The organism is Mycoplasma sp. 1232 (genome assembly GCF_034863345.1).
Taxonomy (GTDB): Bacteria; Bacillota_I; Bacilli_A; order Mycoplasmatales; family Metamycoplasmataceae; genus Mycoplasmopsis.
Window position 1 is genome coordinate 1 of sequence record NZ_JAYFFB010000004.1, and the last position, 83,739, is coordinate 83,739.

Below are 83,739 nucleotides of genomic sequence, written 5' to 3' on the forward strand. Positions count from 1 at the left end.
GTATTCAGACATTTTAATGAATTATTAAAATAACTATTCAGTTTTCAAAGAATATTTAACACCTTTAATGGTGTTTTTTTATTTTATTAAAAAATATTATAATTTTAATATATGACAAAAACAAAAAGAACAAATATTTCTAAAAGAAACATAAAAAGACGCCAACAATGGCATCTTAAGTTAAAGAAAGATAAAGAATTAAGCAAAATTTATTTATGCAGAAGGCAAATAGGTAATGTGATTAATGCATCAAATACCCTTGTATTGAAGTTGACAAATGAAGAATTATCATCTGAATTTGAGAATAAAATTGAAAAAGTAAATAAAGAATTTAAGAAATTCATTTATTTTCAAGATGTAAAATTTATTTTATATTTTGTGAAACAAAGATTAGAATTAATAAATAAAGATAATGATAAGTTATCATATAAATTTATAGGTTTCGATTTATTTGATATTTTGTTTAAAGAAATGAGATTACTATTCAAAACAAAAGATATAGATCATAAATGATTTTACAAAGTCATAACAGACACTATTTCTAATAAAATATCAAATATTGATTTACTTAATGAAAAAATTTCAAAATATAATCCTACAAATACTAATGATGAGTTCATTAATGACATTTTATTTGAGAAAGTAAATCAAAATAAAGAAATTATTTTGCAAAATTTAAATAGATTTGTTCATAACTTCACAAAAAGAGACAGAATTCACAAATTCAATAAATATATTTACTTACATATTACAAATATTACAGAAAAGCATTTTAAAAATAAGAAATTTATTTTCAATAATTTAAATCAAATGATAAAAACATCAGATGAACATTACACCATAATAACACATACAAATTGAGTAGGTATACCTATTAACGTCTTCTTATTCAAACATCTTCCTTATGCAGATAAGGATAAATTAATTTTAGATACTATTCAGTTATACAAAAGAGATGATAAAAGTATTTCAGTCATTCCTTATGATTGACCTCTTGATATTGAGAACTTATCAAGTAAAAGCAAGGGGCTTGTTAAGTCAGTCGCTAAATATATTATGTATTCTAAAAATATATTTACTGAAAAATTAAATGACCATTACAAAAAGAGAATAAATACAGTTTGATCTAGAGTTTTTAGTAGAAAAGATAGTAATAAAGTAAATATTATTTCTAAGAAACCATTAAATCGTCTAAATTACTTATACATAGAAAGTTCTAAAGATAAAGTCAATATAGATAAACAGGATTTAATTTATTTCAACAAATTGATAAATTTCGTAGAAAATAGGGATGACAATTTTGATGTAAGTAGTCTAAATAATATTGAATCAGATGAATATTACGAAAAGGAAATGAAATATTCAAAAATTAAGAACATCATCAATGTAAAAGATGGTTATGAAGCTCCAAAATTATGAGAGAAAATTCGCAGAGATAATAAAAATTTAGGATTACATTTTGCTTTTACAAATTTCAAAATACCTAAAAAGAAAGATTTAATAGATATATTAAAAAATGATGTAGATAACTATGAAAATAGTCAAATGATGAATATATTGATAAGTAGTTATAAAAAGTTTCTGAAATCATTTGAAGATATGAATGGATTTCTATTTACTAATTTAATAGCTATCTCAATAATTAAGATATTAAAATATATAATAAACTTATTTATTCGTTCAAATCCATATTGTATTTGTGATGAATTTAGTACATCGGAAATTTTACAATTAATTATATTTAATGAAACTAACAAATTTAGTAGTGAAATTAAATATAACCTTCAGAATTCGAAAGAAGATGATGTATTCTTTAATTTTTTAAACAAATATGATCAGTTCGCAAAAATCTTGAAATCAGCATTAATCCAAGAAGAAAGCGATGATACTAATACACCTATTACATAGGTAAAAAAGTCTATTTTATACTCCTTTTATCAAATAATTTTATATAATATAAAACATGTTCAAAATAGGTGTGGATGCAACTAATATTAATAGATTTATTAATAAAAAAACATCTTTTATAAATAGAGTTTTATCAACGCATGAATTAGCAGAATATAATCAAATAACTGATCAAAATTTGAAAGCTAAATTTCTTGCCAGAGCATGAGCTATTAAAGAATCTATTTACAAAATTGATAATAGCTACATCGATTTTCGCAATATTGATTTAGTTAAAAAAAACAATATTTGAGAATTTAAAAACTTCTGTATTTCTATCACATATGTTGATAATTTAGTTATTTCTGTTGCTATTTCTAAGGAGAAAAATGAAAAAATATAATGTAAATGTAATTTTTAAGATGATTTTATTTTCACCAGTTTGATTATTCAGATACTTTTTAATTAAATGAAAGGCTAGAAAATATAGAAAATCACCTGAAACAAGTAAATCAATCGAAAGATATGCTTTCTTACTCAAACTTTCTAAAAAAATGTTAAACCTTTACAATGTGGATGTAAAAATTGAGGGATATGAAAACCTGCCACAAAATGGTTCTGTGTTATTAGTAGCTAACCATAAGTCAAACTTTGACTCTTTAATCTTAATGAAAGCTACAGAACAACAATCATATGAACAAGGTGCTAAAGCCATGATACCTACTTTTTTAGCTAAGAGTGAGCTACAAAAGAAAAAAATAGTTAAGGATACTTTGTCACTTTTAGACACTGTTTTTATTGATAGAAAGAGCATTAAAAACAGTTTAAATGCATTGGGTGATTTCGGTGCATTTGTTAAAGTTCAAAAAACATATGGTGTAATTTTTCCTGAGGGAACAAGAGAGAAAAGTGAAGGTTTAGGTGAGTTTAAAGCTGGTGCATTTAGAGTTGCGCAGAAAGATTATATGTCAATTATTCCTACTGTAATAATCAACTCTTTAGGTTCTGATAGTGTACACAAAAAGCAAAGACAGCAAGTTACTGTTAAATTTTTACCAGCATTAAAACCATCTACATTTATGAATCAAGAAACATCAAAATTAGCAGAAAGAGTTAAAGGCTTAATTGAGTCAGAATTATTGAAGGAAAAAGATGAAAACTAATTACACAAATTACGATTCAGAATATAGCTTTAAAGTTGAAAAGTTTAATTTTGATGGACCATTAGATTTATTACTTGCATTAGTTAAAGATAAAAAGATCAGTATTAATGAAATTAACTTAGTAGAAATAGCAGATAGATATTTAGAAATTATTTCTCAATTAAAAGAGCAAGATATTGATTTAGCTGCTGATTATTTAGTTATGGCTGCTACATTACTTAAAATCAAAGCAGCTATGGCAATACAAGAACCAGGACAAGAAATTCCTGAAGAAATTGAAGAAGATAAAAGACAAATTTTGAGACAGTTAGCTGAATATGAACAATTTAAATCAATTAAAGAAGCTCTTAAAACATATGAATTAGATAGACAAGATATTTTCATCAAAGATCCATCAAATGTTGATGAATTTATCGTTGATACCAATGACACTAGGTTAGACGGTCATTCTAACCCGGTTAAATTAATTGCCGTTTTAAGAAAAATGTTTGAAAGAGTTTATGCTCAAAAACTTAGAACAGCAAAATTAGAAACATTTAAACTATCACCATCTGATCAATATGGAATGATTAAAGAGTTACTTAGAAAACATGAAAAATTAACTTTCCAAATGGTCTTTTCACAACCAAGTATGGGACACTTTGTTGTTACATTGCTTGCTGTATTAGTTTTAGCTAAAGAACAATATTTAAAAATAATTCAAGAAAAAGAATTTGAAGAAATCTCAATTATTAGAGGAGAACTTTACGATGAAAAATAAAATTTTAGAAGCACTATTATACATTCAAGGAGATGATGGACTTAACTTAGAACAAGTTAAAGACATTTTCTCACTAGCTACTTTAGCTGAAGCTAAAAAAGTAATGCAAGATTTCTTAAGAGAGTTTAATGACTTAGAAAGAGCGCTTAAAGTAGTCAACTTCAATGATGTTTACAAATTAGCAACTAGAGAAACATTCAAAGATTATGTTACAAAAATGGTTTCAGTTGTTAAAAAACAAAGATTATCAAATGCTGCTATCGAGGTTGCTGGTATCATCGCTTACAAACAGCCAGTTACAAAAGGTCAAATTGCATCAATTAGAGGTGTTGCATCTGATCAAGTTGTTAATACACTTTTAATGAAAGGTGTTATTGAAGAAGTCGGGATTTCTCCTACACCTGGTAACCCTGTTCTATATGGAGTGACAAACAAATTCTATGATCACTTCAAATTAACAAGCATGAGAGACTTGCCTAAAATGACTGAATTTAACTATGTAGAAGGTGTAGAAGATGAAAATGAAGACTTTGACTTATTCGGAAGTCAAAGAGAAGAATAATTATATTTAAGATACAAAATTACTATCACTAAATTTGTGATAGTAATTTTTATTTTTCTGATAAAAGTGACTAAAACGAACAAAAAGTATGCTTTGTTCGTTTCATATTAAAATATTTTTACGAAGGAATTAAAGCTGAAGTAGGTGATAAACTTATTTCATAGATTTTCTTAGAAGACTTCTCAATTTCTTTTCTAGAAATTGCTTAAGAAGATTTTAACTTATTCAATCAAGTCTCACATATTGATTTGATTTCTCCAATTTTGCTTGCCATTTGTGAAGGTAATGTGTCTATAACACTATTATCAGGTAATTGAGAATAAGCTGATTGGAATACTGTAGTAAATTGTGTTCTTTCTTCATCTGTGATTTTATCTTCTGGTTCTGTTGAAAAACATGATGCAGCAAATCCTTTGATAGTCATAGTAGACGCTAAATTAAGTCTTGCAGGTTATATTTTCAGCAATTTTAATATCCATTTTTTATGTTGTTCAATACTTTATTAGAGGGTAGAAAATATGTTTTAACTAAAAGTATTGATATTACATTTTTTATTTTATTTAATAAAATAAAAAAATATAATTACATTAATAAAGCAGGTAGAAATGATAGAAATAAAAGCAACATTAAATGATTCAGGAAGAACAATATTAAAACTTATTCAAAAATATTTTCCTAATTTAAGTAAAGGATTTGTTGAAAAGTTATTTAGAAAAAATGAAATTAAAATAAATGGATTAAGAAAAATTCAAAAAAATCAAATTGTAAATGAGAATGATGCTATCACTATTTATGGTTTAAGTGAATCTGATTTGCAAAAAGAATATGAAGTTAAAAAATCAACTTCAGTTAATTTGAAAGTTTTATATGAAGATGAAAATATTTTAGTTTTAAATAAAGCGACTGGAATTTCAGTTCACGATGAAGATGATTCGTTAGATGAACAAGTTTTATCATATTTAAACTATGTGCCTACTGATAGTTTTAAACCAACACACGTTGGTCGTTTGGATAAAGAAACAAGTGGGATCATCACTTATGCTAAAACTTATGAAGCGGCTAGACAATTGAATGATAATAGTGAATTCATCGTTAAAAAATATATTTTCATCAGTGATATTAAGTTAGACAACTTTTTTGAACATAAACCTTTTGTAGTTAACAATTGAATTTACAAAGATGAATCAAATGAAAAAATGAAAGTTTCAAAAAATAATACAAAAGACGCTAAGCAAGCTACAACTTTATTTTATTCAGAAAAAAATCGAAAAATTGCACAAATTAAAACAGGCAGAAAGCACCAAATTCGTGTGACTTTGTCAAATTTAGGTTTCCCTATTTACGGTGACAAAAAGTATGGTGGTAAAAAAGAAACTAGATTAATGTTACATTCATATTATGTTAAATATAAAAATATGAAGAATAATTTAAGTTATTTAAATGATTTAGAGTTATATTGCTTACCTAATTGAAAGAAAGGTTAATTATGGAAAAATTAGATATTGAAAAATTAAACCAAATAGTTAAATCATTAATGTTTGAACCTACTAAAGAAGTTCAAGAACAAATTTTGTTAATTTGAAAAGATATTCAAGATGGAATTAAACTTCTTGACAAACTTGATTTATTAAATGTAAAACCAATGGAAAGAATTAATGAGCAGCCTATTTTAGAACTCCTACGTGAGGACATTGAAGATATGAGTTATTCAGTTTCAAAAGAAAACATTTTAGATAATGCAAAAGAAAAAGATAGTGACTTTATTTTACTTACAAAGGTGGTTAAATAATGAGTAGAGAATTTTTAAATAAAGGTAATTTTGAAGCTGCATACAATGAACTTCAAAATGATAAAAATAATGCAGTTAGCTGCTTATACGAAAAATCAAAACAAGTTTCAAATTCAAGCAATCTACTCAATGGTGTTGTTTTAACTATCAAAGATGTTTTTGCCACAGAAGATAAAATCACTAGAGCTTCAAGTAAGATTTTAGAAAACTTCAAACCTTGTTACAATGCTACTGTTGTTGAAAGACTTTTACAAAATGGTGCAATTCCGGTTGCTAAGGTTAATAATGATGAATTAGCTTTAGGAGGTACAGGAACACATAGTGCTTATGGTTTAATAGTTAACCCTAAAGATACTAAACGTTATGTCGGTGGTTCTTCATCAGGTTCAGCTGCAACAATGACAAAAAATATAGGAATTGCATTAGGTTCAGATACTGGAGATAGTGTTAGATTACCTGCTTCATTCAATGGTTTAGTAGGATTTAAGCCATCATATGGTGCGATTAGTAGATATGGAATGTTTGCTTATGCTTCGTCATTAGATACAGTTGCTTACTTTACCCATAATGTAAATGATGCAATCATTACTGCACAAGCTGTTTTTGGTAAAGATGTCAAAGATATGACTTCAGTTGACGTTCAAATAAACAATGTAATTAAAACAAAACCAAAATCAGTAGTTGCTCTTGATTTTAGTTCATTAACAAAAGATTATGTGAATGCAAGGTTTAACCAGTTACTCGAAAAATTAAAAGATCAAGGTATAGAAGTCAAATTGGTGCAACCAAATTTTGATATTTTAAACACAATTTCTATTGTTTATAAAATCATTTCTTTCTCTGAAGCTAGTTCAAATTTAGCCAACTTAAATGGAATAGCTTTTGGTTCAAGAGTTGATGGAAACTCTTGAGAAGAAGTTATGTTTAATACAAGAAGTCAAAAATTTGGAAAAATGGTTCAAGAGAGATTAAGTTTAGGAAGTTACTTTTTATATTCAGAAAATCAAGAAGAAATTTTTATTAAAGCTCAAAAAGCTAGAAGAGTTATTGCTAAATACTTTGAGGACTTGAAAACACAAGGCGATGTTTTAATCTTTCCGGCTTATGTAGGTATTGCTCCATTATTTGAAGATAAATCAAAAAATGGTGTTATGGACTTTATTTTAACTGGTGCAAATTTATCAGGTCACCCATCAATAACAATTCCATTAGGTGAATATGAAAATATGCCATATAACTTAGCTCTTGAAACAAAATTATATTCAGATGAAAAATTATTAGGTTATGCAGAATACTTTGAAGAACTTATAGGAGATTTAAATGAATAATTTTGAAACTATTATAGGAATTGAAATTCACGTTGAATTAAAAACTAAAACAAAAATGTTTTCGCCAGCCGGAATTGACTTTAATGCAGAACCTAATACAAAAGCACACCAAATTGACCTAGCTTACCCAGGAACATTGCCTCAAGTTAATAAAAGAGCAGTTGAATATGGAATCAAACTTGCAAAAGCTCTTAATATGCAAATTGATGATGAATTACATTTTGATAGAAAAAACTACTTTTATCCAGATTTACCAAAAGGTTATCAAATTACACAGTTTTTTAGACCAATCGGAAGCAATGGTTATGTAGAAATTCAAACTTCAAATGGATTAAAACAAATCGGTATCGAAAGAATTCACCTTGAAGAGGACACTGCAAGACAACATCACGATGATTCAGTTACAAAATTGGATTATAATAGAGCTGGAATCCCTTTAATTGAAATTGTAACTTATCCAGTGATTAGAAGCGGTGAAGAAGCTGCATTATATGTTGATATGATTAGAAAAATTGTGCAATTTTTAGATATTTCTGAAGGTAAATTAGAACAAGGAACCTTAAGAGCCGATATTAATATTTCGCTTAAACCTTATGGTGTAGATAAATTTGGTACAAAAGTTGAAATAAAAAATATGAACTCAATTTCTAACATCAAAAAAGCAATTGATAATGAAATTAAAATTCAAAAAGAAAAACTTCTTAAAGGTGAAGAAATATTACAACAAACAAAACGTTTTGATGATCAAACTAACACAAACGTGGTTATGAGAACTAAAACAGGTTCTGTTGATTACAAATATTTTGCAGACCCAAACATTCCGATCATTAAGTTATCACAATCATTTATTGATAATGTTAAATTAAATGAGCTTCCAAACCAAAAAGTAAAAAGATATAAAGATGCAAATATTGCAGATATTTACATTAACAGTTTAATTGATGATATACCATTAGCTAATTATTTTGACTCTATTGATTATGATAATAAGGAAGCTTTATCAAAAATTTTCTTCTCAGAAGTAGTTTCATTAGCAAATGCACAAAATAAACACGTTATTGATCTTGATATTAAACCTGAATATTTAGTTCAAAGTTTACAATTATTAGATCAAGAAGTTATTTCAAGTAAGTCGCTTAAAAAACTTATAACACTATTACCAAGTTATAAAGGTAACATAAATGACTTATTAGATGCGCACAAATTAAAACAAATAACAGATAAAAATATCATTGCAAGTTATATAGACACAATTATTAAAAATAATATTTCAATGTTAGATGAATATGAAACTAGACCTGAAAGAGTTATTAAATTTATACTTGGCGCATTAATGAAAGAAACTAATGGACAAGTTAATCCACAGTTGTCAAATGATATTGTTTTAGAAAAAATCAATGAGTTTATTAAACAAAAAAACTAATACAAACACTGATTATAATAAGTTAATAAAACTTAAAAATGTAACTAAAAAAACTAAAAAAACCTTTCATCAAAACTTAATTTTTCCTGAAAGATTTACATTTTTCTCAAAGATTTATGAGTTTATAATCAAGAAATGCTTGATTAGATTTTTCGCAAGCATACTGATTTGAGTTAGAAATGAATCAGATCATAGAAAACGTTTAAAAGTCGTGGATAATGTATATAGTAAATTCACAAGTAATGAATATAACTTTATTTGATTGTCTACTGCATTTTACTTATTAATATCATTTGTTCCTGTAATATATGTGGTTTTCTTGTTAAACATATTTTTCGGTTTTATTCCAGGTTATAACAATCTAGTTGGAAGTAATTTCCAAGATAACTTCATAACAATTATTATGTCAAGATTCATCCCTGGGTCGCAAAACTACCTACAAAGCATTCAAATGAAAGACCAAGGTACGTCTGCATTCAATTTACAAGCATTGCTACCTAACATTTTCCTATTTTTATCATCACTATATATATCAAGCACAGGATATGGAAAGTTAATTTCAGCAAATAACTACATTTACAAACATAATAAAATTGGTTCATATTGAGGTAATAAAATAAAAGGATTATTCTTAGTTTTATTTGTATCAATATTATTCTGATTTTTCTCAACAATCGATATCATCATTGAAATAAAAATAACAGAAAAATATAATGGAACAATTTGATTAAATACGTTTGTTTACATATTAATTTCATTTGTTTTTGTGTTTGTAATGTTAGTTGGTTTATTCAAGCTTATTCCATCATTTAAGTTAACCATTAAATCTATTTATAAAGGAGCTATCTTATCAACCACTCCAATTGTTTTATTAGTTTTATTGTTTAAAACAATTAATCAACACATTAACTATGACAAATATGGTGGTCCTGTAGGGTTCTTCCTTACAATTGCATTCTTTATAAACTGAGTTGTTTACTTTATGTTCTTAGGTATTGCTTTCAATAATGCATACTATAAAAACTATATTAGTGAGAGAACCATCACAAAGAGAAATTGATTTATTTAACCAGTATACACTGGTTATTTTTATTACAAAAGAGTATAATTAAAATATGAGAAAAATGTTAAAGCTAACTAATGACTATAAAGATAGAGTTTTAGAATTCCTTTATACACAAGATAAATACCTTAATATGATGTTAATTGCAGATATTGAAACATTTGGTCTAGAAGGCGAAAATATTGATAGTTACATTGATTATGTAAATGAAAGACCTGTTTTAATTTTTTATAGATTCCATGATACATTGTTAATTTTCGGAAGAAAATTAAGAGGTAAATACGAAGATTTAGAGAATATTGTTAAAAAATATAATATCAAGAACTTTGTCTATCAAAAAGAACTTTATAACGAATTAAATAATGCATTATCAGTAATTATTGGAAATAATATTGTCCCTAATTATCAATATGTTTTAACTTTGAATAAAAAAGATTTTAAGAAACCAAACAATTTAAAATCAACAATGATTAAAATTTCAGATCTGGAAAATATCATTGAAAGTAGAAAATTAATTCCTGAATTTACAGGACTATCATCACATACGCTTGATATTAAACACTTAAAAAGATCATTTGAAAAAGGTGCATATTGAGGATATGTGCTAAAAGATGAAAATGAGAAAGTTTTATCACATGCATCAATTAACTGTCAATCAAAAGATGCAGTCATGATCGGAGGTGTTTTCACAATTCCTGAAGCAAGAAAGAAAGGTTATGCAAAGGATTGTGTAATGAACATTTGCGAAAGGATACTATACATAGAAAAAACACCTGTTTTGTTTTTCAGTAACAAAATTGCAGGTGCTATGTATTATGGACTTGGCTTCAAAGATTATGATAAGATCGCTTTAACAAAAGTTAAACCTACAATCAAACAAAAATAATTACTTTTATCCCTAAAAATTGTGGAAAAAAGTTTTTTTGTATTATAATATTGTTATTACAAGCTTTTAAAAGGAGACATTGAAATGACTAAAAAAGAATACATTTTAGAAGTTGCAGATCGTGCTGAAATGACACCAAGAGATGTTGAAAGAGTTTTCGATGCTATGGTTTTCGTTCTTAAAGAACAATTAATCATGGAAGATAAAGTTAGATTATCACATTTAGGAATTTTTTCAACAACAGTTAAACCACAAAGAAAAATGGTAAACAAATTCAAAAAATCAGAAAATGATGCTGATTTTATTGTGGTTCCACAAAGACGTGTTGTTAAATATACACCTTCAAAATACTTACGTGAATTAATAGATTTTAAAGCTTAATTTAAAAATGTTAAATATCCAGGAAATTCTAAAAATAACTTTTTAGAATTTCTTTTTATTTCTTCATATTTGACACTACTTTTATTTTTAAAATATTGTAATAATTCTGGAACAGTTATTTTGTAGAACTCATCATATAATGAAAAGTACACAATAGCAAAAGAAATACCTTTATTGCTATGTATAAGGTTTAAATATTCGATTTGATGTTTCTTAAATAATTTTTTAGTGAGTGAATTATTATTTGTACTCTTGGCTTCAAAACAAATAAATTGACCATTATACATACCTACGTAATCCACTGTTGATTTCTTAATTCTAAATGAACCCAAGACATTATTTTTAGTCTTTGATTGAATATTTTTTATATCAAGAGGAGTGCTCTTTTTCTCGATGAATGCAATGTTTTCTTGTCATAAATAAGCTATAGTGTTGTTGATTATTTTTTCTAAAAACATCCCTCTATTTTTATTATTTGAACTAATTTGCATATTCTAATTTCTCCATTCTTAATTCAAGTTCAGCTATCCTATGTTTTATAAAGTCGGATGATCTAACTTTCTCTAATCTTTTCATTTTTAAGAACATTAATCTGGAAATGTAAATGTATATAAAAGGATAAATTATGTAGTATCAAAATTGATAATAAAACTTATATGTCACATTTGCTTTTGATAATAGCTGGATGAAAGATTGCGCTAACTCAGCAAATGGAACTGCTATAAAAGTTATTGGTAAAGTTAAGGTAAAGAAAATAATTAAAAACTGAAATATTGGTGTCAAAATAATTGAGTAAACATAAGATATTAAACTAATTTCTCTTATATATGCGCTAATTATGGATATAGAAATGAACCAGGGGACGAAATAACCTCCAAAGAAGTTCGCTGCTTTTTGCTTTCATTTTTTAGGTTTTCAAAATTTGTTCAAATCTACATTTAACATAACAATAGTTAAAATATATGATAGTCAATAACCTAAATTCATAACACTATAAGGTCTAAAAGATAAGAACAAAAATGCTATTACGAATATTGGACAACCGACATTCAATTCTTGATCTTTTTTAAATATTTTTCAAAAATGAATGACAAGTATAAATAAATAAGTTCTTATGATTGACACTGATTTCTTGCAAAATAGAAAATAAATAGTAAGCATAATAATTTGTAAGATTCCATATTTATCAAATTTTGAAAATATCATTCTAACGAATACGTAAATAGTACCCAGGTGTAGACCGCTAACAATCATTAAATGAACTACTCCCATTTCTTTTAAGGTAGTTAATGTTTCATTATTTGTAGATGTGTTTATACCAAAAATTAATGGGAAAATAAAATCTGAATATGCTTTATTTTTGTTTAGAAAATGGTTATAAAACATATGTCTTAAATTGAATCAATTATTAACAACAATAACTTTGTTAGGTTTAATTAAAAAATCAATTTCATTAGCTAGCAAGTAATTTGATTTTTCTTTAATTTCCTTCAATGTTCCTCAAATAAATATTTTTGAATAGATAGTTATTTGGTCTTTAGCAGATTTTAATTCAGACCTATTGAGTATGAATTTATTCATAAATTTATCCTCAACATAAAGAGCTTTATCCGACATATCAATCACTGTGTAAGTTTCGGAGACGCCTTTGTTACTGTAGAATCATGCATTTATAATAATATGTTTGAGATTAAAAAATATCAAAAATGTTAATAATATTGCTAACAAAATTACGAAATCATTTCTTTTTAAGATAATGGAAAAAATAAAGAGTGGAATTAAATATACTAACAAAATTAAATCAGAAGTGACTAGCAAAAAACAAAATACAGATAAAATTAAAAAGAAATTAAACCATCTTAAGTTAATTCTATAACCGTTTGTAAGTATTCTATAGTACGAGTAGAAATTCCTTTTATATCTAGCAATTCTCGTCATGAGTGTAAACTTTCATTCTTTTCGCGATGTTTATAAATTAACTTTGCAACTCTTGAGTTTAGACCCAATCATTTTAAAGTCTCAACATCTTTGATTTCTTCTCATTTTATTTTGTATTTTCTTAAACCAACATTAATGACACCAGATGTAGTTGCTAAATCATCTAGGTTGTAATTACTTATATCTGAACTTGTTTTAAGCTTTACTTTATTAAAAAGATCTCTGTATGTTAAAGGCTTGTCTGATTCAAATGTAGCAGGAAATAATACATTACCAGCTACTGTATATTTATAAATTTTCTTTTGCTTATTTAGTTCGTCATCTATTTTCTTTGTTTGTTTTATTTCTGTAAATTTAACAACACTTATGAAAACACCTGAGCTTAAACAAATAATTACTAATAATATATTGAATCAACTAATCTTTTTCATACATATATTTAGTAAATTTCTTCAAAAATGTACAAAGGGGTAAAAAAGTGCATAAAAAAACACTCAAAGAGTGATTTGTTAACAATTGGCGGGGCAGAGAGGATTCGAACCTCCGCTGGTGTTGCCACCACTACAGTCTTAGCAGGACCGCCTCTTCAGCCTCTTGAGTACTACCCCAATAATTAAAAATATTATAATATAAAAAATAGATTTTCTTAATTCAATTAAAAAAATATTTCAACTTATTAATTATGCTTCTCTAATTCCGTTAAAATAAAAAAATCATGAAAAAAGAAATTACATTATTCGAAATGTTTGCAGGAATAGGTTCGCAATACAAAGCATTAAAAAATATATCTAAGAAATTGAATTTTTCAGTTAAATCACTAGGAACATGTGATTTTTATATTGATGCCATTGTATCATATTTAAGCATTCACTACGGTATATTAGAACCAGAAAATAAGTTGACTAAAGAAGAAATGCTTGATAAATTAAACAAGTATCTTTTTTCTGCCGACTCCAAAAAACCAGTTAATAAAAAATACTTTATGAGAATGCCAGAAAATAAATTAAGAAATTTATTCTCTTATCTTTATTCATATGTTGATAATGACTATATGAGTGAAAGATATGGCTTCAGAGAGAGAGAGAGAGAGAGAGAGAGAGCGGTACAGACATTACTGCTTATAACACTTTACCTAAAAGCATAGATATTTTTACTTATTCATTTCCTTGTCAAGATTTATCACAACAAGGTAAACAAAGAGGAATTAACGAAAACACAAGATCAGGGTTATTGTATGAAATTGAAAGAATTCTTAAAAATAATTTAGATAGATTACCTAAGGTCTTATTATTAGAAAACGTTAAAGCATTGGTTTCATCTAAATTCAAAAACGATTTTCTCAAATGAATAGATGCATTGGAAACATTGGGTTATAAAAGTTATTGAAAAGTTTTAAATGCAGTTGATTCAGGTTCGGCTCAAAATAGAGAAAGAGTTTTTATGGTTTCTATTTTAGATGGCGAAGATTTTGAATTCATTCAAAAGAATGAAAAAAACTTAATGCTCAATCAAATCATTGATGAAAATGCTGTTCATATTGATCTGACAAAATTATTAACTTTATACAAAAAGACATCATTTACATTAACTAAAAACAAAATCAATAAGTCTAGATTATTAGGATACACTAATTTCAATAGTGAATCTTACATTTATAAAACAGATCACAAAGGCCCTACATTAACAGCTTCTGGTGCAAATGCAAGACTGAAATTCTTATTAGAAGAAGAAAAATTAGTTTTAATAAATTCAGAAGAAGCATATCTATATATGGGGTTCGATAAAGTTGATGCATTAAAGGTTCGCCAAACCGGTTTAGTTCATGAAAATAAAATGATTTTTACAGCCGGAAACAGCATATCTGTTGAAGTTTTAGAAGATATATTTACTGAAGTTATTAAAAAATATTTTTAATTATTATGAATTTTGAATCTAGTGAATTTGTAAATTTAAAAAAACAAATTAAAATTTATAGCATTTTAAACGTATTTTCTAAAGAAAACAGCAAAAATCATTTTAATGCAAAAATCTATTGCTTTTTTGATTCAAATGGACTATTAATTTATTGATATATAAAATTTCTTGCAGGTACATCCTTAGATTTAAAAACTACTACAAGATGATTTAAAGATAAAACCACCACATTTAAATGTAGGGAAAAATTATTTTCACTTATCGGTAGCAGTTTAAAACAAGAACCTAGAGAAAACAAAAATGATAAAAATATCTTATTTTTAAATAATCAGGAATTAGCTGCTCTGAATTATTATGTTAATTTTGATTATAAAGGAACTTTTAATAACTTAATTGGTGTATTAAAAGGTAATAATCCAACAGGTAGTTATGAAAAACCCAACAGTTCCGAAGTAAAGTCTAGTTATGAAAATCTAAAAAATAATCCACTTATGTATTTGGATATTATTAAAGACAATTGATATTACAATAGTTTTAAGAACTTTATAGCAAATGAAGATGATTTTAACAATCTACTTAGCTCTTTAAAAAAAGAAAATGAAAATGATTTTATTAATTACTTCAAAAATAGTGGTAACAATTCATTTTTACCTATTCAAGATTTAATTCATACAATTGAATACGAAAATAAAACAAAAGGTCTTAATGATGATGAAACTAGAGAAGAATTTAGAAATAAAATCCAAAGAGTTAAAAAATCACTAGAAACATTATTTAAAATTCAAAATGAAATAGAAAATCAAATTTCAAGGACTAGATCAAAAGTCCAAAAAATTCCCACTGAATCAATTCAATCATTTAATTTAGAAGAAAATACAATAATTGAAAGAGCTCATATTTATCCTGTTTACAAAATAAGGGAAAGAATAAGAAATGAAATAGAAAAATGATTTTCTAAAAATATAATTGATTTAAGAGATAAATTTAAAAGAGATGCATTAATGATGATTTCTGATGTAAATAATTTATTAAATTTATCACCTGATATTCACAAAATTTATGATAAACAGAATCTTATTTATTGAGACACAAGTGGAAAGTTGTGTTTTATTCGCAAGGATAAAATTTCAAATGATAGCCAAGAAAAGTTAAGTAAATCATTTAATCAAATTAGAAATTTAACACCTGAAATGAAGAAATATTTACAAATGTATTTTGATGAAATAGCAAGTACTTATATTCATAAAAAAGATTAGCTTATGTGTGGAATAAAAGCTAAAAATGTATAAAATTTATAACATCTATAAATATAAGGAGTTTGTATGGAAAAAAAATATGAAAAATTAGCTTCTAGATTAGAAAAATATATGTCAATTGAAGCTATTTCTAGATTTGAAGAACCAGTTGCAGATGAATTAAGAAAAAACATTAAACCAGGTTTTGAAATTTCACGTGATGCATTTGGTTCAATTATTTTCTTCAAAAAATCTAAAGTTGCTAATGCACCTAAAGTTATGTTAGCTGCTCACATGGATGAAGTTGGTTATATGGTTAAATCAATTGCTGAAAACGGAAACATATTAGTTACAACAATTGGTGGTGTTTGACCATCTGTAGTTATTGGGACAAAAGCAGTTGTAGTTTCATCAAAAACAAATGAAAGATTTTATGGTGTATTCGGACACACAAGTATCCACATTATGGATAGAGACAAAATCACAGTTGCACTTAAAGAATCAGACTTATTTGTTGATTTAGGTTTCAAATCTAAAAAAGAAGTTGAAGAAGCACACATTCAAATTGGGGACAAAATTTTCTTATCTGGAGAAACAATTCATTTTGCAAATAACATTATTGGTGGAAAAGCAATGGACAATAGAGCGGGTGTGACTGCTTTAGAATTTATTGCAAATAATATTGCTGATTTAGAATTAGGATGTGATGTTTACTTAGTGGGAACAGTTCAAGAAGAAGTTGGAACAAGAGGTGCTAAAACATCAGTTTCAATCATTAATCCAGATGTTGCTTTTGCTGTTGACACAGGTGCTGCACACGATACAACAGGTGCAAAACCTGGAACACCAGTTTTAGGTAAAGGGGTCAGTCTTTTAGTTAAAGATGGTGGAACATTGCCAGATCCAAAATTAATTAATGTATTAACAAATATTGCTGCTACAAAAGAAATTCCGGCTTACAAATATGTTGCTGAGGGTGGAGGAACTGATGCAGCTGAATTACAATTTGCTCCTGGTGGTGCTGCAGTTATGACAATTTCAATTCCACAAAGATACTTACACAGTCCAATTGGATTAGCTTCACTTGTTGATATTCAAGCTACAATTGATTTAATGACTGAATTTATCAAAGCATTTGATAAAGAAATGTATGAAGAAAAATTAGCTTACAAATAGTATTGAATTTTGAAATTAAAAGTAGATAGAAAAGCTATCTGCTTTTTTGCTTTAAATTAGTTTTTAGACAGCTTGATAAGGCTATCATTTAGAGCTAAAAGTAATATAATATAGAAAATTTAATAATAGACTCAGGAGGTAAGAGATTATGGCAAAAGTATTGTTCATACTTATAATAATTGTTTCAATTATTGTTCTTTTACTTTTAGTCTACTTGCTTTCTGTGAACTTATTTAAACAATCATTACAAAAATTTAGTATACGCTCAAAAGATGCGATAACTAAACAAAATCATCAAAATCAATCTTTATATTCAAAAGTTAAAACAACGACTTATTTTAATAACGAGCTTCAGAATATGCTTAATTCATTGATTGAAGTGAAACAAAGTATCGAAACTATAAATCAAGAAATTTCAGTTAAACTTTCTGAACTTGATGAATTGCTAGCCGAAAAACAAAAAGTTAAATCTTACAAAAAATATAAAGCAATTAAACAACAACAAAAAGAAGTTTCTAAAAAACAAATAGAATTTAACAAAATTTCAGATGACTATTCAAAGAACTGAAACAACATTGATGAAATCACTTCAACAATCCTGGAGATTAGGGACTTTTTAAATGGTAAGCTTAAAAGTTATGAGAAAGCAATACCTAATCAATATGAAAATCTTCAAAACAAATTAGCTGAATTATCAATTCAAATCACATTAATTGACGATCTTAAAGTTAAAGCTGATTTCTTAAGAGCTCTTGAAAACATAACGAAGAGAAAAGAAGAGTTAGAGAACTATACAAAAATCATTTTTGCATCAAAAAATATTGAGTATTCACTTTTTGAATCTCTACCAAAAGTGCTTGAGCAAGCTATAAAAGATAAAAATAATGAGCAAATTAAAGGTAAATTAATAGAGTTAAAGGATAAAACCACAACACTGCAATCAGCTATTAAAGGTAAAAATACTGCTGAAACTTTAGATGCAAATATCAAGTCAGTTTATAGAACTTTTTACAAATTAGTCAACCTTGTTAATTCAATGTTTTCTATTAAAGATTTCATTGATCAAACAATTCCAATTATTCGTGATTTATATTCTAAATTGAATAAAACTCACAAAAACATACTTGCACCAAATAGTATTCAACAAAAAAATTATGAATCAGTAAAGAACGCATTTGACAAAATCAAACAATCTTTTGAAAATAAATCATTAAAAAACATTCAAACATTAGTTCAAGATTTAGTTGTTAAATATGAAAATTATGAAAAAACTAATGTAGTTATTCAATCAAAATCTAAAGAATTAAAAGAACTAAATGATAATTTCCAAATTCAAATTGATGAAGCTATTGATACTTATTTATCTTGCATTTATCATCCTGAAATTCCAAATGATCCAAAAATAAATAAATTAAGAACTGAATTAATTTATTTATATGAAAGAAATTTCAAAAAACAAAAGTCCTGAAATAAAATTAAGACAATTTGAGATGAATTCATTAGTAAATTAGCTGCCTTAATTAAAGTGATTTCGCTCAACGCAAAATACAAAGAAATCTATAACAATATAAGATTAGAACTTCAAAGAAATGACTCATTTATAAATAATCAAGAAACTTTTGCTAATTACATTGATATTAGCAAAAGTATTGAGAATGTAATTAAAGAAGAAAATAATTATAAAAATGCTTATTTAGCACTTAAAAAGTTTTTAATAAAGGAGAAATATGTACAGTAAAATTTTGATTCGTTACGGCGAGTTAGTGCTGAAAAAGAAAAACAGAAAACAGTTTATTAATCAACTTGCAATTAATATTAAACACATTGTTGGTGTAACTCCAGAAGTTGAATTTGACAGAATGTATTTACCTTATTCAGAAGAAAATATGAATAACTTAAATTATGTATTCGGAATCAGTTCATACTCACCGGTTATGGTTGTTGAAAATAATATGGAAGTTTTCGCAAATGCAGTTTTATCATCGATTAGACCTGATTCAAAAACTTTTAAAATTGCTGCTAGAAGAAATTACAAAAAGTTTGAATTCTCATCAGATCAAATTAACAATTACCTAGGTGGTGTAGTCTTAAAAAACACAAAACTTAAAGTTGATGTACATAATCCTGACCAAACTTTTTATGTCGAAGTTAGAAACGGAAAAACTTACATTTTCTCTGATTACACTAAAGGTTTAGGTGGTTTACCTGTAGGAGTGTCAGGTAAAGTTCTTCACCTTATTTCTGGTGGTTTTGATTCTCCAGTCGCTGCTTGACAAATGATGAAAAGAGGACTCAAGGTTGACTTTTTAACCTTTATCACACCCCCTCAAACAGATATTAGAACTGTAGAAAAAATTACAAATTTGGTTAAAGTTTTAAATAAATATCAAGTAACATCAAACTTATTGATAGCAGATTACTCACACTTAATGAACTACATTTCATTTGTTTCAAAAGAATCATACAAAATCACTTTAATGAGAAGAAGTTTTTACCGTATAGCTGAGCAAATAGCGCAAAAATATAATCAACAAGCAATTTCAAATGGTGATAATTTAGGCCAAGTTGCATCTCAAACAATTGAATCATTATCAACAATTGGAGAAGCGACAAGAATGCAAATTTTACGTCCATTATTAACATACGATAAAAATGATATTATTGATATTGCTAGAAAAATCGGTACAGAAAATATTTCAATTATTAAAGCTAATGAAACTTGTGAACTATTTGCGCCTAAAGAACCAGTTACAAAACCCACAATCCAGGAAGCTTTAAGACTTGAAAATGAACTTGAAAATATTAAAGAACTAGAGCAAGAATTGCTAAATTCAAAAATTGAATTAGTCAAAGTCAAAAAAGAAATTTAAGCTGTATAGCTTATTTTTTTATGCAACTTAAAACTTTTTATTTCTATGTCATAGTCCTTTTAGTTTCATACATAAAAAAATAAATTATTTATAATAATAAATAATTATGAATACACTACTTAATAAAAACATTAATAAGCAAAATTCAAAAGTTTCAAGAAAAGAAAATTCACAATCATTTTTAGGCTACAAAACTGGTGACGTTGCTTCAGCAAAAATAATTACATCAGGTTCAAAGTTTATAAAACTTCACGACAAATATGGTAATTCATTTTTAATTTACAGAAAAGACATTACAGATTTTACACATCACCAAATGTCAGATTTATTTTCAATTGGCGACATTATCAACTTTATTGTTTTAAATTTTGATAACAATAAAAAACAAGGTTTAGGTTCATTTAAGAAAAATCACCCAAACCATCAAGGGAAAGACTTTTACAAAAGAGAAAAATATTACAATGAACTAAAAGCGACAAAAAATGGATTTAGAAATTTAATTAATTACACAAATAGTTATTTTGTTGAAAATAAGAAATACGACAATAAAAATAATAATCACAAGAATAAGTAGTTAAATGCAAGTAATTTCAATTAAGAAAAATTATTTTCAATCTCAACACGAGTTGCAAATTCAACAAAAGCAAGCTTCAGAAGTAATCGATAAAATTAAATCTTTAAATTTTGATGGTTCATCATATTTAGGTTTCGATGATATTGCATTAAACTTTGGGCTCAACGGTGTAGATAAAATAATTCAATTTTGCAACAATTTATATTCAACAAATATTTCTAAGTTAATTATTTGAACTTCTAAAACAATTGAACTTTCAATTAAAGCTGCAATGGAATTTATTTTTGGACAAATCGATATTAATAAGGATAAGAAAATTGAATTAATCTTTATTAATCGATCAATTCCAATTAATAAAATTGAACAGTTAATTCAAACTTTTAAAAATGGAATTGGCGATAATGTTGGTTTTATGTTTTTAAATGAAACCGGAAATAGTGATTATGAAAATGAATGAATTTCATACATTACAAATATTTTTGAGCAACATTCAAATGAATTTATGATCAAAAATCATATGTTTTATGTAGGTAGCAAAACTAATTTTTCAAACTTAAGCAAATTTAAATTTGCAAGCAACAATATTTTATTTGTTTCAAATGATGTCCATCCAGAATATAGTGTATTAAGTGAAATCGGATTATTGATTATGTCACTTCAGGGGATTAATATTCAAAAAGTTATTAATGGTTATGTTGAAGCTTCAAAAAATATTCTTAATCCTGATGTTTATTTCAACAGAGCACTTGAATTGGCTTTATTAATCAATGAAAGTGTTCTTAAAAACAAAGAAGATGGATTTGCTAATGTTTTTGTTTCATATGATTCATTTTTAAATAATTATTTCGCTTGATTTGCAAATCAATTCAATAATACAACTAAGCAAATTAAAACAATTAGCACATCAATAAACTTTCCACAACAAATTGCAACTTATACTCAGCCATTGCTTTCAGGAAAGGGAAATAAATTTGTTACTTTTGGTTTAATTAAACAAAGATTCTTTGATTATCAGTTATCTTCAAATCTTGAAAATGATGACTTAATTGACAAGTTTCAAAACTTATCAATTAATCAAATTAAAGATGAAACTTATCAAACTTTTGTTAATTATTTATCAAGTTTTAATAACGAAGTTAACTCAATTACAATTGAAATTGCAAACAATTTTGAAGAAACTTTAGGACAATTAATCTCATTATTGTACTGAAGTAGAATATTTTATTGTGTTTTAAATTCACTCAATCCATTTGCAAATTAAAACTTTTAATACTATGAGCAAGCTATAAAAGTTAAAAGCTTGCTCTTTTTATTTTAGCTTTGTTAAAAATAGTTTAACAATTTTTGCAATTTGCTTGTTTACTCTTTAATTTGGTAAAATTTTATGAAATTAGTTTTATATACACTTATAGTGTATATAAGAGAGGTGATTATGAAAAAACAAAAAAAGTTAACGTTAATTTCATTAGCTGCAATCTTAACTTCAGCTAGTGTTGTTTCTGCGTCTTGTCAAGCGCCAGGTTCATCAAAACCAATCGGTAGATGAACTGATTTAAACGATGGTGATGCACCAATCATCATTAACCCCAAACCAGTTGATCGATCTGGCGAAATTAAAATTACTGAACCAGGAGCAAATAATGGTAACGGTTCTCAAAACGGAGGTAATGACTCAAATCAAAACCCTGACGGAAAAACTGATGTTGAACGTGCTAAAGAAAAATTATCTAAACGTCTTGTTTCAAATAACTTCATATCAAAAGATCAAAAAATTAGATATGTTGCATTAGGGGATTCAATCACTGCAGGATATGATGGAGCGCTTCCAAAGGATTATCCAGGTAAATTAGAAGCTAACGGTGAAATCACCGGAGCTTCTTATGCTGCGTTTTTAGCAAGATTACTAAATCAAAATTCAAATAATAGACTTGAATATTTTGAAAACTTCGCAGCTTCTGGCGCTCGTATAGTTGACTGATTTAAAATTTTCGGAATCGACTATGACAACCCTTACAACGACACACCTGATTGACCTGCTGTTAACAAAACTTTCAAAAACAAAAATATGCAAGAAATGGGTCCAATCATCAAGGAGCAATTAAAAGAAGCAAACTTAGTAACTATGTCAATTAGTGCTAATGACTTTTTCTTCTTGCTAATTGATACAGTTTCAAAAAATAGACCAATGGAAATTGTTAATGAATTCAGAAAAGAAAAACCTAACTATGGAAAGATTATTGACTTTTTCAACAAAGTTCTTACAAACACACTTCCAGAAGTTAGAAAAAGAGCTTTACTTTTAGTTAATGAACTTAAAAAACTTGCTCCAAAAGCAAACATTAACTTAGTAGCTTACCCATTACCACTTTCTGGTTTCAAAAGAGCGATTGATAAATTCTTCCAATCTAAATTAGGAAACATTCCAGTAGATCCGACTCAAGTTTTATTACAACAAATTAACAGCTCATTGTATGATGTTGCAAAAATTACAGATGTTAATGTGCTAAATGCATACAATGTTGATTATTGATCTGCTCATTCAGATGAAATTTCTGATGTTTATATTGATATTCACCCTAACACAAGGGGTTACAAAAAAATGGCTATGGATATGTATATTAAACTTACATCTCCATCTTTTGACCTCGCAAATTTTGATCCAACTTATAACTTTAACCAAGATTATTTACTCACCGACTCTACAACACTAAAATACCAAATTGAACCTTTTGTAAATAACTTACAATTATTTGGGTCTGATACAAATTCATATTTAGATTCTTCAATTCCATTCATTGATGAAATTAACAAACTTAGAACTCCATATAATTACCCTAATAGACTTTTAAGAATGTCAGCTACATTTAGAAATGTAACTGCTTCAGCAATTAATGGTCTTACAAATAATGAACTTTATAAACAACTTGATCCAGAAGGTAAATTAAAGGATTTAATTCTAGATACAGAAAACAATGGTGAAAATGGTTTTGTTACAATCATTGAATCTATTGTTAATTCAGGATTAATTCAACAAATTTACTTAGATTTCCAAAATGAATTATCAAGATTAAACAGAGAAGACAAACTTGAATTAATGGAAATTCCTCAAATTTTAATTAAATCAGTTCTTAAAGAGGAAAACTTATTCAAACTTATTAGAGCAATTGCTTCTTCAAAATTCATTAAATATAAAAAACCTGAATTAATCTCAGCTCTTCAAGGTGTAATTACAAACTTATTTGCGCTAAAAAGTGAAATGATTTCAGATGCAATCACAGGCCTTGCTTACAAATATGTTGAACCTTTCAAAATTGAAAAAGATGATCTTAAATCATTAATCACTCAAATTGTAACTAATCCAAATATTTCAAAAGTTATCGGACTTGCACTTGAAAGTTTCATTAGTAACTCTGAACAATTTGCACAAGTAGAAAACTTACAACAATTAATCAAAGTTTTCTTATCAGATAAAGAAAACATTAAGAAAATTGCAAACTCAATTTCTGATTTTGCATGAGACATTGTTTCAAATGATGTTACCAAAAATATTCTTAAAGACATTTTATGAAACTTACTTGAAAATAACGGATTATCAAACCAACTTATCAAAGCTCAATCAGATAATTTTGTTGATAGTTTATTAAACAGCTTAACAAGAGTAAAACCAGAATCAATTAAAGAGTTTATTTCAGATTTTATTTCTCAATTTGCTGACTTATTAAATCAAAACGAATCAGCTTCACTTGACAACATTAAACAAATTGCAAATCAAGCAGGAAAAATTGCTATTGATAATTTCGTTGCTAAAATGAACAACTCAGATTCTGAAGAAGAAACAAATGAATTTAATGTTTTCAAAATTCTTAAATTCATTAATGATTCAAAATTAGTAACAAACAATCAAACATTTATTAAACAACTTATCAAGAATGTTTTAAACAATCTTGATCGTTTAAACATCCCCTCAATGGTTTCAAAAGCATTATCATCAACAAAAATTACTTCATTTGTAGGTGAAGAAAATGTCAATTCACTTGTTAATTCATTGCTTAAAAATCAAAACTTACATAACCTTGTAAATTACTTAGTTGAATCTTATGTAGATAATTTTGCAGAATTTGCTGATGTTGAAGATTTAAATGCATTAATTCAAAAATTATTAGTAATTCCTAACTTAGAAATTGTTAAAGAACACCTTCAAGGATTAGTTTCTGACTTAACTGATGATCAACTTGCTTCTAACTTACTTGGTAATGTACTTAAATCGGTTGCTAAAAAATACAACCAAGCAGCTAGTGATGAACAAATCACAGCATTTGTTAACGACTCAAAAGTTGAGTTATTAAACTTTGTAAAATCATTAGACATTATTAATCCACTTATTGATTTTGTGTTTAGTCAACTTGAAACAATTAAATCAAGCAGCACACCTTATGCTGATTTAAGGGCATTACCTTCAAAAATTACTGATTTCTTAAAATCAAAATTAACTTCTGACCCTATTGCTTTAGTTAAAAAAGTTGCTAACTTAGAAACATTTAGTTCTCATGCACTTATCTGAAAAGAAATTATTAAAAATGTATTTGCCGAATTAAATGAAAACAATGCAATTGTTTTAAAAATCAAAGATATTTTAATTTCTATAGTTTCTTCAAATGAAACTTTAGCTAAATATGCAGATATTGATGAAGTTAAAACAATTATTAACAAGATTTTTGATACAGAACAAATTAATTCATTAATTCCAAATGTCCTTGATTTAATTTTTAACAACATTGCAGAATTAAAAACAGTTGAAAACATTACTGACTTAATTAATTTAGTAATCAACAAACCTGAATTCAAAACTATATTAACTTCGAACATCAAACCAATTCTTGATAATGTAGTTGCTGATTTAACAATCAACAAAACTCTTACAAAAGTGTTTACAGTCTTACTTGAAAAAGCAGGATTTACTTACGATGCTAAATTCAATTCAATGTTAAATACTGTATTTGCAAACTTAGTGAACAACTTAAGTTCAGATAATAAACTTAACAATTTAGTTGCCGAAGTTATTGCGTTATTCGATAATGAAAACATTACATTAAACAGTTTAACTTCACAATTGCCAAATGTAATTCTTAAAAACTTGAAGGTGACAGAATTTGAGTTTATTAAAAATATTTTAAGTGCACCACTTAGTGACATTGAAAAAGCTTCATTAAAAGAATTTATTCAATCATTATTATCACAACTTAAAACAAATGATAAAGTTTCAGAATTTATTAATAATTTAAATCTTGATTCTGTTGCTACAAAACTTAATGTTACAGCAGAAGAACTTAAACAATTACTTAACGACATTGTTGTTTCAGAACCTCTTGTAAATATTGGAACAAGTTTAACTGACTTTATCTTAAGTAATCAAGAACAAATTGGTAACTTATCTTCTTTAACTGATTTAGTAATTTTAGTTCTTAAGGATGCTAACTTTATTCACGATGTTAAGGATTCACTTAAAACTGCATTTGATGCATTAAAATCAAATCCAACAATTAAGAAAATGGTTACTGGATTTATAATCGACCTTGTGAAAACAAATGAATCAATTAGCTGATTACTTCAAGATGTTCAAAACATTGATGGATTAGTTTCTGATTTATTTGACTTGTTACCAAACTACAGTGATACATTTAACATTTTTGCACATATCTATAGTGGTTTAGAAGAGTTTAATCAAAATGGAAACTACACAAAATTATCTGATTTAGGTACATTGATTTTGAAATCATTTGCAGAAGAATTTGGTGGAGAAAATCAAGAAACAAACATTATCAAAGCAATCAAGATTTTATGTGATAGCTTACTTTCAAAACACGGTCAAGATATTAATCAAATTATCACAAATGTTTACAACAAGATTGCTACTGATTCACAAATGTTTGAATCAATTTTTGCCAAAGTTCCTGCAAACTTAAAAGAAAAGATTGAAAATTATGTTTCATTTGATAACTTAAAAGAATTAGTTAAATTTGTTTTAAACAATGACTCATTCAAAGTTGTATTCTTAAATCAACTTACAAATGTTCTCAATTCAATTGCGACTACAGATCAATTTACAACTTACAATGATTTAATAATCACAGTTCTTAAAGGGCTTGATTATGAGCAAATGAAATCTAACTTAAGTAATTTCGTTTCTGAATTATTTGAAAACGAAAATAACAAAGTTACATTAAAAGAGTTAATCAATAATGTTGTTAAATCAACTCTTCCTGACTTATATTCACAATTAAGCAAGGACTTTGTAAGTGATTTAGTAGATAATTTAATTCCATTATTAAATTCATTAAACATTTATCAACCTGCATTTGACAAGGTGTTTGAAGTTCTTTCAAATGCTAAAAATGCAGATGAACCATTAAGTGCAATTAAAACATTACCAAATGAAATTGTTTCATTAATTGTTGCTGAATTTAATAAAGATAAGCAAGCATTTGTAAACAAAATCTTAGCTTCACCTATTTATTCAGAAAACAAACAATTCATCAAAAACTTATTACACTACTTAGTCTCAACAATCTTAGTTAAAGATTCAACAATCACAAAATTAACTTCAATGATTAATGACGCAAATTTAGGTGAATTAGTTTCATCAGAAGGTGCATCACAAGTAGCTAACGATGTTTTAAGAAATAGTAATTTACCAACATTACTTAACTCATTAGTTGATGCAATTGTTGATAATGATTTATTAGACTCGATTTTCACAAATCCTAAAGATGTTATTTTCAAAGCTCTTAAAAATTCAAATGTTACAACTGAGCACAAATATGAACTTGCAAGTGTTATTCATACAATTTTAAGTTCAAATGGTTTAGATAAACTAATGCATAAAGCATTAAATAAAATGCTTGCTGATCAAGGTTTATTATCTTCAGAATTACCACTTGAATTCTATGCAGCACTTAAACAAACATTAAATCAATTAATTAACTACAACCCTACAAATACAATGGTTGATCAACTAATTGAAATCATTAATGCAGGTCTACAAGAGTCAAACAGTTTAGATGAATTAATCAAGTACATTACTTCAAATGTAAAATCATTATTAAACATTAAAGAATTTGGATACATTAAAACATTATTAAATTCAAACATTTGAAATCACTCGGACCAAATCAAAGAATTAGTTTCTAATGTAATTTCTAAATACTATGTTGATGAAAATATCCAAAAAGTTGCTGCAATGATACCTGTTGCATCAATTGCTGATAAATTAGGAATTGATGCTCAAGTTTTATCAGACTTATTTGTTGATATTCTTAAGTCACAAAATACTAAAGACATTATTAATTTAGTAACAAACTTTATTATTGATAATAACTCAACACTAAGAGAAGCAAACTCATTTGACCAATTAGCTATTGCTATAGCTTCAAATGAAAACTTTGTTGCTTCAATCAAACCAAAAGTTCTAAGCATAATTGACCAAGTAATGACAGGAACAAATGCACTTGAAAAACTTTCACAAGCTTTAGCAGCATTTATCAAGAACCCTGATTATGCAAAATATTTTGCAGGTGTTCAAGAACCTGAACAATTAGCTAAAAACATTATTAACATTTACTCAATTGTCGATAGAAACTTTGGTGTTTCAGAAATCGCTTTTGATGCTTTAATTAACTACATTAAAAAATCAGGAATTACAAACTTCTCAATTTCATCAGTTCTTTCTTCATTTACTAAAACAATTAAGGAAAGAATTTCAAAAGATCCATCAGCATTTGAAACAAAAGTTGTTTCAACATTTAAAGAAGTCATCACTTCTGACTTATTCACAAAGAGCAAGAATGATTTATTAAAAATTATTGACAACATATTCAATGTAATTCCTGCTAACGAATTAGCTACAAGTATTGTTAACCAAATAATGTCTAAAGCAGGAAATTCATTTGAAAACTACTTCTCTAAAGATGAATTAATTTCACTTCTTGAATTTGTTTTAAGTAACCAACACTTTAAAAACTTATTTGAAAAGATCGCATCTAATGCAATTCAAAGAGCAAACGAATTTGCTGATGTAACTTCTTACATTGATATTATCAAGAAAGCGTTTGTTTTAATTGATCCACAATCAGTTAAAGCAGATACAACCGGATTATTAAACGGATTATTAACTAACCAAGTTACAAAAGATTTTGTTTATAAATCACTTGTGAAATTATTTGGAACCTTAAACATTGAAGTTACTCCTCAAGTTGATAAATTGTTCAGAGATTTATCAAATAACTTAAAATCAGTTATTGATTCACTCGAACTTGTAAATCCTGCCTTGGATATCTTCTTTGATAAGTTAACAGAAGCCTCACAAGCTGAAAATGAACAAATCTTAGCTATATTAGGTCAAATTCCACAAGCATTATCAGATTTAATTAACAAACAAGTTCTTTCAGATATTAAAGGATTTGTTGACAGAATCATTAACCTTGACGTTGTTAATGATAACTATGAAACAATTATTAACTTAATTCCTAAAGTAATAATTGCGTTAAGAAATAATGGAACAATTACAAAACTTGTAAATTCACAAATCAAAAAGCTTTCAGATTCAAATACATTATTCCAATACACAACTAAAGAACATTTAGGAAACTTTATAAACGAACTTATTTCAATTAGTGAGATAGATGATTTACTTCTTGAGTTTGTTCCATGATTGCTTGAGGATAAATCTTGAACAAATTACATCAATTTACCACTTGATGTAATCGAAAAATTCAAGACTAACTCAGAAAAAACTGAATCACTTAAATCAAAAATTCAATTAATCATTGAAAAAACACTCAAATTTGACTCAACTAAAGTTATTGTTTTAGATTTAATCAATACATTCGGTAGAAAATACAATATTCAATTAGCTGGAATTAATTTAGATAAAGTTGTAGGTGATTTATTACAAAACTTAAACTCATTTGCAATCTCTGCTAAATTATTACCTAATGTTGCAAATATCTTTGTTGACACATTTATTTCAACTAAAGATACAAACCAAACTATAAGTGCTGTAGTTGAATACATCAAAGGATTACTAAAATCAGATGCATACAACATTGTTAAATCATTATTCAAACATTTATCAACATTAGCAGTTAACCAAGATGAAGTTATTAAATTAGTTAACGCAATAATTGAAACTATTAAAGTTAATGATGAACTTAAAGAAACAATCATTTCTAAGTTACCGTTAGATAAATTACTTGAAAGCTTCGGTATTACTAAAGACCAAATCAAACAAGCTTATGATTTAGTTGTAAAAATGCCCGAAGTTAAGGATTTAATCAACACAGTCTTAAGGTTCTTATTCAAAAACTGATCAAGTTGAGCTAATGCAAACTCATTTGATGAATTAATTGTGATTATTTTAGAAACGCCTGATCTTAAAGAATCAATTACAAACTTAGTTTCTAGAATTATTTACACAATCACAAGTGATCAAAACGTTCAAGATATGGTTGCAACTGCTACTGTAAGATATCTTCAATCATCACCTTACGCTTCAATTTTCAATGACATCAGCGATCCTACGCATTTAGTTAAATCACTTTTAGCTAACATTAAAGGAATTGATAATGAATTAAACATTATTGAGCAAGTTGCAAATTCTATAGTTAAATTATTATTGCAAAGACAAACTAATATCACGACTTCAGATATTACTTCAGCTATTACAAGTGCACTTGGTGCAATTGCTAAACAAGAAGGATTCGAACAAAAAGCAATCAGAGTGCTTAACTTAGTAATCAACTCACTTAAACAAGCAAATCATCAACAAGATTTATATTCACTTATTACAAATGCACTTCACTTATTTGAGGACAGAATTAACTTAGGTGAAATTATTTGAAACATCTTTGATGACGAAACACATAGTTACCTAGAAGAAAAAGTTATTTCTCAAGATTCATTTGTACAGTTAGTTAACTCAGTTGTAACTTCTGATGAATTAAAAGCTTTAATCACAGAAGTTTCAAGTTACATTGTTGAAAATAATCAATTCTTAGAAAACACAACTACTTTCTACGATATTCTTAAGATTTACTTAAATGTAAATGAAAATGTTAAAAGATTTGGTGATTTAGTTGAGGGAATAATTGTGAAAACACTTAACAATGACATTAGTAAAGGTGTTGTTAAAAAATTACTTAATAGATTTATCAACTTCCTTGAAATTCCAAGAACAAGTGAACTTGAAGAATTTATTCCTACATTAATTGACAACTTACCAGTTATCTTACAACGTGCCGGAATATTCAGATCAGTTGTAGATAGCATTGTTTCAACATACAAGAAATCTGCTTCATTCACTGAATTTGGTTCAAGTGTTGTAGGAGCAGTTGTTAAAGGAATTGACTTTACAACATTCAATACAGTTAAGAAGATTCTTCTTGATCCATTTATTCAAGATAATAAACAAAAAATTATCGACTTATTCAGAAGCATCATTACACAAATGCTTAATAATAAACAAAAATTAACAAGAGTTATTTCTCAATTTGGTTTAGGAAAAGCGTTATTAGGTACGAACGATTATGACACAGCAATTAACAATATGGTTGTTAATGCATTAGGGAACGAAAACTTAATTAACTTATTAGTTACAGTATTCACTGATGTACTTGATAGATCAGAAGATTATGCTAAACGTAATTCATTCTCATCTGTGCTTAATGAAATCTTTGTTTCACCTAAATCACCTCAAATTAAGCAATATATTGTTCAATGAGTTAACCACATTTTAGATAATGAAGATGCTGAAATTTCTCATGGTATTGGACTTATTATTTCAAATATGTTCAAAGGAATGGGATTTGCGTTTAATGATTCAGATTCACAAATCTTTGACAACATGGTTTCAGGATTATTCAAAACTCTTAGAGGTTCAAGTGAACTTACAACTATTGTTGACAATATTTATGAATTAATTAAAAAAACTGACTTTGAACAAATCGAAGACAGAATTAAAGCTCTTAAAGATATTGTTATTCATGGTATTATGTCAATCATCTTGAATAAAAATGGAAACATTTCAATGGATAAAATTCTCGAAAAAGGGCCATTTATTGGAAAAATTATCAAGAATATGGGTAATGGTACTTTTGTTAAATTTATCAACAGATTGTTTGAAAGTTCAACATTACAACCTGAAAAAACTGGTATTTACAAGATTATTGATGGTCTGATGAATCCGAATCAATCTTCATCATCTTCGTCATCTTCATCTAACAATAATCAAGGAAGCTCATCATCGCCAAAATACAAATTTGAGTTTGACGTAAGTATTTTTGAAATTGTGGGTAGAGTTAAAGAATTTATTAAAGAACTTTACATTCCTATCTGAGAATATATGTTTGAAGAAATTCAATCAGGTAGATATAACACAAGTCTTAGAAATAATGCTTACAAACAAAATGATGCATATAAAGCAGTTTTCAGATTTACGACATTTGCTTTATGAGCCGCTAAAGAAAAAGGAAATATTTCAGATTTCTTATTCTGAAACGGAACAACTCTTGAACTTGAAAACATCTTCCTTGATGGAACTGAAATGGCTTGAACAACAGTTAAAAATAGACACGCTCAAGATTTCAATAGGTGAACAGAAGAGCAAAAACGTGCATTTGGTAAAGCAGAAAGAGGAAATGGTTACAACTATGAATTTATAGTTGGAAACAGATCTAACAGTACAAATAATTCAAACTATTGAAAAGATCAAGTTTTAGTTTACATCTACTATAGAAAAACAAAACCTATTGATAAATTCACAAGAAAAACTAAAACAGAAATTCTTTACGAAATGCTTAGAGATGGATACATTAATAAAAATTAATCTCTAGTTTCAAAGTGCTACACACCAGTTGTGTAGTGCTTTTTGTATAGATTCGACCTAAAACTTTTAACTTTGAAATAATGAAAAATGTAATACAATAGATTACAAGAGTTTTAAAACTACTCTTACAAAAATTAACAAATATATCAGTAAATATGGATTCACTTGGGTGTGCTAATCATAGTGCTAGGTGCTCGAAATATTTACGTAGCAAAACAAACTAAAAGGAAATTAAAATTATGAACAACGCAGAAAACAAAAAAGAAAATGTTAAAGTTGTTGAAAAACAACAAAGAACACCAATTGTTTCAAAAACAAAATTATTAGAAGCTGGAGCATACTTCGGACACAAAACTCACGCTTGAAACCCAAAAATGAAAGATTACATTGTTCCAAACAAAAAGAACAAAGGATCACACATTATTGACATTATCAAAACACAAAAATACTTAGAATACGCTTACTCATTAGTAAACACATTAGCATCTAAAAATGCACAATTTATTTTTGTTGGTACAAAAAAACAAGCTAGAGAAGCAGTTAAAGAAGCAGCTGAAAGAACAAACTCATTATACGTAACAGAAAGATGATTAGGTGGTACATTAACAAACAACCAGACAATCATGTCACGTGTAAACAAAATGAAAGAATTAGAAGCTAAAGCAGCTAACGGATTTGCTGGATACACAAAGAAAGAAGCTTTAGACTTACAAAAGAAATTAGATAAATTACACAAAAACTTAGATGGAATCAGAAACATGAACAGATTACCACAAGTAATGATTGTTGCTGATCCAAATGAAGATGCAATCGCAGTTAAAGAAGCTAAAAGAAAGAAAATCAAAGTTATTGGTATTTTAGATACAAATGCTAACCCAGATTTATTAGACTTCGGAATTCCTGCAAACGATGACTCTTCAAAATCAATCGCTTTAATTATGACAATTTTAGCTGACGCTATTGTTAAAGCACGTGGTGGACAAGTTAAATTTGCATACCAAGAAGACGATAAAGTTGTTTTACCTTCATTCCAAAAACAAGAAGAAAACTCAAATAACTAATTAATCATAAAATAATTTAATTAAGGAGTAATCATGGCAGACATGAAAATGGAAAAAATTAAAGAATTAAGAGCTAGAACAAATTCAGCCTTAATCGATGTTAAAAAAGCATTAGAAGCTACAGAATACGACATTGAAAAAGCTATTCAATGATTAAAAGAAAACGGAATTGTCAAAGCTGCTAAAAAAGCAGGTCGTATCACTGCTGAAGGTGCAGTTTCAGCTCATGGAACAGATAAAGAAGCTGTTATGGTTGAAATTAACTCAGAAACTGATTTCGTTGCTAAGAACGACAAGTTCCTTAACTTATTAAACGAAGTTACAAAATCAGTTTTTGAATCAAAGGCTAACACCTTAGAAGAAGCCTTAGCTACAAAAATGAATGACAACGAAACTGTTGAACAAGCTTTAATTCAAGCTACATCAGTTATTGGAGAAAAAATTTCTCTTCGTCGGATTCAAAGAGTAGTTGCTGAAGAAGACCAAGTTTTAGGTATATACGTTCATGTTAACCGTCAAGTTGCAGCAGTAGTTACAGTTAAAGGTAACAATGTAGAAGCTGCTAAAAACGTGGCAATGCATGTTTCAGCTATGAATCCTGAATTCACATTAGTTTCAGATATCCCTGCAGAAAAATTAGAAGAAATCAAAGCAGGGTTTGAGAAACCAAATGGTTTTGACTCTAAACCAGAAAAAATACAACAACAAATTACAGAAGGTTGATTAAACAAACAATTATCAGAAATCGTTTTAGCTAAACAACCTGTTGTTGTTGACGATTCAGTATCAGTTGAAAAATACTTATCAAATCACAATGATGAGTTAGTTTCAGCTGTTAGATTTGAAGTTGGTGAAGGTATTGAAAAAGTTCAATCAAACTTTGCTGACGAAGTAGCTGGAATGGTTGTTAAGTAGTTCTTACTTAACTTCTATTTTGATATAACGCATATTCTAATCACTTGGAATGTGCGTTTTTCTTTATAAATTAATAAATTAATTTATAATAAAACTTATAAAATCAAATTAACTAAAAAAATCAATAAAACAAAGGATAAATCATATGAAAGCAAGATTAAAATCATTAGTTTTAGGTTTAAGTGGTGCAGCATTACTTTCACCAATGTTATTAGTATCATGTAATAACTCATCAAGCTCACAAAAAAGTCAAGCAGAACTTAAAGCAGAAAAATCAAAATTAAATACAGATATTCAAGCTGAATTTAACAAATACAGCTCAGTTGCCAAATCTGGAGATAGCTTAGATCAATTAGTATCAAAAAAACAAAATGAATTATTTGCTTTAATTGCTGAATTAGATAAAAAAGAAGTTTTATCAGATTCAGACGTTAAGAAATTAGCTGACTTTTTACAAACATTAAAAGATCAAGCTGCAGACGTATTATTACGTGGATTTGTTGATAAAAACTTAGAAGTTGTTGCAATTGAAAAACAACTTGAAGCAGCTAAAAAGGAATTAGAAGATCTTAAAGCCGACACTGAAGGCGCAAACAAGGAAACATTAGCAGAAAAAGAAAGAGAAATTCAGGCTCTTAACGATCAATTAGAAATTGCTAAAAATGAATTAGAAGATGTTAAGTCAAAAATGGTAAAGAGAGCTCCTTCAGGTAAGCAATCATTACTTAAAATCACAAAAGCAATTCTTTTCTACTTAAGCTCATTAAAATCAAAATACCCTGAACTTTATAAATCAAACCAATCAATCATTGATGGTGCTGTTTCAACATGAGAAAAAAGTAGTAAAGAATATGAAGCTCAAGAAGACGACTACGATAACATTAACTATTTCTATGCTCAAACAATGTATGCTTTAAACTGATACACAATTATTAAAAATTACTTCCCTGAAGCTAAAGTTGAAATGCCGTTTCCTAAAGAAGAATTCATGAATTCATTATTCCAATGAAGAATTAAAGATTTAGAAAATGTTGCAGCTAACTTATCAAGTATGGATCGTTCAACTTTATCAGCTGAAGAAAGTGCAAAAGTTGATGAAAACATTCAATTAGTTAATGGTGTTAAAACAAACTATGAAGAAGCATTAAATACATCTACAAACTTAGACGAACAATTTATTAACTTCCAAGCATTAGAAATTCAATTCTGAAGCAAATACATTTACAACACAAATTCATTCAATGAATATAGACCTTCATTAATGGTTCCTTCATTAAGAATTTCTAAGTTCCCATTATCAAATGAAATCATTGATGCAGAAGTTTTAGAGCAATTAAAACCAGTTTCTAAAGAAATCGCAGACAAGTTCTCGGATTTCTACAAAAACACAGGAATTAAATACTTACCTTCAGTTTACTACACAAATCTTTACAACCAATTCCGTGATGATCTTTTCAATGTTATTAGATACCAATTTATCCTTAAACAAACCACATTAGAGGGGTTATTATACGTTCTTTCAAAATCGGAAAATGATTTATCAAAATACAATATTGATACAACACAAATTCTTGCTGATATTAACGCAAAAGCTAACGAAATGTATGATGGAGCCTACAGCGGTAGCACATACGCTCTATACAATAGAAAAGTTAAGGCAAAATGAAATGAACAAATGTATGATGGAGATGAAAATTCAGCAATTTACAAATCATATAAAAAATTCAATACATGAGCTGTTAAGCAAATGAACGAAATTAAAGCTCTTTCACAAGAACAATTTGTTTCAGCAGTTGATAGATACATGTTAATTAAAGCTTTTGACTTTAAATTAAACACATTAGTTAACTTATTTGAATACTGAAAACTTCAAGTTATTGATCCAAAATCTGAAGAAATGGAAGCTGTTTTACAACTTTCAAAATCAGCTTCAAAATATCAAGCAAGAATTAAATCTGCAGAAGATTCAATCGCTGATTCAGAAGCTATCAAAGCAAAATTAAAAGAATTAGTAAGTTCATACAATTTGGATACAATTAACCATCCAGATTACACAACAATTGAACAATACTCATCTACTCTAAATGAAGATAAAGCTAAAGTTCAAGCAGTTATTGATGCATATTCAGCATTAACAGGAGCTGATGGAATGTTTGAATTTACATTTAGCCAAATTACAGACTTTTTCAATAGTGCTGTAGACAATTTCAGAACAATTATTAATAAATGAGATCAATTTGTTGCTGATTCTAATACAGAAGGTTTTGCTGAAACTTACAAAGTTTTAGCTGACTTCAAATCAGTATTAGAACAAAAAGTTGGTGATGAAAACGATGGTAACATGGATATGCTTTACGTAAAATTTGCTGATATTTACCAAGACAACAGATCAGGTGACAAATACACAAACGGGTTAGCTTTATTAGATGAATATACAGCATTTGCTAACTCTTTAAAACACGGTGAATTTGCTAATGAAACAGATGCTAGAGCGTACTTAAACGATAAATACTCACAATTTGAGCAATTAAATGTAAAAATGACAGCTGCTAGAGAAGAAGGTGGAGTATTTTATGCATTAGATGATTACCAAGGATTCACAGACGAATTAGACTATGAATGAGGTGAATTTGCAACTACATTCAGAGATCACGCTTATGATTCGATGTCTCTTGATGACTTAAATTCTAAAGTTGCTTCACTTAATGAAAAAGCCGTTGAATATTCAGTTAACTTTGGTAAATTACCAGCTGCAGGCAAAACATTTATGAAACTTATTGCAGATGATATCGAAAGAGAGAACTCAAACATTGAAAACTTTAGAAGACAAGATAAGAAAGCAAAACAAAGTTTATACATTGTTCCAGGTCAAGAAATTTATGCATTCATTAGACAAATGTATAAATCAGTTTCAGCCGAATTATCAGAAACTTCAATTAGTGAAGATCACCAAGATAAAGTTGTTTATGATGCAACACATAAAGCTATTGATAATTTAGTTAAAAAAGATTTAACATTTAGAAATATAATTTTTGCTAACGCTGATGGTTTTGAATACTTAACAGATGAACAAGAAGCATCAGGAAAACCTAAATCAGAGTTATATACAGAAATGATGAATTTAGAATCAGTTTACTATCAAGCTAACTTAGCATACTTAAAAGCTGATGATAGTTCAAAAGATGAGAAAAAACAACAATTACAACAAGCTAGAGTAGCTTACTACAACTTCTTAAATTCAGATAACTTCTCAATTTCAAGAAGTTCATACTTAAAATTCAATTTAAATGTTTACCGAACATATGACGATGATAGTGAATTTACACCATTTGATTTAGCATTATTATTTGCTCAATACGATGGTTCAATTGAATTATTAAGATTCGTTGAGAAAACATACATTAAAAACAATCAATAATTTATTTAGTTAAAAAACTGGTATCAAAAACCAGTTTTTAATTTTTTTAATTACTAAATTTGAACTTAATAAGGTTTAAATCCTCAGTTGATTTTTGATTATCAGAAATTTGTTTTTCTAATAACTTTTCAATGTTCGCAGGATCAGTCACATATCTTTTTATAGCTATATCCAAGGCGTTTTTGTAACTTAGGTATCTTTTATGCTCAGCACCATGGTAATCAATTGCCATTAAATCTAATTCATATCTACCATCTTCTTTGTATTGTCTGAGTTTCTCAGGATCTTTTTCAGCTTCTTTAATGTCTCTCTTAGCTTTCTCTACACATTTAAAATTATCATCAACTAATTTATTGATTTCCCTTATTTTAGTTGTTAAGAATGTTTTGATATTTTGTTTTCTATTTAAATCATTTTTCAGATTTGTAAGTATATTTGTTAGAAATTCATTTACTTTAGTGAATTTTGAAACATTAATTTGAAAATTGGATTGTAAGTTTGATTTTAAATTAGCTTTATATTCTTCTTTAAAATCATTAACTTGCTGTCTGGTTTCGCCAGTGATTCAACTTTCATTATAGTCAGCAAGGGTTAATTTATTTTCTCAGAAAGTGTTAATTACAAAATTATTAATGCTTGAAAATGCTTTAAGTAACATTTCTTGGTCTGATGTAATTTGACTATTATTGCTTTCAATTTTTGCAAAATCATAATTTGGTTCAGAACTGTTTATAGTTAATATTTCATTTTTAACAGTGTTCAATCTAAAATCTGAATTTTGCTTTAGACTTTCTAAAGTTTCTTTTGCTGTTTGCAATTGAGTAAATCAAAATTTAATTTTCTCTTCTTTATTAGTATTAAAGTAACTTGAATTAATGAATTCATTATGAGCGATATTTGCTTCTTTGGTTTTTTCAGTGATCATTCAAAGTTGTTCGCCTAAAAAGAAATCCTGAAGTTCTAATTTTGCTTTTTCAATTAATAATGGTTCTAATCTGTCAAAATTATTGTTATAAAAGTCTTTGTAAGATTGATATGAACCTGTTGCTCTATTGAGTACGGTTAAATTTGCAGTTTGCATTTCGAGAACTTTATTGTAGATAATTTGTAAACTATCGGTTACAAATCTTATTTTCTTATAAATTAGTTCAATAGGATCTTCTTCAATAATTTGATTATATTTTGTGACGGTTTCATCTAATATATCTTTGAGCTCATCTGAATTGGTTTCATTAATATAACCCTTCATATAGTTAAAAAGTGTTATAAATTTGTTGTATTTCTGAGTTAAATATTCGATAAATTTATTCCTAATTTCACTATCTGCTAGGTGTTTTAGTTTTGAAAGTAATTCTGTATCTGTTTTGAAATGAGCACTTAAATAGTTGTTAGTTTGAATTAAATTTGATTGAATTTGTCAATTCAGACTCATCAATTTTATACTTGATAAATTCAAACTAATTAATTCATTATCTAACTTATCTAAATATTGATAATTACTTTTAATACCTTCTAATTCAGCGTGATAGTTATTTCATAACTGGTCATTTTTAAAACATAAATCCTCAATTAATGGAACAAACTCTTCTACATTTGCTTTTGTTAATATGTGATTTTCAAGGAAGTTTATGATTTTTTCACATTCTAAAATATGACTTTCCACAATATTATTTATTTTATTCAACACTTCTTGTTCTGTTGTGTTTAAATTGTGAAATTCAAAATTAGTTCATAAATTTTTAAATTCTTTAAGCCACTTAATTGATGATTTCATTTGACCTACAACAAATTCTCTATATTGTTTTATGTTTTCTAAAAATTTATTCATATTTTGAGGTTCTTGAATAAAAAAGTCTTTGTAAACATTTCTACCATGCAATAAGGTAGAATTATGTCATTTAAGGTCAGGGAAATCTAATAAATGCATTTTTGCTTGAGCACTTAAAATGCTTGCTACATAATTTATTCAAGTATTTGAATTAGCATTATTAAATGAACTAAGGTTTGATTGATTTAGTTCCGTTAGTGCATTAAATTTACTAAAAATTGCATCTTCATAATTTACAGTGTTTGACAATACTCTCGATTCATTTACACCTACAGGAGTATTAAAAATAGGTGCAGGTTGCACAACGGGTACATTGATTTTGCTTTTATTTTCTTTCTTTTCGATTGGTTCACTAGACACTGGTGCAGACTGAATATTTCTTACAATTAATCAAGTTCCTACACCGATTGAACCTGCGACCATTAGTGAACCCAAAATTGTTAGTCATTTATTTTTAAATATTTTTATTTTCTTCATTTTTCTCCTCACTTTATTAGTAAAAATGATCAAAAAAGAACTAAAAAAGAACATAATAAGCTTTTGAAAAATCTACATTTAATGTAAAATTGAATTTATTTATATATTTATATATAAATAAGGATTTTTAATCAAAATTTGAAATTCAATAAAGGAGTACTATATGAAAAATTTAGCTTTAAAATACAAAGTTTTATTAGCATTAGGTATATTAGCAGGAGCGTCCGGTATTGCTGTTGGTTCAATTTACGGATATGCAAATAATTCTGACGAAAAGAATGGACCAACAAATCCAGTTGATCAAAAATTGTTTGTAAACAACTTTAAAAAATTCTATGATGAAAATGATCAAATTAAACCTGAAGTTTCTGTTTTAGATCCACTTAAATCAAAAATTGTTGCTAATGTAGTTTCAAACAATGGAACTTACAATGAATACAATTTTGTTGGCGAAACAGAAAAATATTCATTTGACGAATTTTTCAAAGAATATTACAAAAGATACAATGAATCATTCATATTAGAAGTTAAATACGGCTCATTCAGTTTTTACAATGAGTACGTTTTAGCTGTTAGACCAAAACAATTTATTGAATTTTCAAATTGATTTATGTCAAACGTATCTTGAGGTCCTGACCTCTTAACTTTAGACTCATTTAGAATTGTTCCAGGAGTTGAGCAAAATGGTAATGCTATTACTTTAGGGTCTCACTCAACATTGCACAAAGAATACAGCGAAATTAAATTCTTCCCTGATGCATTCTTTGGTTCATTACCTTACTACTCAACGGTTGGTGGTAGAGGAAATGCACAAGATGCGTTAACTTATTCAACATTTAATTATGAAGTTCCTAAAGCTGATGTTGATATGTTCTTAAATAACATTCCTTTAGCAACTGCAATTAAAAACTCTTCAATGCTACCTAACAATACAGCATTTAGAGAAATTACTATTCCAAGAAAATTAATTAACAAAGAATTCTTAGTTTACATTCCAGGTTCAGCGCCACAACTTGATGTTGAAAAAATTCAAACTGTTTACTTGCCAAGCAACATTAGTTCTGAAGAATTTGCAAAAGTTGCAGAGGAACTCAAACCTAACTTTGGTACAGTTTCATTAAGTGACTTCAAACCAGTTATTATTAAAGATGTTAACAGTAACTACAATACAGAAAAAAAGAAAACAACTTTTGAAGTCTTCTTTGATTACAAAAATAAAGCTGACTCAGACGCGGTTAAAAACTTTGATAGAGATTCACTTTCAGAAACTGATAAAGCAAAACTTGATCAAGTTATTGCTGCTAGAGGTGACTTTGATGTTAGAACAAGTTTAGACTTTACAAGAATTTCTGAAGCTTCAGCAATTACATACAGAAACTTCGTAAAAGCTATAAATGAAGATATTATTCACTTCTTAGATTTTTATGACATTAATTCATATGTTGGAACAAAACTTTTTGTTTATAAAGAAGGAGATAAAACTTACTACTTTGATTCATTTGTTAAAGCAATCAATGAAGTTCCTGCTTTAAAAGATAAAACTTATGAAGAACAAAAAACATTAGTTAAAGAATGTGAAATTAAAGAGTTTACAATTCAAAACTCTGGTTCAACACATATGCTTTCAGTTAAACTTGAAGACTCAAACAGATTTATCTTACGTGAACAATTTGTCGCAAGTGCTTCAAATAATTATTCACCAGCTGGATTTGCTCAATTTAAGGAAGCTGCTGGATATTTAGGTTCAATTACTCCTCTTATTTTAGGTTACACAAGTGAAGAAAAAGATGCTAATGGACAAACATTAAGAGGACTTGATTCAAGAAAATACCAAGTTTATACAGAAGTTTATAATGGACTTGCTGAAAAAGTTCTAGAAAAATACCCACACTTACTTAAATCATTAAACGGACCACACTTAGAAAAATCTGTAAATGATAAAGGGGTATATGAATACAAAATTGTTCAAGGTGAATACAAAGGTGTTTCAGAATCAGATAGAATTGGACTTCCACTTGTTTTAGGAACTCTTATTGAAGACTTTGAAGGTATTTCAACAGACTTCTTAAAATATGTTGCAACTCACGAATATGGACATCACTACACACTTGATCAAGGTCAATCTTGAATCGATTCTAAAAACCCTATTTTAGTTGGTGGTCTTTCAACTCGTGGTGGAGCTAGCGACTCTTCATTCTACTCATACAAATCTCTTAAAAACTATTTAGAAGCTAGAACAAACCTTACAGTTATTAGAACAAACAGTTTAGGTGCTCCAACTGAAAATGGTAAATTCATCAAATTCCAGTTTGGTATCCTTGACGAAAACGGAAAAGTTGTTTCTCAAGAAGTTGAAACTAAAAATCAAATGTGAGGTGCTGTAGGTGTAGCTGGACAAGACATCTACACAGTGTTAGCTAACCCACAAAGACGTTTCTTACAAGATTATGATGGAATGATTGAAGCAGCTAAACTTAGAAAAGTTGCTCCCGGGGACTTATTTATTGCAAACTCATTTGACGAACAATCAGGAACACTTAACCCAGCAATTTCTGGAAAATCTAAAGTATTCAAAAAATTCGAAAATGGTGAAATTAAATTTGCACAAGTAACTGCTAAAAACGTTATTGAGCAATTAACAGATGGTTCTGGACAACCTATTGCGCAATTTGTTGACTTTATCAATGATGATGAATTCAAAGTTAGAGTTTATGAGACTGGAACTGTAAATGACAAAACAGTTATTACAAAAGTTAACTTCAAAAAACCAGATGGTTCACCAGTTATTAATGTTCCTTTAAATGTTGAACTTGATACAGAAAGCTGAAACTACATTCGTTCACAAGAAAGATTAATTGTTCAATCACTTCAAGAAGTTATCAAAGCTGACTTATTTGATTCAGGATGAAACACTAATGCGACAAGATTAGGTGGTTCACTTGCAATTTACCTTAAAGACTTATTTAATGCAGTTGATTTAAATGACTACTTTAAATTATTTAAAAACAGAGGAAACCAAATTGAATACGATCCACAATACAACTCTGTTTTAGCAAACTTTGCTCAACCAGGTCAAGATGCACCTGAACAACACAGAGAAGCATTACAATACTTATCACTTCGTTCAAGTTTACAAGGTTCACTTAGAGATATTGTTAACACATTCTATGGTTATATAGATACAGAATACAGAATGCAAAATAGAGCAAACATTAACTCTGTTTTAACATTTGCAAACTACAGAGATTTACAAAACTCAACTAAATATACATTCCCATATGTTTCAAGCTCAGCGTTCTTAAGTACATACACATACTCAAAAGACAGACTTAGTCAAACAATGAATGAGTACGCTAATGAATTGGGACTTGAATCAATTGATGGAAGATGACAAAATAACTTTTCTATTGCATTTTCATATGCTCTTGGAATTGCTAGATTAGGTAACAACTCATCAGACTTGTTTACTTACTTAGACAAAGACCAAAATATGTTAACTTTAGAAAACTTACGTGAGTTACTTACAAGTGGTCCAGATGCTTTTGATAAAACTGTGAAATATGTTGGACTTAATCCATTCTCATCAGCTTACAAAAAAGCTGATTCAAACTTAATTGAAGCTTTTGTTGCTAACTACAAAGTTAATGCGACAAGATTAGATACAAACAAAACTGCAAAATCACTTGCTTTTGCTTCGCTTGATAAAATGATGGAATTATTATCAATTGACTACTCAAAAGCTTCATTTGATGTTGCTTCTAAATCATTCAATTGAGATTTAGATTATGTAAAATCAAAATTTGATTTAAACAAAATTAAATCAGTTGTATTAGCAGGTGATTTCACAGTTTCAACAGATAAAAAAGTTGAAATCGGTGCATCACAACAACTTTTAGCTAACTATGCAATGAAAGCGTTTAAAAACTCAAACTTACTTCTTGCAGTTAAAGACTTTAATGTTGCTACTGATTTAGTTGCTAACCAAGCATTCTTCTCAAAAGAATATGGAATTAGAATTGAAAGTCCTGAATTTAGAGAAAACTATGTTGAAGACGCTTCATTAATTAACCCAGAATCAAAATTACAATTTGATGCAGCTAAATTACAAGAATTCCTTAATGAACTTCTTTCAAAATATGGTGTAAGTGATTACAAACAATATTTTGATACTCATGACTTAATCCTTTTATTAGGAAACATTACATTCATTAGAAACTTTGGTGTTATTGGAGAAAATCTTCTTATCGGTGATATTTACTATGGTGGATTCTCTTCAGGTAAACCATCAAGTGATGTATTCAACTACAATGAAACAAGAGTTGAGCCATTATTAAATGACAAATTCACAGATTATATTTACTCAATTGCTGAAACTTTAACAAGAGATTATGTTCAAACAACTTACTTACCAAGTTTTGAAAATTTTGGTAACTTACCAAAATTCTTAGGTGGAGTAAATGAATCAGTTACTGGACTTGATTACATTGTTGATGGAACTAAATTAGCCTACTTAAACGATATCAAAAATAGTCAATCAGATATGGTGCAAGGTATTTATGCAGCTATTCAATCACATAAATACAAAGAATACATTGCACAAACTTTAGATTTCCAAATTCAAACAAATATTAAGATTGCTGAATTCAAATCTAAAGTTGATAACTTAAAATTAAATTTAATTCCAGCTGCTGAAGCTGCAATTGCTGATCATAAAGAACAAATTAAATCTGAAGAACAAAAATTAGCTTCAATGCAACAAGGTAGCGACGAATACAATCAAACAGAACAAAAAATCACTGACCTTAAAGCACAATTAGCTGCCAAAGAGCAAGAATTCAATAACTTACAAGCAGAACTTTCAAGAACTAATATCGATTTAGCTAACGAATCAATTGAAAAGAATAAAAAACTTGTAACTCAATTCAAGGAACCTATTTTTGGAATCTGAAATGACACATCAATGCTTCAAAGAAATGAAGATGGAAGAAGAAATTCAAACTACTTTGGAAGCTTCATCTCAAATAACAACGGATTCTTTAAAGATAGATTTGAAAAAGAAAAAATCGGTATGGAACTTTATGATGAAAACAGAAATGCCATCCAAGATAACAACATTAGATTAAAAGACTTTGAAGGAAACAAAATTACTTCAAGACCTAAAGCATTCTTTGTTTCACAACTTCTTAACTATGGAGTTTCAGAAAGAACAATTTCAGGTATGTTCAGAAACAAAAAACTTGATGCAGTTGCTATGTATGGATACATTCCAAATCAATTAGCAGAGCAAGTTAAATACATTAAGTTCACTGACATTGATACAAATGAAATGCACTACTTACCTGTCAACATTGATAAAACAAACAACATTTTCTATTATGAAAAACAAGGTGATGCAGATTCTAAAGTTACACTTGAACAATTAGGTTACCAATCTTGAATTTCTGATTATGCACTTATGTCTAAATACAGAAACTCATTATTAAAACCAAAACACAGATTCTATATTGATTTTGCTAATGAAAATAAAGATACAATAGGTGGATTTACAATTGGTGACCTTGATGCAATGATTGAAAACGGTAAAGCTGATGAACAATCACCAATCAAGATAATGCCTGAAAAAGATGAAAACAACAATGACACAGGAAAAACGATTATTTACGTAGATTACCAATTTAACATTTCAGGATAATAAGGAGAAGAAGATGAAATTAAAAAATAAATTATTATTGACATTAACAGCAGCTTCTGCTCCTGTTGTCTTGTCAATTGCATTACTATCTTGTCAATCAGGTGGATTATTCACAAAATCAATTGATTATGATTTAGGATTAGCAACTGAACCAATTAACAACTTAAACTATGTTAGATATAAATCAATGGACAAAATTGTTCCATCATTAGTGGACTCATATTTAAAAACAGGTCCTACAGCTCAACTTAAATCATTACTTAACAAAGCTTCATACAACTTTGTTGTTATGGAAAATAGTACAGTTAAAGATTCGGCTAAATTCACTGACTACTTAAATGCATCTAGAAGTGAACTTTTAGATAATGATGGTAAAGGTAAAATTTCAAATGCATTCTATGGAATTGATAACTTCCAAACAGTGGGTGGATTAGCTGACTTATCAGATGGAAATATCCAAGAAAAAAGTACTATTTATGCTTACAGAAACCCTAGAAACCCTAATAACTATATGGCTATTACAGGATACACTAGAAAAAAACAAAATATGTGATCTAACGGTGACTTTGTAACTTCAAATGACATTAGAGATTACTTAGAATACATTTTAGACCTTAACACAGGGTCTCAAAAATTAGACACAGTTAGAAAATATGGAATTAGAGCAGTTGATAAATTTATTGACGCTCAAAAAGAGTACCAACAAAAATTCAAACAATCATATAAAAATCCATTTGGACGTAGAGATTATGTTTGATCAGAAGCATTGAACAGATACATTCAAAATCCAAACCAAGAAGTGTTTGCTTCACAAATCAAAGATGGAAATGGAAATCCACTTGATACTGTGGAAGTTGAAGCAATTAAGCAAGCTGCATTAGAATTTGGTTTCTATACAGGTCAATTATTCTTAGATTACGATAACGATTACATTGCAGAACACTTATCATTACCTGAAAACTCTTCTTTTGCTTTAGATAAAGAAGTTCAAGACTTTACAGTTTTAGTTAATGGTGAGAAAAAGCAAATTAAGATTGTTAAAAATATGTATGTAAACCCATACCAAGAGTTTAATAAAACAAACAAAGACTTACAAGGTACAATTAAAGCACTTTCAAGTAGTGAAAACTCATTTACAATGATTTTTGATGACACTAAAACACCTGATTTATCATATTTATTATTCACAATCCTTTACAACTTATTCCCAATCAATAGAAAACACGTTGAAACTGTTGCTGGTGGAATTGATAAATATGGTTCAGAACCTAAAACATTCTTAACATCAGGTCCATTTAAAATTGCACAAAATGGTGAAGGTATTCTTTTAGGAGATAATGGTTACATTATTCTTGAAAAAGATAAAGATTACTTTGATGCTGAAAACACAATTTCAAACAAAATCAAAATTATGTTCTCAACTAACAAGAACACAAACTCATTATTCTTTGAAGATGGTTTAATTTCACAAACATATATTCCTGCTTCAAAAATGAACCTTTATTGATCTGATCCTAAAATGAAAAAATACCTTAACAAAAACACAGGGTATGGAACAATTGCTTTTGCTTTCAACTTAGACAGCGAAACAAATGGAAATTCATATTTACAAGATCAAGATTTAAGAAATGCAATGTATTTTGCAGTTAACAGAGAAAAAGCTCTTAAATTCGTTGGATGAGATTTCTCATTCCCTGTTAACACTTGAACATCTTATGGACAATACAAAACATTCGATGGTAAAAACATTGAAATGTTCTTTGAAGGTCAAAAATCTACAACTAAAAATGGTAAAGAATTTGACTTACAAAACTACGAATTCGTTGTTCACTTAGCTAAGTCATTCACATTTGAAAAAACTGAACGTAAAGATTTAACTTACGATATTCAAACAGCAAAATACTATTTAGATAGATTCAAAGCAAAACATCCAGAATTACAATCAGTTAAATTTGAATTCTTAAACAATGGTTCAGAAGAACAAAAGAACGCTGGTTTATTCTTAAAAGGTGCTCTTGAAACTATGTCAAATGGTTACATTTCAATTGAATCAAAAACATTACCTGAAAACATATATGCAAGCTTTATTGAAAAAGGTGCATACCAAATTATTTATCAAAACTACGATAGATTAGGTGGTAACGGAGCACAGGATTATGTATCGGTATTCTTCAAACGTGATGAAGTTGATACAATCAACCAAAAAACAATTGCTTTCAAAGATAACCCAGTTGGTTCATACATTTATGGTGACTACATAGGTGAATTAGTTATTGAACAACTTCAAAAACAAGATGCTAGTGTTTCAAAACTTTCATTAATGCAATCTGACATTAATTGAATTAATACAATTATTAATTCAAACTCATTATCAGGGGACTATGCAAACATTGCATCAGATTATAATTCAGCAAAAGCTTCACAAAGTAGCAGTGAAATAGCAGCATTTGTTAAAAAATACGCAAAACCTGTTTCACTTGCGCTTGCAAGTTTAAATGAATCTAAAAAAGCAAGATATTCAGAGCAATACGTTGAAAACTTACTTGGGTATATTATTATTAATAACAAAAACATTAAAACAAACAGAATCAACAATGCATTTATTACATATTTAGCTACTGAATTTACAACAGAACAAATAGCTAACTTAACAAATGAAACACAACAAAGATTACAATTTAACCAAGAAGAATTATTAAGAAGCGAAAGCGCAAAACCAGATGATGCAATTCCAGTATTCTGAAATAAATTCATTGAGTTATCACTTCAACATCCAGATGAATCAATTTCACAATACACTTCAAGAATTAACTCATTCTTCTCAGGAAACTTCACAGATGAGGAACTTTTAGAAAACTGATCTCAAACAAGAGTTTACTTATTTATCGCAGGACTTGAAAAAGTTATCAGAGATACAGCAGTTGTAATTCCACTTATGGAAGTTGATACAAACTGAGAAATTACAAAAGTTGGAGGGGTTGATAGTTTATTCAGATTCTCACTTCAATATGCATACGATATGACAAGACCACCAATGGCAAAATTACCAAGAACTAAAGAAGGGAACTAATGAAAAAAGTACAAGTAGATAATAAAACTTATGAACTGAACGATAACAAAGTTATCTTCAGAAGTAAAAGAAATGTTGAATTAAAGCTTAAAGATAAACTTCTTTCAATTGATTCACCATTCTTAAAAACATCTTGAAAATTCTTAAAAATTATTGCTGAATTTATTGTTATCGGATTTATTGTTATATCAATTACATTCTTCTTAATTAACTCAGTTCCAGGTGAAAACCCACTTACACAAGGTAAGGATGAAACTGCAAGAAAAATTATTGAAGCAAAATATGGATTGGATCAACCTTTACTTACAAGATACTTTAAGTACTTAAATGGTCTATTCCACGGCGACTTTGGTATTTCTTATTCACTTTTCCCTGAACGTCCTATTACTGAATTTATTTGAGATAGATTTTACAAATCATTCTTAGTTGGAATTTTCTCAGTATTCTTAACAGTTACAATCGGTATTTCACTTGGTATTTGAGTTGGTAAAAATCCAGGAGGACTTGTAGATAACATTTCAACTGTTATTGTTTCAATTTTCTCATCTGTTCCTTCTATTATTTTCGCTTTACTTCTTGTCTTTATCGGACGTGTTGTCGGAATACCTTATGTATTTGACCAGTATAATTTTGCAACCTATATACTTCCTGGTCTAGCACTTTCATTAGGAAGCATCATTGTTTATATTAAATACATTAGAACAGAGCTTAACAGAGAGCTTAACTCAGTTCACGCTAAGTTTGCTTACTTAAAAGGTGTGTCAAGAAACAGATTCGTTTGAAGACATGCACTTAAACCTGCGCTATTCCCAATTGCTACATTCTTCCCAGCTGTTATTTTTGGATCATTCATCGGAAGTATCTTCATTGAACAAATTTTCTTAATTCCTGGTTCAGGAGGTATGTTGCTTAATGCTATTACTTCAAAAGACTACAATGTTATCTTATTTTTAATTGTTATGTTCTCACTTCTTACAGTTCTATCATATGCATTCAGAGATATTCTTTATGAAGCAATTGACCCAAGAATTAGAAGGAGAGGTGCTTAATGAAATTTAAAGAACATTTACACAAATTTAATTCATCAGTCAAAAAATTCTTCGAAAAAACAGCAAGCAAAATTAAAGAACGTGAAGCAACTGCTTCAATGTCTAAAGAAGAATTAGCAACAGCACCAAACCCAATTACACAACCATTTGTGTATCAGTCTTGAAAAATTGTCGGAAAAATTGTAGACTTCCAAACTGATATGCATATGCAAGCTCAACCAAGAGTTTTCAAAGAATTTATTAACAGATTCTCAAGAAGTTTTGCTGGAGTTTTTGGTTTTGTTACATTAGTTTCATTAATCTTATTAGCGATTATTATTCCATTTACAACACAAGATCCAAACGTTACAAGTGTTGATGATTCAAAACTTATTTTCAATACAGTAGATAGCAAGGGTGTATTTCACATTCTTGGAACAGATCACTTAGGAAGAGATTTTTGAGCTAGATTATGATGAGGACTTAGGTATTCAATTGCACTTGCGTTTGTTGTAACAGCAATTGAGGTTGCTATTGGACTTACAATTGGAATTATGATGGGTCAATTTGAATTCTTTGACAAAATTATGACTTTCATCATCAAAGTTATTTCAATTGTTCCTACAATTATCATCCTTATTTTAATGACTATTATTATCAAACCTAGTTTCTGAGTTGTTGTATTCTCACTTTCACTTACATCTTGAACAGGTATGGCTAACCAAATTAGAGCTCAAGTTAAGCGTGCTAAATACTTTGAATGAGTATCTGCATCAAAAGTCTTAGGTACACCAACTTGAAAAATTCTTAAAAACTATGTACCTGTTATATTACCTATTTTAATTACTCAATTAGTATTCACAATTCCTGGTGTTGTTTTATCAGAAACATCACTTGCATTCATCGGTCTTGCTATCGATGATGTTCCTACATTAGGAAACTTAATTTCTGAAGGTCAAAAATTATTCCCTGACTACTTAAGATACGTATTTGTTCCTTCAACATTCTTAATCTTAATTACAACAAGTGTTCAATTAATTGGTGCATCAGTTCAAGATGCATTAAGAAGACAAAGATAGGAGAGTTTTATGAAAAAAGATAATAACTTATCTAATCAATCAGAAAAACAATCATTCAAGTCTAAATGAGAACACTTTAAAAGAAAAATAAATGTTGCAATCACAAACGCTTTTTCTGGTATTGGATTAGGAAACAGAAAAAATATGTTTGATTGAGAAACATTTATGGAAAATGTTGAGTACAAAGAATTTTCAGATGGAACAAAACTTAAAATTGCTGCAGAAATTAAAGACATTCACTTATCATTCTTAAACCCATCTGTACCAGGTCAAAAGAACAAAGTTCTCCGTGGACCATCTATTCAAATTTATGAAGGAAAAGTTCATGCAATTATCGGTGAATCTGGTTCAGGTAAATCAGTTATTACATCTCTTCTTTATGGACTTACAGGAGATAATGCTGTAATTGATAGTGGTGAAATTAAACTTTACAATAATCACGTTGAGAAGTTCTCAATGCGTGATTGAGAACGTTCACACTATAGAGGAAGAGTTGTTTCAGCTGTCTTCCAAAACCCTATGTCTACATTAAACCCAACTATGAAAGTTGGAGCACAAATTATGGAAGGTATGCTTGTTAACAAAGTTGTTAAAAACAAAAAAGAAGCATACGAACGTGCTGTAGAATTCCTTAAATTAACAAAAATTAATGACCCTGAAGCTGTTATGAAATTATACCCACACGAAATGTCAGGAGGTATGATTCAACGTGTTGTTATAGCTGCTATTGTTGCGCTTGAACCAAAAATTTTAGTAATGGACGAGCCTACAACAGCGCTTGACCCAACAGTTCAAGCTTTAGTTCTTGAAGTTGTTAAAGAATTACAAGAAAAACTTAAATTATCAATCGTGTTTATTACTCACGACCTTGGAGTTGTTGCTTCGATAGCTGACTACATTTCAATTATGTATGCAGGTCAAATTATTGAAGAAGGAACTACAAGAGAAATCTTAAAATATCCACAACACCCATATACTTGAGGTTTAATCTTAAGTATGCCTGATGTTAATAATGGTAAAAGACTTTCAACAATTAGAGGTTCAGTTCCATCTAACTTAAATAATATTGTTGGAGATGCTTTTGCAGTTAGAAATGATTATGCACTTGGTAGAGATTTTGAAGTTGAACCTAACTTTTACTATGTTTCAGAAACACATAGAGTTAAATCAGCGCTTTTAGATAAAAGAGCACCTAAATATACACCACCTGCACACATTGCAAAATTATGAAAGGAGTTTTTAGCAAGTTCTAAAAAATAAGTTATGAAAAAAGACTATTACATAGAAACACAAAAAAAATTCCTTTTCTGAAAAAAAGAATTCATAAGATATAACATTAAAGGTGTAGATGAAATGTTAAAAGTTCCTCAAGGTAAGGAAGTTTTAGCAACATTAAGAAACGTGGATGTTACATATGGTTCTCGTTCAAAAGCATTTAGAGCTGTAGTAGACTTTAACTTAAACATTTACAAAGGTGAAGTTTTAGGTATTGTTGGTGAATCTGGTTCAGGTAAAAGTACAATTGGACGTGCAATTATCGGACTTACACCACACAGCTTTGGACAAATCAAAATCCTTGATAAATTATTACCTAAGAAAATGGTTAGAGGATTTAAGTTTGGTAAATCACTTAAAGAATATAAAGAAATCGTTAACTTTATGGTTAATAAAGTGCAAATGATTTTCCAAGATCCAGCTAACTCACTTAATCCACACGTTAATATTGAAACAGTTGTTTCTGAAGGTTTAACAAATACAAAGAACTCTAAAGAAATTTACTTATTTAACTACGACCAAGAGGTTGTTAAACATTTATACTCAATGATTGATAAAAAAGAATATCGTTCTTTATTTGGAAAGTTCAAAGATGAATTAGATCACAAAATTTCAATCAATGAGAATGTTGCATATGATGCTTTATATGTTGACTTTGAAAAAACGATTAATCAAACTTGAGGTTTATCAGAAGTTGCAGCTAAATTAGCTGAATACAAAGCAAAACGTGATGAATTAAATAAATTAACTGAAAATGAATGTAAAACAATTTTAGTTAAAGACATTCTTAAGAGTGTAGGACTTGATGAATCAGTTTTAAAACGTTATCCACTTGAATTCTCAGGAGGACAACAACAACGTATCGGGATTTCAAGAGCTGTTGTGCTTAGACCTACATTACTTATTGCTGACGAACCAATTTCAGCGCTTGACGTTTCTATCCAAGCACAAGTTGTAAACATCTTTAATGAACTTAAAGAAAAATATAATCTTACAATTGTGTTCATTGCCCACGACTTACGTATGGTTGAATATATTTCAGACAGAATTGCTGTTATGAATAAAGGTAGATTACTTGAAGTTGGTACAACTGAAGAAATTATGAAACACTCACTTCATCCATACACAAAATCATTACTTGAGTCAGTTCCATCAATCGATTCTGATAAAGGTAGCTTGCTAGGATATGAATATAATCCTGCAATGCATAATTACACAGAAGATTATCAACCTGAATGAATAAAAATCAATGATAATCACTTTGTGTTAGCTACACCTAAAGAAGTTCAAGATTGAAAAAATAATAAATATTAATTTAAATTCAAATAACCTAATAAACAAAATAGAAAGGAGGCTATATGAAAAAAATTAATAAAAGAATTTTATTTGGTAGTTTTTCATTAGTTTCAATGTCATTACCAATCGTTGCTCTTTCTTGCAATAATACAAACAACCCACAACCGAACCCAGGAGATAATAAAACAAATACAAATCCTGAAATTACATTCGAGCAAAGCAAAGCAATTGCTATTTCTCAAGTTGAATCATCATATTCAAACTTAACAGAGGAGCAAAGAACTAAGATTAAAGAATTAATCCAAACATCAGAAAACCAAGAACAACTTAAAAACATTCAAACAAATGCTAATTACTTAAATGAATTAGTTCCAAGTTTAAAAGAAGCTGTCGCAGATTATTCAGATGTTAAAGCTAGCTACAAATATGCAAATGATGACCAGCAAGCTAGAAAAGATGCATTCGATACTGCTTACAATAATGTTAATAATGTTGTAAATTACTTAGATTTTTCAAATAATGGAACTGTATTAAACTTTGATGTTGAGACACTTAAAGCGGCTTACAATGATACTAAAAATGCATTAGCTGGTCAAGAAGTTCAAAAAGATCCTAAACCAGCTATGTATACAGATGCAGCTACAAGATTCGGTAAATGATTCACACTTCCTGAAAGTCAAGAAGTTGCTTACACAATAGTTGATTCAACTAAACAATTTGAAGAAAACACATATGAAGTTCATACATTAGGACCAGTAGTTGATGGAAAAAGAACATATCCAATTAAAAACTACAAAGCTGATGCACCGGAATTACCTAATAATATTGAATTTTCTGTAAGTGATTTTCAAACATATCAAAAAATGATTAAACTTAGACAAAAGGTTCTAGACACTTTCTTTAGATTAATTGTTAAATCAGATGGTAAGAAAGTTTATGAATTTTTCAACCACGATACAGCTTATGCACCTACTAGATATTCAATTAGTAAATTAATGTTAATCATTGATAAATTAATTATCACAGGTAACATTTATGAAGAGTACTTAATTGAATTAGAGGGTACAAAGGAAGATTCAACAGTTAAACTGTTCCAAGATCCAGCACACAAATATTCATATTATGCTATCTTACCTAAAGCAGAGCAAATGAAAAACGCTGTGTAGTAAGTTTAAAAGTCAAAATTAAGTAGCTTATGCTACTTTTTTATTACAAAAAAGCACATCAAAGTTTATTCAATGCACTTAAATTATGTGTGATTAAATATATTTAAAAATTAGAAACGGAACAAATAGGAAAGCTTTGTATTCTTTTCCAATTTATGCTACAAAGTGGGAAACATGGTATAACCAGAGATAATTAAAAATAATAATCTCTGGTTTTTATATTCTTTAGTTTATTAAATTCTTAAAAAGTTGATTTTTAAAGAGTTTTTTATAAAAATTAGAATTTTTTATGACTTATACATATAACTAAAAAATTAGAAAAATATTTTTTTAAATATCTTAAATTAACAATTAAAAGCTTATAAAATAAGCGATATTTGTTTCAACAATTTGACTTTCATTAAAATACTTTACAAAAATATTAATTTTTATTTAAAATTAATATATGAGATTAAAAAATAAAAAAATATTAACTAGTTTATTAGTTAGTCCAAGTTTATTGATACCTTTTAGTGTGATAAGCACAGCCACATCAGCTGATTCTGACGCACCAAAATTAGAACTTTTTCAAACTAAAAGCGCAGAAGAAATTGCAAGAATGCCTTTTTTTGATGCAAGAAAACACAATTTAGTTACTGACGTTAAGAATCAAGGTCATGAAGGCCTTTGTTGAGCATATACAATTGCTTCAATTTTAGAAACCAATATTTTAAAAAATAATATAGGAAATTACACTAAAAATTCTTTAGATATTGATGAACACGCAATTGATTACATAAGTAATAGTTGAAATCATAATGCAGATAAGTTAAATTTAAATCCCGATGCTAAAGAATGAAAAGGAATTTTAGGTACAGGAAATTATTTATCTCACGCATTTAATGGTTTGATGAGAAATACATCCCCAATTGCTCAAACTAATCAAACTGAGTTTCCTAATTTTGATAACCCTACAATTGCCAAAATTAAAAAAGCTGTAAAAATTAATCATACTGTTGATGATATTAAATTAGCGATTGCCAAATACGGTTCTGTGGGAGTTGCTTATGCTTTTAATGAAATGAATTTTCATCCTGACACCGTTTGATACAACGAACCAAATTCAATTATTATAACTAAATCACCTGAAGAAAGACATATCAGAAATCATGCTTCAGTTATTGTAGGTTGAGACGATGATTATTATGCATCTAATTTTGGACCTGAAACACCGAAACAAAAAGGTGGTTTTATTATTAAAAATAGTTGAGGAACTAAAAACATGCATGCTCAGGGCTACTTTATGCTTTCATACGATTCATTAGATTTAATTCATGAAGTAATGGCAGTTGAAGTAGAAAATAATAATGCATATCAAAATACTTACTATTATGATACAAAAAATTCATTTTCTTTATTCGCAACCATTGACACTAATGAAAGAACAATGGCAAATATTTTCCCAGTTAAAAAAGCAAATGATGAAATTGTAGAAAAATTAAAGTCAATTAATTTTGCGCTTAAAGGTTCAAACATTACTGCTGAAATCAAAATTTATGTTAAAAATTCTTCAATGTCTAATCCTGAAGATGGTGAACTAAAATTAACTCAAGAAGTACAAATTCCAAATTCTGGTGATAAAGGATTTTATACAATTGATTTAAATGAAGAAATTATTTTAAAGAAAGATCAATATTTTTCAATCATTGTTGATGTAACTAATAAAGGTGAAAAAAACGTAGATTTGGTGGCAAGCTATGAAACTAGAGATATTTTGAGTTTTTATAAATATAATAATCAATGAGTAAATAGCAAAAAAAGTTTTGTTGTATTTGGAATTAAGGCTCATACTCTTGAAGTGCCAATTAATGAATTAAATAAAGGCACAGCAGTTGGTGAAGAAAATAAAGAATTAGATGACATTTCTAAAACTAATACAAATAATAATCCTAGTGAATCAGATACGGAAAATAATCCACCTAGAAGCAATGACGGTGAAAGTGAATTAGAAAGCTCTGAAGGTGAAGTAGAAACAGATACAGGAACTAATATAGAAGAGTCATCAGATAGTGAGATTTCAAGAGAAGAAGAAACAAGTTCTCCAAAAACTGATGAATCTGAAACAGGTTCAAGTTCAGAAGAAAATAATCCGATTTCAAAAGAATCTGATGTATCTAATGTTGAAGACAATAGTTCGCCAGTATCTGAAGATACTACTAAAAATAAAAATATAACTGATGAAAGTTCATCAGAAGATGTAACTAATTCAAGCTCTGAAACAGGAACAGATTCAGCATCTCAAGATAATAACAAACCTGTAACAGAAGATTCTGCAACTGAAAATAAAGATGCAATAAATGAAAATCCAACAAGTGATCAAGCTAATTCAAATCCAACTACTAATGAAAGTTCAACTATAGAAAAGAATAATTCTGATAATAAAAAAGAATTAGAAGATGTTTCAATAGAATCTGAAAAATCTAAAACCAATAAAACACATGTTATTTTATGAAGTATTTTAGGTGTTACAACTGGAATTATAACTTTTGGTATAGCAACTTTCTTTATTGTTAAATTAATGAAAAAAAGAGTTAAAAAATAATTTAACTCTTTTTTTCTTTTAGAAGTTTAAAAAGTTTATTAGCAATTAGACTGATGTATTTATCAACCTATAGACACGTCAAAGGTTATATATGTCTTTGTTTCTTAAGTTTAGTTTTATTTAAATTTTAGTTTTCAAAATTAATGATTTAACTGGATTATCTAGAAAAGATAAATTTACAGAAAATAGATTAATTGACAGGATGAACAATGTCAAAGAAATCCAAGAAAAATTCAAAAATCAAACTAACAAAACGATCAATATAATACTATAACCAATAGTAAGCGTGTAGCACATAACAAATCTTGCGACAAGTGTTCTAACTGAGTTGTCCAATGTTGAATCAATTAAATTAACTGTTACAACTAAGATGATGCCAATTATAAAATAAGAAAACTAATTTCATATAATGGAACATTTTCGATTGAGAATTTTTGATGTTGTGTATCTTATTCTCTTCTAAGCAAATAGCTTTAAAATATTATTTACTTAACTTCATTCTATTACTAATTAATTTCAGATATAACAAAAATATATTTTTCACATTTGTGAAAAATTAAGGTATTATGCAGATTAATTTGTAATTATATAATCCAAAAGTAAATAATTAAACTATAATTACATTTATAAAGACAAAAAGAAGTTTTGTCTTATTTAAGCATCAATTTATTTATTAAGAAGAGGTGGTTTATGAGCAAAAATAAAAAGTTAATTATTGGTTTAAAATCAGCACTTTTAATCATTATTCCATCGATTGCAATTTCAACAGGTATTGCAACTAATTTACAAGCCCCTGAAAGGACAGAACGTGTTAAATTAACAGAGGAAACAGCGAGAAAAATTAAAAATGCTGAAATAACAATGTTAGATGGTTATTATGATTCACTTATGTTGGATCGTCCGGTTTTAAATCCTAATGGTGATGAAGATGGTGATGGTATTTTAAATAAAGATGAGGTCTACACATTTGTAAAAGACGGTAAGACTTATTTTGGATACAATTCGCACCCATTCTTAAAAGATACAGATGGAGATGGAATTACTGATAATAATGATGCTCATAAACTTAAATGAGATTTTTCACCTCGTGATGCTTTAATTTTCAGTAACTTATCTTACCGTAGTAAAGCTTTCTTAGATATTGAGTTTGATGATACAAATCGTGATTTATGAGAAGAAAATAAAGCATATTTTTTAGGCGAAGTTCCAGAAAATAAGCGAGATGAGCACGACAAAATTTTTGAAACAGTTCATAAAAATATGGCCCGTTATTGAAAAAGGTTTGAGTCTTGAGATGAAAGTAATGGATACCAAGCGTCTTGATTAATTAACCAATCTGATTTTCCATTCTTAGAAAATGACACTATTAGTGTTTTAGCTATTGCAGGTACTAATGGTGCAAAAGATCTCGATGATGATTTAGATTTATCAATATGAAGAAAAAAACCAGGTCAAGCTGAGAATGTGTGAATTTCTCTAGCAACAATAAGTCAAAAACCTGTTTCAGAAATTTATTCTACAGGTCACTCATTAGGAGGTCATCTTTCAGAGTATGCACTTATTTGATCAAAAGGAAATGAAGAAAATAGAAGTATTGACAATTTTGTTAAAGCATATGGTTTTAATTCTCCAAAAATTTCAAGTGCTTATTATGGAGCTATCAGTGACAGATTAATTAAAGAAGGTTGAGCACAACATTACGGAACAAATAATGATCTATTAAAAAGTTTTCCAGGCCACTTCCCAAGCACAATTTATGTTGGAGAAGGTTCTCACTCTGACACTAACTTCTTTAAAGATGAATATGTATCAAAATACTTTACTTCAGGTGATAGAAGTTTATTTAAAGGTATTGCGGCACAACCTATTCTAGACCAATTAATAGTTTCAAAATTCTGATATAACGTTCAATTATTCTCAGATAGAACACCTTCAAATGTATGAGGTCCAAAAAGAATAATGGAACAAAACACTGAACGTTTCTACAAAAGAATTAAGAATATGGTTCCAGAGCACTATCGTTTAGTTGATAGCGCACAAGAAATAGCTTCAAAATTCCCATTAAATAGAGATGCTAACCACAATACAAATATTAATTACCAAATTCCAATTACTCCAATAGACCATACTGTAACTTATGTATTTAAAGATAATACAGGAAGAGAAGTAGATAGAAGAACATTTACGGTCAATGTTGAAAATCAATCATATGAAAAACCTCAGATACCTAATCACCCACTACGTAAGCACTTCACATACAAAATGCAAAATATGTCAGAAGTCCCTTACACAAGAGACTTCTGAGTTGATACAACTTATGAAATCAATTTAGTTCCCGAATTAAGAGATAATACAATTGATAATTTAAAATACTTATCAGATGAACAAAAGACAGCTGCTAAAGATCAAATGCGTGCATCTTCAGACAATGATGAAATTGACAGAATTATGAAGAATGCTCAGGATTTAAACCAACTTATTCACAAATTTAATGAAGCTAAACAATTTAAACACAAACCTGATTTTACAGAAGCTGATAAAGAATTTAAAGATACATTTACAAATGTATTGGATGAAGTTGAAAACACTTTATCTTCAGAAGAATTTACAAATCCATCAGCAAGTTATGCAGTTTTATTAGGTAAATTAGAAAAAGCTAAAAATGACTTAAATGGTTTACATAATTTAGGCGTAGCTAAATCAGATGCAATTGAAAGAATTCATAATTCAGAATACTTACCTGAAGATCAACAACAAAATGCTATTGGTCTTATCGATCGATGTCAAGAAATAGCTGAAGTTAATAAGATTTTAGAGAATACTCTTCAAGCTGAAACGGCATACGCTGCATTACAAACTGCTGTAAATAAAATAAAACAAGTTGATTATTTACAAGCTACACCAAGTCTTCAAGACGAATTTATTAAAGCTAAAGATGCTCTAACAGGATTTGATAGAAATATTGATTTTTCAGAGTCAATTTCTGGACTTAAAGAATTAACAGATAACTTAGTTACAAAAACAAATGCCCTTGATGGAATTGCTAGATTAACAAAAGCTAAAAATGCTGCCAATGCAGCAATTGCAAATTCAGGCTTATCAAAAGAACAAAAAACAAAAGCTACTAAACTAGTTGAAAATTGCACAACACTTGAGTCAGTTGATAGAATCCAAAACAATGTTTCTAAAGTAAATGAAGCTATTAACTTAGTCAATAATATAACTTCTGAAAAACAAACACAAAACTACATTGAAGCAGATGGTGATTTACAAACTAAATTCAATACTGCTTTAGATACATTATCAAGTGTTAAAACTTATTCGGATTTTGAAAACTTACCAAATAACTTAAGTGAAAATTCTGAAGCATTAATAAGTGCACAAAGAAATCTAAATGGTGCTTCTAAATTAGTTTTAGCTAAGAATACAGCTAAATCTGAAATAGAAAATATGAGTAACTTACTTGCATATTTAGCTAAAAAAGCTAAACAAGAAATTGATAATGCAAAAACTATTGCAAGTGTAAATACATTAAAAGAAAATGCTTCTGCATTAAACACAGCAGTAGCAGTTACTAAGCAAGCAAAAAATGCAAAAGAAACTATTGCTTATAAAGAGGCGACATCATCTAAACAAGATGCACTTACTAAATCATTAAATAACTTTGTAAAAGCACTTGCTGCATATACAAGTTTTACTAATAAACTTTCAAATATTGATACTTTAGTATCAAATATGAACGATGCTATTGCTTCACTTGATGGAGTAAAAAACTTAAATGATCTCAAGACACAAACGATCACTCAAATTAAGAGTTTACAAAACTTAAATGATCAAGAGAAAAATAGTTTAATTTCTGAAGTTCAAAATCAAAATTCATCAGCAGATGTAAGATCTAAATTTGTTAAAGCTCAAAAACAAGATTTAACAAATAAGGTCGCTTCATTAACTAACTTATCAAACGCACAAAGAAGTTTATTGACTAATGAGATTAATAAAGATGCATTTAATTATCAAAATGCTAGAGCAGTTGTTTCAAATGCTTCTGAATTAAATAATGCAATCCCATCATTGAAGCAATCAATCAATCACGCAAATGAAGTTAAACAATCAATTAACTACAGTTATGCAACTGAAGAGATTAGAAATTCTTACAACAGTGCATATGATGAAATAGTTAATGCAATCAATGTAAATGATTTTACAAATCCAATTGCTAACTTAAACTCATTATCAAGTTTCTTATCATCAGAAGAAGCTAGATTGGATGGAGTAGCAAATAAAGAATTATTAGATGCAAAAACATCTGTTAAAGAACAAAATGATAGATTAGAAAAATTATCAAACACACAAAAGCAAGTAGCTAAAAATCAAATTGATGCTAAAACTACAGTTGCAGATGTTAACTTATTAAAAGACTATGTCACTAAAATTAATGATTCAATTGATAAATTAGATAAAGCAATCGAAGTTAAAGAAACACCAAATTACAAACTTTCTGATATAGATAGACAAAGAGCATTTGATAATGCTATTAACGCATTAGAAAACTTAAGAACAGTAGATAACTTTAATGATGTTGATCCTTATTTAGATAACAAACTAAGTACATTATCAGATGCAGAAACACAATTAAATGGTGACAGCAAGCTCATTGAAAGAAAAAAACGAGCAATAACATCGATTGATGATTTAGAGAATTTGGCTACAGAACAAAAATTAAAAGCTAAAGAGCAAGTTGAATTAGCTACAGAACCAGATATGGTACAAAAAATTGCAGATAATGCTGAAGATATTGATTTTGTTTTAGGAGCCTTAAAAGTCGCAAATAAATCAATTAGGACAATCAGATATTCATCTGCATCAGAAGGTGCTCAAAATGAATTTAATAAAGCTAAAAAAGCTGCTGAAGTTTATGAAAATGCAATTGACTTTACAAAAGATTATGTTAATTTAGATTCTATTGGTAATAGATTATCAAATGCTGATAGAGCACTTGATGGAGTAAAAAACTTAGATGATGCTAAAGAATTAGCGAAACAAAAATTAGGTGATTTAATCCATATATCAGATGATCAATTCACTAATGTTTTCAATCAAATTGATCAAGCAGTGACATCAAAACAAGTCGAAACTGTTATTACAAATGTAACAAATATTGATAAAGCTATTGAATTATTAAAATTAGCTAAAAAAGCTGAAGACACAATTGAGTTTAGAGAAGCAAGTAAAGAAAAATTAAACGATTTAACCAATACAGTTGATTCGCTTAAAGGTGCTAAAGATGTTTTAGATTTCAACACTGTTGCTATCGAAAATATTGACAATAAAATTAATACTCTTAAAAATGCTATTAAACATTTAGATGGAAGAACAAATTTAGATGCAGCTAAATCAGATGCTAAAGCTAAATTACCTACTTTAACACACTTAAGTGCTAACCAAGTTACTGCTGCTGAAAGATTAATTGATTCTGCTACAACAGTTCCAGGTGTTGAAGACATTATTGTTAACGTTACAAATGTTGATCCTGTAATTGAACAAGTTGATGCATTAAACAAACTTAAAGAAGATTCAAAGCCTAAATATACACAAGCAGAAGAAAGCTTACAACAAGCTGCAAATAATGCACTTACACCATTAGAAGATACAAAAACATATGAAAACTTCACAAGTCCATATGCTGAAGATATCGTTGCTAAGAAAGAAACACTTAAAAATGCTATTGATGCACTTGATGGTGACACAAAATTAGCTGATGCTAAAAGAGAAGCTAAAGAAGCTATTGAAGCATTAAATAAGTTATCAAATGATTCACAAAAAGAAGCTGCTAACAATTTAATTGATTCAGAAGATAGTGACACAATTGAAAAAGTTAACGCTATTGTTGAACGTGCTAAAGAACTTAACAATGCTTTACAAACTCTTGAAAATGCAAATGCAGAAGAGTTAAAACCAAACTACACAGAAGCATCAACAACACCTATAGATAAAAAAGCAAAATTTGATGCTGCAAAAGCAAAAATCGATACAATCAAAGGGACAACTGACTTTAGTCAACCAATTGCAAATATTGTAGAAGACACAAATGCACTTAATAATGCTGTTAGAGATCTTGATGGTCAAGATAGATTAGATGTTGCCAAAGCAGAAACTAAAGTTAAATTAGCTGAATTAATAAACTTAAGTCCTGATCAAATTAGAGAAGCAAATAATCAAATTGATGCTGCCATGACAGTTCAAGGAGCAAAAAACATTGTTACAAACGCAACAAATGTTGATGCTGTTATCGAACAAGTTCAAAGATTTAATGATGTTAAATCTAAATCACAATTCACAGAAGCTGATTCAGATAAAAAACAAGCTGCTCAAACAGCGTTTGACAACTTACCAGGTGTAGAAACAGTAACGGACTTTACAACAAGTCCTATTGCTGACATTACAGAAAAAACGGAATCTCTTAATAATGCAATCAACTCACTTGATGGTCAACAAAACTTAGATGCTGCAATAGCTGCTGCTAAATCTGCTATTGATGAATTACCTAACTTATCAGATGATGAGAAAAGAGATGCAAAAACTGAAGTTGAAAAACAAACAACTATTGCTAAAGTTGCTGATAAATTATTAGATGCTCAAAAACAAGATGCATCAAATAAAATCAGCTCATTATCAAACTTATCTGATGATGTGCAAAAACCAGCTGCTAAAACTCTAATTAATTCAAAAACATCTAAAGATGAAATTGATGCAATTGTTGGTACTGCAGAAAAAGTTAATAGTGGTATTAGAACACTTAATTATGAAGTCGCGATAAAAGAGGAAGTTCAATACAAACAAGCGTCAGATGATGTTAAAACAAACTTTGATAATGCTGTAACTGCATTAGTTGGATTATCAAGCTACACAGACTTCGAAACTCCATTTGACAAATTAGATACTAAATTACAAGCTGTATCTGAAACTAAAGGTTTATTAAATGGTAAAGATAGATTAACTGATGCAACAACAAAAGCTAAAGAAGCTATTGACGCACTTGAAAACTTAACATCAGTTCAAAAAGACGCTGCTAAAAATGAAGTTGAAGCTAAAACATCAATTGATGAAGTTGAAGAAAAATTACTTGAATCTCAAAAAGAAGATGCTATAGCTAAAATTAACTCATTACCTAAATTATCAGAAACTCAAAAAGAAAAAGCTATCGCGTTAGTGAACGAAAAATCAGATAAAGCAAGAATTGATAAAGTAGTTTCAAATGCATCAAGCATTGATGCAGCGATTTCTAAAGTCGAATCTGCTAGAGAAGTCGAGTCAGAAATCAAATACACTCAAGCTTCAAACCAAGGTGCATTTGATGATGCAGTTACTACTTTAAACGACTTAACAACAACACTTGACCTTGATGAGCTATATCCTAACTTAGATAACAAGTTAGATACATTAAAATCAACTCACGATGCTCTTGATGGTGCTGATAGATTAAAAACAGCTAAAGAAGAAGCGCTTGCTGCTATCGAAGTTGCTTCAAACTTATCAGATACTCAAAAAGAGGCTGCTAGAAACGCAGTAAACAGCTTAAATGAAGTTTCTAAGATTAAAGATATTAAAAATAATGTCAAAGGAATTAACAGTGCACTTGATGTTGTTAAGAATGTTGAAGATGTAAAAAATAAAACTCAATATACACAAGCTTCACAGGAAAAACAAGTTGCATTCACAAATGCACTTGATGCATTACATGAACTTAAAACTAAAGATGAATTTAATACATCAGTTGAAAGTCTTAATGAGAAATTAGATGCATTAAGAGATGCTCTTGATAATCTAGATGGTGATGTAAAATTATCAGAAGCAAAAGCTAAAGCTAATTATGGTATAGATAACTTAACTAACTTGACAGATGAACAAAAAACAAAAGCTAAAGAATTAGTAAATTCACAAGCATCAGTTGATACTATTGAAAACATTCTGACAAATGCAGTAGATGTTAATAATGCGTTAGAGGTGTTTAATGAGGTACAAAAAGTTAAATCTACACCTAACTATACCGAAGCTGATGCACCTAAAAAATCAGCATTAGATAATGCATTAGCAAAATCAACTGAATTAAGTAATAAATTAGACTTTAACAACAGTGTGCAAGACTTAAATGAAAAAGTTAATCCTGTCGTTGAAGCTAAAAAATCATTAAATGGTGATTCTAATTTAGCTGCATCTAAAACAGATGTAAATGCAAAAATTAATAAGTTAAACAACTTATCAAAAGAGCAAAAACAACAATTTATTTCTGAAGCTAATGGACAAGTAACTGTTCAAAAAGTTAAAGAAGTATTAGAAAAAGCTCAAAAATTAAATGAATCATTAAAACCTGTTGATAATAAACCTGAAGAACCTACAAAAGTTGAAGAAGGTAAAAAACAAGGTGCTCCTGGTTGAATTTATGGAGTTATAGTTCCACCAATTGTAGGAATTGCTACAGGTTTAGGGTTCTTATTCAAGAGAATTTTTAGAAGAAAATAGAAATTAATAAACATTAAACTTACATTTTAAACGGTGTAAGTTTTTTTGTTTTTCTTTTAGTCACAAATACTAAAACACCTAGCACAAATGAACAAAAAAATATTAACCATTGCTGGTTAATAAATTTCACTAAGCTTTTACATTGAAATCAGCTTTACCTTCTTGTTTTCATTTATTTAAAAGTTTCTCTCATTCTTCAAATGATTCACATTGTAAGTATTCAAGTTGATCTTTGTTGATTAAAGGGTCAAATTTAGGGGATTTGTTTGTATTTGTGTAATGATAGTATCATTGTTTAACTTTTTTAATATCATCTTCAACATCTGCTCTATTAACAGGGAAAGTGTAAGACTTCATTCTTCTTTGGTTAATATCCACATTTTCAGGGTTTAAATAATCTCCCAGGTCATCTCTTAAGAATAAAGCGATAATTGAGTAATGATTAGCTCCCTTTAAATACGAATAAAGTTGTGCTTGTTTTCTATACGAAGGATCAACATCTTTGTCGCCTCAAAGTTCATATTTCTTATCTTGTGCTGTTTTGATTTCAAGAATCATATTTGTGGAAGGGATGTATCCATCAGGAACTCCCATAATAACATCATCCTTGTCTTTGAAATAGTTATATTCATAATCAGCAGCAACAAAGTTTTCAATCACTACATTAGGGTGCATCTTTCTTAAGAAATCAAATATTTTAGGTTCTAAAATAGTCCCTGCATTAATGTATTTTTGTGATAACACAGGTAATTTTAAGTGTGCAATGTGACAAAATGCATTAAATTCATTTTTGAATGCATCCTTAATTAAAATCTCAGAAACGGTGCTTCCACCGATTTTCTTGTATTTTAAAAACTTATTATCAGATTTAAGTTGCTCAATCATATGATCTTTTAAAACAATCACACTATTTTCTCAATCAATCTCATAATCTCTCTTGTTGTAATATTGTCTAGCCATATTCTTATTTTAAATTATTTTTTACTTAAAAATCAAGTTATTTTATAAGTTATTTTATAAATTTTATTTTTAATAAAACAAGTCAAAATTAGCCTAAAAATACACCTTAAATTCATAAATGAATTTCATATATATGTTATTATTAAGTTATAAATTATAAATACCAGAATAATTTACATAAAAATAATTAATTTATTGACAAATTAATTTGTAGGGTGTTATAATATTAAAGTTAGCATCAATATATATATATATATATATATATATTGGTTATATATTTATTTTTTGATTTAAAACTAGTTTTAACTTCAAGCGAAGCTAAACAAAAATGGAGTAAATTATGAAAAAAAATAAACTTAAATTAATGTTGCTTGCAACATTTGGATCAATTGTTTCAATTTCATCTTTAGGTATTTCTTGTGGACAAACAAAACCAAAACCTGAAAATCCGGCAAATCCTAAAAAAGACGATCCTCAAAACCCTAAAGATAATGGTGGTAGCGAGGGTGATAAAGTTGTTGTGGAACCTGAAATTCCTACAAGACCTACAAATCCAGGTGTTGGATTAAATATTCCAGGTACGCCTGAACTTTACAAAACAGATCCTGCAGCATATAAAAAACTTCCAGAGTCAGAGAAAAATGTTCTTGATTTACAAGGATATGTAAAAGCTCTTAAAGATTATCGTGGTGATTATTCATCAAAATTAGCAGATAACTTAAAATTAACACCAGAGCAAATTGAGGCATATGACCGAAAAGCTAAAGCAGAAGGTCAACCTACATTCGAAAGTGCTGTTGTTAGAAACTTCTCTGTCGTAAACTCTGATGGAACTTTATCATTAAACCCATTAAGAGACGACACGAAAGCAGCTTACTGAGATTCAGTTCCTTTAAATAGAGGATTGCCTAGATATTTAGCTAATGAAATGTACAAGAAAACTGCTCTTCAATCTTATGCTATTAAGCTTATGAACACTAACCCATTAATAGATCAGCACAGAATGTACAATGGTTCTGCGTGAATTTTAGATTACAAACTTGATGAAAATGGATATCCAACAAAATGATATATCGCAACAAATATTCACGTTATTCAAGCATTTGCTGCATCAACTGCAAATGCGTCAAGTCAATCAAGATTCAAACACATTAATGATTTACAAACTGAAGCTGATAACTACAATAAATACACAAAGGTAGTTGAAGATGCTGATGCAGAATACCACAAATTAACAGAAGAAGTTAGTGCAAGAATTAAAGCTAAAGATGATGAAATTAAGTCATATGAAGATAAAAAATATGAAGCTTTATATACAGGTAATCAAGCAGAAGCTGATAGATACGAAAAACAAGCTCTAGCAGTTAAAGAAAATGACTTACCACCTTTATATGCAGAAGTGCAGAGAATTCAAGTTGAACAATGAAATCCAAAATGATTAGCAAAATATACTGAAGCTAAAAACTGACTTAAACAAGGTGTAATTGGTGAAACTGTAGGTATCCAATTATTACACTTTAACGATGAAACTCCAATTGACCAATGATTAAAAGCTAATGAACTTCAACCAACAGTTGATATATTTAGTTTCAAACCATCACAAGTTAAACTAGTTTACGCCGGTCTTGACTTCTTAAGAACTAGTCCAAGAGATTATGTAGATACAAATTCACCATTATCAGAATTAGAAGAAGCAGCAGACTTTGCTGTTCTCGAATTTGATTTTAGCAATTCAGATAATACATATGAATACAACTCAATTAATGGAGATCCACAAAACACATTTGGTGAACCAAAATCAGTTAGTTCAGCTGCTGAATTAGCTAGATTAGCTACAAGTAATTTTGCAAACTGAAATGAAAATGAAAAATTCAAGTTTGCTACAAAGAGTTTAAAGGCTACATATCAACAAGATGAACAAACAATGATACCTAATGTCAGATTAACAAACGATAAAACTGCAAATATCCCAAAATCAAAAATCAACTTAATTTCAGTAGCCTTCCCAAATGCTAAAACTGACCACTTATTTAACCGTAAGGTGTTAGAAAGATCTGAAGTTGCAATTATTGATTCAGGATTTAGTCAAAGTATTTGAACTAATAAACCTGTTTATGTTGCAGAAGGTCAACAAGTTGATAAAAAAGTATTCACAAAAGAATACGGAAGTGGATGAAACAAATCACTAAGCGTAAGAAACTTCATCGATATGCCTGGTGTATTTGATATTACAATCGTTTCTCCATTAATTAATTCAAGCAAAAATGAAGGTTACAAATTCGGTGTAATTAGAGATTCTGCTTCAACTTACACAGGAGATAGATACTTAAACTATGGATTAGGTTACTCATTAGGTGCTTGACAGCCTTTATCTGGTGCGTCAGGTTCATCAGTAAGAACAATTGATAATGAAATTGTTGGAATTAACTATGCAACAGCTGATTCAACAGGTGTGTCATTAACTGCTTTAACTCAAGCATTTAGATCTGAAGGTGAATCTTACAATGGTTTCTATGGTAAATACAAATTAGAACAATATGACTTAATTTACGGTGGAGGAGAAAATCAAAGATCATCATACCGTGAAGCATTACAAGAGTTATATCCAAACATTCAAACTTACTTATTCAAACAAGGAGCAAATTTAATTCCTGAAGAATATAAATTCAACAAATAATTAAAGAAAGGTATTAATTATGATTAAAGCTAAAAGAAAAAAAATAATAATCAATATTGGTGCCGTTTCTGCACTAGCTGTTGTAGGTGTTGTTGCAGCTAAAACAATTAGTGATAATGCTAAACCAAAAACAAAAGACTTAGGAGTTATTACTCAGTCACGTGGAATCGCTACAGTCATCAATGAAAACGATGTTTTATATAGCGACAGAAATTCTTCAAACAAAGATAATAACTTAAAAATTAAAGTCAAAATCGAACCAGAACAACCAACTGTTGAAAATCCAAAACCAGTAGAACCAGAACCAACAAAACCTGTTACTGAACCAGAACAACCTGTTAATCCAGAGCCAGATCCAGTAGAACCTGTACCTGACCCTGAACCAGCAAACCCGGATCCGGTAGAACCTGAGCCTACTGATCCTGCTCCTGCGCCTGATCCAGAACCTGTGACCCCAACACCTGGATCTGATCCACAACCTGAGCCAGATCCTGCTCCAACACCAGAGCAACCAAAAGAACCAGAACCAGAAGATCCGGATAAAGCAGAAGATAGTGTTTATACAGAACAACCTAAAACCACAGAACCAGAACCTGAGCAACCTACAGAGCCTATTATTGAACAACCAATTATAGTGACTCCTCCAGAACCAGAACCTGAACCTGAGCCAGATCCATCTACAGAACCTTCAAAAGCAATCGAAGGTTACGCTAACCCAGAAGCTGCAAAAGATTTAGATTTTGCAACAATGAAACCTAAACCTATTGACAAAGTTACAAAAGTCAAAGAGGAAATGAAAAGAGAAATTAGAGAAAATCTTTCTGTTATTAACAGCATATTTAATAAAAATCCAAATGATTTAACAGAAGCTGATAAAGAGCTTTTAAACAAGAGTATCATTAAGATTGCTAATAACAATCCTCAAATTAATTATCCAGAGAACGCAGATTTCTCATATCTTTTTAAATTACTTAAAGATCCTCAACAAGCATACGCATTTAAGATAACACTTGAAACTATAAATAGAGAACTTGAAAATTACCTTAACAAAGGTATGGTTCCAAGTTTCCATTGAGGTGATACAGGATTCGGTAGTTTTGCACATGTTAATTTAGAAGATAATGTTGTGCGTAATGAATATATAAGAAGACATAAAAATTCATATTTTGCTTATGAATCACAATATCACAGAAATTCAAAACAAATTAGAAACTTAGAATATGAAGGTTTCTCTAAACGAAATAAAACTTCTGAATATTCAAGATATGGAGCAGGTGCTGATAAAGGGATTGAAATTTATGAATACAAACCAGAAAGTGCTATTGCAAAAGAAAAAGTCAAAACAAACAAAGTTATGGCAATTCTTGATGCAGCTAACACTAAAGGTTACAATTCATTCTTAAGCTTTTTAGATAAAGTTAAAAAAGCTAACAAACAAATTGATGTACTTGTAATCAAAAATATGGGTCTTAAAGACAAACGTCAAGAATTTAGACACATTTTAAAACAACTTCCTGAATCAATTCAAAAATTAACTTTATTCTTTGAAGGTAAAGATACAACTTCACTTATTGCACTTAAAGATAAGAGAATCCAAGAATTAGACCTTTATAGTTCAAATGACTTATTAAGTAAAGATTGAGGAATTGACCCTATTGCATTACGTGGTGTAAAAAATATTACATTTGACTACACATTCGCAGCTATGCAAGATAATACAAATATGCCAGGTTCAATTGTATTTAACAGACTTAGATTTGATAAAGATGATACATTAGAAGAAATCAACGAAGGTCTTGATATTGCATTCAAAGATAGATACAATGAAAGAATTTTCCAAGGAGAATTCGGAGATGGTTCTTGACCTACTTGACTTGATTTCTCATTAAACAAAAACATCAGAAGTCTTGAAGGAATGCGTTTCCACAATAGAGTATTTAAAAACTTAACTCTTTACAATAACACAAATATATTCACAGTTAACGCTGACACGTTAGCGGCTCAACAATGATCTGCAATGCTTATCAAAGGACCTGAAAGACCTAAATTACATTTTGTTAGTCCTGTAGAAGTTAACACATTATACATTCAAGGTAATGCACGTGACTTAGACGATAACTGAGGTCCAGAATTATACGGATTAATTGAATCAGGTAAAAATGTATTTAGAACAATTTACGTAGATAACCAAACAATGGCTGACAGATTAAATCGCTCACAAGCATTTACTAAATTTGGTAAAACAGCAGTAGTTAAATCAGCTAACTTTGATCCAAGTGGAGGTGGCGATGCAGAAATCTCATTCAGTTAATAGTAAAACCAATTTATTACAATTAAACTGAAGTAAAGAAAATGTTCTTAAATTAATTTCACTTGTACTTTCGTTCTTGTTAATAAGCTCAATTGGAATTGTTTTCAATTACTTTATTAACAAAGGCGTTCAAACAGGAATTGATTATTCAATTCTGTTTGATAGAAGTTTCAAAATAAACTCAAGTATTAACTTCTTTGTTTTATTCAACTTAACTTTATTATCATTGCTGATTATTATCGCTATGACTAAGAGTTATTTTGTCATAAACAAAAATAACTTGAAGTTTTCAAGTTACATCTACTGATATGTTGCATACATTACTTATGCACTTATTACATTTGGATTTTATACTTTTACTTTTATAACTACTACAAAAGATACTTCTGCAAAATGATTAATTTATAACTCATTTTTACTTATACCACTTTTAGTTATTGATTTAACTTTTGATGTATACACACAAGTTCAAAAATCAAGAAATTTTTCAATTGACATCAAGAAATTAGTTTTAGATTCAAGCTATACTATAATCAAATACGTTTTACTCGGAATTGGATTATGAATGCTTGTTTTAATGGTTAATAACGTTCAAGTTTCAAAATCAAAAGATGGAAGCATTGAAACACAAAGAATTGTTGGTATTTTTGTAAACAACGTTTACATTAATAAACTAACTAGAATTTTCAGTGAAAATGCAGTTTACAAAAACTTATCTATTTTTGGATTAGTTTTTGCACTTATCTTACTTCTAAGTTTAAAAGTTTACTCAAACATCTCAAACTTATCAAGTGTAGTTTACAGAAACAGTTTATTTGCATCACTTACAAAATTAATTCTTGCATTTATCTTACCTGTAATGTTCTTTGCAATTTACACACTTGCAAAATACGCTTACAAACCAATCGATATTAGTGAAGATACAACCACAAAAGTTACTTTATTTGCTGTGTTTATTTCATTAGTTGCAATCTTAAATGGACTTGTAATTACAAGTAGATTTACAAAATTCAAAAATCAATTATTAACAAACAAAACAGCATTTGTATTTTTGGAATTACTTTCATTATTTGTTTTATTAGTTGCAAACACTCAATTAAACTACTTTAACAGATTAATTATCAACTTGTTATTCTTTGTTTTATTTGTAATTAACTTTGGATTAGTTAAATACAATAAAGCTAATAAATTAAATAATTTAGAAAATTCAATGCTTTTAGCTATGTTAGTTTTCCTAACAATTTCATTAGTGTTTAGCATTTTCTTACACGCTACATTAAGTAATGATAACTGAGCAATATTAGTGCTTACAAAGAATTGAGATATATTAACAATTCTTGCACTGGTCACAATTATGCTTTATATTCTATTTGCACTTTCATCTATAGCATATACTGGATTTATCAAGATATTTGCTTTGCTTTATGAAAAAAGAAAACACTTTACAAAGAGAGGTAAATAATTTATGTTTAAGAAAAATAAAATGAAAAATAAAGAGCTTTTAGCATACTTAGAAAAAGCAAAAGTTTATCAATCAAAATTATTTGCTGACTTTGAAAGATTTAAAAGCAAACCGACTTATGTTTCAAATGAAAGTTTCTGAAATTCATTTTTAATTGAATACAACTTAACTGAAAAAGATTTAAAACCTTTGACAGATAGTATTCAAAAATGAATTAGCAGAAAAAATAATCTTTTATTAGATAAATTTGTTATCACCTGAACTATTGATTCAAAATTTAGTTTATATGATCAAATTCCTAAAACTGAACAAAAACAAAATGTTTCTGTATCAGATACAATACTTAGAAGCTCTGTTTCACAATTGAACTCAGACTTTAATGAATACATAAATAAACTAATTGAAGAGAATTACATTATCGAATTTATACCGAGTGTTCTTTTATTAAAAGAAAACAATGTTTATAAATTATTTATAGGTCCTGGAATTATCAATGAACAGTAAAACCATTGAATCAAAATACAATTCTCTTAAAAAGATTTATAAAATCGTTGAATCAAAGAAAAATATTACTTTAATTAACTTACTTAGACTATCTAAACAAATTAGTTACTGTTTAGATAGAGCTAACTATTCAAAATTCATAATTGAGCAAATTACTGATAAATATTCAATCAATGATTTTGCTCTTAATAAAAAAAGTGACTTGCTTACTTTAGGTGGATTAAAAACACTTTGAATTTACATTACAGAAGAAGAAAAATATAGTACTAACTCATATCAAAAACATGAAAAGTACTTGCTTCAAGCTATCAACAAATCTAACGATAGCATTATTGCTATTGGTCAAAAAGCAATTAAGTTTGCTAGTGACAACGGATTTAATATCTTATTTAGCTTTGAGAAAAATGAAGTTGATTACTTAAATGAACTACTTCCAAAAATCATTATTAACAACTTCAAAATTAATGATTATGCAAACTTAAACTTTGTAATTAACTCAACAAAGATTAAAGAAAAACATATTCAACTTCTTCCTGTAAATATGAATAATTTCACACTTAAACACCATCAACACGGTCAATTATTTAACTCAAATATCAACACTCACAAAATTTCACAAGATTTAAATGAGTTTATCGATTCAGAAACTGAGTCTTACTTAAACTTTGCTATTTCTTCACTTTTAACTGAGTCAGCTTTAATTTATGAAAAATATAAGTTAGTTGCTCAAAACAGTACTCTTAATGATTTAGAAGAAAAAATCAAATTCCAAAAAAGACAATTCTTAAAAGTTAAAAGAGAAAAAGAAATTGAACAAATCTCAATGCTTAGCAAGAAAAAAGACTTATTACATGAAATCAGAAAGGGGAACTAATGATTGATTTAACTTTAGTATCAGCTAAAAATGTTAAAAGACATCTTAAGATTTCTGAATTAAAAATCAATCATCAGTTAAAAGATAGTTGACAAAAAGTTGATAAAAACACAATTTCAAGTCACAAAAAAGTTTTATGCTCACTTAAAACAAATTCAAAAGAATACTTTTTAATATTTGATTCATTATTTGTCCAAAGTAATGAAAATCAAATTGTCCTTTTCTACAATAATTCATTTGATACTTTTGCGCAAGATGATAAAAATAAAACACAATTACATTCATTAAATAAAAAATACAAAGAAATTAAAAGGGAACTGCTAAAAACAAAATTTGCTTTATATGCTTCTAATGACATTGATTTAATCAACAGATTAGAAAAACTAAAAAGAAAAGCATTCAAGCTTAAAGCTCAAATTTACTTTTCATTATTTGAAAATGAGGATTTATGAAAATAAGAAGATGACTTAAATTAGGCGCTATTTCTTCTTCATTAGTATTACCGCTTTCGGTTATTTCAGCAACTACAAATGAAAATGAAACAGCAAGTGATACAACTGAAACAGAAAAAGAGCCTGTTGCTAATTTTCCTGAAACTAAGGAAATGCAAAAAAACATTTTCAATGAAAAATTACCATTAGTCCTTGAAGAGTATATTAAAAAGCTTGAATTAGAAGTAGCAGATTATGAAAAGCAAAATTTAGCAGAACCAAATATTGAACATTTAAAAAGAATTACTTACTATAAAAAGTTTGTAAATTATTTAAAGGCTCAAAAAGATCAAATAGTTTCAAATCCAATTGAAAATGGATTTAACATCATTTTCCCTAATTTACTTACAAATGAAACTTACAAATTAGGAGACATTACTTACTTTAAAAATGATTTTGGACCACTTATGATTGGTGAAGCTACACCAGATAACTACGAAAAAGTAAGTGCTATAGACACAGAAGGAAAAGTTGTCATTCCTGAAGAAGCAGAAGTAATTAATAATCAACTTACTCAAAGTGCGATTTTGAACCAAACAAATAGCTATATTGAATCGCTATCTTCATCTTGAAGAGATATTCTTTTAGAAAAAGAAGACTTTCCTAAATATGCAAAAGATGAAGAAGTTTTCAAAGTTTTAGATGATGATGCAAAATTAGATTTAAATATACCTAAAGGTTTTGATTCTTGAGATGCTTATTTCTTATCGGTTCTTAATAAGAGAACAATGAAATTTGACATCGAGAAAAACCAAGAATTCAATGAAGTTGTTGAAGAACCGATTCTTCCAATCTTACCTGAAGACAAAATCGAAGAAGACCCAATTGTAGTTTCAGTTGCTGAAGAAAACGTTCCTAGACTTTCTCCAATACTTACAGGTGACTACATCAACACTTCAAATGCAGAATTAATTAGTTTAGTAAATTCACAAAATGCTAAATTCAATAATGAAGCAGTTTTCTTCTTTAATCCATTATTAAAATTACTTAAATACAACGTTACAGGCTTAAGAGAAGAAGATGGCAAGTTAATTGCAACAATTACTTTAACAAATACATCAGATGAGAAACAAACATCTTATGAACGTGAAGTGACTAGATATTCAGATGCACAATATGCTCAATCAATGCAAGTTGTAAGTAATGCAATTGAATCTTCGATGTTAGGTTACTATGATGCACTTGGAATTACCAAAGATTTAGTTTTTGAAAAACTTGGAAATAGAAAACTTCAAGAAATTGTCTTTGACCAAATCTTTGTTGCAGTAAAAATTATTAACAATCAACAATTCACAAACATCATAAATGACGCAGTTGAATACTATAAGGATGTAACTTTTAAAAATGATAAAGGTGATTTAATCAACTTATCATTATCAGAAGACTCAAAAGATGCATTCACTAACTCTATTCACGCACAAACAATTAAAGGAAGAACTTACTTTAATTTATTAACAAGTGCATATAAAGACTTATATAGCGAATTTTCAAAACAAATTTCAGTACCTGAAATTAAATCAGTTATTGAAGCTAACTTAAATTCTTTTAATTTCACATTTAGCGACGTTAATGAAGCGCTATCAACTTTAAGAGACTTAATTTTAGACTTAGACAGAATTGAACAAGTAAGCACATTTAAAAATCAACAATTTCAAACTTTCAACATAAAGTTAGAACAAGTTCAAAAACAATTCATTAATTTAGGTATCGTAACTCAAAATAAAAACATCACTAATGAAAGTGAAAACATCAGAACACAATACCAAAAAGCTTACAATGAATTGATTCTTAAAGAAAATTTACAATCAACAAAAAACACAAACATTGTTTTAATTACAATCGGTACACTTATTACGCTTTTATTAATTGGAACAATAATCATTAGCAGTTTAAACAAAAAGAAAGCTAATTTAAAGTAAAGGAAGAACATGGAAAATAAATTATACATATCAGCCATTTATGACTATGTTGTTGAAATAAGTGGCCAAACAAATTACAAACAAAATGAAATTTACCATTTAAAAGATAATAAAGATGCTTTATTAATGGTAATTTCAGCAACAGAAGATCGTGCTTTTTGTTTAATTAAACAAAATCCTGAAGAATATAAAATTGGTGCAGAAGTAATTAGGGCTAAAGTTGATACAAAAGTTAAAACTGCAAAAAACTACTTCGGAAAAATCATTGACATTAACGGTGACATTTTATTCCCTGAAGTTACTAAAGAAAAATTTGAATTCTATGAGCAAGCTTCAGAAATCTTTAACGTTAATAACAACTTAATGTCTTATATGCCTCTTGATGAGCAATTAAAAACAGGTTACTCAGTAATTGACTTGCTTATTCCTGTTGGAAAAGGACAAAGAGAACTTATTATTGGTGATAGAAAAACTGGTAAAACATTTATTGCTTTAAACACAATCATTAACCAAAAAGACAAAAATGTTAAATGTATTTATGTTGCAATTGGACAAAAACAAAGCGAAATTGCAAATGTTTACAATTTACTTAAAGAACATGGTGCTGATGAATACACAATCATCTTAACTGCAAACAGTGATAAACCATATGAACAATATTTAGCTCCATATATTGCTATGGCTCACGCTGAAAATGTTTCTTATGAAGATGATGTTTTAATCGTGTTTGATGACTTAACAAAACACGCAAACATTTTCAGAGAAATTGCTTTATTAATCAACAAACCAGTTGGTAAAGAAGCATTCCCTGGTGATATGTTCTATGCACACGCTAGATTACTTGAAAGAAGCGGTAAATTCCACAATAGAAAATCAATTACTGCTCTTCCAATTATTCAAACAGTTGATAACGATATTACATCTTTAATTGCATCAAATGTTATTTCAATTACAGATGGTCAAATTGTTACAAACTCAGAATTATTTGCGCTTAACAAATATCCAGCTATCGATGTTAACTTATCAGTTTCACGTATTGGTGGTGGAGTTCAAAACAAATTAATGAACCAAAGCGCAAAAATTGTTGGTAAGTTATATAGATCATTCAAAAAACAAGCAAAACTACTTGCTGTTAAATACGACCTTAATGATGACATTAATTCACTTATGTTAGGAGGAATCCAAATTGAAAAAATGTTTAATCAAAAAGGTGTTTCATCATACGATGAAAAAGATATTTACTTAATTTCACGTATCATTCAATGAAACTTATTAAATAACTTATCTGATTTGCAAATTAACAAAGCAATCAAATTCATTATTGAATACGAAAAATCTAATGCAACTTGCAAGAAAGTTGTTGATGATTTAATTAATGATACAACTAAAGATCATGAATTAGTTAAAAACTACTTCGCATTCTTGCTTAATAAATATTCAAATAAATTTAATCTACAATGACAATTACCTACTGCTAAAGAATTCTTAACTACTGATGAAAAACTAATAGAACAAATTCACAACAAAATTAAAAATGAATTAAAAGGAAGTAAATAATGAGTGCTAAAATAACAAAATTATGAAGCGACGTAATTGAAATTCAATTCAAAAACGAAAAGTTACCAGCTATTAATTCACTTCTTAAAAGCGACAATGGTTCATATTTATTAGTTAAAAGAATTCTTAATGAAAATACTTTATTAGCAGTTATTGTAGACTTAAAAGATAACTTATCAATCAATGATAAGATTGAAAAATTAAACCATTCATTTATGGTGCCTGTTGGAAATGAAGCAAAAGGACACATTTACGATGTGCTTGGAAATAACTTAAGCTCACCTAAAACAAAAGTTACAAAAACAGTTGAAATGGATTCAACAATTGTAACAAATACAAACTACGAAAAAAGAGCACAGCTTTTAACAACAGGTATTAAAGCTATTGACTTTTTCGTTCCTATTTTAGATGGAGATAAAATCGGTATCTTTGGAGGAGCCGGAGTTGGTAAAACTGTTTTAATGAAAGAAATTATTTTCAACCTATCAAAACAAAAAACTAACACATCAGCTATCTTCATTGGATCAGGAGAACGTTCAAGAGAAGCTATTGAGTTATACAATGATTTAACTGAATCTAACTTAATACAAAACTCAACAATGTACATTTCAAGAATGAATGAAAACCCAGGTTCAAGAATGAGTATTGTACCAGTTGGAATTACTGCTGCTGAATACTTAAGAGACAACAATAAAGAAAATGTTTTATTATTCATTGACAACATTTTCCGTTTCTTACAAGCTGGAAATGAAGTTGCTGCATCACTTGACAAAAAACCATCCATTGGTGGATATCAAGCAACTTTAAACACTGAAATTTCACAAGCTGAAGAAAGACTTTATACAAATGAAAATGGTTCAATTACATCATTCCAAACAGTCTTCTTACCAATGGATGATTTATCTGACCCATCAGCTGTTGCTGTATTTAACCACTTAAACTCTTCACTTGTGCTTTCACGTGAAATTAGTGCTAAAAACATTTTCCCTGCTTTTGATCCGTTGGTTTCTTCATCAAATAACGTAAATCCTGAAATTATTGGTTCAAAGCATTATCAAGCTATTTTAGACACAAAATACATCTTACAAAGATATAAAGAAATTGAAGATGTTATGCTTATTTTAGGATTTGATGAGTTAGATGATGAATCAAAAACAATCGTTAAAAAAGCATTACAGTTGCAAAACTTCTTCTCACAAAACTTCTTTATGACTGAACATTTCACATTAAGAAAAGGGGTTTTTGTACCTTTAGATCAAACTGTGGATTCAGTCGTTAGAATTATTAATGGTGAATTTATTGATGTAAATCCAGAAAAATTCGCTTACATTGGTTCAGTAAACGACCTTAAAAAATAATTAAATTTGCAAGCTATCTTAGCTTGCTTTTTTGTTGATTTCAAGCTCAAAATTTATTTCATTTTTTTAGCGATATAAGAGTGTTAATTTAGTATATTTAAAAATAATAAAAAGGACAAATTTATGACTAGTAAAACTTCAAAAAGAAATAAAAAGATTATTATACTTTTAGCATTCACAGGAGTACTTGGAGCGGTAACTGCACCTGCTGTGTATTTTGGTCTAAAATACACAAATAAAACTGAAGAAGCTGTAAAAGTGATATTAAGAAACGCTTATACCAGGGACGAAGAACCTGAAACTCTTAAGAGTATTGCAAAAAAAATTAATGGTAAATGAGAAATCACTAATCCTGATCCGGAAAACTATGTTTTATTGAATAAATACGGAGAACCGGTTGATAAGTTGATAAGAGATGAAGCTCCAATATCAAATGAATTTATTAAAATATGACCTAAAAATTACGATATTCAAGTTTCAATAGAAAGAAATCAATTTGATTACTACTTACAAGATATTGAAGATTTTAAGATTTCAGTTAACTATCAATATAATGAAATTAAAATTCTTGAACTCATTGCGAACCAATTACCTAATAATGTGAAAATCGAATCAATTTCAGGAATTGGACGGTGATCTCAGGTTATTTACTTAGAACTTACTGAAAGAACAAAAACTATAGCAATTTACTTTAATGATTTCCATCGTGTTATTGAAAAAAGAGAGAAAAGAATTCCTATTGGAGAAAATTCAATTGTTGTAAGTTCAGATTTAGTTCCGGATGGTTATGTTTTAGTTGATTCGAACAAGCGAATTCTAGATAGTGTTATGGTAAATGAAATTACAAATAATACTATTGAATTAACTGCGCTTCCTAAAAACTATGCAGTTAGAGTTCATATTAACCAAAATAACTCTCATAGAGATGATATTTCTGATTTTAATATTTTAGTTAATTATCAAGATGATGAGACTAGGGTCAAAGAATTAATAGAGGAATATCTTCCTGCAGATGTCAAAGTTAGTTCAATTGGTAATATTAAACCTTGAGTTGAGACATTTAACATTGATATCGTTGAGAATAGAAAAACTGTAACAATTAAATTTGTTGATTCTAACGGTTCTGTTGTTGATACAACAACACAAAAAATAAATATTGATGAGAATCAATTAACTGTCCACAGTAATATGGTTCCTAATTCTTATGTTTTAGTTAACTCATATAAAGAAGTGATTGAAAGCGAAGTTATAGAACAAATAGTGGATAATTCTGTCGATGTTTTAGTTTTACCTAAAAACTATAGTGTGCAAGTTAAAATAGTCAAAAATGAATCACATAAACAAGATATTCAAGATTTTGAAATTCAAGTTAATTATCAAGATGATGAAGCAAAAATTAGTGAACTTATTAAACAACAATTACCAAGTGATGTTAAAGTGACATCAATTTCAGGTGTAAGTCCCTGAACTTCAGAAATTCAAATTGAAATTGTTGAAAATAGAAAAACAATAACAATTAATTTTAAGGATTTAAATAATGATATTGTTGCGACTACAACACAAAAACTTAATATGGATGAAAACTCAATTACTATTGAAAGTAGTTTAGTTCCTGATTCATATGTCTTAATTGATTCGAATAAAGATGTTATTCAATCAATAACAATTGATGAAATTCAAAATAACGAAGTTAATGTAGTGGTAGCTCCACAAAGTTATACAGTTTTAATTAACATTGTTCAAAACAATACAAGTGATCAAATTGATAATTTTGATATTCAAGCTACTTCTCAAGACACAAAAGATAATTTAATTGAGTTAATTAGAAATCGATTAGATTCTAAATACTTATTTGAGTTAAGTGGTGAGTGAAATAAATTTGATAAAGTTGCAAACATAATTATCAATGCTGCTCAATCTGCTGAAAGTAAAGATGATTATGTTGCATACATAAGAGAAAATTTAAATTCATTAAATAAAGTAAAACAAAATGAAACATTATTTGGTTCAGATCAAATTACAAACTTTGATTTATCCACTTTAGATGATTATGAAAATAAATCATTAGATGAATTAAAAACTCTTAAAAATGAAGTAGAAAATATCCTTAATGTTGCTAATACAATTGCAATAGAAAAAGTTAATAATGCATTCGAACAAATTGTTCAAATCTCTAACAATCCGGATAATTCTAAGTACTACTTAAAAGATTTCTTAGCTGATAAAGAAAACTTATCATACAAATTTGAGCACGACACAGATAAGGTTGAATTCTTTATTTCTAGATTAGATGAAATTAATCAAATTAAAGCTAATATTGATGAAAGAATTGATAAAGGTAATTTACTAAATTACTTAACAACAAACATGCAATATGCAACATATTTAGTATTAAATTGTCTAAATAATGCTGATGATGGATATGCAGATTATGTAATTGGTCCTAGAAAAATATTTGAAGGATCATTTAAATTGTTATCTATTGATAACACATCTAAATATCAAACTCTTTCAATTCGTGATTTAAAACCTTTATTTGATTCAGGTCTAATCACACTTCAATACAAAACTCGTTTAAGAGGACGCAATAATGATCCTTACATTAGATTAGATAAAAGTTCAATTGATTATGATGATGAAGTTGTTACATTTGAATATAATCACGATGATAATGAAGAGAGACTTCTTAAATTAGAAATTTTAAATAATCAAGGAAACTATCCTTATTTAGCAACAACATTTGTTAAAGAAGATAAAAGCCCAATAGCAAACTATTGAGTTAAAACAGGTGTAGTTCCTGATTTAACACCTGCTGCTTCAACTATTGTTCCTAATTCACTTGATGATTATTGATTATTCCCTAGAAAATATGAAATCAAATATAAAGAAAGATTTTTACAAGATGGAACAAATAATGTGAATAAAAACTGATTAAATAATGTAATTAACAGCTATGCAAATGGTGCTTGAAATTACAAGATTTCTGACGGCACAGCATTTAATTATCAAAATGCTTTATGAGTTGCATTGCTTCAAGCATTTGTTAAAACAAATATAACAAGTGATAAGTTTAATATTGATAAAAATACATCAGTCTTCACAAAAACATTTACAGAAGACAACTCATTTACATTCGTTTTAAACGCAACTGCATCTAAAAACTCTTCAACAAGAGATTTTGCAAACATCGGTGGAGCATTCTTTGAACAATTAATTGACTCATCAACTGCAAGACACATTGATTTTGCAACTGGGGACAAAATTAGACTTGAATTTGATTTAGATAATTCACGTTCTTGACATCCAAGCATTCCAGGGAACACATTACCATCAGTTATTTCCAATAACTTAGGAGACTTTTCAAAAACTGCAAAAGCTTACAATTTTAACGGT

The 83,739-nt window shown here is 28.3% G+C and carries 49 protein-coding genes and 1 tRNA gene; 43 read left to right on the top strand and 7 right to left on the bottom strand.

The genetic code is table 4. The features are described from left to right. Nucleotides 1-111: 111 nt before the first annotated feature. From VBM88_RS01265 to scpB, 5 genes are read left to right on the top strand one after another with little or no spacing between them, the layout of a single operon-like run. A complete protein-coding gene (locus VBM88_RS01265; protein WP_323680268.1) occupies nt 112-1,908 on the top strand; it encodes a hypothetical protein in 1,797 nt (598 codons plus the stop codon). Between the two features lie 55 nt (nt 1,909-1,963). Then, a complete protein-coding gene (locus tag VBM88_RS01270) occupies nt 1,964-2,290 on the top strand; it encodes a 4'-phosphopantetheinyl transferase superfamily protein (RefSeq protein WP_257089508.1) in 327 nt (108 codons plus the stop codon). After that, a complete protein-coding gene (locus VBM88_RS01275; protein ID WP_323680269.1) occupies nt 2,277-3,050 on the top strand; it encodes a lysophospholipid acyltransferase family protein in 774 nt (257 codons plus the stop codon). Before VBM88_RS01270 ends, VBM88_RS01275 begins: the two co-directional genes overlap by 14 nt. Then, on the top strand, nt 3,040-3,810 hold the full coding sequence (locus VBM88_RS01280; protein WP_323176487.1) for a segregation/condensation protein A: 771 nt from the start codon (nt 3,040-3,042) through the stop codon (nt 3,808-3,810). Before VBM88_RS01275 ends, VBM88_RS01280 begins: the two co-directional genes overlap by 11 nt. Then, nucleotides 3,800-4,372: an SMC-Scp complex subunit ScpB gene (scpB, locus tag VBM88_RS01285; RefSeq protein WP_257089513.1), complete on the top strand. Its 573-nt coding sequence runs from the start codon at nt 3,800-3,802 to the stop codon at nt 4,370-4,372. Before VBM88_RS01280 ends, scpB begins: the two co-directional genes overlap by 11 nt. Nucleotides 4,373-4,577: 205 nt before the next feature. Here scpB and VBM88_RS01290 read toward each other — a convergent pair whose 3' ends face one another. Then, nucleotides 4,578-4,796 carry a hypothetical protein gene (locus VBM88_RS01290; protein WP_323680270.1) on the bottom strand — a complete coding sequence of 73 codons (219 nt, stop codon included), beginning with the start codon at nt 4,794-4,796 and terminating at the stop codon, nt 4,578-4,580. 181 nt (nt 4,797-4,977) lie between these two features. Here VBM88_RS01290 and VBM88_RS01295 point away from each other — a divergent pair, with 181 nt between their 5' ends. The 7 genes from VBM88_RS01295 to VBM88_RS01325 all read left to right on the top strand — a co-directional run bounded on the left by VBM88_RS01295 (nt 4,978) and on the right by VBM88_RS01325 (nt 11,242). Continuing rightward, nucleotides 4,978-5,856 carry an RluA family pseudouridine synthase gene (locus VBM88_RS01295; protein WP_323680271.1) on the top strand — a complete coding sequence of 293 codons (879 nt, stop codon included), beginning with the start codon at nt 4,978-4,980 and terminating at the stop codon, nt 5,854-5,856. Nucleotides 5,857-5,858: 2 nt separating this feature from the next. Beyond that, nucleotides 5,859-6,161: a glutamyl-tRNA amidotransferase gene (locus tag VBM88_RS01300; protein ID WP_323176483.1), complete on the top strand. Its 303-nt coding sequence runs from the start codon at nt 5,859-5,861 to the stop codon at nt 6,159-6,161. Further along, nucleotides 6,161-7,489, top strand: coding sequence for an amidase family protein (locus VBM88_RS01305; RefSeq protein ID WP_323680272.1), 1,329 nt, complete (start codon nt 6,161-6,163; stop codon nt 7,487-7,489). Before VBM88_RS01300 ends, VBM88_RS01305 begins: the two co-directional genes overlap by 1 nt. Then, a complete protein-coding gene (gene gatB / locus VBM88_RS01310; RefSeq protein ID WP_323680273.1) occupies nt 7,482-8,912 on the top strand; it encodes an Asp-tRNA(Asn)/Glu-tRNA(Gln) amidotransferase subunit GatB in 1,431 nt (476 codons plus the stop codon). Before VBM88_RS01305 ends, gatB begins: the two co-directional genes overlap by 8 nt. Further along, nucleotides 8,887-9,981: a YhjD/YihY/BrkB family envelope integrity protein gene (locus tag VBM88_RS01315; RefSeq protein ID WP_323680274.1), complete on the top strand. Its 1,095-nt coding sequence runs from the start codon at nt 8,887-8,889 to the stop codon at nt 9,979-9,981. The genes gatB and VBM88_RS01315 overlap by 26 nt, the downstream gene beginning before the upstream one ends. Before the next feature lie 46 nt (nt 9,982-10,027). After that, nucleotides 10,028-10,861: a GNAT family N-acetyltransferase gene (locus VBM88_RS01320; protein ID WP_323680275.1), complete on the top strand. Its 834-nt coding sequence runs from the start codon at nt 10,028-10,030 to the stop codon at nt 10,859-10,861. A gap of 84 nt (nt 10,862-10,945) precedes the next feature. Continuing rightward, nucleotides 10,946-11,242, top strand: a complete 297-nt coding sequence (locus VBM88_RS01325; protein WP_257089537.1) for an HU family DNA-binding protein — start codon at nt 10,946-10,948, stop codon at nt 11,240-11,242. On the opposite strand, the gene recU is transcribed toward VBM88_RS01325, so the two are convergent. From recU to VBM88_RS01345, 4 genes are all read right to left on the bottom strand, one after another. Then, complete coding sequence (recU, locus tag VBM88_RS01330; protein ID WP_323177588.1) at nt 11,239-11,733, bottom strand: Holliday junction resolvase RecU; 495 nt, start codon at nt 11,731-11,733, stop codon at nt 11,239-11,241. The genes VBM88_RS01325 and recU overlap by 4 nt on opposite strands. Further along, nucleotides 11,723-12,859, bottom strand: a complete 1,137-nt coding sequence (locus VBM88_RS01335; protein WP_323680276.1) for a ComEC/Rec2 family competence protein — start codon at nt 12,857-12,859, stop codon at nt 11,723-11,725. Before VBM88_RS01335 ends, recU begins: the two co-directional genes overlap by 11 nt. A gap of 242 nt (nt 12,860-13,101) precedes the next feature. Next, nucleotides 13,102-13,611, bottom strand: coding sequence for an MAG0490 family ComEA-like DNA-binding protein (locus tag VBM88_RS01340; RefSeq protein ID WP_323680277.1), 510 nt, complete (start codon nt 13,609-13,611; stop codon nt 13,102-13,104). Nucleotides 13,612-13,697: 86 nt separating this feature from the next. After that, a tRNA-Ser gene (locus VBM88_RS01345) sits at nt 13,698-13,788 on the bottom strand. A gap of 107 nt (nt 13,789-13,895) precedes the next feature. On the opposite strand from VBM88_RS01345, the gene dcm_N reads away from it, so the two are divergent. The 12 genes from dcm_N to VBM88_RS01405 all read left to right on the top strand — a co-directional run bounded on the left by dcm_N (nt 13,896) and on the right by VBM88_RS01405 (nt 38,221). Beyond that, complete coding sequence (gene dcm_N, locus VBM88_RS01350) at nt 13,896-14,324, top strand: DNA (cytosine-5-)-methyltransferase N-terminal subunit (RefSeq protein ID WP_323680278.1); 429 nt, start codon at nt 13,896-13,898, stop codon at nt 14,322-14,324. Between the two features lie 2 nt (nt 14,325-14,326). Beyond that, nucleotides 14,327-15,094, top strand: a complete 768-nt coding sequence (dcm, locus tag VBM88_RS01355; protein WP_323680285.1) for a DNA (cytosine-5-)-methyltransferase — start codon at nt 14,327-14,329, stop codon at nt 15,092-15,094. Nucleotides 15,095-15,099: 5 nt separating this feature from the next. Then, complete coding sequence (locus VBM88_RS01360) at nt 15,100-16,350, top strand: MAG4270 family putative restriction endonuclease (RefSeq protein WP_323680279.1); 1,251 nt, start codon at nt 15,100-15,102, stop codon at nt 16,348-16,350. 66 nt (nt 16,351-16,416) lie between these two features. Then, nucleotides 16,417-17,505, top strand: coding sequence for a M42 family peptidase (locus VBM88_RS01365; protein WP_323176474.1), 1,089 nt, complete (start codon nt 16,417-16,419; stop codon nt 17,503-17,505). Between the two features lie 148 nt (nt 17,506-17,653). Then, nucleotides 17,654-19,243: a hypothetical protein gene (locus tag VBM88_RS01370; RefSeq protein WP_323680280.1), complete on the top strand. Its 1,590-nt coding sequence runs from the start codon at nt 17,654-17,656 to the stop codon at nt 19,241-19,243. Further along, entirely contained in the window at nt 19,233-20,375 is a 1,143-nt protein-coding gene (gene thiI, locus VBM88_RS01375; protein WP_323176472.1) for a tRNA uracil 4-sulfurtransferase ThiI, read from the top strand. Before VBM88_RS01370 ends, thiI begins: the two co-directional genes overlap by 11 nt. Before the next feature lie 106 nt (nt 20,376-20,481). After that, the gene (locus tag VBM88_RS01380; protein WP_323176471.1) at nt 20,482-20,949 is read left to right on the top strand and encodes a hypothetical protein; all 468 of its coding nucleotides are present in this window, start codon (nt 20,482-20,484) and stop codon (nt 20,947-20,949) included. Between the two features lie 4 nt (nt 20,950-20,953). After that, the gene (locus tag VBM88_RS01385; protein ID WP_323176470.1) at nt 20,954-22,210 is read left to right on the top strand and encodes a hypothetical protein; all 1,257 of its coding nucleotides are present in this window, start codon (nt 20,954-20,956) and stop codon (nt 22,208-22,210) included. Nucleotides 22,211-22,381: 171 nt separating this feature from the next. Next, on the top strand, nt 22,382-32,827 hold the full coding sequence (locus tag VBM88_RS01390) for an SGNH/GDSL hydrolase family protein (protein ID WP_323680281.1): 10,446 nt from the start codon (nt 22,382-22,384) through the stop codon (nt 32,825-32,827). A gap of 239 nt (nt 32,828-33,066) precedes the next feature. Next, on the top strand, nt 33,067-33,888 hold the full coding sequence (gene rpsB / locus VBM88_RS01395; RefSeq protein WP_323176468.1) for a 30S ribosomal protein S2: 822 nt from the start codon (nt 33,067-33,069) through the stop codon (nt 33,886-33,888). A 33-nt stretch (nt 33,889-33,921) separates the two neighbouring features. After that, on the top strand, nt 33,922-34,803 hold the full coding sequence (gene tsf / locus VBM88_RS01400; protein ID WP_257089564.1) for a translation elongation factor Ts: 882 nt from the start codon (nt 33,922-33,924) through the stop codon (nt 34,801-34,803). Nucleotides 34,804-34,948: 145 nt separating this feature from the next. After that, nucleotides 34,949-38,221, top strand: coding sequence for a hypothetical protein (locus VBM88_RS01405; RefSeq protein WP_323680282.1), 3,273 nt, complete (start codon nt 34,949-34,951; stop codon nt 38,219-38,221). A gap of 46 nt (nt 38,222-38,267) precedes the next feature. Here VBM88_RS01405 and VBM88_RS01410 read toward each other — a convergent pair whose 3' ends face one another. After that, nucleotides 38,268-40,526: a hypothetical protein gene (locus VBM88_RS01410; protein ID WP_323680283.1), complete on the bottom strand. Its 2,259-nt coding sequence runs from the start codon at nt 40,524-40,526 to the stop codon at nt 38,268-38,270. Between the two features lie 163 nt (nt 40,527-40,689). On the opposite strand from VBM88_RS01410, the gene VBM88_RS01415 reads away from it, so the two are divergent. The 9 genes from VBM88_RS01415 (at nt 40,690) to VBM88_RS01455 (ending at nt 66,233) form a co-directional block, all read left to right on the top strand. Then, the gene (locus VBM88_RS01415; protein WP_323176465.1) at nt 40,690-46,218 is read left to right on the top strand and encodes a PDxFFG protein; all 5,529 of its coding nucleotides are present in this window, start codon (nt 40,690-40,692) and stop codon (nt 46,216-46,218) included. Nucleotides 46,219-46,231: 13 nt separating this feature from the next. Next, a complete protein-coding gene (locus VBM88_RS01420; protein WP_323176464.1) occupies nt 46,232-49,288 on the top strand; it encodes a hypothetical protein in 3,057 nt (1,018 codons plus the stop codon). Continuing rightward, nucleotides 49,288-50,337: an ABC transporter permease gene (locus VBM88_RS01425; protein ID WP_323176463.1), complete on the top strand. Its 1,050-nt coding sequence runs from the start codon at nt 49,288-49,290 to the stop codon at nt 50,335-50,337. The genes VBM88_RS01420 and VBM88_RS01425 overlap by 1 nt, the downstream gene beginning before the upstream one ends. Nucleotides 50,338-50,435: 98 nt before the next feature. Continuing rightward, on the top strand, nt 50,436-51,395 hold the full coding sequence (locus tag VBM88_RS01430) for an ABC transporter permease (protein WP_323176491.1): 960 nt from the start codon (nt 50,436-50,438) through the stop codon (nt 51,393-51,395). A gap of 9 nt (nt 51,396-51,404) precedes the next feature. Further along, nucleotides 51,405-52,655, top strand: coding sequence for an ABC transporter ATP-binding protein (locus VBM88_RS01435; RefSeq protein ID WP_323176462.1), 1,251 nt, complete (start codon nt 51,405-51,407; stop codon nt 52,653-52,655). Nucleotides 52,656-52,658: 3 nt separating this feature from the next. After that, entirely contained in the window at nt 52,659-53,984 is a 1,326-nt protein-coding gene (locus tag VBM88_RS01440; protein ID WP_323176461.1) for an ABC transporter ATP-binding protein, read from the top strand. A 44-nt stretch (nt 53,985-54,028) separates the two neighbouring features. After that, the gene (locus VBM88_RS01445) at nt 54,029-55,132 is read left to right on the top strand and encodes a variable surface lipoprotein (RefSeq protein ID WP_323176460.1); all 1,104 of its coding nucleotides are present in this window, start codon (nt 54,029-54,031) and stop codon (nt 55,130-55,132) included. Nucleotides 55,133-55,577: 445 nt separating this feature from the next. Next, the gene (locus VBM88_RS01450) at nt 55,578-57,713 is read left to right on the top strand and encodes a C1 family peptidase (RefSeq protein ID WP_323176459.1); all 2,136 of its coding nucleotides are present in this window, start codon (nt 55,578-55,580) and stop codon (nt 57,711-57,713) included. Between the two features lie 690 nt (nt 57,714-58,403). Continuing rightward, a complete protein-coding gene (locus VBM88_RS01455) occupies nt 58,404-66,233 on the top strand; it encodes a hypothetical protein (protein ID WP_323176458.1) in 7,830 nt (2,609 codons plus the stop codon). A 129-nt stretch (nt 66,234-66,362) separates the two neighbouring features. Here the strand turns inward: VBM88_RS01455 and VBM88_RS01460 are convergent, their stop codons facing one another. Next, nucleotides 66,363-67,193, bottom strand: a complete 831-nt coding sequence (locus tag VBM88_RS01460; RefSeq protein ID WP_323176457.1) for an MAGa7180 family putative nuclease — start codon at nt 67,191-67,193, stop codon at nt 66,363-66,365. Nucleotides 67,194-67,533: 340 nt separating this feature from the next. Here VBM88_RS01460 and mip point away from each other — a divergent pair, with 340 nt between their 5' ends. The 10 genes from mip to VBM88_RS01510 form a co-directional block, all read left to right on the top strand. Next, nucleotides 67,534-69,870: an Ig-specific serine endopeptidase MIP gene (gene mip / locus VBM88_RS01465; protein ID WP_323176456.1), complete on the top strand. Its 2,337-nt coding sequence runs from the start codon at nt 67,534-67,536 to the stop codon at nt 69,868-69,870. Between the two features lie 19 nt (nt 69,871-69,889). Then, a complete protein-coding gene (locus VBM88_RS01470; protein ID WP_323176455.1) occupies nt 69,890-72,181 on the top strand; it encodes a putative immunoglobulin-blocking virulence protein in 2,292 nt (763 codons plus the stop codon). Continuing rightward, nucleotides 72,159-73,643: an MSC_0624 family F1-like ATPase-associated membrane protein gene (locus VBM88_RS01475; RefSeq protein ID WP_323176454.1), complete on the top strand. Its 1,485-nt coding sequence runs from the start codon at nt 72,159-72,161 to the stop codon at nt 73,641-73,643. Before VBM88_RS01470 ends, VBM88_RS01475 begins: the two co-directional genes overlap by 23 nt. Nucleotides 73,644-73,664: 21 nt before the next feature. Further along, nucleotides 73,665-74,147, top strand: coding sequence for a DUF2714 domain-containing protein (locus tag VBM88_RS01480; RefSeq protein WP_257089599.1), 483 nt, complete (start codon nt 73,665-73,667; stop codon nt 74,145-74,147). Then, entirely contained in the window at nt 74,137-75,021 is an 885-nt protein-coding gene (locus tag VBM88_RS01485) for an MSC_0622 family F1-like ATPase gamma subunit (protein ID WP_323176453.1), read from the top strand. Before VBM88_RS01480 ends, VBM88_RS01485 begins: the two co-directional genes overlap by 11 nt. Further along, a complete protein-coding gene (locus VBM88_RS01490; RefSeq protein ID WP_323176452.1) occupies nt 75,021-75,479 on the top strand; it encodes an MSC_0621 family F1-like ATPase epsilon subunit in 459 nt (152 codons plus the stop codon). Before VBM88_RS01485 ends, VBM88_RS01490 begins: the two co-directional genes overlap by 1 nt. Continuing rightward, nucleotides 75,470-77,431, top strand: coding sequence for an MSC_0620 family F1-like ATPase-associated subunit (locus VBM88_RS01495; RefSeq protein ID WP_323176451.1), 1,962 nt, complete (start codon nt 75,470-75,472; stop codon nt 77,429-77,431). Before VBM88_RS01490 ends, VBM88_RS01495 begins: the two co-directional genes overlap by 10 nt. A 9-nt stretch (nt 77,432-77,440) precedes the next feature. Continuing rightward, nucleotides 77,441-78,988 carry an MSC_0619 family F1-like ATPase alpha subunit gene (locus VBM88_RS01500; protein ID WP_323176450.1) on the top strand — a complete coding sequence of 516 codons (1,548 nt, stop codon included), beginning with the start codon at nt 77,441-77,443 and terminating at the stop codon, nt 78,986-78,988. Beyond that, on the top strand, nt 78,988-80,346 hold the full coding sequence (locus tag VBM88_RS01505) for an MSC_0618 family F1-like ATPase beta subunit (protein WP_323176449.1): 1,359 nt from the start codon (nt 78,988-78,990) through the stop codon (nt 80,344-80,346). The genes VBM88_RS01500 and VBM88_RS01505 overlap by 1 nt, the downstream gene beginning before the upstream one ends. 123 nt (nt 80,347-80,469) lie before the next feature. Next, the coding region (locus tag VBM88_RS01510) for a hypothetical protein (protein ID WP_323680284.1) at nt 80,470-83,739 on the top strand (3,270 nt) is incomplete at its 3' end.